The following is a 109,507-nucleotide window of genomic DNA, read 5'->3' as shown; positions in this document are numbered from 1 at the left end:
AGGAGACCGAGGAACACGAGCCGTGGCAGGCCTTTGGCGCCGTCCTCGGCAAAGCGACCGGCGTGAAGGGTGACAACCGCGTCCACGGCTGGGTCGTCGCCGTCCGCTCCGTCGAGAGCCGGGACGGGATGACCGCCCGCGCCCAGGAACTGCCCTGGGAGACGCTCCAGCGCATCCAGAGCCGGATCACCGGGATGAACGAGAACGTGGCCCGCGTCGTCTACGACGTGACCCACAAACCGCCCGCGACCATCGAGTACGAGTGATGAAGGCCATCGTCGCCGGCGCCGACCCGGAAGGGATCGGCGAGGAACTCGAAGCGCTGGGCGTCGACATCCAGCGCGTCGGCAGCCCCGTGTTCGCCGACGCGCTCTCGGAAGCGGGCATCGAGGACGCCGACCTGTTCGTTCTGACGGATCTGAGCGAGGGGATTTCGATTACGCTCGCAAAGGAAGCAAATGAGGACGTGCGGGCGGTCTGTTACGGTGAGGGAACGCTGCCGGAATCCGTCGGCAGCGTCGTCGATCTGATCGTCGATCCGTCGCTGCTCGACGCCGAAACGGTCGCCGAGGAGTTGGTCGCGGAACTGTAGCTACGCCTCGTCCACCGCGTCGCGCGCGGCCGCCTTCGCGATCTCGACGCGCGCGTCGTGGCTGTGCTCGTCGTACTCGTCGTACGCTTCCATGAACACGTGCGCTGCGTGGTACGCGTTCTCCCGGCCGTGAACCACGAGTATCGGTTCCGCTTCCTCCAAGTTGTCGCGGTTCCCCCGGACGAACCCCAGCCGCCAGCGGTGCGTGTCGGCGTGGGCGACGTTGGGTTCGGCGGGGAGGATGTGGACGCCGATGTCGCGGTCGTCGTACTCGAACAGCGCCGGCGCGCGCGGGTCGTACTTCTCGACGATGGAGTCGGGGCGCTCGACCTCCGCCCAGTCGTCGGGTATCGCCCGCTCGCTCTCGGTGTCTGTCATGCGGTTGCCGTTCGGGCGGCGGCCTGCTAATTTTGTCGGCCGTCGAGCCCACAGATCGACGCTTAATTCGGCTTAATTCGGCTTATAGCGGCCTGAAGCGCCCAAATCCCCGTTTGTGGCGTCCCCCATTCAAGGGGGTGTAGGTCGTTGGATCGACTGCGATGAACTCCACCAAACTGCTCACGATGCTGCTCGCAGCGTTGGTGGTCTCCGCAGGTGCGGGGGCCGCCACGGCCGTCCAGGCCGACGCTGAGACAAGCGTCGAAGCAAACTACGACGAGGGCGCCGTCACGGTGACGGTGACCCACAACGGCAGCGCTGCAGAGAACGTCACCGTCGCCGCCAACGGTGAGACCGTCGGCGCGACCGACGCGAACGGCACGCTCACCTTCGAGACGAACGCGAGCGAGGAACTGACGCTCGCGTTCGACGGCGACAACGTCGACCTCGAGCGCACCTACGCGATCGAGGACGGCGAACTCGAACTCGTCGAGGACGAGGAAACAGAGGAGAACGAGACTGAGGAGAACGAGACCGAGACCGAACTCTCGGCCGACGTGACGTTCGATAACGGCACCGTCGACGTGACGGTGACCGAGAACGACAGCGCAGTCGAGAACGCGACGGTCGTCGCCAACGGCGAGACGGTCGGCACGACCGACGCAAGCGGCACGCTGACGTTCGAGACGAACGCGAGCGAGGAACTCGAGATCGAAGTCGAGTCGGGCGAGCAGGAGCTCGAGCTCAAGTACGAGATCGAGAACGGCGAACTGGTCGCCGAGAGCGACGACGAGGAAGACGGTGAGGACGCGGAGAAGGGCCCCGACGAGAACGCCTCCGAGCGAGCCCACTCCGTGTTCGCGGTCGTCCAGAACTGGCTCAACGGTGACGGCGAGGGGAACCTCGGCCAGATGATCCAGAACGCGACCGCCAACGACGAGGCGCCGGGCAACTCCGAGAACGCGGGCCCCGACGGTGAGGACACGCCCGAGAACGACTCCGACGCCGGCCCGAACAGCTCCGACGACAGCCCCGGTAACAGCGACGAGGCGCCGGGCAACTCCGAGAACGACTCGGATCGCGGCAACGACAACGGCAACGCGCCGGACGGTGACGACGCGACCGAAACCGCGAGCGACAGCGACGACGAGGAAACGGAGTCCGAGGCGGACGACGCTGAGGACGAGGCGGACGCTGACGACGACGAGGAAGACGACGATGACGACGAGCAGGCCGGCAACGGGAACGGTAACGGCAAGAACTGATCGGCCACTCGCGGCTGATCAGCGGTAGTGGGTTTCGGATCCGCCCATTCTCCCCTGGTTCGGGAGACGGCGATGACGGCGCGACGGTAGCGGTCTCGGACGGTGCGGGGGTGTCCTCTGTCAGAGGCGGGCCATCCGGGATGGGTTCGTCCGTATCGTTCGCTGTCGTGCATGCGGTTCCGACGCGGCACCATTTCTCCGAGCGCTGGAACGGACAGCGGCGCTCAGACCACGAACCGCTCGAGTAGCTGTCGGCTCAGCGGCGGTCGACGGCTCTCCCGGGGATAGACGGTGACCGTCGTCCCCGCGGCGCCGATAAATCGTCGCTCCCCGTCGAACAGCGCGCCACGGACGCGGTGGTCTTGGCCGCGGCGGATCAGCAGGTCCGTTTCGGGGCGGCGCCGGTCGGTCCGGATCGGTTCGGCGGTCACGGGCACGTCGAGCATCCCCGAGAGTTCCGTACGGTGTTCCTCGAGCGAGTCGGCCCGTTCGGCTGGGTACCAGAGCGACACCTCGCCCTCTTGGGCGTCGGCGACGGCCTCGGCGGCGTTCACCGCCAAGGGCGGGAACGGGCCGGACTCGGCGGCCACCGCGATCTCTTCGGGCCGCTCGGGGTCGGCGCTGTCGACGAGCAGTACGTCACAGGGTGCGTGGCGAGCCACCCAGTCGATAGGGTCGCCGAACAGCCGCGAGCGCAGGCGCAGCGGCTCGTGTTCGGCCACGATGGCGTCGACGCCGCGGCGGTCCGCGAAGTTGACGATAGCGTGTTTCGTGTCGTGGCTCACGATCTCGTCGGCCTCGACGGCGACGCCCAACTCCTCGCCCAGTCGTTCGACCCGGCGCTCGAAAGAGCGGTCGGCAGTCGACTGCACGGTCGCGTCCTCTGTCAGCGGCGCCTGATCGGGCACCTCCTCGAACCGGACGACGACCACGCGGCCGTCGTCGTCCCGGATCAGGTCCGCCGCGAGACCGATGAGTGCGCGCTCGCGGCGCTGGTCCATCCGCTTGGTGAGTGCGACGAGCACCTCGTGGGTGGCGTCGGCGGTCTCGACCTCGCTGAGCACGTCCTCGCTGACCTGCTGGCGGATCGCGCCGGTCGCTGCACCCTCGCGGCTGACCCGCGGGCGAACGTAGCCCAGGTACCAGAGGACGCTGCCGACCGTGATCACGCCGGCGCCGATCAGGGCTATCTTCCCCATCTGGGTCAGCAGCGCGAGGCTGCTGACCGCGCCGAACACCTGCATCCACGGGTAGAGCGGCGAGTCGAACTCCGGTTCGTACTCGGTGGTCCCCTCGCGGAACGCGATCACGGCGAGGTTGATCAGCGCGAACACCATGATCTGGAACGCGCTCGCGAGTTTGGCGATGTCCAGGATCGGGACGAACGCGATCAGCGCCAGCAGCACCGCGCCGGTGAGCGTGATTGAGTTGACCGGCGTGCCGAACCGCTCGCTGACCGACGCCATCGACGGCGGCGCGAGGCTGTCGCGGCTCATCGCGAACGGGTAACGCGAGGAGGAGAGGATCCCCGCGTTGGCTGTCGACACCAGCGCGAGGATGGCGGCGGCGATGACGGCGACGACGCCGGCGCCCCCGAGCGTGACCGCGGCTGCCTCCGCGACCGGGGTGGCAGAGCCGGCGACGGCGCCGGGGTCGGTGACGCCGACGAGGACGGCGACGATGGCGACGTAGAGCACGGTCGTGAAGCCCAGCGAGCCGAGGATCCCCAGCGGGATGTTCCGACCGGGGTCCTCGACCTCCTCGGCGATGCTGGCGACCTTCGTCACGCCGGCGTAGGAGACAAAGACCAGCCCCGTCGCCGCCAGCAGGCCGCCGATGCCGTCCGCGAAGAAGTTGGCGTAGTTCGCCGACTGGACCTGCGGGGCGCTCCCGGCGGCGAACCACCCGAGCGCCGCCAGCATCACGACGACGATACCGACCTGGAGGCGCCCGGTCTGTTTCGCGCCGAGGACGTTCACGAGGATCAGGACCGTCGCCAGCGCGAGCGCGACGGGTTTGAGCGGGAGATCGAACAGGATCAGCAGGTAGGGGACGCCGCCGACCAGCGCGAGGGCGCCCTTAAAGGAGAGCGAGAACCACGTGCCGACGCCGGCGATGGTGCCCAGCAGCGGCCCCATCCCGCGCTCGATGTAGATGTAGGTGCCGCCGGCTTCGGGCATCGCGGTCGCCATCTCGGATTTCGAGAGCGCCGCGGGTACGACGAGCACGCCCGCGAGCAGGTAGGCGAGGATCACCGCGGGGCCGGCGATTTTCAGCGCCAGGGCGGGGAGGATGAAGATGCCGCTGCCGATCATGGCGCCGATGCTGATCGCCAGCACCGACGGCAGGCCGAGGTCGCGTTCGAGCTCCTTCATACGTGCTCGGCGACGGCGTCGGAGATGGCGCTCGTCACACAGACCGGCTCGTGGCCAGCGTCGGCAAACACCCCAACCCGGCCGTCAGCGTTGGCCAGCACGACCACCCGCAGTCCGTCGAAGCGGGCACGGATCAACTGGGCGACGAGGAGGTTCCGTTCGTCAGAGCAGGTCGCGACGATAGCGGTCGAGGCCGCCGAGAGTCCGGCGTCACGCAGTGCGTCCGTGTCGGTCGGCGCGGCGTCGACGACGGGCACGTCCGCTGTGCTGACGGTGTCGTCGACGACGACTGCGGTGTGTTCTCTCTCGCGGAGCCGTCTGGCGACCGCTACGCCGAGCACGCCACCGCCCAGCACGTAGTAGTCGGCCCCGCCGGGCTCGGTTGTCGATTCGTCATCGGCCGATTCGGTGTAGTTGTGACTCATGGGAGGCGATCTACCCGCTTTCTCCAAGCTTGCACTCTGTCTTGGAGACGTAACCGCATAAATTGATGGTTCTATTTACGGTTCCGTCGAAGAAACTGGCAGAAAAACCCGATCTGTCTGCTGAACATTCGTTTGTCGGCGGTCGTGCCGCCGCTGTTCTCGGCGAAACCGCGGGGACTAAGGCGGCTCCCCGGTGATATCGCCGTAGCGATGAAAGACGGAGAGCTGGACCGAGTGGACAGACACATCCTCTACTACCTCCAGCAGGACGCCCGTGGCACCTCCTCCAGCGAGATCGCGGAAAAGCTCGATCTCTCGGCGAGCACCGTCCGCACCCGGATCAACAAACTCGAGGAGCGCGGTGTCATCCGCGGCTACCACCTCGACATCGACTACGACCTCGCGGGCTACCCGCTGTACACGAAGATCATCTGTACCGCGCCGATCCCGGAGCGCGACGAACTGGCCAACGAGGCCCGCCAGATCCGCGGGGTGACCGCCGTCCGGGAGATCATGACCGGCGAGCGCAACGTCTACGTCAACACCATCGGCCGGGATCACGACGACCTCAACCGGATCAGCGAGGATCTGGACGCGCTCGGCCTCGAAATCGTCGACGAGCAGATCATCCGTGACGAGTACGTCTGCCCGTACCACGGCTTCCTCGACGAGGACGGGATCGACGGCGAGGAGTAGCCCGCCACCGAAGCCGGCTTTTTCTTCCCGCCGCCCCACGGGGGCGTATGGACCGACTACCCGACGTGACGCCTGCCGAGGGCGAGATCGAGACGCGTGAACTGGTCGTCGATGACGATGCTCTCGTCAAGGCCTTCTTCCTCGGCCCGGGCGCCGAACTCGACAGCCACGACCACCCCGAGAGCCTGAACGTGTTCCACGTGCTCGCCGGCGCCGTCACCGTGATTCAGGACGGCGACGAGGAAGCCATCGACGCGCCCGGCGTCGTCGTCCACGAGCGTGGCGTCGCCCACGGCGCCCGCAACGAAACGGACGACACCGCCGTCTTCACGGCGACACTCGCGCCGCTTCCCTGATGGTCCGGTTCGACTACCACACCCACTCGAACTACTCCGACGGCGGGTTCCTGTTCGGGATGATCGAGGCCGCAGAACGCGCCGGGCTTGAGGGGGTCGGCATCGCCGACCACTGCCACATCTCGGATGACGAGCGCCTGCGGGCGAACCGCGACAGCCTCGGCTTCTCGCTCGACCTCACCTACGAGCGTCGGCGCCGCGGGATCGAACAGATCGCCGCCGGCCGAGATATTCGGGTGTTCGATGCGGTGGAGATGGACTACCTCCCCGCCGCTGAGGACCAGCAGGCCGCCTTCCTCGACGACGCGAATTTCGACTACGCGGTCGGGAGCGTCCATCAGGTGAACGGCCGGAACGTCCAGCGCGACGCCGCGTTCCGCGACGACTCGGAGCGCGAACGGGAGGCGGTCGTCGACGACTACTACGACACGCTGGTCCAGTTGGTCGACTCCGGGCTGTTCGACATCGCCGCCCACGTCGATCTGGTGGAGCGCACGCCGTCGTTGCGTGGCTTCTCGACGCAGGCCCACTACGACCGGCTGGCGGCCGCGCTGGCCGAGTCAGACACCGTGCCGGAGATCAACGCCGGACGCGCGCTGGGTGACTACGGCGAGTTCCACCCCGCCCCGGACCTGCTCACGACGCTCCGGGACCACGGCGTCGAGTTCGTCGTTGGCAGCGACGCGCACTCGCCCGAGGAACTCGGCCGCCGGGTCGACGCCCTGGAGAGCCACCTCGACGACCTCGGCGTCGAACCGACGACCCTCGATATCTGAGGCCGCCGGTACCGGTGGGTTGAGGGGCCCCCGCGCCCGCGATCCGCCCATGCAGGGGATCCCCCGACTCGGCTTCGGCACCTACGAGAACGACGACCCCGAGCAGTGCGCCGAGAGCGTCCGGACCGCCCTCGAGGTGGGCTACCGGCACGTCGACACCGCTCAGAGCTACGGCAACGAGAGCGCCGTCGGCGACGGCATCGCCGCGAGCGACGTCGATGCCGAGGACGTGTTCGTCGCCACCAAACTCGCGACGGGGAACCTCGCGTACGAGGACGCCGTCGAGACGGCCCACGAGAGCGTCGAGCGACTGGGCGTTGACAGCATCGACCTGCTGTATGTCCACTGGCCGATCAACAGCTACGACCCCGAGGGCACTATCGAGGCGCTGAACGACCTCTACGAGGACGGCGTCATCGAGGCCGTGGGGCTGTCGAACTTCCGGATCGATCAACTCGACGCCGCCATCGAGCGACTGGACCCGCCGCTCGCGGCCCATCAGGTGGAGTGTCACCCGATGCTGCCCCAGGAAGACCTCCGGGCCCACGCCGTCGACCACGACTACGCGCTGGTGGCGTACTGCCCCATCGCTCGGAACCAGGTCGCCGAGATCGAGACGATTCAGGATATCGCCGCGAAACACGACGCCTCGCCCGCGCAGGTGAGCCTCGCGTGGCTGCTCGAAAAGGAGAACCTCGTCGCCATCCCCAAGGCCACGAGCGAGGCCCACATCCGGGACAACTGGGGCGCACAGGAACTGGAGCTGGACGAGGAAGACGTCGCCGCCATCGACGGAATCGACGAACGGCGCCGCATCGTCGACTTCGACGCGGCGCCGTGGAACCAGTAGCCGCCTCCACGCTCCTTATCCCCGAGAACGCACAAAGGACGGGTATGCTTCGCTCGACGCACGTTCCTGGGCCCGCGGACGGGAGCCGACCATCGCGGGTGGCTCGATGACCTCCTTCGACGCGCCGGACCCGCGGGACGCGCCGCCCGTGCCGGACGCCGACGGGGTGCCCTTCGACGCCGCGGTGCTCCAGCAGGCGGCCCACTCGGACGGCGTCGGCGTCCAGGCGCTCCCGGAGCTACTGAGTCGCGTCGAGACCCACCTCACCGGCTGTCGGGAGTCGCTGCGCCGGAAGTTCGAGCGCGCCCACCGCGACGACCAGCGGGAACTGTTCTTCGTCCCGCCGGACTACTGGGAGGGCGTCGCCTCCGTGCTCTCGCTGTCGCCCGAGGAGAAGGAGTCCGTCCGCCGCGCTCACGAGCGCCAACTGCTCCGGATCGGCGCCGAAACCCGCCGTGGCGCCGAGTTCGACGCCGCACTGGACATCCGGACCGCCGTCGTCGTGAGTCTGGAGTAGTCAGTTTTCGTCGCTCCGTGACCGGGGGTTCTGTGCGGCGGCGATCCGTTCCTGCGCCCCCGCGATGCGCTCGACGGCGACGACGAGGCGGTAGAACAGCCACAGCACGAACGCCAGTAGCGCCAGCCAGATGACGCCGTAGACGAGGAAGCCGAGGAGGCCGACGACACCGCCAACGCCGCCGAACCCGAGCAGCCCCAGTACGAGCAGGACGATCAGCACACCCGCGGCGACGGCGAGTAGCAGTCCACGATACCCCGAGAGGCCGGTGGAGGAGTCGGCTCCGGACATGACCGGCCGTTCTGCCCCGGCCAGCATAAACCCACCTGCCACACAACGGTTTTCCCGCTGCCTGCCGACCCTCGGCCGTGGCTTCGCGCAACTGGCTCCCCGTCGCCGTCGGCGCCGTCATCCTCGCCGCTTCGCTCGTCCCGGGCGGGGGTGGTGGCGCCACCATCGGCCCCGTGGGCGTCGACAAACTCCTCCACGGCGCGGGGTACGCCGCCCTCGCCGCGGCGACGCTGTTCGCGCGCCGGGCCCGGATGGCGCGGGTCTTCCTCGCCGTCGTCGTCGCCGTGACAGTGTTCGGTGGCGTCGTCGAACTCCTGCAGGGACCTGTTCCCGGCCGGCACGTCTCCGCGCTTGATCTGGTGGCCGACGCTGTGGGTGCGCTGGCCGGTGGGGCCGCGTGGTGGCTGTTCGGCGGCGTCGACGACTCTGCACGCCCGGGACCGGACTGACGTGACGACCGGTCAGTGTCGTCGAGGGGTGGCTGGCGGGCCTGTCGAAGCCGTTTTCCCCGTGCCCGGCGGAGTTCGCCCATGAGCAGCGAGCCGACGCCCGAAGTGTACGAACGCGGGCGGGGGATGGACGCGCACAACCAGGTGATGCGCGACATCCGAGCCGAGAACGATCAGAGCTACGACCCGCGAGAGCCGACCCGCGTGTGGATCGACGAGGACAACACCCCCGACGGGGTGTACCAGAGCCTCACGATCATCCTCAACACGGGTGGCTGTCGCTGGGCCCGCGCCGGTGGCTGTACGATGTGTGGCTACGTCGCCGAGTCCGTCGAGGGCGGCAGCGTGAGCCACGACGCCCTGATGGAGCAGATCCAGGTCTGTCTCGACCACGAGGCCGAGGAGGCCGACGCCGAGTCCGGCCTGATCAAGATCTACACCTCCGGATCGTTCCTCGACGAGCGTGAGGTGCCCGCCGAGACCCGGCAGGCCATCGCCGACACGTTCGCGGACCGGGACCGCATCGTCGTCGAGTCCCTGCCGGACTTCGTCGACCGCGAGAAGGTCGCGGAGTTCACCGACCGCGGTTTGGAGACCGACGTCGCGGTGGGGCTGGAGACGGCGACCGACCGCGTGCGCCACGACTGCGTGAACAAGTACTTCGACTTCGCGGACTTCGAGGACGCCTGTGCAGAAGCGCGGGCGGCCGACGGCGGCGTGAAGGCGTACCTGCTGATGAAGCCGCCCTTCCTCTCGGAGCAGGAGGCGCTGGCGGATATGCAGGACAGCGTTCGTCGTTGCGGGGCGGTCGAGGGCTGTCACACCGTCTCGATGAACCCCTGTAACGTCCAGCGCTACACGATGGTGGACGAGCTGTTCTACGAGGGCGGCTACCGGCCGCCGTGGCTCTGGTCGGTCGCCGAGGTGCTCCGGACGACGACGGACGTCGACGCCATCGTCGTCTCGGACCCGGTGGGCCACGGGAGCGAGCGCGGCGCTCACAACTGCGGCGAGTGTGACGACCGCGTCCAGCGCGCGATCAAGGACTTCGACCTGCGGCAAGATCCGTCGGTGTTCGAGCAGGTCGAGTGTGAGTGTGAGTTCACGTGGGAGTTGGTGCTGGAGGAGGAGCGAGGCTACAACACGCCGCTCTCTCGCTAGTTCGGATCTGGCGTTTATTCCTCGTTTCTGCGCTTTTCTCTGGTAGTGTGACCGCTAACACGACCGCGGAGTTCCCAAGGCCACTTGTGACCGCACTGCCCAGCACTGCGGCCACATCCTCCCCAGCCGACTCGCTCCCGTAGGTCGCTCGTCCCTCGCGCTTGCTCGCGCACAGAGGCGCTCGCGTCGCGCGCCACCGCTGGCTGCGGGGCGGTCACAAGTTGCCAACGATAGAGCTGCTGTCGCTGTCGCGGTAGCTCCGAGAACACTCCACAGAAACCTCAAGGCCGGAAAACCAGAACTACGCGAAGCCTTCAAGCACGCCTTGTCCGTCGACGCCGCCGAGTTCCTCCAGCGACGCCCGCTCGGGATGGGGCATCAACACGGCGACGTTCTTGGACTCGCCCAGCACACCCGCGACGTTCCCCGTGGATCCGTTGGGGTTCGCTGCGTCAGTCACGTCCCCGTCGGCGTCGCAGTAGCGAAACAGCACGCGGTCGTCGTCGACCAGCGCCTCGTAGCGCTCGTCCTCGATTTCGAAGCGCCCCTCGCCGTGGGCGATGGGGAGCGAAACCACCTCGCCCGCCTCGTACGCCGCGGTCCACGGCGTGTCGGCGTTCTCGACGCGCAGGTGGACGTGCTCACACTGGAACCGGGCGCTGGCGTTCGTCGTGAACGCACCCGGGGTGAGCCGGCTCTCGCTGCCGATCTGGGCGCCGTTGCAGACGCCGAGGACGGGAATCCCTGCCTCGGCGGCCTCGCGGACCTCGTTCATGATCGGCGAGTGCGCGGCCATCGCGCCCGCTCGGAGGTAGTCGCCGTAGGAGAAGCCACCGGGGAGGACGACACCCTCTGTATCGGCGGGTAGGCCGTCCTCGTGCCAGACGCGTTCGGCGTCGACGCCGATGCGGTCGAGCGCGCGCACGGCGTCGCGGTCGCAGTTCGAGCCACCGAATTGAACCACGGAGACGGTCATGCGCCCTGCTCCTCCACAACCACGTCGTAGTCGTGGAGCGTCGGGTTCGCCAGCAGCCGCTGGGCCATCTCGTCGGCGCGCTCGGCCGCGGCCTCGGCGTCGTCGGCGTCCAGATCCACCTCGAACTGGTCGGCCGAGCGCAGGTCAGCCAGCTCGAACCCCAGCCGTTCCAGCGTCTTCTGGGTCGTCTCGGCCTCGGGGTCGAGTACGCCGCGCTTCAGCCGCACCGTCACCGTCGCGGTGTAGGCGGTCATCGACTGGGTATGTTCGTCCGTGCGTAAAAGGGATTGTGGTCGGGGTCGGATATACACAGTCGTGCGTACCGCCGATGCTGTCCGGGGGCTGAGAATCCCCCGTGGATTGCCGCCAGCCGTAGGGTTGGGAGTGGCGCGGTCCTGAATTCGGGTAATGGCGACCCGAGCCCGCGACGCGTCGAGGGAGGCGGCGACAGTCGTCGGCCTCGTCAGCGGCTCGCAGTACGTCAACCACGCGTATCTCGTCCTGTTCCCGCCGATTCTCGCGACGCTCTCCGCGGAGTTCGAGGCGTCGCTGGCGATGCTCGGCATCGCCCTCGGCGTGCAGGGGGCGGCCAACACCGTGTTCCAGCTCCCCTTCGGCTGGCTCGCCGACGCGCGCGACCGGACCATCGCCTTCGCCCTCTCCTCGGTCGCGGGCGCGCTCGGCGTGCTCGCCGTCGCGCTGGCGCCGAACTTCCCCGCACTCGTGCTCGGTCAGGTGCTTATCGGCGTCGGCGTCGGTGGCCACCACCCCGCCCACTACCCGTTGCTCTCGGATGCCACACCCGACGGCCTCCGGGGTCGGGCGTTCTCGGTGTACGGCGTCGGGGGCGCGCTGGGCTTCGCCACTCCGCCGGTCACGTTCACGCTGTTCACCAACGCCGGCATGACGTGGCGCCACGCCGTCGGCGCCATCGGCATCGTCGGCCTGCTCTACGCGTTCGTCGCGACGGCCATACTCCGGTTCGTCGTCGCTGACGACGTGACGGGGCCGAACGTCGGCATCGAGACAGAGGGGGAGAAGGAATCGCTCTCGACCCGCGCCGTCGCCGCGCTCCGCGCGCTGGCGAACTCCCCCGGGATTATGGGGCTCACGCTGCTCGCACTCCTGACCTCGACGGCGTCGTGGGGCGTGAACACCTACGCCGTCGTGTTCCTCGACAGAGTGTACGACGTTCCCTCGGAGACGGCGAACCTCGCGCTCACGGGGATGTTCGTCGTCGGCGCCGTCGCCATCATCCTCGGCGGCGACCTGACCGACCGGATCGATCCGGGCCCCGTGATGGTCGCGAGTTTCGCCGCGGTCACCGGGTTCGTCGTGCTGCTGGCCTCCGGTCTCGTCCCGGCGATGGTGGCCGTCGGCGCCCTGCTGGGCGTCGGCGCCGCCCGGAGCCTCGCCGGGCCGGCCAGAGACGGCCTGACTGACGCGCTCTCGGCCGACGACACCGTCGGGACGAACTTCGCGGTGGTCAGCGTCGGCGTGATGCTCGGCAGCGCCATTGCACCGCCCGCGTTCGGCTACATCGTCGATGTCACCGGCCCGGGTGCGGCGTTCGGCGCAATCGGCGCCGTCGCTCTCGCGGGGACGCTCGTGACAGTCTGGCTGGCGGCGGCCGTCGCGGAGTGAGCGCCACCGTCGACGGCTCGCTCGAATGTTTTTCAGGCTGAGGCGGCTACGACCGAGCGAGATGCAGCGTCGCTCGCTGGAGTACTACGACAAAATTCTGATCGCCATCGCGGCCAGCCTCGGTGGCGGATCGCTGGCTGGCGTCGCCACCGACGTTGACTTCCGACTCGCCCTGCTGGCCGGCGCGCTGCTCGCGACGGTGTTCGTCTACGACGCGACGCTACGGAACCCACCCCGGCCGCCGGAGTCCGCTCAGCAGACGTACGCGCTGCTCGGCTGGCACCTGCTGCTCGCGCTCCTGTTGCTCCCGGATCTGCTCTGACGCGCCAAGTCAGCGATCCAACGACTCACCCGACCCGGTAAACGCCGCTCTCGCCTTCTCGAATCCCGACGAAGAACACGGCGTCGTCGGCCAGTGCAATGGCGTGCTGGGAGAACGTGTCCAGATCGAGCGCGATCCGTCGCCGGATCTCGCCGGTCTCGCGGTCGAGCAAGTCGAGTGTGTCCTCGCTCGGGACGTACACCGTCTCGGGATCCACCGCGGGCCGATCCTCGCTGCCGACGCCGAGGTCCGTGTCCCACAGTTCCTCGCCGCTCGCGGCGTCGTAGGCCCGGCAGGCGTAGGGTGATTCGTCGACGACGTAGACCACGCCGTCAGCAATCGCGGGCGGGGCCTGCGCGGCGCGGTCGAACTGGACCGTCCAGCGGTCGCTCTGATCCGACCGGGAAATCACCTGCAGCAGCCCATCGCTCCCCATGAACGCGATCATCTTCTCGCCGACGACTGGTCCGCCGTAGGCCTCCTGTTCGAGGTCAGTTTGCCAGCGAACCGAACCGTCAGCGGCGTCAATGGCGAACAGTGTGCCGTCGCTCTCGGCGAAGACGGTGTCAGCGGTGGCTGCGAGTTCGCCGGCGTGGTCCGGGACGTCGTCGGCACGCCACAGCCGTTCGCCAGTCGCGCCGTCCAGTGCCAGCAGTGAGTTCGCGCCGAGGTAGAGGTGATCGTCGACGGCCGTCGGGGTGCTCCCGGTCGTGCCAGCCGCGTACGTCCATCGGATTTCCCCAGTCAGGCGGTCGACGGCCATCGTCTCCCCGGCCCGAGTCAGGAACGCGGTCCCACCGTGGAGCGTCGGCGCCGCGGCGCCGCTGCTCTCGGACCAGTCGTGGCGCCAGCGAGATTCGCCGTCGCGGCCCGTCGCGACGAACGCCCGGACGTACTCAGGTTGGGCCTGTTTCCAGATCGGCGCGTAGACGGCCTCTGCGTCGACCATCGGCGCCCCTTCGTAGAAGTCGCCGCCGGGGCCGACGCGCTCGATGGTTGGTGACTCGGGGAGGGTTGTCTCAGTTTCTCGTGAGCCAGTCCGTCGAGCGTCGTGGCCCGCGGTCGGCCACGGCTCCGGCGGGGCGCCGAGTTCGGCGTCGCTGTGGTGCGTGCGGGGGTTGATCGTGTCGCGGATGTCCTCGACACTGAGACAGCCAGCGAGCGTGGAGGCGGCAGCGACGCCGGCCGCGAGGGCGGCACGTCTGGTGATCGGCAGGTCGGTGGAGGGCGGCATAGTTCCGGTTCGTGGGGGATTCGTGAAAAAGCCCTACAGGTTCCGAACGGCGTCGACGGCGTCGTCGATATCCGGCGCGTCGAACCAGTTCTGCCCGGTGTAGGCGTTCGTTCCGGCGGCGTACATCTCGCCGGCGGTCTCGCGTACGTCGTCGGGGAGTGGGTCCGGCGACTCCTCGCAGAAGGATTTCCAGTCGGCGACGCCCTCCTCGGCAGCGAGGGCTTTGGCGTCGGCGACGGCGGCGACCCAGTCGGGGTCGTAGGCCTTGTAGAACTGCCGCAGCACCTCTTTGGATAGCTCTTGGCCGTCGTAGGCGAAGCGGTTCTCGTCGAACGTCCCGGCCACGTCGGCGACCCGGATCTCGCCGTCGACCCAGAGACACTCGATCTTGCCGTCCTCGTGGACGAACCCCGTCTCGGCCGCGCGCTCGGTGACGACCTCGTTCACCGCCAGCGCGGTCTCCCGGAGGGCGTCGAGATCCGCGCGACCCGCGATCTCGGCGGCCTCGCTCTCCCCAAGGTAGCGGTCCTGCTCTTCGAACTTCGTGGAGAACTCGACGACCGGTTCGGGCAGCGAGACGGCCTCGTCGGGCCAGCGATGGCGGTCCAGGCCCACATCTTCCGGCTCTTTTCGGCTCCGCAAGCTGGAGCCGATTGGCACCTCGTTCCGGAAGACGATTTCCAGCGGGACGAGGTAGTGGCTCCCGGCGGCTTCGTGGAACTGGTCGTACTCGTACCCGTCCGCGCCGTGGGGGAGGTCCGGGACGACCGTGAGGTCGATTGCCATCTGCCGCGGGGCCTCCTCGACGGCGTCGAGCGCGCGCGGGTCGGGGTCCTCGGCTGGGTCGTCGCCGACGACGCCGCGGTAGTGGGTCGGGATTCCTGCCTCGGCGAGGCGCTCGAAGTTGTCCGCGCCCATCGTGCAGAGGCTCCGCCCCTTCGCCGGGATCTGGTCGGGCATCGGCCCCCAGTCGAACACGGAGTAGTCGTCGGTGAAGACGAACCGGCCACGCCCCAGGTCGTCGGCGGTCGGCTCCCGGTCGACGCGGAACTCCTTGACGCTGGTCACACCCGGAGGGGTGGCTCGCGCCACCTTGAATCTTCACATCGGTGGCCACTACCCCTCCGTTTCGCGTGGAGATATGCGCGTTCTCGGATATCCGGCGCGGGTGTCGACGCGGCGTCGATGCCGGAAGCAGTGGCGGCGACGATGCCGGCGCCACCGCGGCCATCGGGTTCTACCCACCGGACGGTTTTTCACGCTCGACTGCCGCTTCCCTGTATGACCACGGCGGCCGACCTCGACGAGGGGGCGCTCCAGTTCGAGCACGTCCCCGAGAGCGACCAGTCCTTCGAGAACGCACTCGCGAAGGCCGCAGACGGGAAACGCCTCGCCGTCGACGACGCCGTCGAACTGCTGACCACCGGCACCGGGTCGCCGGACATCGACGCCCAGCGAAAGGAGCGAGTACTCGAACTCGCGGACCGCCGGCGGGCCGAGATGGTCGGCGACACGGTGACGTTCGTCGCGAACCTCAACAACAACGTCACCACGGCCTGCAACACCGGCTGTCTGTTCTGCAACTTCAAGAACAGCTCCAGCGCCTTCGAGACAGAGTCGGACGTGGCCCACACGGGGTTCACCAAGACGCCCGCCGAGAGCTGCGAGGCGGTGCGTGACGGCCTCGAACACGGCATCTACGAGGTCACCTCCGTCTCCGGGCTCCACCCTGCGTTCGCCCTCGACGAGGAGCACCGAGAGATCCTCGAGACGTACGACGACGCCGCCCGGACGGTGAACTACAAACCGCCCGAGCGCTACGACACCGACCCCGGGACGTACGTCGAGCAGATGGAGGCCATGTCCGTCGGCGGCGTCCACCTCCACTCGATGACGCCCGAGGAGGCCTACCACGCCCGCCGCGGGACTGAGCGATCCTACGAGTCGATCTACGGTCGCCTGCGCGATGCGGGGCTCGACTCGGCGCCCGGCACGGCCGCCGAGATTCTCGTCGACGAGGTCCGGGACGTGATCTGTCCGGGGAAGATGGACACCGGCGAGTGGGTGGCGGCGATGGAGGGCGCCGCCGCCGCGGGCCTCCCGCTCACCTCGACGATGATGTACGGCCACGTCGAGAACGAGATGCACCGCGCGAAACACCTGCAGGTGATCCGTGATCTGCAGGACCGCACGGGCGCCATCAACGAGTTCGTCCCGCTCTCCTTCATCCACCAGCAGACGCCGCTCTACGAGGCCGGCGTCGTCGACTCCGGCGCGAGCACGGACGAGGACGAACTGCTCGTCGCCGTCGCGCGCCTCTTCCTCGACAACATCGAGCACATCCAGTCCTCGTGGGTCAAATCCGGCGACGAACACGGGCTGAAACTGCTCAACTGCGGCGCCGACGACTTCATGGGGACGATCCTCTCCGAGGAGATCACCAAGCGCGCCGGCGGCCAGTACGGCGAGTTCCGGAGCGTCGCCGACTACGTCGAGATGGTGGGCGCCATCGGCCGGCCGCTGGCCGAGCGCTCAACGGACTACGAGCAGACACGGCGGGTGGAGATGGATGGGGGCCCGTATGGCCCGAAACTGGGCCCGCAGGCTGACGGGACGCCGCTGCTGGACTGAGTCGAGAGCGGGCCCGCCCCGCGCCGAACTGTTCCCACGGTCGAGCAAAGGCTTTCAGCGGCGCCCCCGACACCGACGTATGGACGCCGAACGCGACGTACTCGATCTGTTGCTCGCCGACGCTCGCCAGTCCACCGCGGACATCGCCCGCCAGACCGACCGCACTGAGGCGGAGGTCGAGGCGGCCATCGACGACCTCGAAGCCGCGGGCGTCGTCCACGGCTATCAGGCGGTCGTCGACTGGGCCAACGCCGACGAGGAGCGCGTCGAGGGCCACGTCGAACTCAACGTCGAACTCGACCGCGAGACCAAGTACGAGGACATCGCGGGCCGGATCGCGAACTACTCCGAGGTCGAGACGCTGCGGCTGGTCTCCGGTGACTACGACTTCGCGGCGGTCGTCGTCGGCACGTCGATGCGGGACGTCTCGGCGTTCGTCGCCGACCAGATCGCCCCGATCCCGGAGGTCACCCAGACGGTGACCCACTTCGTGATGGACACCTACAAGCGCCGCGGCGTGGAGTTCGCCGACCACGACGACGATGATCGGCTCTCGGTCTCGCCATGAAGGTCGCCGACCGCGTCGAGCGCACGCCGCCCTCGGGCATCCGGAAGTTCTTCGAACTCGCGGAAGCCGCCGACGACGTGATCTCGCTGGGCGTCGGCGAACCCGACTTCTCGGCGCCGTGGGCCGCCCGCGCGGCCGCCATCGACGCCCTCGAACGCGGGCAGACCTCCTACACCGCCAATCGCGGGCGGGCGGACCTCCGGGAGGGCATCGCCGAGCACGTCACCCAGTACGATCTCGACTACGACCCGGAATCGGAGATCATCGTCACCGCCGGCGCCAGCGAGGCGGTCGATCTGTCGATGCGCGCGCTCGTGGATCCCGGCGACACCGTCGCGGTCCCCCAGCCCTCCTACATCTCCTACGCGCCGACCGCGAAGTTCGCCGGCGCGGAGGTGCTCCCGGTGCCGACCCGGGCCGAGAACGGCTTCAAACTCACCGACGACGCGCTCGCGGCCGCGGGCGCCGCCGACGCCGACGCGCTGATCTACTGCTACCCGAACAACCCCACCGGCGCGGTGATGGACGAGGCGGATCTCCGGCCGGTCGCGAACTTCGCCCGGGAGCACGATCTGACGGTGTTCGCCGACGAGATCTACGCTGCACTCACCTACGGCGGCGACCACGACTCCATCGCGACGCTGCCGGGAATGGGCGAGCGCACGGTCGTCATCGGCGGCTTCTCGAAGGCGTTCGCGATGACGGGCCTGCGGCTCGGCTACGCGCTCGCGCCGCCGGAGGCCGTCGAGGCGATGAACCGCGTCCACCAGTACACGATGCTTTCGGCGCCGACGACAGCACAGTTCGCTGGTCTCGAAGCGATCCGGTCCTGTGACGACGCGGTCGAGGAGATGCGCGAGGCGTACGACCGGCGGCGCCGCTACGTGCTTTCGCGGTTCCGGGAGATGGGCCTCGACTGCTTCGAGGCGGAGGGGGCGTTCTACGTGTTCCCCGAGTGCCCCGGCGACGACGAACAGTTCGCGGAGAATCTGCTGACCGAGGAGGGTGTCGCCGTCGTTCCCGGCAGCGTGTTCGGCGAGGGTGGCGAGGGCCACCTCCGGGTCTCCTACGCGACCGGGATGGACGACCTGCGCGAGGCGACCGCCCGGATCGAGCGGTTCCTCGACTGAATCCGGCTTACTCGGCCGGGCGCTCGTTCACGTCGATTTCGCCGACGAGCTGTCGGTAGACGTACGGCATGTCGATCCCTTCGGCGTCGAAGCGCTCCTTGACTGCCTGCACCGCCGAGCTTCGGACCGCGACGTAGTCGCCGCGGTCGGGGTCGTCGATCCAGAAGCGCGCCTGAATACCGACCGCCGAGTCCCCGAGTTCGCTGACGCGGGTGTCCGGCGCGGGATCCGTCAGCACCCCGTCGACGGCGCTGATCTCCTCGATGATCGCCTCGCGCGCGAGGTCGATGTCGTCGTCGTAGCCGATGCCGAACACGAACTTCTGGCGGAGTTTCTCGTAGGCGACGGGGTTGGTGATGGCGTTGTTCGCCAGTTCGCCGTTGGGGACGGTGATCTGCTCGTTGTCGAAGGTTCGGACCGTCGACACCCGGAGGTCGATGTTCTCGACGCGGCCCGATATGTCGTTCCACTCGATCCAGTCGCCGACCTGGAACGGCTCGTCCTTGATGATGAACACGCCGGCGACGAAGTTGCCCACGAGATCCTGTGCGGCAAAGCCAAGCGCCAGCGCGAGTGCCCCCGAGAGCGTCGCAGCCGCGGTGAGGAAGCTGGGGTAGCCGGCCGCCATGAACGCCACGGCGACGGCCGCGAACAGCACCAGCGCGTTGGCGACGCTCTTGGTCAGGCTCCGTAGCGCCTCGGTGAACCCGCGGGCCGTCAGGACGCGGAGTACGAGCGGGATCAGGACGACCCGGCCGATCACCAGCGTCACCAGGAAGCCGGCGACGAACGCCAGCGCCCGCCCGGCCAGCGCGCTCAGCGAGACGCCGAACAGCTCGCCGCTCAGCCCGAACTGTAACGCAGTCATGCTCATGGACGTGCCTGTCACGGGCGGCGCAAAGAACTGTTGCCCGTCCCACCGGCGCTTTCGTGTCAGCCTCGGTTTCGTACCTCCGCCCTCAGTTTGGTAGATACTCACAAGGGTTAATGCGCCACTCGCCCTACTGGGTCGTGATTCAATGAGTCAGGGCGCTCAGTCGATGGCCCTGCTGATGTTCATCTCGACCGTTCCGATCATCGGTATCACTATCTACACGTACCGCAATCGGTCGGAGCCCGGCGGCCGTGGGTTCCTGCTGTGTCTGCTCGGCATGATCGGCTGGTCGATGATGTTGCTGTTCGTGACGTGGCCGACGCGGGTGTTCCCGATCTCGTCGAACGTCGCCGGCCGGTTCTTCTTCCAGCTGCTCGTCGCGTTCGGCTGGCCGCTGTTCATCTGGGAGTATCTGGGCCGCGAGCCGCCCACGATACGCCATCCGGCGGTCGTCGCCGGCCTCGGCTTTTCGGTCGTCACGCTGCTTCTCACACTGACGAACCCGTGGCACCATCTCGTGTTGCGCGCGGCGACGCCGACGAACCCAGCCGGGATCAGCGAACTCGTGACCGGGCCGTGGTACTTCGTCCACATCGGGTTCGCAATCGTGCTCGCCATGCTCCCGATCGGGCTGCTCCTCGTCGACTACCGGGATGCACACGGCATCCACCGGCGACAGCTGGTGTTCCTCCTCGCGGGCTGGGTCGTCGGCTTCCCCGGCACGCTCCAGACCCACCTGTTCCGGAACGTCGATGCGATCCCCAGATACGTCGATTTCACCCCTGTCACGTTCCTGATCACCGCGCTGCTGTGGGGGTTCGCCCTGCACCGACATCAGCTGTTCAGCCTGGTGCCGGTGAGCCGGCGGCAGGCCGTCGAGACGATGCCCGACCCGGTGATCACCGTCGATCAGGACGGCTCCGTGATCGACGCGAACCCGGCGGCACAGGCGCTGTTCGCGCCCAATAGTGACCTGATCGGCCGGTCGTTCGAGGAGTTCTCACGGGCGTATCCGGAGCTTCACGAGGGCTATCGGGGCGACTCTCGGGAGAGCACCGACGTGACGCTCACGGCCAACGGCGAGAAACAGCACTTCATCCTCTCCGTCAGGCCGGTCAGCCGTGGCTCCTCACAGGCGGGATCGCTGCTCGTCTTCCGTGAAGTGACGGCGCTCCGGGACCGCGAGCAGGACCTCGAACTGCTGAAGGAGATCTTCACACGCCTGTTCCGACACAACTTCCGCAACCGGCTCAACGTGCTGAACGGCCACGTAACGGCAATAGAATCGCAGGACGAAAGCGGAGTATACGCGACCGAGACCGACCAGATCAGGGCGGTCAGCGAACAGCTACTCGCACACAGCGAGAAGGCGACCAAGCTCCGAAAGCTTGTCGACTCTGACCGCCGGCAGGAACGGATCGACCTGGCCGCAGTCGCCCGCGAGCAGGCCGAGTGCGTCCTCGACGACTCTGCAGCGACGGTGACGATGGACGTCGAAGAGGAGGTCGTGATCGACGGCAACCCGCTGGTCACCGAGGGGATTCGCGAACTGTACGAGAACGCGGTCCGCCATCACCACGGCGAGACGGCGCCGCGACTGCTGGTGTCGGTCTACGCCGACGGCGGGGAGGGCATGTTCGTCCTCGAGGACGACGGTCCGGGGATCGCCGACAGCGAACTGGCGGCGCTCGATCTGGGGAGCGAGACGTCGCTCACCCACGGCTCCGGCGTCGGCCTCTGGCTGGTCGACCTGATCGTGCGCAAATCCCACGGCTCGTTCACGCTCGACACCGAAACCGATCTGGGCGGCACCCGCGCGACCCTTGGCTTCCCGCGCGCCGACGGCGCCGACTCGGCGTGAGTCAGTTCCCGCACGGCCGAACGAACCCCCGGTCGCGGTTCCGGCGGTCACGGGGGCGAGAGTGGCCCCGCCTGCCGCGCGACGGCGCGGAACCGCTCGCCGTGTGCGTCGTCGTCGCCGATGCGCGCGCGGATATCGGGCGGGAGCCACTCCCCGCCAGCCGCGGGGTCGTCGGCGGGCCGGCCGTCGAACCCCGCGCGCCGAATCGAGTCGGGCAGATAGCGGTCGTAGGTCGGCAGGCGCTCGTACAGCGGTACGCCCGCCGCGTCGGCGATGTCGCCGAGTTCCCGGAGCGCGGGCCACTCGTAGTCAGGGTTGATGTAGTCGTCCGTGATCGGCGAGACGCCGCCGAGGTCGTCGATGCCGCAGTCCAGCAGGTCGCGGGCGGGTGTGAGGTTCGGCGGGACCTGCACGGAGATCTCCTCCGGGAGTGCGGCGCGGGCCATCGCGACCACCCGGCGCATCGTCTCGAGATCCGGCTTTTCGAAGTCCGAGCGCTCGTTCGGGACGACGTTCTGGACGATCACCTCCTGAATGTGGTCGTAGCGCTCGTGGAGCGCGCGGATCGCCAACAGGCTCTCCGCGCGGTCGCGCCAGTCCTCGCCGATGCCGACGAGGAGGCCCGTGGTGAACGGCACCCCCAGTTCGCCGGCGTTCCGGATGGTGTTCAGGCGCTGGCCGGGGGTCTTACGCCGGCCGCCCGAGTGGGCGCGCACGTCGGCGGTCGTCTCCAGCATCACGCCCATCGAGGCGTTCACGTCGGCGACTTCAGCCATCTGCTCGCGGGTCTGGTCGCCGGGGTTGGAGTGGGGGAGCAGCCCTTCTTCGAGAGCGATTTCGCAGGCCTCGCGCAGATACTCGTGGATCGAGTCGTGGCCCCACTCGGCGAGTTGGTCGTGGATCGCGGTGTAGCGCTCGTCGGGGTCGTCGCCGAACGTGAACAGCGCCTCCGTACAGCCGGCGTCGGCGCCGATGCGGCACTCCTTACGGATCTCCTCGGGGCTCATCAGCGTCGCCTCGCCGGGGACGTCGTAGTAGGTGCAGTAGGTGCAGGTGTAGCGACAGGCGGTGGTGAGCGGGATGAACACGTTCCGGGAGAACGTCAGCGCGTTGGCGGCCGCCACGTCGTCGGGCGTGACCGAGAGCAGGCGCTCGATCTCGCCCTCGTCGATGGAGATGTCGATGTCGTACTCGTCGGCGGCCGGGATCACGCTCGGAGGTGGCAGGGGGACGGCCAAGAAGCTTTCACCCTACTCGGACGACATGGATTCCTTCGCCCGCTCCACGTAGTTGTTGCCCGACCAACTTCGAGCCTCACTGATCGTCGCTAGCAACTCCTGTGCGCTATCGGCCGATAGCGTTCCACCACTCACAAAGCCAGCGAGGAGGATCGGCGTCGTCACGAGTCGCGTCGCGGTTAATGAGGCGTGAATGAGCGCGAGCCGGTTAAATTCGTCACAGAGTAGCTGTACGGCATCGACGTCGTTCGCGAGTGCCACTGCAGCGTTCTCGCCGTCGTCGAGCGGGAACGATTCGTCAAGATCCACCGACCGAACGTCGAACGATTCACGCCTTTCGAGAACTGCTGTCGCTGCCTGGCCGGAGGTATCGTCGTACGACGCCGTCTCTTCGAGTTCGTTCCAGACCTGTCGGGGAACTAGCACCGAGTGCTGGTCGTGGAGGATGTCGAGCGGAGGGGAATCGGTCTCAGCGACGGTTTCGAGGCTGACCAGCGCTGAGGTATCTGCAACGACCCGCATCTACTCGACCAGCTCCTCGCCTACGGCCTCGATGAACTCCTCGTCTAACTGCTGTTTGAGCACACGGAAGTTTGCCGCCTCTTCGTGGCCGAGTAGTTCCCGTAATTCCTCGAAACTGATCTCCCCGTCGTAGTACGCCCCCGCGATCTCCTGTTTGAGTTCGTCGTCGTGTGCCGCGTTCCGGAGATGGTCACGGAGTGCGGAGATGATCACGTCCGTTCGGTTCGTCTCTAATACTGCGGCGAGCGCGTCTGTTCGTTCGACCAAGCTCTCGGGTGCTCGGAACTGTACCCGCCGTTTGTCGGTCGATCCCGAACTCATGTGTGTATGTTGTGAGCCAATCGCCAAAACGGTTTGTGTTAGTATCGAACCACTTCCACCCGCCCGCCGCCCACGTCCAGTTCGAAGCCGGCGTCGACGAGCCAGTCCGTCGCCGCCCCCTCGCCGTGGAGCAGTAGCTCCGCGAGATCGGCTGGCTCGTCGATATCGACCGCGAGCAGCCGCGAATCGACCTCTCTGACCGACAGGTCTTCTTCCCCCGCGATTTCGAGGTGGTCTCGGTAGGAGGCACCGTGGTAGTCGACGCGGAACGCCGTGTCGCGGGCGAGGAAGGCGTTCGTGCCGCCGCCGAGGCCGGCCGCGATAGCGAGGTCGGCTTCGGAGTCGAGCAGGTCAGCGAGTGGCTCGGGGGTGGCGAGCGCGAGGTCGGCCATCACCACCGCCGTCGGCGCGGTGTCGAGGCGGTCGTTGACCGCGGTCGTGAGTGGGCGGTCGTCGATTTCGACCGTTGCGTCGCCAGCGGTGTCGACTGGGCCCGTCGCGAGCACCGTCACGTCCAACGCACGGTCGACGCCGTCGAGCGCGTCGAGCACGTCCGAAAGCATCGCTTCCGAAAAGTCGCGTCGCTCGGCGGCGCTGAGTTCGTCGGCAAGTCGGGTCTTCGGTCGGTCGGCAGAAAACGGAACGACGACGTGCACGAGGGGGGAGCGTGCTCAGAACAGCGACTCGAGCTCGTCGTCGTCGTCGTTGACGAGCTCTTCGAGGTTGTCCTCGCTCTCCTCGCGGATGTCCTCGATGTTCTCCTGTGCCTCGATGGCGACCTGCTGGAGCTCCTTGATCCGCGGGACGTTGCTGACCCCCGAGAGCAGGATGACGCCCGCCACGAAGTTCGCGCCGCGGACGGGGTAGTCGCCACCGCGGACCTCCATGGAGCCGGTCTGCTCCTCGAGCCACTTCCGCCCGCGCTCGATGCCTTTCCGGTTGAGGTATTTCGGCGGGCCGGCCATCACGAGCAGCGCGCGTTCGGTGCCCTCGATCTCGCAGGGCAGCGTGAGCCGCCCGAGCGCGGCCTTCCGAACGAGGCTGGTGATGCGGTTGGTGGTGTGGGCGGTGTCGAGCTGCTCTTCCTCCTCGCCGCCGGTGAGCCGCGAGAGCAGGCCGCCGTTGCCGCCGCCGGTGTTGTCCACTTCCTCGCGGGCGTAGCCCACGGTGGAGACGCCGCCGCCGGCCAGCGTGTTGATGATCTCCGAGGAGTCGACGACGCTTTCGGCCACTTCCCCGCCCTGTTCGACCTCGCCGGCGCCGAACAGGATGCCGAAGCGCTTGACGATCTCGTCGTTGATCTGGTCGTAGCCGCCCTGCACGGACTCGCCAGTTTTCCGCCACGCGTCGTTGTCGAACACCATGAGGTTGTCCACCTCACGGACGAACGTCTGGAACGAGCGCGCTGCGTTGAGGGTGTAGATGCCACCCTCGTCGGAGCCCGGCAGGATCCCCAGCCCGTAGACGGGCTCGGTGTAGATCCGCTTGAGGTGCTTCGAGATGACGGGTGCCCCGCCACTCCCGGTCCCGCCGCCGAGGCCGGCGATCACGAGGAACGCGTCGACCTCGTGGACCGGGATGGAGTCGATGGCGCCCTGCACTTCGTCCATGTCCTCCTCGGCGATCTCCGCGCCGAGTTCGTTGTCGGCGCCGACCCCGTGGCCCTTCACGCGCGACTGCCCGATGAGCACGCGTTGGCTCTCCGGAATGTTGTTCAGCCCCATCAGGTCGGCCTTGGCGGTGTTGACGGCGACGGCGGCCCGGACGATGTCCGAGCCTTGCTCGGCGTCGTAGCCGACGAACTTGTCGACGATCTTCCCGCCGGCCTGACCGAACCCGATCATTGCCAGCTTCATGCGGACGCTCCCCTCGTCATTACGCAACTCTCACGTGGATGCCGGACAAAAGGCTTGTGGGCCGGCCCCACGGCTTGCCGCAATATTCACCCGACCCTCCCGTCGTGGTCGGTTTATAAAGAACAAGGAGAATACCTGCGCCTTTAGGCGCGGGATGAATCCGACACTCGGACCGGCAACCCACCGATAACACTCCAGCCGGATATTCTCCCCCCACCCTCGCTCGTTGGTTTTGATAGTCTGCTCTTTATAACATATTATGTACTGCAGAACGATGATGGAGACAACCCGCACCTACGTCGCACGCATCACGAACCACGAACAGGTTCGTGACGACCTCGACCAGTGTGGGTTCTCCGCATCCAAACTGTGGAATGTTGGACGCTACTACATCCAAGGCCGGTGGGATGAAGACGATGAGATACCCGACGAAGCCGAGTTGAAGTCGGAGTTGAAAGACCACGAACGCTACAGTGACCTACATTCTCAGTCAAGTCAGCGAGTTCTCGAAGAACTTGCTGAGGCGTTCATCGGCTGGTACAACTCCGACGACGGCAACAACCCACCGGGCTACCGGAAACGTGGCGACGACCACCCGCGCTCCACCGTCACCTGGAAGAAACAGGCCATCAAACACGACGACAAGCACGGTCAACTCCGTCTCTCGAAAGGCTTCAACCTGAAAGAGAGCCGGTCTGACTTCATCCTCGCGGAGTACGAAACCCGCCCCGACGTAGCAGTCGAGAATATCCAGCAGGTTCGTGCCGTCTGGAATGGGGATGAGTGGGAACTCCACCTCGTCTGCAAGAAAGAGATACCTGTCGAGGACGCACCCGGCGACAACACGGCGGGTATCGACCTCGGAATCAGCAACTACCTCGCCATCGACTACGAGGATGGCACGAGCGAACTGTATCCGGGGAACGTGTTGAAAGAGGACAAGCACTACTTCACCCGCGAGGAGTACCAGACTGAAGGCGAGAACGGACCGTCGAAACGTGCGCGGAAGGCTCGGCAGAAACTCTCCCGGCGCAAAGGTCACTTCCTTCACACCCTCTCGAAACATATCGTTGAGCGGTGTGTCGAAGAAGGCGTGGAGAAGATAGCGGTTGGCGACCTCAGTGACATCCGCGAAGACGGTGACGGCAATTCGCGGGACTGGGGTGCGTCGGGGAACAAGAAACTCCACGGATGGGAGTTTGACCGATTCGCTCGTCTACTCGAATACAAAGCTGAGGAGCACGGTGTCCTCGTTGATCGCGTAGACGAGGAGAACACGTCGAAGACGTGTTCGTGTTGCGGGCAGATTCGTGATAGCAACCGCGTGGAACGTGGGTTGTACGTCTGCTCGTCGTGCGAGACGACGATGAATGCGGACGTGAACGGCGCGGTGAATATTCGGAGAAAGATAACTCAGAGTCCCCCGACGGGGGATATGAGTAACGGCTGGTTGGCACAGCCCGGAGTCTTCCTATTCGACCGCGAGAGCGGGTCGTTCACAACGAGAGAGCAGGGAGACTGTAAACCCTAATATCTCAACGCTTGGGATTCCTCCGGCTTTAGCTGGAGGAGGATGTCAACTACGTGACATGAGTCTAAAGTTCCCGACGGGCCCAGTCGAGCATCCGGTCGTAGAACGGATCCGACGAGAGCGCGCCCGCGTCGCCGACGAGGACGAGCGACTTCTTCGCCCGCGTGAGCGCGACGTTCATCCGCCGCGGGTCGTCGTAGATCGGCCCGGAGAGCTCTCCAGTCGCCACGAAGGAGACGATGATCACCTCCTCGCTCGACCCCTGGAAGCGGTCCACCGTGTCGACGGTGGCGTCGACGCGCCGGGAGATTTCGGCGACCTGGGCCCGGAACGGCGCGATGACCCCGATGTCCTCTTCGTCGACACCAGCGGCGACGAACTGGTCGACGACCTCGGCCACGCGGTCGGCCTCCGTCGGGTTGGTGTTCCCCGCGCGCTCCCCGTCGGGGTCGACGAACGAGACCGAACCGCGCAGATTCCGTGGGATCGCATCGACGTCGACGCCCGGGAGGTCCGCGATACGCTGGGCGGCCACCTCGCCGTTCGCGGGCCGGAGCGCGCCGTCGTAGAACTCCCGCGAGGAGAACGCCTGAATCCGCTGGGCCATCCGGTACTGGCGGTCCAGCAGGACCGACGCCTCGGGCGCCATCTCGTGGAGGCGTTCGAACAGCGACGTGGAGAGATCGAGTCGCGGCGGGCGGTCGGCGGTGGCCCCGTCGCCGCCGGACTCCGCGGCCGTTCCGCCGTCGGTTGCCGCGCTGTGTTCGGGCGCCCATCGCTTCCCGCCCTCGGCCTGCACCACCGGGGGTAGCTGTTCGTGGTCGCCGACGAGGACGAAGCGTTCGGCGAGGTTGATCGCCGCCAGCGTCGCCGGTTCGGTCAACTGCGAGGCCTCGTCGACCAGCGCCACGTCGAACGCCTCCTCGCGCATGATCCGCGAGCCACAGGAGGCCGTCGTCGCCGCCACCAGCGAGGCGTCCCGGAGTTCCGAGATACGCTCGCCGGGGTCGCCGGCCTGCTCCAGCCGCACGTCCTGCATGTCCTCGCGGATCCCGGACTCGGTGCCGAACCGGACGATCTCCGCGTCGTCGACGCCCTGCTCCCGCACCGCTTCGAGTGCGTTGTCGACCGCGCGGTTGGTGAACGCCGAGAGCAGCACGCGTTCGCCCTGCTCGATCAGCGCCTGCACCGTCTGAGCGATGGTGTAGGTTTTCCCGGTCCCGGGCGGCCCGTGGACCAGCGCGAAGTCCTCGGCGCGGGTTGCGAGGTTCACGGCTTCGTTCTGGGCGTCGTTGTTGCCGACGTACTCGCGCTGTGGCCCCGAAAACTCGGGGTCACGCCGGCCGAACAGCACGTCCTTCCGGCCGGGGTCGCCCTTCAGGACGCCGTCGTGGAGCGCGGTCAGCATCCGGTCGACCGAGAGTTCGGAGGGGTAGACATCGAGGCGGCACACGTCGACTGGCTCGTCGGCCTCGACGACGATTTCGGCGCCGGCCTTCCCGGTGCCAAGGCTCTGGATCCGGCAGAGTTCCGCGTGCCCGGAGACGGGGTCACCGTCGCTGGCGAGCGCCACGTCGCCCGGCCGGAGCTTCGAGACGGCGTCGTCGGGCTTGCGGGCCCGCAGGCGCCAGCGACCGCCCGGGAGTTCCTCGCGGTCGAGCGGTTCGAGATCCAGCAGCGCCCGGTCGTCCTCGGCGCGCTCCCCGGCGGTCTGCTCCCAGAGTTTGCGGTACTCGGCGTGGACCTCGCGGCGTTCGGCCTCGATGCCCTGGTAGAACCCCTCGAAGTACGCGCGCTCCGCGGCCGGCAGCGGCTTGCCGATCTGGCCGGCTTTCGACTCCTGATCCAGTCGCCCCGAGACGACCATGCAGGTGTCCTGTTCGAAGCAGTACTGACAGCGGGCGTCGGCCTCGAACCCCGTGGGGACGGCGGCGTCGAACTCCATCGCCGCCAGTTCGTTTCTGGTGCGGACGACGAACTTCAGCAGGCCCGGGCCCACGGAGAACTCCTTCGCCGGGGCGAGGTCGCCAGTCTCCTCGGCGCGTTCGAGCGCGGTGTTTTTGGTGTACAGGAGGGTCGCTGTGTCGGCGTTGCCAGACTGCGTCTGGCTGCCCGAGGGACTGTGTCCCTCGACGTCGACGCCCTGCTCCTCCAGCATCAGCGCGTAGCAGGCCGCCTGCATCTTGTCCTGGAACCGCGGCTCGCGTTTGGTGTTCTTCCCCGTCTTGAGTTCGACGGGCATCCCGCGCCTGAGGGCGTCGGCGCGGCCCTTGATCCCGAACGTCGGCGAGATGAGCGTGTACTCCGAGCGCCACGTGTCCTCCTCGGTCAGGGTGCCCTGCTGGAGCCACCCCTCGACGGCGGCGGCGTTCCGGCGTACCTCGTCCTCGACTTCCTTGCGGTCGTAGCCCAGCGCCCCGAGTTCGAGGCCGGCCTCGGCGACGCGGTGGTCGATGGAGTCCTCGAGGTCCCGCCCGCGGAGCAGGTCGCCGAACACCTCGTGGACGACGGTCCCCTTCACGACGGGGTACTTCAGCGGCACCCCGGAGAGTTTGTTGAGGTAGTACATCCGCGGGCACTGCACCCACGAGCGTACGGCGGTCACGTCGACGAGGAACTCCGGTTCGAGGACGACCCACGAGTCGGGCGTGGTCTCGTAGCCCACCTCGCCCTGGAACTCGGACTCCTCGGCGTCGGTGACCAGCAGTTCCATCCCCGCCTCGGCGTAGTCGGCGGTCTCGCTCCACTTGTTCCAGAGCGTCACCCGCACGGGGTCGGCGGCGCCGCGCTCGGGCCGGATCGTGATCTCGACGAGGTCGGTGCCGCCGCCGACGGTCCGTGGCTCGCCGACGTCGACGATGGGGCCCCGAATTCGCATTGTGGGAGGCAGTGGTCCGTCGGGGTAAACGGTGTCGGTCAGGCTGATCGACGAGTCGTCGGCCGAACGCTTTTGCCGCAGTGGCGCCGATATGGCGGTATGAGCACCGACACGCCGAACAACGACTCGACGGCCGACGACCCAGCGTCACGCAACATCTCGCTATCGTGGAACGACGACGCGGGGAACTGGTCGGCCGTCGACGAGGATCTCGGCGTCGCCTCGTGTGGCGACACGCGTGAGGAGGCACTGGCGATGCTCGACGAGGCGGTGGCGCTCCACACTGGCGAGGCAGGTGAGTCGATCGACTCCCGGGAGGAGGAGCAGGACGCACTCGAGGAACTCGGGATCGACCCGGATGCCGTCGAGGAGGCGCGCGAGAGAGACGCTGAACTGCCCGAGTTCATGCGATAACGGTGGTTCGGAGACATTTTCCCGGCCGTGCCATCGTCAAAGTCCTCACCAGCCACGGGTACCGTTTGGTTGGCCGCGAGGGGAGCCACGTCCGACTGCGCTGGGATCCGCCGGACCAACACGACTCCGCGGTGCGACTCGTCTCAGTCCCGGTGGGTCACGAGGTCGGTGGTGATACACTCCGGAACATCGCCGACCAGTGCGGCGCCGACGATTTCGACGCCTTCTGTACGTGGATCGAACGGAACCGCTGACGGGGTTCCGCTGGAACCGATCCCGGTACGGACTCGCCGGGTAGTCTTCTCCAGACTCACCGATTGGCTTCGAGCCACCCAACCGCGAACTCGACCAGCGACGACTGATCGAGCAGTGTCGCCTCGGCGGCGCCGACCGTTCCCGTCGTCGCCCCGACCTCACGTTCGAACGCCGCGCCGACCTCGGTGAAGTCGCTGCTGTCGTGGACGATGTCGGTCCACTCGACCCACGTTCGCTCACCGTCCCGGAGCACCGGCGCGCCCGCAGTCGTCTCGTCGGGGTCGATGTCGGCGCGGTACTCCGCGAGGTGGAGCGACGTGTTCGAGTCGTGGCCGACGCCGAGCAGTAGGACTGAGCCGTCCTGCTCGGTCACCCGCGCAAGCGGGGAGTGCTCGCCCAGCCCGTTTTCGAACTCGTGCCCCTCGACGACCGCCTCGGCGTCGGCGCCCCACGCCGCGAAGGAGTAGAGCGGGTGGCGGCTTCGGCGGGTCTCGGGATAGTTCCGGAAACACTCCGGAACCGCGCCCATCCCGCGCGTCGGCGTCACCGCGGGCCGGAAGGGCGGCATCGACTCGCGGATCTGTGGGATCCAGTCGTCCGGCACGGGAGGGCTCGTCCAGACTGAGGGGTCGCTGTACTGTGTGGAGTGGGTCGGCATGACGAGTGTTCCCTGCTCGGTCAGCACGCGCTGGAGCGCGTCGACGACGGCCTGCGGGCCCCCGACGACCCAGCCGAGTTCGGAGAGTGCGCTGTGCACGAGGAGGGTGTCGCCCGCCTCGACGCCCAGGTCGCGGAGGTCGGCGGCGATACTGTCGGCCGTGACGGGGTCGTCCACTGCATCGACGGCGGCGCGTTCGCCCATAGCGGTCGGGTGGCGGGAGCGTATAGGTGCTTTGTGGACCCGTGGCAGGTCACGGCACGAACAGCGTGGCGACGTAGCCGACGCCGACGAGGGTGAAGGCGGTGCCGCCGCCAATCAGCCAGGTGCTCCGGCGCGCGAGGCGCGAGCGCACGCTGTCCAGATCGCCCGGGAACAGGTACGCCGGGCCGTCGCCGTCCGAGACGCCCCAGAACGCGTCGCCAGCCTTGGTCACTCGGCCGTACTCGCCGACGACGGTGACGGTGTTGCCCGGATTCAGCGGTCTGAGCCGGAGGCGGTGGTCCGCGCTGGGGCGGTCCGGGCTCTCGACGCCGATCATCGCGAGGAATGCCGCGACCTCGTCGGGAACTGGCTCGCTCTCGGGGAGCGAGACGCTGTAGCTCCGGCGGGAAAGCTGGCCGGAGTGGATCGACACGCCGTCCTCGTCGACCCGGAGTTCGCCGCTGCCGTCGTCGAGCGCGAGCGGGCGGGTGCGCTCGCCCTCCGCGATGGTGACCCACGCGGGCCTGCTGCCGAACCCGCGATCCTTCTGGAGCGCGTACGCACAGGAGAGGACGCCGCCGTCGGTGTCCGGGATGTCGAACGTCCCGTCGACGGCTCTGAGCGCGCCGTCGACGGCCACGACGCCGGTGTCTGGGTTCCCGGTCGAGCAGTCGCTGGCGGCGCTGAGTCGCTTCCGCATCGTACGTCCCGTCAGTCCGACGACGACCCCGAGCGGGCCGAGGGCGCCCGCGACCGAAAGCAGGCCGTCGACGACGCCGAACTCGCCGGCGGTGTTCGATCCCGCGATGCCGAGCGTGAGTAGTACGAGGGCGAACACGGACGCGACGGCCATCACCGCCGGCGGGGTTCCGGTGCGGCGCTCGAACGACTGGAACGCCAGTCGCACGGAACTGGGCGGGACGATGACGAGGAGACAGAGCACGATGACCACGACGGCGAAGCCGGCCATCGCCAGCGTGTACGTCGAAACCATGCGCCCCGGTGCTGGTCGCTGGCTGTTAACTGTTTCTCCACCCCGACCGAACCGCCGTGTTCAAGCCCCCGAGCGTCCACTTGCTGAGTATGCAACGGAGGCGAGCGCGGTGAGCGGCGACCGATTCCTCGGCCCGCGGGCGCTACAGGCCGGCTTCGTCCTGCTGATCGGGCTCTCGGTCGCGCTGGTCTCGCTACAGGCCGGCGCCGGCACTCGGTTCGTCCTCTTGGCGGGGATCGGCGGCCTCGTGCTCGGCATCGTCGTCACGTGGTTCGTCGTCCGGAACCTCCGCGAGGTCATGCCGGACACGCCCGACATGTCAGAGCGGGAGTGGTAGCTACTCGATCCGGGCGAGCCAGCGCCCCGGGTCGTCGAGTTCCGCATCGGTCGGGAGGTTCTCGGGCGTGTCCCACACTTTTGTGGCCGTCTCGAGGCCCTCGGCGTCGGCGACGACGTTGAAAAAGTCCGCGCCGCGTTCGTACTGGCGGCGCTTGAGACCGAGGCCGAGCAGCCGCCGAATCAGCTGATCTACCGGCCCGCCGCCCCCCCGTCGGGCGTCGATTTTCCGGCGCAGGTCGTCGTACTCCTCGTCGAACGCGCGGTCCATCAGCAGTTCGGCGTACCCCTCGACGGCGGTCATCGCGACATCGAGTTCCGAGAACGCCTCGCGGTTCAGGCCGCCCGCGGAGAGTTCGGTGATAGTGTCGCGCATCCGTGACTCCAGATAGCCGGGCAGCCAGTCGGCGGCGCCGAACTCCGCGGCGTGGGTGACCTCGTGGAACGCGATCCAGCGACGAAACCGCGGGAAGTCGACGTTTAGCTCCCGGGCCGTGCGCTCGATGTTCGGGTGGACGAAGTAGAGTTCGTGATCCGGGCCGTCGTCGGCAGACGCGGACGGCGGCGATGGTCGGCCGTCGTCGGCAGACGCGGACGGCGGCGATGGTCGGCCGTCGTCGGCAGACGCGGACGGCGGCGATGTTCGGCCGTCGTCGGCAGACGCGGACGGCGGCGATGTTCGGCCGTCGTCGGCCTCGGCGAGCAGCAGGGGGTCGTACTGGCCGAGCACGTGCCGGGCGAGGAAGGCAAGCGAGAACGTCATCGAGCCCGTGTTCGCGACGCGTGAGGCACCGGGGAACAGCGGCTGGTCCAGTTCCTCGGTCATCGGCTCGATCAGGCGCTGGAACGTGTCGACGTTGGCGTCGATCCAGTGGTGGCGGTTCTGGAGGGCGATCTTCTCGGGCACGTCGAACTCGACGCCGCCCACCTCGCGGATGCGGTCGCGGGCGTCGCGCACGTCGGCGGCGTACCCCTCGCGGTCGGCCGGAGAGAGGTCGAGCGAGCCGGGGTCGGTGCCCGCCTTCGCCGCCTCGGAGACGGCCGCCCAGTCGACGACGCCGTCGCCGGAGGCGGTGGCGACGGCCTCGACGCTGCGGAAGAGATCCATATCACTACACGGCGACCGGGCGGCAAAAACCCTCGTTCGCGACTACTCCTCGACGACGATTTCCTCACTGCCGGCCAGTAGCTTCCGGGCGACGGCGCCGAGGACGAGCAGCAGCACGACGGCAGCCGCCACGTCGACGGCGATGCCGCCGCCCTCCTCCTTCTCCGGGGAAGTGATCTCGATGGGCACGGCGTCCTCGGCCTCGTCCTGTAGCTCTTCGGCGGTCTCCTCGGCATCGGCCTCGATGTCGTCCAGCGCGTTGAGGCCCCCGGCGCTCTCGCCGGCGAGCAGTCGCTTGACGGAGTAGCCCGCAGCCACGAGCAGTCCGAGTGCGAACAGCGGTGCGAGGACGCTCGCGCCCGATCCGGACTCCTCGGTCTCGTCGGTTGTCGAGCCGTCGCTGGACAGTTCGGGGATCGTCGTCGACTCGTCGCTGTCGCCCTCGCTACTACTGCCGGACCCCAGACTGCGCGGGCCGAGTTGGATGTCGTCGTGGAAATGCAACTCGAAGAACGTGAACTGCTTGTCGGCCATACACGTTCGTTCGGGCGCACCCGGCAAAGCAGTTGTGGGGCGACACCTGCCTCGGTGGCGATCGGTTCTACTGGCCGTTCAACCCCCGCAAGACTAAGGTATTACGAGAGGTATTACCCCGTATGAGCAAGTCCACTCGTGTTACGGAGAAGGGACAGGCGACGATCCCGCACGAGCTCCGTGAGAAGTACGACCTGGAGCCCGGCGACGAGGTCGTCTGGATGGACACCGACGAGGGCATTATTGTGAAGAAGCGCACCCGAACCGGGGGACGCGGGATGCTCGTTCCTGACGACACCTCCGACGAGAAGCGTGAAGAGATCGCCGAGGAGTTGGGCCAACGCGTCCGCGAGCGCCGCGACCGTAACTACGAGGAAACCTGAGATGGCGACGTACACCGCCGACGCCGTCTCACTCTTGGTCTATCTCGTCGATGCGCTTCCGCGAGCGGCTGATCAGGCGTTCGCCGAAGCCGAGGCGGGAGAAACGGTCATTCAGGCGCCGAGTACGGCGCTCGCTGAAGTGCTGTACTCGGTCTCGCGAGACAAGGACGTCCGCGGCGTCTCCCTCACGGGGACACCGGAGGACGCACGTCAGGCGCTGGTCGGGAACGGTCCCGTTTCGGTCGCGCCGATCGACGACGCTGAGCTGGTCGAGTACGCGCAGCTCGTCGACGAGTTCAGCATCCACGACGGCCTGATCGTCGCCAGCCACCGCGCGCAGAACACGGACGCGATTCTCACGACTGACGGGGCCATCCGCGACGCCGGCTACGAGACCGTCTGGGAGTGATCGTTCGGCCGGCGCACGAACCCGCCACGCTGGCCCCCACCGTCGGACTCATGGGCTTCCCCTGCGAGACGCCCGACATGGACGACACTCAGCGGGCGTTCCTCGACGAACTGCTCACCACCCCGAGTCCCTCGGGCTTCGAGACGCGCGGCCAGCGGGTCTGGGTCGACTACGTGTCCCAGTTCGCCGACCGCGTCGAAACCGACGCGTACGGCAACGCAATCGCGGTCCACGAGGGCGACCCCACCGTGGACACTTCCTTCGCCATCGGCGGCCACGCCGACGAGATCGGGTTCATCGTGCGGGACATCGTCGACGACGGCTTCCTCCGAATCGCCCGCGTCGGCGGCTCAGACCGCACAGTTTCGAAGGGCCAGCACGTCACGGTTCACACCGACGACGGGCCCGTACAGGGCGTGATCGGTCAGACCGCGATCCACCTGCGCGAGGGCGACGAGGAGTACGAGGACATCAGCGAGCAGTTCGTCGACGTCGGCGCCGAGGACGAGGACGACGCCGAGGATCTGGTCGCCGTCGGCGACCCGGTGACGTTCTCCTCCGAGATTCAGGAGCTGGCGAACACCCGCGTCGCCGCCCGCGGGATGGACAACCGGGTGGGGACATGGGTCGCCGCCGAGGCGCTCCGCCGCGCGGCCGCCGCCGGCGCCGATGCGACGGTCTACGCCGTCTCGACGGTGCAGGAGGAGGTGGGGCTGAAGGGCGCCCAGATGGTCGGCTTTGACCTTGATCCGGACGCCTACGTCGCCGTCGACGTGACGCACGCGACTGACAACCCCGACGTGGCCACCAGCAACCGCGGCCCGGTCGAACTCAGCGAGGGTCCGGTCGTCGGCCGCGGCAGCGCGAACCACCCGACTCTCGTCGAACTGGCACGGGAGTCCGGCGACGCCGACGACGTGGACTTCCAGCTACAGGCTGCGGGGAGTCGGACCGGGACCGATGCTGATGGGGTCTTTACGCAGCGCGGCGGCGTGCCGTCGTTGAACATCGGGATCCCGAACCGCTACATGCACACGCCGGTGGAAGTGGTGGATACGGAGGATCTGGACGCGGTTGCGGACCTCTGTGCCGGGATGGCCGAGCGGGCGGGTGAGCACGCGCCGTTCTCGGTCGAGATCTGAGGGGTTCGATCTCCCTTCACCCGACGAGTACCCACGCAATCCCGAGCGCGACACCGGCCAGCACCAAGGTTCCAAGGGCGTACCCGGCCGCCAGCCCCTGATCCCCGTCCTCCCACGCCTGCACCGTCTCCACCGAGAACGACGAGAACGTCGTAAACGCGCCGCAGACCCCCGTTCCGACCAGCAACATCGCGCCGTCGCCGACGCCGGCGAACGTCAGCAGGCCCAGCGCGAACGACCCGAGGGTGTTCACCGCGAGCGTCGACGCCGGAAACGGCGCGTCGGCGTCCGCGAGCGCCTGCCCCACGGCGTAGCGCAGCGTCGAACCGACGGCGCCGCCGAGGCCGACGAGGAGTGGCGCGGGGAGAATCACGCCGGCTCACCTCCTCTGTCGGTGCCTCGGAGTCGTCGACCTGCTGCCAGCCCCGCGGCGGCGGCCGCGAACCCCAACGCGTAGGTAGCAAGGACGTTTCCGACCAGTAGCGCGGGGGAGTTAGCGAGTGCCGACTCGACGGCGAACGTCGAGTAGGTCGTAAAGGCGGAGAGAAAGCCCGTTGCGACCGCGGCACGCGTGGCGGGCGAGAGGCGGCCGTCGGCGCCGTACGCGACCACCGCGCCCAGCGCGAACGCGCCGAGGACGTTGGCCGCGAGCGTGCCGCCGAGTTCCGGGAGGGCGACGGCGAGCCCCCAGCGCGCGAGGGCGCCGGCGACGCCGCCGGTAGCGACCAGCGCGACGGTTCGGGCGCGGAACGGCATTGGTGGTGCTGGGGCGGGTGGGGCCAAACCGGTGTCGCTCCGGGCCGAGGCAGGAAAGAAACCGTTTTACGGTGCGCCGGGCACGTTTCGAGTATGGCTGGAACCATCGAAGTGCTCGTCGCGGGCGGCGAGGCCGACCCTGGCCCGCCGCTCGGCCCCGAGCTGGGTCCGACGCCCGTCGACGTGCAGGCGGTCGTACAGGAGATCAACGAGGAGACCGACGCGTTCGACGGGATGGAGGTCCCCGTCACCATCGACTACGAGGACGATGGCTCGTTCACCATCGAGGTCGGTGTGCCGCCGACGGCCGAACTCATCAAGGACGAGGCCGGCTTCGACACCGGCTCCGGTGAGCCTCAGGAGAACTTCGTCGCCGATCTGAGCATCGACCAGATCAAGAAGATCGCCGAGCAGAAGTCCTCGGACCTGCTCGCCTACGACACCAAGAACGCGGCCAAGGAGGTCGCGGGCACGTGTGTCACGCTCGGCGTCACCATCGACGGCGAGGACGGCCGAACGTTCAAGCAGCGCGTCGACGGCGGCGACTACGACGACCAGCTCGCCGAGGCCTAACGCGGTCTTTCTCTCCGTTTTCCCCGCTCCATTAGCGCTGTCTCTCCTACTGTTTGCGGTACCACTGCACAGCGAGTCCCACAGCAACGAACAGCGAGAGGACGGTCATCACCGACGCTCGGGCCGGCCGGAAGTAGCCGGCCGCTTCACCGAGCGCGAACACGCCCGCGAACGCGGTGGCAGCGCCGGCCAGTGGCGCCAGCGGTCGCTCCCCGGTCGCGATGAAACGTCGGGTCGCGACGGCGCCGAGAACGACCGCCGCGCCGACCAGCAGCCCGATCCAAAGGCGTGCGCTGTCGATCATACTGACGACTAGGCCGCCCCCGGAATCACCGTTCCGGTCGGTCCTCGCCGCCGTCGAGTCGCTGGGTCATCGCCTCGGTGATGTCCGAGAGATGGGCGGTGCCCCAGACGCCGACGACGACGCCGCCCAGCGTATCGAACAGCAGGTCGATCATCGTGTCCTCGAGGCCGTACTGGGTCAGGATCCCCTGGGTACCCGTCGCCGCGGCGAACAGGCCGATGGCGAACTCGATGACCTCCCAGAACACCCCGAACGCGATGGTGAACAGGAGGATGAACACGAACACGAACCGGGAGGGAAAGGAGACGGCGTCGGTGTGCTCGTCCAGCCCCCGGACCGTGACGTAGCCCGCGCCGGCGACGAGGCTCGCCGAGAACGTGTGGGTGAGGTGGTCCCACCACCAGATCGTCCGGTAGGGGTTCTGCACGTCGCCGGGCAGCCCCAGCGTGCCGAACGCGTGGAGGAACACCGCGAGCGTGATCCAGAGCACCAGCGCCGGATCCATCGGGATGTCGTAGTCCCGCTCCAGCACCGCGGGGATGTGGGTGACGACGAAGCCGACGCCGGCGTTGATCATCACGCCGGCGCTCCCCTCGTAGAAGCCGACCGTGATCATGCCGAACAGCGCGTAGCGCATCGCGTTGACCGCGAGTCGCTGCTGTTGGTCGCTCAGCCCGATGACGTCGCGGATCTTCACGCGTGCCCACCCCCGTTTGCGGGGCGCGAGCCGCCAGCGCCGCCGGTATCGTCGCCGCCGGCATCGCCCCCACCGGCGCGTCGCCGGAAGTAGTAGGTGAACAGCACGCCCGAGAGCGCGCCCGCGAGCGTGGCGGCGACGAAGTCCCACATCAGCGCCTCCTCGGCGTGCGGGCGGGCGAGAAAGCCCGTGCCGAGGTAGATGTCCGAGAGCCACTGGGCGACCGCCCAGATGCCGGCGGCCGCGGTGGTGGTAACGACGACGAAGACGGTGGCGAACTGGTCGTTCATCCGGACCGGGGTGAACCGATCGAGCAACACGGCGACGATCAGCGCGACGGCGGCGACGGCGATGTACGCTGTCACGCGCCCGGTCAGCGTCACCTCGCCGATGGTGCGGCCGGCGATGAACACCCGGGACGCGACGGGCAGCGCCGCCAGTACGAGCAGTTCCCACGGCAGCATCATCTGCCGGTCGCGGTAGCGGGCAGCGGGTACGAGCGCCAGCGCGACTACCGCCAGCACGAACCCCGCCCAGACGATCTCGCCGGTGACCAGTTCGACCCCGGCGGTCACGAGCAAGAAGAGAAGGATCGCCCACGCGAGCAGCGCGTTGCCGCGCTGTCCCTCGACGAGGCCGAGCCCTGCGCTATCCATACTCCGGACTGTTCGTCGGCGCGGACAAAACGTTTCGGCACATGGCGCTCAGAATCGGCGCCGATCCGCCGTGACGCGGACGGAGAGGTCGAACGATTGCGCGGCGTTGCCACCCCACGACGCCCCGCAGATGCCCGCGACCGACCGGGCGCTAGTGGCGTCGCCGCGCCACTCGACCGCGTAGCCGTTCTGGTCGAACCCGGTCCGGTCGGGCACCACACGGACCGTCCCGGACTCCAGCGGGAACGATACACTCGGCCCGTCAATGTCTGGTGACGCGGCGCTGACGGTGACTGGTCCCTCAGTACGGTCGCTGCCGGGGCTGTACGGCCCCATCTCGGCGTCGGCCCCGCTGAGTTCGACGCCGATTTTCGACGCGCCGGAGTCCGGGCGTCGCCGCGAGCAGGCCGTCGTCGTGTTCGCCGGGCAAGCGTGCGGCGGCCCAGAGCCAGAGTTGGTAGTGCTGCCTTCCAGCCTCGTCCCGCTCGGGAATCCCGTAGGCGACGACGGCGGCGTCGGTGATCGCGCGGAGATCGCTCCCGGAATCAGGCTGGGGCACGGGGCTCCCGTCGCTGTCGAGTCCGACCGTGCGCGTCCACGCGCCGGCGAACTCGGCGCCGTGGTCCGGTTCTGTTCCGTCCGTCCCCCAAACGCCGTGGTCGCCGTACTGCTCGCGCTGGCGGTCGACGAACTCGGAGAACGCCTCTCGGGAGAGCGCGTTCACGTCGCCGGCTTTGGTGCCGCCGATGGCCGTCGGCGGCGACGAGATCGCGTCGCGGAGACCGAGACAGCCGGCAGTGCTCCCGAGGCCGGCAGCGCCGGCGATGCCGCCGACGCGTCTGAGGAACTGTCGTCGCGTGCTACTGTTGGAACTGCGTGGAGGGCGCCGCATACGGGCAACGTGTTTCTTGCCCGGGAGATAGCCCTATCGGTCACCCCCGACCTACAAGCGGGCGCCGGCCGACGCCCCGAGCGATGCGCGTAACGCGCCGAACGCTCGCGAAACTGCTGGCGGTCGTGTTCGTCGTCAACCTCGTCGTGATGGGCGTTGGCGCGTGGTACTCCGCCCAGCAGGCGCCGCCGATCCCCGAGACCGTCGAGGGACCCGACGGTGAGACGGTCGCGACCGCCGAGTCGGTCCGGGAGGGGAAGCGGGTGTTCCAGCGAAACGGCCTGATGAACCACGGCTCCGTATTGGGCAACGGCGCCTACTTCGGCAACGACCTCACGGCCGACGCGCTGGACCTGAAAACCAAGTATATGCGGGAGTACTACGCCGAGCAGCGCTACGGCCAGGCGTACGATGCCCTCAGCGGCCCCGAACGCGCGGCCGTCGACGAACTGGCCCGGGAGGACCTGCAGAGCCGCGTCGACGACCCGGGCGACGGCTCGCCGGCACGTGGAGGCGGCGAGGACGACGGCTCGCCGGCACATGGAGGCGGCGAGGACGACGGCACGCTGACCTACTCCGCCGCGGAGGCGTACGCCCACGAGCAGGTGCGCGAGGACTACGTCGCCCGCTACCACGAAGGAAACGCGTCGCTGGGGCTCCCCGCGGGCACCATCGACTCCGCCGACGCCGCCCGACAACTCGCCGACTTCGCGCTCTGGACGGCGTGGTTCAGCCACACGCCGCGGCCCGGCGCCGACCACAGCTACACGAACGACTGGCCGCCCGCGCCCGGTTCCGGCAACACCGCACCCGCCTCGGCGATGCTCTGGAGCGTGGCGTCGATGATCCTGCTCGTGGGCGGCGCAGGAGTGGGTGTTTGGCTGTACAGTTCCGTGTCGCTCCCGGAGCCAGACGCCGATATCGACGTGCCACACCCCAGCGAGGTGGACGTGCTGCCCTCCCAGCGGGTGGCCGCGTTCTACGTCCCCGTCGCCGCGGCGCTGTTTCTGGCACAGACGTTGTTGGGGGCGCTGTTGGCTCACTACTACGTCGAGCGCGACGGCTTCTTCGGCCTGTTCGAGGCCGTGGGCGTCGACGTGCTGGAGTGGGCGCCGTTCCTGCTGGCCCGCACCTACCACGTCGACCTCGCCATCCTCTGGGTGGCGACGCTCTGGATCACCGCGGGGCTGTTCCTCCCGCCGTTGCTGACCGCTCACGAACCTGGTGGGCAGGCAAAGGGAACCGCCGCGCTGCTCGCCGCGCTGGTGATCGTGGTCGTCGGCGGCTTCGCCGGGGTATTCCTCGGGACGCGGGGCTTCTTCGACCCTGCTGGGGAACTCTGGTGGCTGCTCGGCACTGAGGGGCTGGAGTATCTGGAGGTGGGCCGGATCTGGAAGTTCGGCCTGTTGGCTGGCTTCGCTGGCTGGACCGTCCTCGTCTGGCGCGGCCTCAAGCCGATGCTCGCCGCGGAGGACCGCTACGGACTGGGGCACCTTATCCTCATTTCGGGTGGCTCCATCGCGCTGCTGTTCGTCGCCGGCTTGCTCTACACCCCGGACACGAACATGGTGGTGACGGAGTTCTGGCGCTGGTGGGTCGTCCACATGTGGGTCGAGGGCGCCTTCGAGTTCTTCATCGTCGCCGTCGTCGGCCTGACGCTGGTCGGGATGAACCTCCTCCAGCCCGAGTCGGCGGCGAAAGCGGTGCTGCTGGAGGCGCTACTCGTGATGGGCGCGGGGATCATCGGCGTATCGCACCACTACTGGTGGATCGGCCTGCCGGACATCTGGGTGCCCATCGGCTCGGTGTTCTCGACGCTGGAGTTGATCCCGCTAGTCATCGTGCTGTTCGAGGCCATCACCGAGTACCGCGCGCTGGTGGCCCGCGGCGAGACGTTCCCGTACCGCCTGCCGTTCGCGTTCATCGTCGCCTCCGGCGTCTGGAACTTCGTCGGTGCGGGCGTGCTGGGGTTCTTCATCAACCTCCCGCTGATCAACTACTACGAGCACGGCACCTACCTCACGGTTGCGCACGCCCACGCGGCGATGTTCGGTGCGTTCGGCATGCTCGCGCTGGGGATCGGGATCTACATCCTCCGGGTGACGACCACGGACTGGTCCGAGGGCCGCCTGCGCTGGTCGTTCTGGCTCTGGAACGCCGGGCTGGCGATCATGGTGGGCGCGTCGCTGCTCCCGATCGGCTTCCTCCAGCTAGAGACGGCGTTCACCGCGGGCTACGACGCCGCCCGGAGTCTGGCGTTCTATGAGCGCCCGCTGGTGCAGACGTTCTTCTGGTTGCGCTTCCCCGGTGACACGCTGCTGATCGCCGGGACAGTGGTGTTCTTCGTCGACGTGCTCGGGAAGCTTCGACGGCTCCGTCCGGCGACGCCCGCGGGCGAACGCGGGCCGGGTGCGCTGGCGCGACCGGGGCCCGGCGACGGTGTGAGCGAGGCCGATGGCGGCGGCGACGCCGATGGATCGGCGGATTCTGCGGGCTCGGGAGGGGAAAGTAACCGTTAAACGTCGCGCGCCCGCCTTCCCGTACATGAGCGAAGCAGAAACGACTGGGGAGCGCTCCTGTGTCTCCTGTGGGATCTCCGTCACGGGGACCAACGCGGCGCGCTTCAAGTGCCCGGAGTGTGACACCGTTATCTTCCGGTGTGCGAAGTGTCGGAAGCAGAGCAACCTCTACGAGTGCCCGGACTGCGGGTTCAGGGGGCCCTGACGATGGGTGACGTCGCTGCCAAGATCAAGGTCATGCCGCAGAGCCCCGAGGTCGACCTCGACGAACTCGAGGACCGACTCGAGGCTGCCCTCCCCGAGGGCGCCGAGATCCGTGGATACCAGCGTGAGGACGTGGCCTTCGGCCTCGTCGCGCTGCTGCCGACGGTGATCGTGCCCGACGACGCCGGTGGTACCGAAGCCGTCGAGGACGCGTTCCGCGACGTCGAAGGCGTCGAGAGTATCGACGTCGACTCCGTCGGCCGCCTCTAGGGCCGCCGACTTCTTGCGGGCTGCTTCGTCGCTAGCGCCAGCGCTGTCTCGCTTCTCCCTCTCTCGAACGGAACGCCAAAGACGCTGGTCGCCATCCTCCCGGCCATGACTATCGCCGTCGTCGTCGCCGCCGGTCAGGGGACGCGGATGCGCCCGCTCACCGAGACACGCCCGAAGCCGCTGCTCCCGGTCGCGGGCCAGTCACTGCTCGAACACGTCCTCGACGCCTGCGCCAACGCAGTCGAACGCTACGTCGTCGTCGTCGGGTACGAGGGCCAGCAGGTTCGGGAACGGATCGGCGAGGAGTACGCTGGCAACCCAGTCGACTACGTCACGCAAGAGGAACAGCTCGGGACGGCCCACGCCGTCGAGCAGGCGAGCGAGTACGTCGACGAGCGCTTCCTCGTGCTCAACGGCGACGTGGTGATCGACCCCAATCTGGTCAGCGAACTCGCCGAGACCGAGGGCAGCGCGATGGCCGTCAAGCCGGTCGACGATCCGCAGAACTACGGCGTCGTCTCGCTCGACGGCACGACAGTCACGAACGTCGTCGAGAAACCCGCCGACCCACCCACGGACCTCGCAAACCTCGGCATCTACGCGTTCGAACCCGGGGCGTTCGCGCACATCGAGGCAACCGAACTCAGCGAGCGCGGGGAGTACGAGATCACCGAGTCGCTGCAGCGCTACATCGACGTCGGCGGCGCCGTGACCGCCGTCGAGTACGAGGGCCCGTGGCTCGACGTCGGGCGCCCGTGGGAACTCCTCGAAGCGAACGAGCACCTGCTCGCTGATCTGGAGGGCGACGTTCAGGGCGTCGTTGAGCCGCAGGCGACGCTCAACGGCCCGGTCGTCGTCGAGGAAGGCGCTCGCGTCCGGAACGGCGCATACATCGAGGGGCCAGTCGTCGTGCAGGCGGGCGCGGACGTGGGGCCGAATGCGTACGTCCGCGGGTCGACGGTGATCGGTCCCGACGTTCGGGTTGGGAACGCTGTCGAGGTGAAGAACTCGATCCTGATGGCCAACACCGCCTGCGGGCATCTCTCCTACGTCGGCGACTCGGTGCTCGGCGCCGACGTGAACTTCGGCGCGGGGACGACCGTCGCGAATCTCCGGCACGACGACGAGACGATTCGCGTGCGTGTGAAGGGCGAATCAGTCGATACTGGGCGACGGAAGTTCGGCGTCGTCGTCGGCGACGGGACGAAAACCGGGATCGACACGAGCCTCAATGCGGGCGTGAAGCTCGGTGTGGGGACGCGGACGAAACCGAACGAAACCGTGACGCGGGACCGGATGGACTGATTTCTGCGAGGCGATTTTCGACGTCACACCACCAGTAGCCCGCCAGCGACGGCGAGCGCGCCCAGCACGACACAGACGCTCCAGAACGGGAGCTCGTCAACGACGCGCATCAGCGCGTCGATGGTCGCGTAGCCGACGACGGCCGCGGCGCCGAGCGCCAGCGCGGCAGCGAGCAGCGAGATGTCCAGCCCCGTATCGAGATAGGCAAGCAGCCCACCACCCACAGAGGCTGGAACAGCGAGCAAGAACGAGAAGCGAAACGCCTGCGGGCCCTCGTGGCCACGCAGGAGGAGCGTCCCAGTCGTCATCCCCGAGCGCGAAATCCCGGGCAGGATGGCGATTCCCTGTGCAGCACCGACGAGCACACCGTCCAGCGCGGTCGGCGTTCGATGCTCGCCGAGGCGGTCCTTCGTGAGGTACTGGAACCCACCAGTGAGCAGGAGTAGGACGCCGACCAGTGCGACGAACACGCCGCCCGTGAGTTTCGAGAACGCGTCGACGAGCGTCACGTAGGCGGCGACGCCGACGACGCCCGAGACGAGCGTCCCGATAGCGAGGAAGGTGACTGTGGCCTGCTCCCCCTCGAAGGCGCTCCCGGGCCGCCAGTCGGGGAGGAGCAGCAGGACGTCCCGGATGTCTGCACGGTAGTACACCGTTGCAGAGAGGGCCGTCCCGAGGTGGAGGAAGAGCGCGAACGCGACGACTTCGTCGGGCGAGCGACCGAGCGCCGAGAGCACGATAGTGATGTTCCCCTCGCTGGAGATGGGGAGCCACTCGAACACACCCTGAAGGGCGCCGACGAGAAGGGCGACGAGCAGCTCTCGGTCCATACATCCGATGGGTTGGGCGATAGGTATGACCGTTCTGCTTCAGTGCCGGAAAGTAGAGGCATCGAAACAGTAACCCGTACTGACGCGAAAGACCACCGCATCATGAAGGCAGTCGTCCTCGCGGCCGGGGAAGGCGAACGGCTGGCGCCGCTCACCGAGACGCGGCCCAAGCCGATGCTCCCCGCTGCGAACCGACCGATCCTTTCCTACGTCTTCGACGCGCTCGTCGCGGCCGACGTCGAGGAGATCCACGTCGTGATCGGCTACGAGCGTGACCACATCCGTGACCAGTTCGGTAACAGCTACGCCGGCACGCCAATCAAGTACGTCACGCAGGAGAAACAGCTCGGTAGCGGTCACGCCCTCCTCCAAGCTCGCGAGCAGGTCGAGGGGCCGTTCCTCGTCCTGAACGGCGACCAGATCGTCGCTCCAGAGATGGTTCAGGACGTCGTCGACGCCTACGAGTCCGACCAGCCGTTCGGCGCCATCGGGGCCATCGAACACGAGGACATCGCGCGCTACGGTAGTGTCGAAATCGAGGGCGGAGAGGTGACTGCGGTGTACGAGGGGATGGCTGGGAACGGGCACCGTCAGCTAAACGCAGGCATCTATGCGGTGGACGACCGGATCTTCGACGCGATCGAAGAGACGCCCCGAGAAGAAGGCGAATTCTCGCTCCCGGCGACGTTCCAGTATCTGGTCGACGATGCCGACGTAGGGTCGATCCACGCGGTGCAGACTGAGGGCCTGTGGGTCGACGCGACGTACGCGTGGGACCTCCTCACCGTCGCCGAGCGACTGTTGCACGAGGAGTGGATCGAGGCTGATGGGCACGAGGACGGTGTCTGGTTGGCCGACTCCGCGCAGGTGCACGAATCTGCGGTACTACAGGGGCCGGTCGCGATCGGTGCGGACGCCGTCATCGGGCCGAATGCTGTTGTCGGCCCGTACGCGTCGCTCGGTCGGAACGTCACGATCGGGGCGAACGCGACCGTTCGACGGTCTGTCCTTGACGTCGATACACGAGTCGGACCGAACTCGTCGCTCCTCGACGTCGTCGCCGGCCGAGCCGTCGACATCGGCGCCGGCGTGATCGCACCGAGCGGCCCCGCGGATATCCCTGTCGCCGGGAACGTCATCGAAGGGCAGGAAGTCGGAGCCGTTCTCGCCGACCGGGCAACCGTTGGCGGTGGCGTGAGCTTCGACTCCGGGACGATTGTCGGGACGGCTGCCGCGCTGGGTGTCGGCGCACACATCTCCGGTCGCGTACTGCGGGGCACGGAGGTCGTGCGATAATGTGCGGGATCATCGGGAGCGTCGGCCGAGGCAGCGAGACGCTCGACGTCCTCGTCGACGGCCTCACCAATCTCGAGTATCGCGGGTACGATTCTGCCGGGGTCGCGGTTTCCGGTGAGTCACTCTCGGTCTGTAAGCGCTCGGGCGAACTGGACGTGCTCAAAGGCGCGCTCCAGCCGTGGTCGCTGACGGGGAACGCGGGTATCGGCCACACGCGTTGGTCGACCCACGGCCCGCCAACAGACGAGAACGCCCACCCGCACATGGACTGTACGGGCGACATCGCTGTCGTCCACAACGGGATCATCGAGAACTACGAGTCACTCCGCGAGGAGCTCGAGGCTGCGGGCCACGAGTTCGCAAGCGAGACCGACACGGAGGTCGTTCCGCACCTGATCGAGGCGATTCAGGCCGGGGGCGCGTCGTTCGAGACGGCGTTCCGGCAGGCAGTGAGTCGACTCGAGGGGAGTTATGCGGTCGCCGCGGTCCGAGAGGGCTCCGACACGGTGTTCGCTGCCCGGAATGACTCGCCGCTCGTCCTCGGCGTCGACGATACGGCGACGTACCTCGGGAGCGACGTGCCGGCGTTCCTGGAGCACACCGACCGCGTGGTGTATCTCGAGGACGGCGAAGTCGCCGAACTCACCCCGGATGGCTGGACGGTGACGACGCTTGCCGGCGTCGCTGTGGATAAGGAGGTCAATACGGTCGACTGGGAGTCCGAGGACACGGGGAAGAGTGGCTACGAGCACTTCATGCTCAAGGAGATCCACGAACAGCCCCAGGCGCTCCGCCAGTGTCTGCAGGAGCGCGTCGACGAACTCTCGGGGCGCGTCGATCTCGGCGACGACATCGCGAACGCCGTTCGGAATGCGGGATCCATCCAACTGGTCGCATGTGGAACCTCCTACCACGCGGCGCTGTATGCTGCGGAGCTGTTCCGCTCTCAGGGCGTGCCCGCGCAGGCGTTCGTCGCCAGCGAGTACGTCACGTCGCCGCCGCCCCACAGTGAGGACACGCTCGTCGTCGGCATCACCCAGAGTGGGGAGACCGCCGACACGCTAAGCGCGCTCCGTGACGCACAGCGCCGCGGGGTGGAGACGCTCGCCGTAACGAACGTCGTCGGTAGCACGGCTGCGCGGGAGTGTGAGGGCGTGCTGTACATCCGTTCGGGCCCGGAGATCGGTGTCGCCGCGACGAAGACGTTCTCCGCGCAGGTCGTCGCCGTGAACCTGATTGCGGCCGTTCTCGGGAACGGCGATACGAAACACGAGTTCGTGAGTGCGCTCCGAGATCTCCCGGGACAGGTACAGCAGGTGCTCGACGAGACGAACGCCGAGGCAGTCGCTCGACAGTTCGTCGATTCGGACGCGTTCTTCTTCATCGGCCGCGGGTACGACTACCCCGTTGCGTTAGAGGGAGCCCTGAAGATGAAGGAGATCAGTTACGAGCACGCCGAGGGGTTCGCGGCCGGCGAGCTCAAGCACGGCCCGCTGGCGTTGGTTACTGGGAATACGCCTGTGTTCGCGGTCGTGACCGGTGAGACGGGCTCGGAGAAGACCGTCGGGAATGTGAAGGAAGTCGAGGCGCGGAACGCCCCCGTGGTTGCGGTTACGGATGGGCGGACCGATGTTGAACGGTACGCCGACGAGGTGTTGGAGGTGCCGGCGGCAGATCCTCGGTTGGGGCCTGTTTTGGCGAACGTGCAACTGCAGCTGGTGAGCTACCACGTCGCGAAGCAGCTGGCTCGGAGTATCGACAAGCCGCGGAACCTGGCGAAGAGTGTGACGGTGGAGTGATATCCTCCCACGGCTAAAGCCGTAGGGGTTCCGGTCACAGATCGGGTATCCCACGACTGGAGGTTCTCCACTCGGACGCGGTGGAGTTGTGGGCCGTGCCAGTGCGGCCCCCGCGAGATAGCGGGCTTCATCTCCCTCCGCGTGGAGTGCGTATCTTACGTCGGACTCGGCACCACAACCGTTGCGCGCCCACACTTCCCCCGCTGGGCGGTGTTCAGATAAGGGCTGAAACTAGCTAGTCGCACTCTGGTACAGCCGGTATTCCTGCTGGATTGAAAGGGCGAGGCGCCTCGGCGAACTCCGGCGACGCAAGCATGAGAGCGACTGGAAGGAGCGAACGTGCGCAGCGAGGCGCTAAGCGCCTCGGGCCGTACGAGCGGGCCTTCGGCCCGCGAGTAGAAGCCGAGACAGCCGAGGGCTTTCAACTGTTCCTCCCAACTCTACTGCTGGAAACTGCTTTTGTGAACACTACCCCTTGCAGCAGCCAGAAAGGATACCACCCTTCGGAGGCGGATATCGGCAGGATCATGGAGACGAGACTAGATCTCATAGCCTCGTTGCCCGACCCTCTGCTTACCTGAGACGCAATACAGTAGCCGAAGTTTTGGCCTGAGCTAGAGAAGGATTCCTTTTGGACAGAGTGATATACGTTCGGTATAATCAACCAGTGAGCACTACACAAGAATGGCAGTGGAAAATATAGTACTATCATTCATCCTCTGGATCAGTGGGTTCCTGCTTGTCCACACCTACTTCTTGTATCCTGCGATGGTTGCGGTCATCGGGCAATTCAGCAGGGTACAGGAAAACAATCTGCCATCCGAGTTGCCGACCGTTTCGTTGGTTATTGCCGCCTACAACGAGGAAGAAATCATTGCTGAGAAAATAGAGAACAGCCTCGATATTGACTACCCATCGGAAAAATTAGAAATCATAGTATTTTCTGATGCGTCCTCAGACAAGACTGACGAGATCGTCTCATCATATTGCACGGATGGGGTCAAACTTCGCCGAATCGAGGGACGGGTCGGAAAAACAGAATGTCAAAATATTGTCGTTAGGGAGCTTGACAGTGAGATCGTTGTGTTTTCCGATGCCAACAGTATGTACGAATCCGACGCTATCTTAGAATTGATTCGAGCGTTCGAGCCAGGTGTCGGGTGTGTTGTTGGGGAATTGCGGTATGGAGATGACGGTAATGTCGAAGGCGAATCGATCTACTGGCAGTATGAACGCCTGATCAAACGCTTTGAATCACAGTTTGGTTCCGTCACCACCGCCAACGGATCGATTTATGCGGTCCGTGCGTCGGCATACGTTCCGCTTGCTCGGGAGGCAATCAGCGACTTCGCTGAACCGCTTTCACTTATCGAGAACGGACATCGCGTTGCATACGTTTCGAGTGCGATAGCCCGAGAACAGACCGGCGAATCCACCGAATCGGAACTGTCGCGGCGAATTCGGATCGTTACTCGCTCGTGGAATACACTGTTTGACCACCTAGAGTTATTGAATGTACTACAGTACCCCTTGTTCGGGTTCAAACTGCTTTCACATAAAGTCCTCAGGTGGCTTTCGCCGGTTTTCCTGTCTTGCATGTTTGTTGCGAGCGTCGCGTTGGCAGTAGTGACGCATGGACCGTTGTATCCTCTTCTCGTCGGGTTTCAGATTCTGTTTTACTGCTGTGCAGTAGTCGGCGCTTTGGGTGACCGCTTCGATATGGAGACCTCTCTGTTGTTTCATGTTCCGTACTACTTTCTCGTCTCGAACTACGGGATGGCTCAGGCGATAGTCGCTGTATTACGTCGGAATAACATCGTCACCTGGGAGACTGAGGACCGTCCGACGGACGAGTAGATTGTTCCTCGACGAGCTCTTGGAAGTGATTCGTGATCCGTGGAACCACGGTTTCGACCGCGAATTCTGACTCAGCGTACGCCCGACAACGATGCCGGAGATCGACAGAAGCGTTTTGAAGCCATCGGCTGATCGAATGAGCGAGCGATTCTACTGAAGCGTCCGCAGAGAGCAACTCATCGTCGAGTCCTCCGATGACCTCGGGATTCGCACCAACGGGAGTCCCGACCACAGGCGTCCCACAACTAAGCGATTCGATAGTCGAAAGGCCAAACCCTTCAAGTTGCTCCGTCGGCATGGCGAATATATCCGCCGCACCATAGTACTTCGGGAGATCTTCCTCAGGGATGAATCCAAGGAATTCCACGTTATTCGCAACTCCCTGTGAGTGCGCGGTTGATTCCAGCTTGGAACGGAGATACCCTTTCCCACCGATCGCCAGGAGTACGTCTGGATACTGCTCAGTCACCGACGCGATGCTTTTGATCAGGTTCTCTATACCCATTCGTGCGACCAACCGGCGTACCGTCAAAACAATCGGTCGGTCGGTCGGAAGTCCGATCTCCTCCCGGACTTTCCGAGGGTCTTCTCTGAAAGCGAACCGATCTGTATCGACACAGAGTGGTATCCGTTCTACCTTCGATCTATCGATTCGCTCGTAGCGATCGAACAGTTGTGTTTGCATGAATTCGCTTCGCACTATGACGCTATTCGCCTCTTCGAGTTGATTGGCTTCGGTTCGTTCGATGAGTCCGTTGACGAGTTGGGCAAATGGCGCTTTCCAGCCGTACTTTCCCCGTTCGAGGTCGAGTTCGATCTCTCGGGGGGTCGGCGCGTGGAATACGTTCGCGTAGGGGAAGTCGGCGGCTGCCCGCGAGAGACCTGCTGCCTGAAACGGATTATGGACGTATCCGACATCGAAGTCGTACTGTCGATGTAACTCCTCGACGAGCGACCCCAATCGGTAGACGCTGTACAGCGGATATAACTGATAGTATATTCTGTCTTTGGGTGGACTGTCATATCTGAACAGGTCGTATCCTGGTCGTTCCTCGTGGTCCGGCAATTCAGAATCAACCTTTCGAGTGATTACGACGACTTCGTGACCCCTATCTACGAGTCCCTCGACTTCTGTGAGAAGCGACTTGCTGATCCCACCGGTCCGTTGGGGCCAAAAGACATCTGTCACGACTAGTACGGTCAATCTATCGTTCATCTCTGGAATTTGGTTTGCGTGTGACATGATATTAGTGTGTATTTGACGCTGTATTGTTCTTTTTTATTTTCATATATTCTCCAACAACGGTCCCCGCCAGTAGCCAGAAAGGGATGAGTGAAGTAACTCTAGTAAGTGGTAGGTGATCCCAGAATCCAAATGCAAGGTAACCTAACATTCCACAAAAAATCCCGAGGAATAGTAGGGCGTCGCTGTTAGAACTGCCTACAATTTTCCACGTGTACCAAAGTACCGATCCAAGCACTACAATATAGAGTAGGAATCCTATAAAACCAGTCTCCGCCAGTAGGCCGATATAGATATTATGTAGTGGATAAGGCCTGGAAGGATCATACTGGGTAGCGTAGTAAACGTAGTTCGCGCCTCCGATACCAAATACTGGATGTTGGAGGAACAAATCAAGGCCACCAACGTATTGCCGAAGTCGAACTCCAAGATTTGCTAGATCGAAATGCGGAACTGATAGATCTCCCAACAATTTTTCCATATCCTGGGGGGTCCCCGCAGTGCTACTTGTATTATTCATAGCGGTCGTTTCGGACGTGCTACTTGCGCCGGATTCAGTTTCCGGATCGACATTGGTAATCGCTGATGACGAGCCTGACGCTGAAGAGGGGTAAAACAGTACCACAACGGTCGCAACTGTTATTCCTATTCTATATATAAAATATTTAATATTATTTCTTATATTGAAAAGAACTCGTGTGCCTGTTATTGAGATCTTCTCACGAATCGCTTCTCGTGACGCATAGAGGTACAAAACGCCTAGCAAGAGGAGTGCGATAATTAATCCGCCTCGGGCCGCATCACTTCCGGTGGCACGCAGAACACCTATCATAATGAGCGTGGACATCAACAGTCCCGCCCGTCTGATCCCATTAACCCGAACGGCGATCATCATCACCATTGGTGCGGCCAAAATGACAAGACTTGCTAAAATAAAAGACATTCCTGTAAACCCAGCGACATAAGTTCCAGTAGTGAACTCCCCAAACGGCCCAAACGAGAGCGTCGAGAGAGGGATACTATCACTCTCACCAAGCGTAGTAACTCCGAGATTCGCCCCGTGAATGAATTGTGTAACAGCGAGGAGACTCTGTGCCAGCACCGTTCCGACGAAGACCTCTACAACCGTTCGGAACGACAGTATCCGTTGTTGAACCGTATACCGAAGCAAAATGAAGGCGGCGAGCGCTTGAGCCATCAGCAACGAGAAATACAGGGCCGTATCGAGTCGCGCTGTTGCGCCGAACACCGCCGCGACTACTGTCCAGCCGACGAATACCGTAAAGAGCCCCTCAGTTCGCGTGGCCCCAGCCAATAGCTTCCGTGGACCCGTCGCAAGTACAAGCACCGCCGACAATACGAGTGGAACTTGTACCAACCATAGCTCCGGGCCGAGATGGCCAGGAAACGACTTCAGATAGGCTTCGCCGGCTAGTGGCACGTTCGCAGCGAACGGCGACGTGACAACGAGTCCGATGATCAAACCGACTAATAATCGCCGTAGCAGGAGAATGAGGACGCCGTAGATTCCCCCGATGGCGATCACGAAGACGAGTGCGGGAACACCGAGAACGATCGAAAGAGTCGGCGCGAGAAACGTGAGACCGACGATCAGCCCTGTGGCTATCAAGAGTGCTTCCCTGTGATCCGAGTAATCGGTTTCAATCCGAGGAAGGAACTCAATCCGGCTATACAGATCCATAAAGTGCTTGTTCTACTGTTTCGCGTATGGTTGTTTTGAAACGTTCCCGACCGAAGCGTTCCTCGATGTCACCCAGTTGTGCCCGGAGCTCCCGCCGGAGTTCTGGATCAGAGAGAACGCGATCGATTTTTTCGACTGCTTCCTCCACTGACTCGTATAACAACTCCTCGCGCTTGTGGACGATCTCGCGCTGGCCGCCCCCGTTCGGAACGAATGGAATCGTTCCACCAGCAGCTAACTCCGCGACCGCCATTCCGAAATGTTCGTGATCCATTCCATGAATCCCATATTTGTGTGTCGATATCAGGTCGACTAATCGATTTCGACTGACTTCCCCTTCGAGGTGAACGAACTCACGGGAATCTGCAACCGCTTCGATTCGTTTCGCGTAATCGCTATTGATTGTCGGTCCGATGACGTGGACGTGAACATCATGACCGCGATCATGAAGCTGGTCGATTATTCGTATGGTTCGTAACACGTTCTTATGAGGCATCAACCGACCGATAGTGACGAAACCGGACTCCCGCTGCTCCGCCACCGTGCCGGAAAATTCAGCCGTATCTATTGGTGGATAGATCACCCGGGGCGTAGTGTGATAAGACTCTGCAACGACTTCAGCCGTCCACTCGGAGTTGGCGAGTAGTTCGCTAGACTGGATACGCGCCGGGTCAAAGTTTTCAATACTCATGCACAGTTTATCATAGATCCCAAACAGCGGGCCGCTCTTTTCATTTTCCGTCAACCATCGACGAAACTGCGGCATATGGATGTATTGAAGAGAACAGTCCCCTAGACTGAACTCGTTGTACGTATTGAATACGAGATCAAATCGGTATTGCTCCCGTTGCACCAATCGGGATAAAACAGCGTTTTTGAAAAGATGAAACCGTTTTGAATGATCATATATTCTTTCGAAAAGTGCGCTGAGCCGGTTTATTTCTATCGCTTCCTTGTTGACGTTCGTGTTGTAGTACGAGTTCAGCTCCGGGAGATCCGGCTCGGTGAGTGTGAGCAGTGTAACGGCGTAATGATCCTGAAGTGCCTCAAGTACATTCATCGCTACGGCCTCACCACCTCCCTTTTCCATCAGATTGTGATGAGCAACCGCGACCCGTTTCGTTTCGGACATTCAGTTCCTCCGAACCAACTCGGCTGCGGCTGTTAATTCGTTCGATTCGAGTTCGCCCAGGGCATAGAGTATTGCTCCATACATGACAACGCCGACGCCAGCCACAACGATGGCACGGAGTGCCGTGTACGCCGAGGACGTATAGAGTATCGCTCCTGGAGCGATCATGACTACACCACCGATAGCGGTGTTGCGAACAGTTCGAAGGGGGAATCGCCACTGAATGCTCCACAGCGAGCTCACGTAGGCAAATACGGCGTAGGCCCCGAAGCTTACCAGCGTCGCAACCGCCGCCCCGAGATAGCCATACAGCCTGATCAGCGGGACGTTCAACGCGACGTTCAAGACGACAGCGCCACTCACGCCGAAAAACATCAGCCGCGTTCGTTCTTGGATCTCCAGGCCTTTGTGGCCGATCATCGAGATGTTCCAGAGGAACAGCCCGGCGGCGACGATGGGAATGAGAACGTAGCCATCCCGGTACTCCGGAGCGAGTAAGATCGTACTGAGTGGTCGGCTTACGACACCAGCAAATATCGTCGCAGCGACACCGATAATCAGGAAATACCGCGTGAAATCGGTCATGAGGCCTTCTACTTCGCTCACGTTTTCGCCGTCCCATCTGTTCATCAGTATCGGATGGATGGTTTGAATGAGCGGCGTGAACACGAGAAGCAGCCCCCGATTGACTAGGCTGTAATTTGAGGAGTAAACCCCGACGGCGCTACTTCCCTGAATGAATTCGATGAGAACACGGTCGGCGAAGTTGAGTAGCGTCAACCCGAGTAGCCAGCCAATCATCGGAAAACCGTATCGGAGAAAACGAGCCCCCAGTGCAGACTGGATGCGAGGCGAGAACCGCATCACGTTCGAGCGGTACGCCATCACGGCGACAGTGATGGTCGTTGCGAATGCGCCGCCCCAGAGCCATCCGACGATGTCATCAAAAACTATTACGGCGAGCACAAACGCGAACGCCAGCTTCGCAACCGACCGGAGTATTTTATATGTCGCAACTGATCCCGGCTGAAGCCGTGCCTGGAAAAGGGACCGGAACGTGTTAAACAATCCTTGTGCGATCGTCAGCGCTCCCGCTGCGAGATAGAACGCTCGGTACTCGCCGAGTGCACCACCGAACAGCACATATCCAGCAGTAACAAGGACTGCTATAATCAGGCAACAACCGACGAGTATAGAGACAACATTTCCGACCAACTCCTCCGTATCGATCTGTGGCTCAAAGCGCAGGATTGCCTGTTCCAACCAGCCGAATGTGAGCGTACTGAACACGGCGACGAACGTCATCGCCAGCGCATACTGTCCGTATGCAACGGGCGGGAAGATACGGGTAAAGATCATCAGCGCAGCGACACCGAGTAACGCCGGAACGAACTCAGCGATCGAATAAAGCCCAAAATCTTGTGAGAACCGTTGGAAAACGTCTTTTATTTTGCTTCCCCTAGACTCCCCCATTCAAAACAAGCATACTGCTGATCTGTGTAATAACCTTCCGACCTGCTCGTGGCTGACGGCGTCGAACTACCGAAGTTCCCCGATACCCGGAGCCCGACCGAGATCGAATGGGAGACGAAGCAGATCGGCCGCCCGGCGATGCAGCAGTACAAACTCTCGTCGATGGCGCGGTTACTAGGACGCGAACGGGGAGCACCGCGAGAAAACCGTCGAAGAGAAACACGAGGGGGCCACCGAGCAGGATTTCGACTTCTGGGAAGCGTATGCCTCGTCTTGTGGGTATATGGACGCCCCCAACTTCGTCCAGCGAGGAATCGATCTCGACAGTCCAGACGGGCAGACCGTAGTGGAAGAGTTCTGGGTTGACCACAGCTCAACCTCCTAGTATCACGCGAAACGATGGTGTCTCTTCCGGATCGACCGAGATGCAGCCCTTTCACTCACAGTCCTGAATCGGTAGCACGATTGCCGCTTCCGATCGCAACGCTTTCCCCCAACTCCCGAACATGAACAGTCATGCAGAACCAACGCGTCCTCGTCACCGGTGGCGCCGGCTTCATCGGGTCGAACCTCGCGAACCACCTCGCAAAGCAGAATGAAGTCGTGGCAGTCGACGATCAGTACCTCGGTACCCCCGACAACCTCAACGACGACGTCGAGTTCGTCGACGCCTCAGTCGTCGATGAGGACCTCCCTACCGACGTCGATATCGTGTTTCACCTCGCCGCACTCTCTTCGTACAAGATGCATGAGGACGACCCCGCGAAAGGCGCCCGTGTCAATGTCGAAGGGTTCGTGAACACGATCGAACAGGCCCGGAAGGACGGCTGTGATACGGTTGTCTACGCGACCACCTCTTCGATCTACGGGGACCGCACGGAACCCTCCCCCGAAAGCATGGATGTGGAGGCCCGAACCGGGTACGAAGCCTCAAAACTTGCACGGGAGCGCTACGCGGAGTATTTCCACAACTTCCACGATATGACTCTCGCCGGTCTGCGCTTTTTCTCCGTCTACCAAGGCTTCGGCGGTGCCGAGGAACACAAAGGCGAGTTCGCCAACACCGTCGCACAGTTCACCGACAAGATTGCGAACGGCGAACGTCCGGAGCTGTTCGGCGACGGCAGCCAGACGCGCGACTTCACGCACGTCGACGACGTCGTCCGTGCCTGCGAACTCGCTGCCGAGCACGAACTGCAGGGCATCTACAACGTCGGAACTGAGGAAAGCTACACGTTCAACGAGATGGTCGCAATGATCAATGACGAACTCGGCACCGATATTGAGCCGGCGTACATCGAGAACCCCCTAGAGGTGTACGTCCACGACACGATGGCCGACTACTCGAAACTCCACGAGGCGACCGGCTGGGAGCCGACGATCGACTTTGAGGAAGGCGTCAAGCGTGTCTGTGAGCCGTACAAGGACTCGGCGTCCGCGGAGAACTGACTCCCGATGAGCCGCTACCCACGATCCGTCCGATCGTCCCGTGTGAAGTGTATCCCGTGCAACGCCCCCGCTGCAGAAACCATCGACGGCGCATACGTCTGCGTCGAGTGTGGCACAGCGGTCATCGGCGGCCAAGACTAGCACACCTTTCGCCGACCGCCCGGTTCTCTTCCCTCTCGACCGTCGGGAGTCCCGATTGAGCGCTCCCAGCGACGGGGAGGCAGATTAATATACCGATCCCGACGATAGGCGCGGAGTCTCGGGGAAGACTGCGCGCGCTCGAGATCCCGAACTCCGTCCCGACTCATCGAGCCAGTACTGACCGGCGTCGCCGCCACGAACCGCCCGCTGATCGAACCCTCACCGGCATCACTCGTCGGTAGAACCATCCTCACGATCCCGATCGGCAAGCGCCTCCCGAACAGTCTGCACCCCAGCCACCGCATCATCGCTCGCCCCGGGAAGCGACGACCGCCCCTCCGCCGTCGGATCGAAATCGATCACCTGTTTCTCCTTGTGCATCGCCTCAACAGTAATCCCGCGCCATTCCCCATCGACGCCGACGAGCGCCTCAGCAAACCCGGCGTCCTCGTTCCCTGGCACCGCATCCTGCACAAACCGCATCTGGGCGTAGTTGAGCCCGAACTCCTCGGCCCACTCCTCGTCCACCCCGTCCAACCGGTGGAACTGCTTCACCGCACACTGATCCAGAATCGCCTCACTCTCGGCGTGCTCGAAGAACTCGTCGACGGTCTGCGTAACCAGCCGAATCGAAAGGTCGTGGTGGCGGTGGTGCCGGAACACCGTCTCGAGGAACGCTAGGCTCGCGGCGTCCTGCATGATGTACCGGGCTTCGTCGATGTAGAACACCACCTCCTTCTCCGAGACTTTTGCCCGCTCGTACACCAACGAAATTAGCAACTGCATCGTCAGCGCCGTACTGCTGTCGACGCTCCCCTCCTGCTGGGCGAGGTCGAGGTAGATCACCTTCTCGTCGCGGATGTCGAACGCCGACTCCGTCCCGAGATTCGCATATCGCCCACCATCCTCGAATGGTCGCAGTTGATCGAGCAACCACGTGGCGTCCTCCTTGATCTTCCCCGCCTCCTCGTCGGCACGAACGACGAACGCCTCGGGATCGTCGATCATGTCCTCGAACACGTCCAGCATGTCCCGGATCGTCGGGCTCTGATTGCCGTGCGTCGAGATGTCGTCCGTAATCCCCCGGCGCTTGTACGCCCGCTTGAGGCCGAGCTCCAGCGTCGTCCGCCGATCACCAAGCGAGATCCCCCGCAGCGCGAAGAAGTTGGTGAGGAAACTCATCGCGTCGTCGAGCTTCTCGTTGAACGGGCTGGCGTCCTCCCCCATCGCGCGCTGCACGTGCTCGGGCGTCTCGCGGATCTCTAGAGGATTCAGTCCCAGCGTCCCACCGACCGTAATCCGCTTCGCATCCAGCGCTTCGGCGACGCCAGCCCAGTTGTTCAGCGGTTCGAGGATGACGCCGATCCGGTCGCGATCCTGCTCCATCGAGCGGATGAAGTTCTGCTTCGAGCTGAACGACTTCCCCGATCCGGTGTCGCCGACGGTGAACATCGCGTAGCCGTTGTCCCGCGCGAACGGATCGATCACCACGGGACTCCGCGTGTCCTTGTGCATTCCGAACTCGATGCCGCCCTCCTCGAGGATCGTCGCGTTGTGCGGCGACGCCAGCAGTGCCCCAACGGCGCCGCCGAGCGCGATTGACCCCCGCCCAAACTCATTCGCGCCAATGGGCGCCGCGGACTGCAGCGCCACGTCCTGCCGGCAGATCGCCGTCCTCGGCGTCAGGTTTGCCGGCTCGTCCCGGAGCGTGCTCTTGACCTGCTGCACGTTGTCCTCCAGGATATCCGGATCGTCTGCCCGCACCGTGACGAACACGCCTTGGTCGAACACGCTCGCCCCGTTCTCGACCGCCGTGTACGTCGCCGCCGCTTCGTTCGCCCGTTCTTGGAGATACGTGCTCCGGACGCTCTGTTCGAGGTCGGCGTCCACCTGCAGGTCGTCGGCGATCTCCTGCAGTTCGGTCCGGGCCCGCTCCTGATTCTTCGGCGTGATGTGTGCGGTCAGGTCGAACTGGACGTCGGCCAGTTCGAACAGGTCGCTGAGGTAGCCGTCACTCGGGTAGTCCGGGTAGTCGGCGATGTAGAGCGTCGATGTCCACTGCTCGACGACACGTGCGGCGCGCGTCTCCCACTCGATGGCGTAGAGAACAACCCCTTCACCAGCTATACCCTATTTAAGTCACATTTTGAATCCATCGGTGACCTTATCTGCACTAACCTTACAAACCTACATATACTCCAATGCTCACGCTCATCACCGGTGGTGGAGGATTCATCGGCTCCCACCTTGCCACCTACCTCTTTGACGAAACAGAGGACGATATTCTTCTCCTCGACGATTTCTCGACTGGGAACCCGGAGAACGTGTCCCACCTCATCGACCACGACCGGGTCGAACTCATCCAAGGCGACGTAATCGAGACTGGGACGATCGAACCACTCGTCGAACGCTCCGACCGCGTCTTCCACCTCGCGGCTGCCGTCGGCGTCCAGCGCATCGTCGACGAGCCGCTCCGTTCGATGCGTACCAATCTTGTCGGAACCGAGAACGTTCTCGAGGCGGCTGTCGACGACCGGACGCCGGTCTTCATCGCCTCTTCCTCCGAACTATACGGCAAGTCTGAGGATGTACCCTTCGCCGAATCAGACGACCGTGTACTCGGCCCGACATCCTCGCTGCGCTGGAGTTACGCGTCAGCAAAAGCCATCGACGAGTCGCTTGCACTCGCGTATCACCGTGACCACGACCTTCCAGTGGCAATAGGCCGTTACTTCAACATCGTCGGACCGCGGCAGACTGGTCAATACGGTATGGTTATCCCCCGGTTCGTTGAGCAAGCCCTGGCAAACGAGCCACTTACGGTATACGGTGATGGGACACAGACTCGGAGCTTCACGCACGTCGCCGACGCAGTCAGGGCGACCTATGAGCTCTTGACGACGCCCGAGGCCCACGGCGAAGTGATCAATATCGGTGCCCCCGATCCAACCTCAATTAATGCTCTTGCTGAGCGCATCATCGAACTCACTGGATCTGATTCCGATATCACGCACATTCCTTACGAAGAGGCGTATAACGAGAATTTCGAGGAACCCCAGCAACGCGAGCCGGACGTGTCCAAACTTGAGGCGACGCTTGGATGGTACCCATCGACGGATCTCGATCGAATCCTCTTGGATATAATCGAGGAACGCGAACAGGCGGTGGTTCCGGAATGAGTTCGCTTCAAAACAAGATCGCCGATCGAACTGCGACAGTCGGCGTTATCGGTCTTGGATACGTCGGGCTGCCGCTTAGCCAGCACTTCACCGATGCTGGATTCGATGTTGTCGGGTTCGACGTGGACGAAGAACGGGTTTCTCGGCTACGAGTGGGTGACAGCTACGTTGATGACGTCGACGACGACACTCTTACCGAAACTGTAGCCCGAGGCTTCCGACCAACTGCAGATCCAGCAAAACTCGCGGGCTGTGATGCGTTCGTACTGGCTGTTCCTACTGGAGTCGAATCAGGAACCCCTGATATGGGGGCCGTCCGTCAGGCAACTCGAACTGTCGCAGAATACGCTCCAGACCGTGATGTCCTGTTCGTTTGTTCGAGCACCGTCTACCCCGGTGCCGCAGATGAAGTAATTCGCCCTGCGCTCGAAAACAGCGGCCGAATACCCGGTGACGATATTCTCGTTTCTGTTGTTCCCGAGCGGCTTAACCCCGGTGGCGAGTATGACTTTGAGGAAATCCCGCTTGTCGTTGGCGCAGACAGCGTTCGTGAACGGGAAACCGCTCAGGCGCTGTTTGACTCTGTCGTGGCTGAAACAGTCCCTGTAGGGGAGACAATTACTGCTGAATCGGCGAAGATGATCGAGAACACCTACCGAATGGTTAATATTGCATTCGCCAATCAGTTCGCAGAATTTGCGGAGAACGCAGGAGTTGACGCTTGGGAGGCGATTGATGCCGCCGGGACCAAGCCATTTGGTTTCCAGAAATTTACTCCTGGTCCAGGGGTTGGTGGGCACTGCATACCGGTTGACCCGCAATACCTCACTTGGCGCGCAAAACAAACTGGAACGGGGCTTTCACTCGTTGATAACGCTATAGAGGTCAACGAGGCAGTTCCTAGCCGCGTATTTGGCCAAATTAAGACCGCGCTTTCTGCTCATGGCACCGATCTTGACGACGCGTCAGTAGTCGTTCTTGGAATGTCGTACAAGCCGAACGTCGGCGATATTCGGAACTCACCGGCACTCGACATTTGTGAATTGCTGATTAACGCTGGGGCGTCGATACACCCTGTCGACCCTCACGTCGATGAGGCCGTAATCGTGGATGAGCGGTATGAGCCGGCATCGGCTATTGATAGAGGAACTCTTCGCTCGGCTGACATTGCTCTCTTCTTAGTCAATCACGATAAGTTTGACACTGACAAAATTGCTGAGGATTCAAATCTCATTTTTGACGCACAGAATGCAGTACCCGAATATAATGACACGCCGGTTGTCAGACTTGGCGATGGGAATAGTGAGGTCTCGTCGAGTTCCCTGAAGTCTCCAGTCAGTCGTCGCTGAACAACCCCGCCACGTCGATGAAGACTTTGAACACTTGCCGGATGACGATCTTAACGTCTAGCCATAGTGATTGATTCCGAATATACTGGAGATCATAGCGGAACTTCTCGGCAGGTTCAGTACTCATCATGTCGTTGATTTGGGCCAGCCCGGTGAGTCCAGGCTTAACGAACCACCGCTGACGCCATTTCGGTTCTGCTGTTTCAAATTCCCCCTCGAGCTCTGTTTGCGCTGGTCGTGGGCCAACGACACTCATATCTCCGACCAGAATCGACCAGAGTTGAGGTATCTCGTCCAGATGCGTTGTTCGGAGAAACTGTCCGAGCGGCGTGTGGCGGTCTTCCTCGATTGTCGTCCCGACCTCGCCGCCCTTTTTCGGTTTCAGTGTCCGGAACTTGTATACCGTAAACGTCTCTCCGAACAGATATGTCCGCTTCTGACTGAACAGTACAGGGCCCTCCCCTTCCAGTTTGATCGCAGCTACGATACAGAGAATAACGGGAGACAGTGCTAATAGCGCAGTACCGGCGAACAGCAGATCAAACCCTCGTTTGAGGACGTAATCCTGCCAGTCCCACGGCTCCACCTGTACATTGACCAGCGGTCCAACCTCGGTGTCGGCGGTGAGTAGAGAGTCGGCGTAGTCGCGATGGACCTTGGTTGCGACACCGTGTTCGTAGCAGGCGTCTAGTATTCCGAAGAACTCCCCTCGATCTGTATCTTTGAATGCCAGCACTGCTGTATCTACGTCTTGGTTGACGAGCGCATCTTCAACCCGTGACAGCCCACCGAGATAGTTCAAGTCCTCTAGACCGTCGACAGTGCCACCATCGGCAATAACCTGCCGTGGATCTTCTACGGGCAACGCAGCAGTTGGGCATAGATATCCGACGAGTTCTCCATCGATAGATCCACGAATCGACCGCATTTGACTGACGTCATCGCCCATCAGAATCGTCCGGTTCTGGGATTCGTTCGGCGGACGCCGTATTGCAACGAACCATGGGGGTAACACGACGATCAGCACCCCAGTGAACATTACTAGTGTTGCCCGCGGCAGTCGATGTGACCACTGAAAGAACCCGAGGGTTGCCAACGCTAATCCACTCACGAGAACCCGCTTCTGCGTAAGCAGCACCGTATCGAGAATCCTCCGCGGGCGGGGTTTGTACATCGGAATGAGTGCTCCAACAGTGATAGTCACACTCAGTAGGAGGACCTGTCGAAGATAGCGCCCCTCCATCACCGTCGCCTCTAGATTCTTGAAAAACGGAATGTACGTCGTGAAGAGATACTGTGGGATGGCGTGATTTGCTATAAGTACGGCTACGGCGGCAAGTCCGGCTACGCCGCCTATCGATAGCGTCCGGTAGCGCCATCCCGTCGTCATCTACACAAGACACGTCGTTGACTTCGTATAAGGACTACGTTACTCCGGTCGGAATACCGACTAGATCTGTCACGGACTACTGCTACTGGACCCGTTCCCGGCCCGAACGTTACCGCCCGACCTGACGGCCTCCTCCGAAACAGTCACCTCCTCTCCCGCAAATACGTACGTACCGGGATACGGAACGAGTGTTGAGTATCGTCCGGATTCATTCACGGTAACTGTCCGGGAGTACGTCACCCCTTGGCCTGCGACGTTGACCGTCGTCGTCGTAGTGAACGTGGAGTTTGGTTCGGCCGAGCCACTCACAGTCGCTCCCGGCACGGGCGTGAACACTTTGATTGACCCATCCTCACTGGCCCAGATCGCCCGATAGTGTCCAGTTTCTTTGCCCCAGTTCTGTAGGCGATTGTAGATCGCCGACTCGGCCCCGGTTTCCAGTTCACTGTACTGTTCGACGACGATGAACCCGACTCGGCCATCGATCCGTTGGTACCACGCCGAAGCATTCGTCGACGCGAGGAAGTCCTCATAGTTCGACTGCGCATACCCGTAACCTCGTGACTCCCCGTTCACAATAGCGTTGTACATACGGCTATCGCCCCACTCACTGAACACGTAGTTCTGCGGATACTCCCACCCTTCCTCGGCTGAGTATTCCGCCATGAACGATGCGGCCTCGTAGCTGTCGTCGTTCACCGTAAGGAGGCTGGTCCGAGCGGGCGTCATCACCGCACCAAGTCCCCCAACGAGCAGGAAGATGAGGACAATGGAGATTGCGGTTTCGCGGTCTGTCAGCGAGAAATCCGACTCCTCACGCTCCTGAGTGCGCCATGGGCGCACCGATTCGTTCTCGGAGAGTATTACGGGCCGCGCAGCGGCGCCTGTAACCGAGATAAGGTGGACGAGTGCGATACCTCCGAACACAGCGGCAAACAACGCGAGCTGTCCCGCAAATCTGACCTCTAGCAGCGAAAGGACGAACAGCGCTCCTCCATAGCTTCCGAGGAGCTGCCAGACGGGACGGTTTCGGGTCCATCCGACGACGAGACACCAACCGAGGTATGGGAGGGCAAAGAAGAGACTCAACCCGAAGAAAAAGAAGGGTCCAGTGACGGTCCCATATTGCGTCCCGAACAGCGAGGCTGATTCAGCGACTCCTTCGACAGAGCTGCCGATGAACAGACGATTGATCTCCTGACTGAACTCGGTCGCAAAACCTGGAACGGCGACGTACGCGATGGCGAAGACGGCAGCACCGGCCACGGCAACACCCCCAGCAGTCACCCGGGCCGAAACCCCCTGTCGCTGTGCGACCTCTCCGACCAGAACCACCGACACCAGTCCGGCCGCAAGCAGGAGCGGTGTGGCGACGATGTAGAGCTCCTGCCACCCGAGCGCTGAATGCACCCCCACAGCCAACCCACCGCCGAGCCCTATACCCGTAGCCAGCAGGAGATCGGGAAGCGCCGATTCGCCGGCGTCGACGGCGGCCGTCACGCGCAACACGCCGTAGAGCGCCAGCGGCAGGAGGAGAATCGGCCCAGCGTTCCACGCGAGCACCTGTGCGGCGACGCCGACGGCGACGACGGCACCCGAGCCGAGCAACCATGGGTCGCGTAGCCACCGTCCCCCCAAGTCATCCGTCCGTTGAAGCAGCGTCACGGCCGCGACGGCCGTGACCGCGAGCCAGACGTAGTCGAACGCGTGGTGGTCGGCAAAGCCGACCGCGGTCCGATACGCGTGGACTGGCGTCACCGCGAGTACCACGACGGCCGCCAGCCCCACCCGTCGCTCCTCGGTCAGCTTCACGGTGAGCATGTAGACCAGCCCGGCCGTCACGAGGCCGGCGACGACGGGGTACCACGCGAGGACGAGATCGGCCGTCTCGACAGTCCCGCCGAATAGCTTGGTCACGGCAAGCAGCGTCGCTGTCAATAGCGGTTCGCCCAGAAGTACTGAATCGGGAAGGGAGGTGACAGTCGCCCCCTGTTCCAGCGACTCGAGGAGGAGATAGCGGTAGTAGTACGGATCGTTCCCGAGGAACACCACGTGCTCACCCCTGAACACGGATGGGTAGGCGAACAGTCGGAAGGCGGCGACCAGTGCGAACGCACCAAGTAACGCGAGCGTCACACGCCGGGGCGGGAGATCGAAATCGACCTCGAACGACAGCGAACTCGCCGCTGCCGTCGCCGGCTCCTCACCCTCGAGCGCCGCCCGAGTTGCATCCGGATCCGCGAGTCGGTACTCGCCGTCGACGTTCTCCACGATGCCGCGGGAGACGAGTTCGCCGAACGTCCCGGAATCGAGGGGGACGTCCTCGAAGCTCCAGGTCTCGGTATCGGCGTCGACATCGAGTACGGCCCGGAGGTCGGCTTCGACCGGAGGGCGGTCCGTCAGGAGGGTATCTGTCGCCTCCCACACGTCGCTCATTGGATGAACGGTCTGGTTCGTCGGGTATAAACCTCCCTTTCACAGGGACGGCACCACTCCAGCCGGCTTGCAGCCGAGTGATTTTTCCAAGCTGGGACGATCCTTTCCGCCAATGCGGAAACTCCCTATCCCGCTGCTCCCCCGAGCCATCCGGCTGGTGGGCGTCGTCGCCGTCGTCGCGGTGATCTTCTACTTCTCCCTTCTCGACAGCGTTTCGGCGCCGTCGCCGTCCCCGTGGTGGGACAAGCAGCTCCATCTCCTCGCCTATGCCGGCCTCTCCGCGGCAGCGGTGTACGCGACGGCCAAGTGGCGGGGTCGATCAGTTCGACGCGGCCTCGGGATCCTGCTCGCCGTCTTCGCCTACGGCCTCGGGATCGAACTCGTTCAGGGTCAACTCGCCGGCCGATACTTCGGATTCGCTGACCTGCTCGCGAACACCGTCGGCACACTCGTCGGCGGGCTTTGGCTCCTCACGGAGCGCTACGTCCGCTATCGGCGTCTGCCGGCGAAGAGCACGAACCCATAGCCGCCGATTTCGAGACTGCTTCGCTCCGTGTCACCAGCAGCCCTACTCCCGGAACTCCTCGGCGAGATAGACACCGAGGACGCCGCCCACTGTCGAGAGCGCGACGGTGTAGACCGCAGCGAAAAGCGCCGCGATCACGAGGAGTCCGAACGCGCTGAACGGGTCGCCGAGGCCGAGAACGCTGAGCAGGACTCCGAACAGCGCGAGGACGCCGAGCATCGGGACCGTCGCGAACACGCCCGCGATGGCGCCGACGCGGCCGCCATCGCGGCGTTCGAGGTAGCCCGCGGCGGCGCCGCCCAGCAGCGGCGAGACGCCGAGAAACGAGAAGACGACGGTCACCGCGGCGCCGATGAGGGCGTTGACGTAGAGATTGTCGGTCGCCATACCCCCAGTTCGGGCGAGGAGCGGCAAAAACTGTCGGCTATCGCGGCGGCGTCGACGCCCGCGACGCTCGAACCGGCCACCTGCTTTATGTGCCCGCTGGTACAACTTCCCTGCGATGGTTCACAAGAAGATCACGCTGATCGGATCGAGTACCGAGAGCTTCGACGCCGCCGCCGACGACGCCATCGACCGTGCGGAGGACACGCTGGACAACGTGAAGTGGGCGGAGGTACAGGAGTTCGGCGTCGAAATCGCCAACGCCGACGGCCGGGAGTATCAGGCCGAGGTCGAAGTCGCGTTCGAACTGCAGGGCTAAGCGCGCGACGTTTTTCAGGAATCCGGCTTGGACAGTATCAGTTCGAACGCCCAGTCCACGTCGGTGACGCCGTCTTCAGTGTCGTAGCGGTGTTCGAACCGGTAGCTCCCCGGTTCGAGACACCCGCCGTGATTCGCTGCGCCGACGGCGAACGTGCGTCGCTGGCTTCGGAGTGCCGGCACCGGGACTCCCCCATGCATTCCCCTGCTCAAGGGGAGCCGTGCAAACCAACACGGCGGTTCCCCGACTCGCTCTGCTACCCCCGGTTCAGTTAGCCGCATCTGCCCATCCTTACTGACAGCGGAGTCGATCTCTCCCCAGCGGCCTCCCCCTCCGGAGCTCCAAGCCGTCACTTTCACGGTATGGAACGACCGGTTGTAGAGCGCGACCCGAATTGTCGCCGGGCTCTCGGTTGTCACCTCCTCGTCGACGACAGTCACCCGCGGAACGAGCGCACTCTCGGTCCGCTTCACCGTCTTCGCGCTGAGGGTGTAGATTGGGTCGGCGGTGATCCGGCCGAGACAGCCGCCGCCGGCGACGGCCGCCGCCGACGCGAGGAAGGCACGGCGCTTCTTCACAGCGGTTCTACTCAGGAAGGATCCATAAACGCGTTGCCAGTCGATCCGCTCCCGACGGCTTCTTGCCTGCCGACCGGCTTCTCACACCTACTCAATGGTTCGTCTCCTCCACTACTCGGATATCGAGAACCTCTACGACGACGCCGAGCGGGCGGGGCGGTTCGCGGGCCGGATCCGCGAACTCGATGGCCCGGACGCCCTCGTCGTCGGCACCGGCGACACCACCGCGCCGGGCGTCGTCTCGCTGGCCGCCAACGGCCGGCAGGTGCTCGACTTCGCCGACGCGGTCGACACCGTCGCCGACACGTTCGGCAATCACGACTTCGACTACGGCCCGGATGCGACCCGCGAAATCGTCGCCGACAGCGAGTTCACCTGGGTCACCGCCAACGCCCGCGGCGAGGACGGCGAACGGTTCGCTGCCGACGAGGGCACGGCGCCGTGGATCATCGCGGAGGCCGACGGCGAGCGTGTCGGCCTCTTCGGTCTCACGGACCCCGCGACCGACTCGATCAACCCGGCGGCCGCGCCGCTGACCTTCACCGATCCCTACGAGGCCGCCGAGCAGGCCGTCGCGGAACTCCGCGAGGAGGGCGTCGACTACGTGGTCGCGCTCTCGCACCTCGGCGGCGGCGACGACGATCTCGCGCGCCGGGTCGACGTAGACGCCATCCTCGGCGGCCACGTCCACAGCGTCCGCACCGACTACGTCGACGGGACGCTCTGCACCCGGACGGGCGTCAACGGCCACCAGTTCGTCGAGGTCGAACTGGGAGCGGACGGCGGTGGAGCCTCGACAGCCCGCGGCGACGGCGGCACCCGTGCCAGCGCACGCGTGCTCGACCCGAGCGACGGCCCGATACACGAGGGGCTGACCGAGGCGCTCCGTCGCCGGCGCGAAGCCGCGGGGCTGAACGAGACGGTCGCCACCGTCGACGAGCCGCTCTACCGGACTGACGAGACCACGTTCGGCGGCGAGTCCCGGATCGGGAACTTCGTCGCCGACGCCTACCGCGCCGCCGGCGACGCCGACGTGGGGCTCCAGAACGGCGGCGGCATCCGCGAGGGCGAGCCACTCGCGGGCGAGGTGACCCTCGCGGACATGGTGAGCGTGCTCCCCTTCGAGGAGCCGGTGGTCGTCGTCGAAGTCACCGGGAGAGAGCTACTGGAGGTGTTCAGCGAGGCCGACGGCGGCGAACTCGACTTCGGCGAACCGGACTGGTGGCACGCCCACCTCAGCGGCGCCAGCCTGCGCTGGGACGACGAGGCGGGCGAACTGCTCGACGCCCGCGTCGACGGCGATCCAATCGATCCGGACCGACTCTACCGCGTCGCGACTGCCGAGTACTTGCTGCACTCCGACCACGAGTTCCCGACTATCGGGGAGCGCCACCGCGCGGGCGAGGTCGGGATCCAGCACGACGTGCTGGCCGACCACGCCCGGAACGGCGGCCTCGATATCGACCTCGAGGGACGTCTCGCGTTCGAGCCCTGAGTGGCTGGAAGGGGTACGCATTTGTCGGCCGGCGTCGCAGTTTCCTCCATGACGCTTGTCGTCGTCCCGGTTCGCTACCCGCTCTCGAAGCACTCCGAGGCGACGCTGCAGGAGGCGATCCGCATCGCCGAGGAGCGCGACGCCGAACTCACGGTGCTCCACGTCGACCTGTTTCAGGACAACCGCAACGTGAGCCGCGTCCAACTCAAACGCGAGGTCGAGTCCGAACTCGGCCGGATCGACCGCGCGCGCTACGTCGTCCGGCAGGGGTTCCTCGTCGAGGAGACGATCATGGAGGAGGTCGCCGCCGAGAACGCCGACGTGGTCGTCATCGGCTCGAAGCAGGCCGGCCGCTGGCGGAAGATGCTCAACAAACTGTTCCAGTCGCCCGACGTGGGCCAGTATCTGGAGGACAAACTCGACTGCACCGTCATCACCGTCTCCGCGGAGGGCGAGAGCGGGAACGAGGCTGAGGCCGAGACCGAGAGTTGAAGTAGGAAACCGGGACCAGTCCGGCCCGGATGTGGCCCAGCCCGACTCGGTTCCCTGCCGAAATGGCGACGCTCGAGTCGGTCGCCGGCGTCCCGCTCGGCCCGCAGGTCGACCCAGAACTGCTTCTCCCGGTCGCCGCCGCGACGCTCGCTGGCTGTCTGCTCGGCACCTGCTCGGGGCTGGTGCCCGGCCTCCACGCCAACAACTTCGCGCTCCTGCTCGCCGGCGCCGCGCCCCACGTCGCTGTCGACCCGCTCGTCCTCGGCGCGGCGATGCTCGCGGCCGGCGTCGTCCATACGTTCCTCGACATCGTTCCCTCGCTCGCGCTGGGCGTCCCCGACGGCGCAATGGCGGCCGCCGCGCTCCCCGGGCATCGACTCGTCCTCCGCGGGAGGGGCCGCGAAGCACTCCGACTCTCCGCACTCGGCTCGGGCGCCGCAGTCGCTATCGCCACGCCGCTCGCGTTCCCGGCCACGGTGGCGATGCGCCGGCTCGCACCCACGCTGACGGCGTGGTTCCCGCTCGTGGCTGCCGCGGTGCTCGCGCTCCTGCTCCTGACTGAACCGTCCCACAGCGCCCGGATCGCCGGCCTGCTCGCGTTCGCACTCGCAACTGCGCTGGGCGCCGCCGTCCTCGGCCTCTCGCTCTCGGGCCCGCTCGCGGGCGGGGTGCTCGCACCGCTGTTCGGCGGCCTGTTCGGCGCGCCCGTGCTCCTCGACGCCCTCGACGGCGGCGGCGTGCCCGAGCAGGCCGACGCGAAACTGGCGATCCCACCCCTCGACTTGGGTATCTCGGCCGCGGCGGGCGGGCTCTCTGGCGCCGCGGTGGGCTATCTCCCGGGCGTCTCGGCCGGTGTCGCGGCCACCGTCTCGCTCCCCGCGGTCCCGGCCCGGAGCGACCTCCGGGGGTTCGTCGTCGCCACCAGCGGTGCGAACAGTTCGACCGCCATCTTCGCGCTGTTCGCGCTCGTGGCGCTCGGATCACCCCGCTCGGGCGTGCTCGTGGCCGTCGACGACGCCGGGACGCCGCTGGCGCTCACGGTGCTGCTCCCCGCAGTGATCGTCGCCGCGGCAGTCGGGTTCGTCCTGGTCGGCGTCCTCGGTGACGCCGCGTTCCGGACAGTTTCCCGACTCGATCAGCGACGGCTGGCGCTCGCGGTGCTGGGACTCCTGATCGTTCTCTCGGCCCTGTTCGCCGGCCTCGCAGGAATTGCGGTGTTCGCGCTGGCGACGCTGGTCGGGTTGATCGCGGTCAGGATCGGCGCGCGGCGCGTCTACCTCATGGGGGTGTTGCTCGGCCCACTAGCGTTGGGGCTCTAGAGCGACACGTACGCGGCGGCGTAGGCGATGCCGGCGACAGTCACGGCCGCGAGTCCCGTCAGCGCGGCGCCGACGGCGCCGGGGCGTTCGATCCGTGCGTCGAGGAGGCGGAACCGCGGGACAGCCCCGACCATCCCCACGGCGAGCACCGAGAGCACGAACGGGTAGGAGAACTCGAGCGTCGGCGCGGGGATGGCCAGCGCGGCCAGCGCGTAGCCGACGCCGACGACCGCCCGGAGGTCGATAGCGGCCCGGACCGACCGCTCCAGCAAGTAGACGGCGACGAGCAGGCCGGCCCAGATAGCGACGAGTTCGACGCCGAAGGCGCCCAGCAGGTGGAGCGTCGGGTCAGCGGAGAGCGCGACGCGCTCGGTCACCAGCGGCGCCGAGAACGGGTAGAGGAAGGCTGGCGGCTCACCTGTCGCGAGGTCGCCGAAGGGGTGCGAAACGAGGCCGACGAGGGCGACGGCGAACGTCGCCCGGGAATCGGCGGGGGCGTAGCGGTCCGCCCCCTCGGCGACGGCGACGGCGGCGACGATGAAGACGGCCATCACGACGCCGCCGAGCGCGCCGCTGACGACTGTCGCGACCACGCCGAGCCCAGCGCCGAGCAGGGCGGCGACGGCGAGCCACCCCCGAGCGTCGGTCTGCCGGCCGTGGAGCCACGCGGCCGCGAGCGCGGCGGCGACGGGCGCGACGACCAGCGAGTGGGTGATGGTGCGGTGGACGGCCGTGCTGGCCGCCCAGAACGAACTCACGGTGCCCATCACGCCGCCGGTGGCGCTCGCGAGGCCGACCAGCGCGTACACCATGTCCACATCGGGCACGGTGGCGAACGCTGCGGCGACCAGGCCCAGTTTGAGGCCTGCCTCGCGGTCGCGGAGCAGCGCGGCTCCGCCACCGACGAGCGCGAACGCGAGCATCGCGTGGCCGACGAACATTGCCAGAACTTCGCGACTGCCGGTCATAAGTCTCTCGCCCGGCCGTGCGCCGGGCTCGCACGCCCCGGCTCAGTCCTCGCTCTCGCCCGTAGGCTCCCGGGCGGGTTCCGCCGCCCCTTCTTCGAGTTTGGTCCACTTCTTCTCGATTTCGGCGTTGCCCCGGACGACGGTGTCGTCGCTCTCGTCGACGAACCGGGTCTTGCGGAGTTCGATTGACTCGACCGTCCCCGTTACGTCGCCGGCTTTCACGCGGTCACCCGGCATGAAATCGGGGTCGCGCAGGAGGTAGACGCCGGCGACGGCGTCGGCGATCATGCTCGACAGCGAGTAGGAGACCCCCAGCGCGAGGAAGCCGGCCGCGGTGCCCATCGAGGTCGCGATCTCGTCGAGACCGATGATCGAGAGGAACGAAAGCGCGATCCCGAACCAGAGGAACGCGGCGACGATGGCGCCGATGAACCGGCGGTAGACCGTCGACTCGTCGGAGAACGCCCGTTTGAGGGCGACGCCGACGAGCAGCATGACGATCTTCGCGAAGATCGCGGCGAGGACGAGGAAGATCAGCCCCGAGAGAAGCTTGGGGATCGCGGCGGCGATGTTGCCGACGAACTGGTCGATCCCCTCCTCGACGACGCCGAACTGGAGCGGTTGCATACGCGAAGCGTCGATCCTCAGTCGTAAAAAGGTGGCAGCGGCGGCAGGTCGCGAATCTGCTTACGCACGATCACGGCAATAGGGTCCGATGTCGGGCCACGGAGGGCCCGACAGGTCGCGAGCCGTGATCGGCTATGCTGCTCTGTGAACTTCGTGATTCCCGTCGTCGTCGACGCCGATGATCGCCCACTCGCCCTCGGGCGACTGTTCGCTGAGCCGTTCGTCGAGTTCGTCCACGCAGTCGGTCCACGTCACGAGGCATTCGAGGCCATACTCCCCGTCGAGCGATCCCGGCCGGGCCGCATCCTCCGCGCAGAGTGTGCGTACCCGGACGGATCGCCACTTCCGCTGGGCGATGAACTCCGGCCCGTCGCCGGAGATCGCGTAGCCGAGGCGTTCGAAGACGCTCCGTGCTTCGTCGTTCGGTGGAACCGTGCGCGCCATGCACGTGAGCAATGGGTGGCAACCGTGTTAAGTGTGTGGGGAGTTACCACGGTTGTGTTCCGATACGGACGAGAAGTGGGTGGCGCAGCTCCTCCGGCTATGGTCGTTCCGAGTCGGGCAATTCACTCGTGTCGTTGAACTCGGCTACAAGGTAACGCCTGCTAACAAACCGGAGAAGGGGTCTAAACGAACTGATCAGCAGATACACTCGTGTCGTACCTGACTTCTGTTGACCAGGGTATGATGGATCTTCGAGGCAAGTTCGTGCATCGCCTTCGCTTGTGCTTCGGTGGCAGTCCCGAGTCTGTAGTACGTCTTTGTTCGGTTCTGGTTCCACAGTTCAGCGAGTCGCGTACCGAACGCCTCGTTATACAGGCCAACTTCGGAGCCCCGCTGGTACAGTCGCCGGTGACTACTAATCACCTCGGAGGGTTCCATTGCGCCATCGTGAATAAGTCGGAACTGGATCGACCGTTCTACTGCGACGAACGACGATTCAATGACGACGGTGAAGTAGCCGTCGTCGAGCAAGCGAGAAGCAGCCGCCAACAGCCGACAGGCCCGGCGGAGTTGGACTAGTTCAGCTTCTTCGACATCGAGCCCCGCTTCGATGTTCTCCGGTGATCGCTCAAAGCTGCGCTCGGCTGCGTCCAACGCATCTCCAGCGTCACTGCTCTCCATCAGAGAACACCCCCGCACGAATGTCGGACAGTTCGTCCGATCCCATGATGGTGATGCCGTCTTCGAACTGTTCGCGGAGTCGGTCACCGATCCGTTTCGCGCTATCCGTTGATTCGACCAGTGTCTCGAACTCGAACCGGTCGCCGTCGAACTTCGTCTCTTCCAGATCGCTCACAATATCTTGGACGGTACTGCGTGCCTGCGTCCGGTCGGCAGTAACGAACAGGAGGAGGTCGATGTCGCTCGCCCGGTCGGCCTCACCACGGGCAACGCTGCCGAAGAGAACGATCCCGATTAACTCCGAGATCTCGTTCTCGGCCCGTTCAACGAATGCACGAACCGGTTTCTGAAACTCTGTCTGCGGGATCGAAAGCACTGGATCTGATTTCCGCAGCCGGCCACGATTGACACTAACGTACTGTTTTCGTCCGTCTCTCCGAGTCTGAATCGGCCCGAGTTTTTTCAAGAGCGAAACGGCTTTCGAGACGGTTGCCTGATTCGCATCGATCATCTCTGCAAGTTGGTTGACGGTAAACTCCTTGTAGGGTTCCTCAACGAGGAGGGCGAGAACGTCTTGCATCGCCTGATACCGGAAGACACGCTCCTCCGGAAACGGATACTCCAGAGCAATTTTCGTCCTCTCGTTCCTATTGGGCATACTATTCCTATTAGGAATACATCGTGGTAAAACCCGGGCTCTGTTGAAACCCGCAATCTGACGTAGTGGCTGAAGGTGAGTACGTTCGGGTGCCGTAACCCCCTCCAACGCTACTCCCGTATAAGGCTTAGAACGACACCGTCAATCGCCCGTCGACGCCGAACGCGGCGGTTCAGCGGGAACCTCCCCGTCGGTGGCTGCCGGCGGGCTGTCGCGTGCGTCCTCGCGACCCTCCTCCCGGATCACCCGGCTGTAGGCGTCGGGCATCACCTTCGTGAACTCCGTCAGCGTCGCCTCCCAGTCAGCGAGCAGTTCGCGGCCGCGCGCGCTGTCGGTGTGGGCGACGTGATTCTCCACGAGGCGGCGGAGCACGCGCTCGTCCTTCTCGCTCAGGCCCGAGAGCGTCACCATTCCGGTGTTCGCCCGGCGCTCGAGATCGCCGTCCGGGTCGTGGACGTAGGCGACGCCGCCGGACATCCCCGCGGCGAAGTTCGTCCCCGTCTCGCCCAGCACGGCGACGATGCCGCCGGTCATGTACTCACAGCCGTGGTCGCCGACACCCTCGACGACGGCGGTGGCGCCGGAGTTCCGCACCGCGAAGCGCTCGCCGGCCATCCCCTCGACGTACAGTTCGCCGTCGGTCGCGCCGTACAGCGCGACGTTCCCCGCGAGCACGTTCTCCGAGGGGACGAACCCGGCGTCGTCGGGCGTCCGGACCACGAGTCGGCCGCCGGAGAGCCCCTTGCCGACGTAGTCGTTGGCGGCGCCGGTCAGCCCCAGCGTGACCCCCTGCTTGGCGAACGCGCCGAACGACTGGCCCGCGGTGCCCGTGAGTTCGGCTCGGATCGAGTCCTCCGGGAGCCCCTCCAGCCCGGCCCGCTCGACGATTTCGCTGGAGAGCAACGTCCCGACCGCGCGGTCGGCGTTGGTCACCTCGCGGTCGAGGTGGACCGCTCGGCCGTTCTCGAGTGCTGGCTCGGCGGCGTCGATCAGGTCGCGGTCGTAGTGGTTCTCGACGCCCGGATGGGACTGCTCGCGTACCTTGCGGCGCGGGCCCGGGCCCGGATCGGCGAGGATCGGCGACAGATCGAGCTGGCTGGCCCGCGGATGGTCGGTCTCGCGCTGGCTCAGGATCTCCGGGCGGCCGACCATCTCGTCGACCTCGGTGAACCCCAACTCGGCCATGATCTCCCGAAGCTGTTTGGCGATGAACGTCACGTAGTTCACCACGTGCTCGGGTTCGCCCGGGAAGCGATCCCGGAGGTCCGGATCCTGCGTCGCGACGCCGACCGGACAGGTGTTCTCGTGGCACTGGCGAGCCATCACGCAGCCGGAGGTGACGAGCGAGGCGGTGCCGAACACGTACTCCTCCGCGCCCAGCGCGGCGGCGACGGCGACATCGCGGCCGGTCTTGAAGCCGCCGTCAACGCTGACCCGGATGCGGTCGCGCATCCCGGTCTGCCGGAGGAACTGATTGGCTTCGGCGAGCCCCAACTCCCACGGCAGGCCGGCGTTCTTGATCGAGGTTTTCGGCGACGCGCCGGTGCCGCCGTCGTGGCCCGAGATGTGGAGCACGTCGGCGTTGGCTTTGGCGACGCCGGCGGCGATGGTGCCGATGCCGTCCTCCGAGACCAGTTTCACGTTCACGTCGGCGTCGGGGTTGGCCGACTTCAGGTCGAAGATCAGCTGTTTCAGGTCCTCGATGGAGTAGATGTCGTGCAGCGGCGGCGGCGAGATGAGGCCCACCCCGGGCGTCGCGTAGCGCACGTGGGCGATCATCTCGTTGACCTTGCTCCCCGGAAGGTGGCCGCCCTCGCCGGGCTTGGAGCCTTGGGCCATCTTGATCTGGATCTCGTCGGCGTCCCGCAGGTAGTCGGCGGTGACCCCGAAGCGGCCCGAGGCGACCTGCTTGACCGAGCAGGAGCGCTCAGTGTCGAACCGTTCGGGTGGCTCGCCGCCCTCGCCCGTGTTCGCTTTCCCGCCGACGCGGTTCATCGCTTTGGCGTTGTTCTCGTGGGCCTCGGGCGAGAGGCTGCCGAGGCTCATCGCGGCCGTCGAGAAGCGCTCGACGATGGACTCGATGGACTCCACGTCCTCGATATCGACGGGGTCGCGGTCGCTGTCGAACTCCAGCAGGCCGCGCAGGCTCTCGGGCGGGTCGTCGCCGCCCTCGACGAGGTCGACGAACTCCTCGTAGATCCCGTAGTCGCCCTGCCGCACCGCCTGCTGGATCGTCCCGACCGTCTTGCGGTTCCAGCCGTGGCGAATCCCGCCCGTCCGGCTCTCGTACTCGCCTTGGCGCTCGAGGCCCGGACCGTCGCCGCCGTCGCCGAAGCCGCCCGCGTGGCGCCCGCGGAGGTCGTCCTCGATCTGGTCGAGCGTGATCCCGCCGGTCCGGATGCGGGTGCTCTCGAAGTACTCGGCGATCAGGTCGTCGTCGAGCCCCACGGCCTCGAACACCTGGGCGCCCTGGTAGCTCTCGACCGTCGAGATGCCCATCTTGGCCATCGTCTTGAGCAGGCCGTCCTCCAGCGCCTCGATGTAGGCCGCGACGGCTTCGTCGACCTCGGCGCCGTCGGGGCCGGCGACGACGTCCTCGATGGTCTCGTAGGCGAGGTAGGGGTTCACCGCGTCCGCGCCGTAGCCGACCAGCGTCGCGAGATGGTGGACCTCGCGCGGATCGCCCGACTCGACGACGAGGCCGGCGTGGTTCCGCAGGCCGTTCCGGACCAGCGAGTGGTGGACCGCGCCGGTCGCGAGCAGGCCCGGAATCGCCAGCCGATCCGAGCCCACGAGGCGGTCCGAGAGCACGACGATGTCGGCGCCGTTCTCGATGGCTGCGGTCGCGTCGGCCCGGAGGTCTTCGACGGCCGTTTCGAGGTCGATTTCGGGGTCGAACGTGGTGTCGACGATGGTGCTCGTGAGCCCCTCGTCGTCGCCGTCGCCGCCGTCGCCGCCGTCGCCGCCCTCGCCGCCCTCGCCGCCATCGCCGCTCTCGCCGCCGCCGAGGTCCCGGATACGCTGAGTAGTGTCGTCAGTCAGGACCGGCGAGTCGAGCACCAGTTGGCGGGCGTGTTCGGGCGTCTCGTCCAGCAGATTGCGCTGGTGGCCGACTCGAGTCTCGAGCGAGGTCACGAGCTCCTCGCGGATGTAGTCGATCGGCGGGTTCGAGACCTGCGCGAACAGCTGTTTGAAGTAGCTAAAGAGCGGGCGCTCGTGGTCCGAGAGCACCGAGATGGGCGTGTCGTCGCCCATCGATCCGACGGGATCCTTGCCGTCGCGGGCCATCGGCTCGATCATGTGGTCGATACTGTCGTGGGTGTAGCCGAACGCGGCCTGTCGGGGGCGGAGCGGGTCGGCGTCGCTCCGGGGGTCGAAGGCGTCGCGCTCGGGCAGGCGGCGCTGCTCCTGTTCGACCCACTCGGCGTACTTCTCGTCGGCGAGGTCCGCGAACACCTCGTCGTCGGGGACGACGCGGCCCTCCTCGGGGTCGGCGACGAGCAGTTGGCCCGGCGAGAGGCGTTCGCGCTGCTCGATGTCGGCGGGATCGGTGTCCAGCGCGCCGACCTCCGAGGACATGATCAGCCGTCCCTCGCTGGTCACGTCGTAGCGACAGGGGCGGAGACCGTTGCGATCCAGCGCGGCGGCGACCTTCTCGCCGTCGGTGGCGACGACGAGTGCGGGGCCGTCCCACGGCTCGATCAGGCTGGCGTGGTAGTCGTAGAACGCGGTGCGTTCCGGGCTCATCTCCTCGTCGCCGCGGTAGGCTTCGGGGATGAGCATCCGGAGCGCGTGTTCGACACTGCGACCCATGCTGGTGAGCAGTTCGAGCGTGTTGTCGACGCTCGCGGTGTCTGACTGCTCGGGGTCGTCGACGATGGGCTTCAGGCGCTCGAGGTCGTCGCCGAACGCGGGGTCCGCGAGGTCGGTCTCGCGGGCGCGCATCCAGTTGACGTTCCCCTGAATCGTGTTGAACTCGCCGTTGTGGATGATCCCCCTGTAGGGGTGGGCGAGATGCCACGCGCCGAGCGTGTTGGTCGAGAAGCGCGCGTGCACGAGCGCGATGGCGGACTCGATGCGCTCGTCCTGCAGATCCGGGTAGTAGCCGGGGAGCTGTTCGCTAGTGAGGAGACCCTTGTAGACGACGCGCTTGCGGTCGAGCGAGGGGATGTAGAAGCGCTCGGCGCCGGCGGGGTCGTCGTCCTCGACGGCGTGTTCGACCTCCTTGCGCGCGACGTAGAGCGCGCGGTCGAACGCCTCGGTGTCGAGGCCGTCCGGCGCGACGAACACCTGCCAGACGTCGGGTTCGGCTTCGAGCGCCGTCTCGCCTAGTTCGCTGTTGTCGGTGGGGACGTCGCGCCACGCGAGCGTCTCGATGTCGTTGGCCGCGAGTCCGGCCTCGAAGCGCTCCATCAGGCCCGCGCGGGCGTCGGCGTCGTCGGGCATGAACACGGTCCCGACCGCGTACGTCTCCGGCAGGTCGGCGTCGACGACGGCGTCGAAGAAGGCGTCCGGGCGCTGGATCATGATGCCCGCGCCATCCCCCGTATCGGGATCGGCGCCGGTCGCGCCGCGGTGTTCGAGGTTGCCCAGTAGCTCCAGTGCGTCCGCGACGGTCCGATGCGACGCGCCGCTCTCGAGGTCGACGACCGCGCCGACCCCGCAGTTCGCCCGCGTGTCGCTGGGGTCACCGAGCCCGTGATGATCGTCCGTGACAAGCTTTGTCATGGTTGTATCATGCGAACAACCCACAGTTTATTACTCTGTCCCTCGTAGCACCCCGAACTTTCGTGAAGAACCGCCGTAGCGACCCGCATACCCCCGAAACGTTCATAGGTATGTGGGGGCTTGCCATGGTTGGAGATGCCAGATACGAAAAGTGGTCGCGAACGGAAAGGGCGGAACAAACGCCGGCAGCTGGAAACCCGGCTCGCCTCCCGCGATGTGGAAGTCCGCGGCGAGTCCGGGGAGCTCCCCGAGCCCGACGCGGCCGATGCCGAGTATCTCGACCCGGAGGGAGGTGAGCCCACCGAAAACTGACCACCAGCCGAACGACCGACCTTTCTTTCTCCTCTTTCTCCCACCACTCGCCAGCGATTGCGCTCGCGGGCGAGTCCGCACGCCGTTGACGACACCTCGCTGGGGTAGTCGTCGACGTCGCGTCGCTGGTCCGTTCGCACATAAAGGACTGCAGCCCCGACTGTTTTGTGCCACGTTACACAAGCACATGGTTTTGCGGAATCGGTGCTCCATCCATCGGTTTTCATGATTCCACCGGCAATCGATGGTCTCCGGGCCGACCGGCGCCAGCGACAGATTTATATAGAACCACGGACAATCTTTGAGTACACATGAGTCAACGACAGCGAAGCGGCGGCCAGCCCATGATCATCATGGGGGAGGACTCCCAGCGAGTCAAGGACAAGGACGCACAGGAGTACAACATCTCCGCGGCCCGCGCAGTGGCCGAAGCCGTCCGATCCACGCTCGGCCCGAAAGGGATGGACAAGATGCTCGTCGACTCGATGGGCGACGTCACCATCACGAACGACGGCGTCACCATCCTCGAGGAGATGGACATCGACAACCCGACGGCCGAGATGATCGTCGAAGTCGCCGAGACCCAGGAGGAGGAGGCCGGCGACGGGACGACCACCGCTGTCGCCATCGCTGGCGAGCTGCTGAAAAACGCCGAGGACCTGCTCGAGCAGGACATCCACCCCACGGCCGTGATCAAGGGGTTCCACCTCGCAAGCGAGCAGGCCCGCGAGGAGGTCGCGGACATCTCGCGTGACGTCGACCCGAGCGACACCGACCTGCTGGCGAGCGTCGCCGAGACGTCGATGACCGGCAAGGGCGCGGAGTTCGACAAGGAGCATCTCGCCGAGCTCATCATCGAGGCCGTCGAGGCCGTCACCGTCGAGGCCGAGGACGGCAGCCACGTCGTCGACCTCGCGAACCTCAAGATCGAGACCCAGAAGGGCCGTGCGGTCTCCGAGAGCGACCTGCTCAACGGCGCGGTCGTCTCGAAGGACCCGGTCCACGACAACATGCCCAGCGAACTCGAGGACGCCGACACGCTCCTCCTCGACGCCGCCATCGAGGTCGAGGAGGCCGGCGTCGACACCAACGTCTCCATCGACTCGCCGGATCAGCTCCAGTCGTTCCTCGACCAGGAGGAGCAGGAGCTTCGCGAGAAGGTCGACGCCATCGCCGCCACCGGCGCGGACGTGGTGTTCTGCCAGAAGGGTATCGACGACCTCGCCCAGCACTACCTCGCCAAGGAGGGCATCCTCGCGGTCCGCCGCGTGAAGTCCTCGGATATCGGCTTCCTGAAGAACGTGCTCGGCGGCTCCGTCGCTTCCAACTTCGAGGACCTCTCCAGCGCCGACCTCGGCCACGGCTCCATCCGCCGTGACGAGGGCGACGAGCTGTTCTACGTCGAGGGCGAGGACTCCCACGGCGTGACGCTCCTGCTGCGCGGCTCCACCGACCACGTCGTCGACGAGCTCGAGCGCGGCGTCTCCGACGCGCTCGATGTCGTCGCGACTACCGTCTCGGACGGCCGCGTGGTCGCCGGCGGCGGCGCCATCGAGGTCGAACTCGCCAGCCGCCTGCGCGAGTTCGCCGACAGCGTCTCCGGCCGCGAGCAGCTGGCCGTCGAGGCGTTTGCGGACTCGCTCGAACTCGTCCCCCGCGTGCTCGCCGAGAACGCCGGGCTGGACTCCATCGACACGCTGGTCGACCTGCGCGCGGCCCACGAGGCCGGCGACGAGACCGCGGGGCTGAACGTGTTCAGCAGCGAGGTCGAGGACACCTACGAGGCTGGCGTCGTCGAGCCGGCCCACTCGAAGGAGCAGGCGCTCTCCAGCGCCACCGAGGCCGCGAACCTCGTGCTCAAAATCGACGACATCATCGCGGCCGGCGACCTGTCGACCTCGGGCGACGAGGAGCAGGGCGGCGCCGGCGGCATGGGCGGTATGGGTGGCATGGGCGGCGCGATGTAAGCGAGGCGGGAAAACTCGCCTCCGACGAGGCAAACCGCCTCGATATCGAGCGGGGAGCGCTTCGCGCGACCCGCGAGATGGAGTTAGGAGACTAACTTCACAGCCGTCCCCACCGCCCCACGAACCGCTCCGTTGACTGCCGATTCTCCCGTTTTTCGTTCCCGGTAGCCGTTCGCTTCGCTCGCGGATACTGCTCAAGGGTTTTCTCACCGCGAACAGAGCGGGGCCGAAGGCCCCGCAGGCAGCACGGGCGACGCACGGGTCGCCCGTGCGACGAAGTGAGCGGGCCAAGGAGGCCCCGATAGTTCCCGCGAACGGAGTGAGCGGGAGCACGAGAGAGCTTCGCTCTCTCGGAGGGGCCGACGCAGGCTTTTGTCGCCAGAAATCGAAGATTTCTGGCTGCTAACCAGAAGCCTCCGGCTTCTGGTGATGTCGACGAGAGCAAGCTCTCGTCTACCAACCGGAACGCGAAGCGTTCCGGTGATGGTCGAGCTTTTGCAAGGGCCCTCCGGGGCCCGCAGCAAAAGGTCGGTCCGCAGAAAGCACTTACCCCGAACGACCGAACGTCGACTGATGCCCTCCAGACGAACGTATCTCGCGACCCTCGCAGCCGCGGGGCTCGCCGGCTGTGTCGGCGAGACGCCCGGAACGGGAACCGACTCGGAATCGCCGCCGACGACCACCGCACCCGGAACCGCGGCCCCGTCGAACGTCATCGTCGAGGCCGCCGCCGTCCAGTACGCCTACCGCCACATCGAGCAGGTCGACTGGAACGGCATCCGGGCCGCGGACGGCCAGTTCGTGTTCGTCACCGTCGACGTCGCAGAGCCACGCTCTGCGGGCAACCAGAACGCAACGCGTTCTGGTGAGGCCCGGCCGGCGGACTCGGCGCCCGCGAAGTCCGCGTTCACGCTCGTCGCCGATGGAGAGTCGTACGCGCCAATCGAACCCGAGTACGGCTACCTTGTCGACCTCGCCGTCCCCGGCAGCCAGTACTGGCCCGAGAACGAGGACGCGGAACCCCGAGGTTGGCTCGTCTTCGGGATACCCGCCGAACTCGATTCGGCGCCGACGCTTCGGCTCGACCGCGACCCCGCGCCGGCAGAGTGGGCCCTCGACGTCGACCTCGCAACGTCGCCCCCGCCCGCGTGGGAGTGGTCCGTCGACACTCCCGAGACGGTTGCGCCGGACACGACGTTCGACATCGCGATCACTGCCGAGAACGTCGGCGACGGGCCCGGCACCTTCCGCGGCGCGGTGAACTTCTCGTACCCGCTCTACAGGCCGAAAGGGTTCGATATCGCCCTCGATCCCGGCGAATCGGGCACCGAGAGCGTCGAGGCGTCGACGGAGGATGCTGATCCGGGGCAGGAGATCGACTACGGCATCCGAACCCCCGCTGGGCAGGGATCGGTCTCGGTCACCATCGAGTCCGACTCCTCCAGCGGCAACGAGTCGGCCTGAGCAGAGACCCCGCGCGCTTTTGCCGGCCGGCGTCCCACTCCGGGGCATGGAGGAGGCCACCCACGACGAACTCGCCGGCGTCGTCGACCTGTTCGAGGCGCTGACCCGCGAGGAACTGAAGCAGGCGCTGGTCGAACTCGCCTATCGTCGCGGCGCCGACGTGCGCGACGAGGTCGTCGCCGAGGCCGTCGCGGAGGCGGTCCGGGAGTACTACCTCGTGGCGCTCCCGGCGTCGGCAGTCGATGGCGACGTCGATGCGGAGGAGGCGCTGGTCGTCGGCCCCGTCGCGTTCCCGATGCTGCCCGCCGAGGGGGAAGACCTGCCCCACATCCTCGATATTTCTGATCGCGCTGTCGACCACGCCGCCGCGGCCGAGCACGTGGCCGAGCGCCTGCGCGAGGAGGCCGAGACGGCTGTCGCGGAGGGAAACGAGGACCGCGCATCCATGCTCGTCGACGTGACCTACGACGCGGAGGCGTGGGGCTCGGTCGATCTCGCGGAAACACGGGAGCGGCTGCTCGGCCTCGTGGACTGAGGCCGACGAAGCGTTTTTAGCCGGCTGGCGCCCTCTCTCGAGTATGGAGCTGTCGGGGTTACTGGGCCACGAGCCGATCACCGTCGCCGACGCGGAGCGCTGGGCCAGCGTGCTCGCGCCGGTCGTCGAGCGCGACGGCGAGCCCTCGATCCTGTTCATCAAGCGCGCGGAGCATCTGGGCTCGCACCCCGGCCAGATGGCGTTCCCCGGCGGCGGTCACGAGCCGTTCGACCTCGATCTGGAGGAGACCGCCCGACGGGAGGCGTTCGAGGAGATCGGCCTCGACCGATCCGAACCGTCCATCGTCGGCCAACTCGACGACACCACGACCACCTCCGGCTACGCCATCCGGCCCTACGTCGCGCAGGTGCCCGACCGCACCTACGACCCCGACGAGCGCGAGGTCGCCGAGGTGACCACCCTCCCCGTGGCGGATCTCACCGATCTCGCGAACTACGAGTCCGAGCGCCGCGAGCGCCCGGAGGTCGGCGACACGCGCGTCCACTACTTCCACGTCGGCGACTACACCGTCTGGGGCGCGACCGGCCGGATGCTCGTCCAACTGCTCGAACTCACGACCGACTGGTGCGCCCCCGAGTCTGTCGACCGCGTCGTGCCGGCCGGCGCCGAGTTCCCGGTGTAGGACAAGCCGGGGTTTCTGCCTACACTGTTTTCATGCTCCCTGCCGCCCAATCGGGGGTATTCCCACCCACCGACCCGGGCTGCTGGCGACTCGACGCACCGGTGGCGACGACGATGGAGTACCGGACCGACGCTCGCGCCCGGCACATCCCTCGACGCCGCCCTCGCGCTCTCCGCCGCCGGCGTCGGGGCCGACGCCTGTTTGCCGGTCGGCGAGCACCGGTTCGAGACCATGATCTCCCGGGACTCGGGCCCCGACGACCTCAGCGCTGGCGAGCAGTCGGTCGACGGGGGGTTCACGCTGCTGCTGGAGTGATCACGACGACACGCTTATGCCGTTGACCGGGCTACCGAAGCCTGCATGGCCGCACAGGCGATGGATCGCATTCCGCGATTCTAAATCCGCGCAGTTCTCGTACAGCTACCGCAGTACCCACGAGCTTCAGCTATGAACACGCCCGACACCATCACGCCCGACAGCACCGCCCAGCGAACCACGAGCGATAGCATCGGGCCGTTCCCGCGTGTCGGAATCGACGCCGTCGCGCTCAAACCCACCGAGGTCGATCTCTCGCGAGCCACCGACCTGGCGGCGTCGACACTCGTCATCGACTACGAGGGCCGCGAGGCGTTCCCCGACGACGGGACGCTCCGCGCGCTGGCCGAGACGGCCGAGGTCCGGGTCACCACGCCCGTCCGCGCCGACGGCCTCGACCCGATGGGCGACGACTCGCTTGCGCAGTCGATCCCCGCGGAAGTCGGGCGTGTGCTCGTCGCGGGCCACGGCGCCTACCTCTCCGAGGCGGAGAGCCAACGCGCCGTCGCGCCCCGGTTTGGCGAGGGGAGCGAGCAGTACCCCGACGCCTGGGTCGGCACCGAGGGCGTCGAACGCGCCGCGCTCGCGACCGGCGCGACCCAGTTCGAACTCCTCTCGCGCTCGACCGAGCGCGACGTGCGCGCGTTGCGGGCCGCCGGCTTCGAGGGCGAAATCGCGGTGTACGCACCCACCGTGCTGAGCGACGACGAGGACGCGATCCTCGACGCCGTCGGCGCGTACGTCTCCCGGCGCGCACCCGTTCGTCGCGCGCTGCCCGACGGCTGCGAGACCGACTCCGCGGCGACGGGCCGGGCCCGCGACGTACTGCTCGCCGCGAGCAAGGACTTCGCTATCGTCGGCGACGAGGAGACCGTCGAGGCGCGCGTCGACAGCCTCCACGGTGTCGGCGTCGATCAGATCGTCGGCTACCCCGCCCGGGGGCTCGACGAACTGCTCGACTGACTCCCGGTCCCCTTCTACACCGCGCCTAACTCCGCGAACAGCAGCGAGAGCGCCGCGACGTTGTAGCAGCCGTGGACCAGCACCGGCACCAGCAGCGCTTCGGTTCGCTGATAGAGCCAGCCGAGTACGACGCCGATCACAAGCCAGAGCGGCACCGAGACGGTCCCGGCCTCAGGGTTCGAGATGAGGTTCGGCAGGTGCACCAGCGTGAACAGCCCCGCGCTCAGCCCCAGCGCGCGCCGGGCCGGGAACGTCCGCTCGAGGTAGCCCTGCACCACGCCCCGGAACAGGTACTCCTCTGCGGGCCCGACCGCGAGCAGCATCGTCGGCACCAGCAGCGCCAGCAGCGTCGCAGAGAACTGCTCGGGTGTCGTGACGGCGGTCACGGGGTCGATACCGACCAGCGACCCCGCCCAGAAGCTCAGCCGATTGACGGCGACCAGCGCCGCGGTGGCGCCGACGATCAGCGTGGCGTCGCGGGTGGTCGGCCCGTTCGACGGGAGCCAGTCGACCCGGATCCCGGCGCCGTCGTCGGTCTGGCGGAACGCGTAGCCGACGACGATGAACCCTGCTTCGGTGGCCGCCAACAGCACCGCGACGAGCAGCGCTGTCGCGACAGTCGACTCGCCGGCACCGGCGCCGACGGTGAGGAGCGCGCCGACGAATCCACCGACGAAACCACTGATGCCGCTGATGACGAGGCCGCCGATAGCGAGCGTGAGTGCAACGACGAGCGCGACCGGCCGGCTGGGAGGGCCCGACATGAGCCGACCCTTGGTCGCGGGCGACATGAATCCCGGGCCGGGCGTTTATGCCCCGTCGGCCGGAAACCCTGGGCGAATGCAGGTCCGCGACGCAGTCGAGCGCGACGCGCCGGCGATGGCGAGCCTCGGCGACGCCCCCGAGTCGGTGCTCCGGAACCTCGTCCACGACCGGAGCGTGCGCGTGCTGGTCGAGGAGGGCGGTGGGGCAGACGAGGAGGAGAACGACGAAGTCCTCGGGTTCGTGAGCTTCGACGCCCGCGAGGACGCCGTCCACGTCACCGAGTTCGGCGGCGACCGCGCGGCCTGCGAGCGCCTGCTCGCCGAACCCCTTCGGTTCGCGGAGCGAGAAGCGTTCCCCGTCGAGATGCTGCTCCGGGACGCCGACGACGAAGGGTCGCCGACGCGAACAGCCGGCGACGACGAAGGGTCGCCGACGCGAACAGCCGGCGACGACGCGATGCGCGAGGCCGTTGAGGCCGTGGGGTTCACGGAGGCGGGTCCCGGACCCCGATTCCGCGGCGAGACGACCCGGCGCTACCGGTACGAGCCGTCGTAGGGCGATAGGGGGGAGAACGGCCGGAACGACCGCGTTCAAGTGCGTCCGCGGCGGCGACTGAACCGTGAGTCACGAGACCGACGAGGAGCGCCTGTTCCGTGGCTACTCCGGCCGCCTGTTGCTGGTGATTTCGCTGGGGTGGGCGCTGCTGCAGGCGGGCCGGCTGAGCATCTCGCCGCTGTTGCCCGCCATCGGCGCGGAGCTACAGATCTCCAGCGGCGCCGCGGGGTTCGCCATCACGGTCGTCTGGGGCACGTACGCCATCCTCCAGTACCCCAGCGGCCGGCTCTCGGATCGCCTCTCGCGCACGACGCTGCTGGTCGGCGGCCTCTCGCTCGCGGCTGTCGGCTTCCTCACGCTCTCGGCGGCGCCGACGTACCCACTGTTCCTGTTCGGCGCGGTCGTGATCGGCGTCGGAGTCGGCCTCTACCCGACCCCCGCACGGGGGCTGGTCTCGGACCTGTTCGTGACCAAGCGGGGCCGCGCGTTCGGCCTCCACACCGCCTCGGGCGACGTGGGCGGCATCCTCGCGGCCGGCATCGGGACGGTCGTGCTCGTGGTGGCGACGTGGCGCGCGGCGTTCGCCCCCGTCGCCGCCGCGCTGCTGTTGATCGCGCTGCTGCTCCACGGCTGGAGCAACGAGGGGTACGAACTCGGCTCGGTGGATCTCGCCATCGGCGACACGTTCCGCCGGATTCTGGGCGTGCCGCGCCTGCGCTGGCTGCTCGTTGCCTACGCGCTGTACGCGTTCACGTGGCAGTCCGCGACCGGCTTCCTGCCGACGTATCTCCGGGCCAAGGAGCTCTCGCCGGCGGTCGCCAACGCGGGGCTGGCGGTGCTGTTCGTCGTCGGCGCCGTGGTGAAGCCGCTGGCTGGGACGCTCGGCGACCGCGTGCCGCGAGGGCTGCTCGCGCCGGGTGTGCTGGTCGTCGCCGCCGGCGCGCTGGTCGTGGTGGTCGTCTCCACGACGCCCGCCATCGCGCTGGGCGGCATCGCCGTCTTCGCGGCGGGGCTGATGGCCTACCCGCCGGTGATGCAAGCATACCTGATGGACTCGTTCCCGGGCGACAGCATGGGCGGCGATCTGGGGGCGATGCGCAGCGTCTACATCGGTATCGGCTCGCTGGGCGCCACCTACGTCGGCGTCGTCGCCCAGTACGTCGACTACGACACCGCGTTCGTGGGGCTGGTGGGCTGTCTGCTGATCAGTAGTACGGTGATCGTGCTGCGCGGCCGGGAGTGACTGATTGGGGTATTGAGGTCGCGGGGTGTTCGTTGGGAACTTGGTCGTTGGTTACTGGTACTGCTCCCGCGACAGCAACGGCGTCTCTGTCGTTGGCAAATTGTGACCCGAGCCGCGGTGGCGCGCGACGTGAGCGCCTCCGTGCGCGAACGAGCGTGCGAGGGACGAGCGAGGGTTAAGCCCGAGCGAGTCGGCTGGGGAGGACGTGGCTGCGGCGCAGTAGCTGTGCGGGGCGGTGCGGTCACAAGTAGTCAAGGGAACTCCGCGGTGCTGTTCGCGGTTTTCGTGAAGGCCCTTCCGTCGCCACCGTGTTCCCACTCTCGACCACGAAACACTCCTTCGACCCGCTCAAAAACGCACTCAGCTCCGAACTATCGCTCCTCGATCGGCGTCCACTCCGCCTCCGTCTCGCCGGTGTACTTCGCCCGCGGGCGGAAGATGCGGTTGTCCTCGACCTGTTCGAGGACGTGGGCGACCCAGCCACCGACGCGGCTCATCGCGAAGATGGGGGTGAACATGTCGACGGGGATGCCCAGTTGGTAGTACACCGTGCCGGAGTAGAAGTCGACGTTTGGCGCCAGCCCCTTCTCCGTGAAGCCGGCGTCGTCGACGAGATACGCCTCGATGGTGTTGGCGTGGTCGTACCACTTCCGCTCGCCGGAGGCGCCGCCGAGTTGGCGGGACTTCTCCTCGAGAATCACCGCCCGTGGGTCCTTCACGTTGTAGACGCGGTGGCCGAACCCGGGGATCTTGCGGCCGTCGTCGATGGCATCTTTGACCCACTGGATCGGGTCCTTCGCGGACTCGTCGACTTCGATGAGCGTCTCCATCACGTCCTGGTTCGCGCCGCCGTGGAGCGACCCCGAGAGCGCGCCGACGCCCGCGGTGACGGAGGCGTACGTGTCCGCGAGCGTGGAGGCGACGACCATCGACGCGAACGTCGAGGCGTTCAGGCCGTGGTCGGCGTGGAGGATCAGCGCCATGTCCAGTGTCTCCTCGGCCACGTCGTCCGGTTCGGCGCCGGTGAGCATGTAGAGGAAGTTGCCGGCGTGGCTCAGGTCCTCGCGTGGGCCGACTGGCTCCTCGCCGTCGCGGAGCCGCTGATAGGTCGCGAGGATCGTCGGAATCTTGGCCGTAATGCGGCGGCCCTTCCGCAGCGTCGACGCCGGCTCGACGGGGTCCGCGTCGGGTTCGGGGTCGCTGGCCGAGAGCATCGACACCGCGGTCCGGAGCGCGGCCATCGGCGCCTCGTCGGCGGCCGCGAGGTCGGCCAGCGCCGAGCGCACGCGGTCGTCGATGTCGCGCTCGGCGGCCATGGTGTCGCTGAACGAGGAGAGCTCTTCCGCGGTGGGGAGCGAGCCGTACCAGAGCAGATACAGCACTTCCTCGTAGGTCGCCTCCGCGGCCAGCGTCTCGATGTCGTGGCCCCGATAGATCAGCCGACCTTCGTCACCGTCGATGTAGCTGAGGTTCGACTCCGCGACGACGACGCCCTCCAACCCTTTCTGAACGTCACCTGACATAGGCTAGCGATTAGATCGGTCGACGAAAAAGCGTTGCCGTTCCGCACGAACGATCCGGTAGTTTCGACCCGAACCCGCGCTCGCGCCGACAACCCTTATCCGCCATCCCGCTGAAGCGGTGTGTATGGAGCCCGACGTGGCGTACGAGCCGGTCAGCGTCAAGGACGTGCTGTCCGAGATGAAAGACACCGCGGAGCTCCTCATCGACCTCTCGTACTCGGCGGTGCTGTCGGGCAGCGACGAGGTGGCCCAGGAGGTGCTCGCTCTCGAGGAGCGCATGGACGTGCTCCAGCTACAGGCCCGGATGAGCCTCCTGATGGCCGCCCGCAGCCCGGAGGACGCCGAGCAGTTGGCGCCCGTATTGGGCGTCGTCGGCGCCGCCGAGAAGATCGCGGACGCGGCTGGCGACATCGCGAAAGTCGTCCTGGAGGACATCGGCCTCCCGGACGCGATGCGCGCGGCGATCCCCGAGGCCACCGAGGCGCTGGTGCGCGTGGTTGTCGACGCCGACTCGGAGTACGTCGGGCGGACGCTGGGCGGGATCAACATGGAGACCGAGAACGGCGTCCGCGTGATCGCGGTGCGCCGGGCCAGCCAGACGGGCAAGCGCGCCTGGATCACCAACCCCGACAAGGATACCGAGATCACCGCGGGCGACGTGCTCCTGCTCCGGGGGCTCGACGAGGGGCTGGAGACGGTGTACGAGACCGCCACCGGCGAACCCTACGAGCTGCCGGCGCCGGCCGACCAGCCAATCGAGGACCTCGAGCGCGCGGTCGACTCCATCGTCACGATGAAGGACATGAGCGAACTCGCGGTCGACCTCGCGTACGGCTCGATGCTGTTCAACAGCGAGGGCGTCGCCGAGGAGGTGGCCGAACTCGAAGCGGAGGTCGACGCACTCAAGTCCCGGTTCGAGGCGTGGACGCTGCAGGCCGCCAGCCGCGTCGAGGATCCCGTGGAGCTCCGGGGGCTGGTCCACCTCGCCTCCGCGACGGAGGTGATCAGCGACGCCGCCCTGGAGATCAGCGAGGGGGTGCTCCGCGGCCTCGACGCCCACCCCGTCGTCGCCGCCGCCGTCGAGGAGAGCGACGAGGTGATCGTTCGGCTCACCGTCGACGCGGACGCCGAAATCGCGGGCCACACGCTCGGCGAACTGGAACTCGGCACCGAGACGGGGATGCGCGTCATCGCCATCCGGCGGCCGGGCGACGAGACGTCGTGGGTGATCTCGCCCGACGCGAGCACCGACATCGCGGCCGGCGACGTGCTCGTCGCGAAGGGGACCCGCGCGGGCGGCGAACGGCTCTCTGCGTTGGCGGGCGACCCCCTGGCGTTCGACACGTAGCTACGCTTCTTCTCGGAGCAACAGGACGAGCGAGACCAGGGTCAGCAGCGTCGCCACCAAGAGCGCGGCGGCGCTCGCGAGGACGAACGACAGCAGGAGGAACCAACCGGTCTCCCCGAGGACAGGGAACTGTCGGGTGCCGGCAAAGGGGCCGGCGGCCCGGCCGAGGCGGAACACGTAGGCCAGCACCGCCAGCACGACGCCCGCCACGGCGCCGATGGTGGCGTTGCGCCGCACCGACAGCGCCTCGAGCAGCGGCGCGACCGAGGTTTCGGGTGGCTCCTCGCTCATCGAGGGCCGTTGGGTGTGGCGGGGCTTATCGGCGTCGCTCCGTGGTCAGTCGGTCGCCCAGTTCACGCCCGGCCCGGGCGGCCAGTCGCGCCACCCGGAGTGGTTCGGGACGGCCACCTTCGGGCGTGAAGCCGCGAACGATCCGTGCGGCCTCGCAGTTCGGGGCCAGCGGCGGGACAGGGCTGTCGCCACTTTCGGCCCCATCCTCCACCGGCGCGTCGACGCCGATGGCGCGGACGAACACCTGTTCGTCGTTGACCGTCAGCGAGCGCCGCGGCGGCAGGGATCGGTAGGCGTCGAGTCGCCACTCGCGGGCGTCGCCGTCGAACTGCTCGCGGATGGCGGGTTCGAGGCCGGGACTGGCCTCGAAGGAAAGTGAGAGGGTCGGGAGTCCAGTTTCCTCGAACAGCAGTTCCGGGTCGAGGAAGTTGAACCACGCGGGCGCGACGCCCGCGAGCAGGAGGGCTGAGACGTCTGGCCTGTCGATGCGTTCGATCAGGTCGCGGACGGTATCGGTGGCGTCGTCGCCGCCGACGGCACAGCGCCCGTACGCGAGTCCGTCGACCACCCGGTCGGCGCGTACCACGGCGCCGGCACAGGTGGCGACGGACTCGGCGTCGGAGAACGCCACGCCGAGCGCGCGACGGCCCGCCTTAATCGTCCTTGATGTCCTGTAGCCGATCCAGGAGCTCGTCGTTGGAGGCTCCGTTGTCGAACTCGACGGTCCCTTCGTGGGTGCCGCCGTCGGCGTCAACCGCGTCGTCGCCGTCGTTCATGTCGAGCTGCTGATTCTCCTGCTCGGATTCATCGTAGCTCCCGAAGCCCATTACATCTAAACTTTGTGGGTGTGGGTGGATAAACGCTTGGGAGATACGGGTTGGTACCATACCACACGACCTTGGGAGGCTTTATGCGCCGACCAGCCCACCCCTCGCGCATGAGTACGCTCGCCGCGACGTTCACCGACGCTCTGGATGGCCTCGGCGTTGAATCGACGCGCACGACGGCAGCAGGGTTCCCGGATGCGCTGGCGGCAACAGTCGAGGGACCTGCGGTCGGGACGCCGCTCCCCTTTGACGGCGTTTCGCTCGACGGCGCCGACGTGGCCGTGCCGCCGACGCCGGACCAACTCCGGACCGCGAAAACAGGCGTCACGCCAGTCTTCGGCGGCATCGCCGAGTACGGCTCTGTCGTGGTCGAATCCCGTCCTGAAGGTGATGAACTGGTCGCGCTCTACCCCGAGCGCCACGTAGCGGTCCTGCGGGAGAGCGACCTCGTCGCCGGCGTCGATGATGCGACCGACTACCTCCGGGAGCGGTTCGAGGCCGGCCGGGACAGCGCAGTGCTCGCGACGGGTGTCAGCGCGACGGCGGACATGGGCGCCACCGTCGAGGGCGTCCACGGCCCGCGCGAGGTACGCGTCATCGTGCTTTCGGACAGATGAGCGCCGACAACGAGAGCCGTGCCGAGCGCATCCGACGGCTGCTTGAAACCGAGGGCCCCACGGTCAAGCAGAACGCGCAGGGGTTCAACGAGGGGCGCTACGCCGCGATGGCCGACGTGGACGGCGAGCGCCTCCGAACCGAGGCCCGCGAGATCAAGGAGGACGCCATCGAGCGCCTGCCGGAACTGATCGAGACGGTCCGCGAGTGCGTCGAGGCGAACGGCGGCACGGTCTCCCTCGCCGACGACGCCGCCGACGCGAACGAGCACATCGCCGAGGTCTGTGGCGACGCCGACAGCCTCGTGAAGTCGAAGTCGATGACGACCGAGGAACTCGACGTCAACGAACACCTCGCCGCGCGGGGCATCGACGTGACCGAGACCGACCTCGGGGAGTTCGTCCTGCAGGTGGCCGACGAGGCGCCCTCCCACCTGATCGCGCCGGGGTTCCACAAGTCGACCGACGAGATCGCCGACCTGTTCAACGCCCGGTTCGACCCCGCGGAACCGCTCGAAACACCGGAGGGACTCACCGCGTTCGCTCGCGACCACCTCGGCGAGCGCATCCGGGACGCTGACGTGGGGATGACCGGCGCGAACTTCGTGCTGGCCGAGAGCGGGACGCTCGCGCTGGTGACCAACGAGGGCAACGCCCGCAAGTGTGCGGTCACGCCCGACACGCACGTCGCCGTCGCGGGCGTGGAGAAACTCATCCCCTCCGTCGACGAACTCGGACCGATGATCGAACTGCTGGCCCGCAGCGCGACGGGCCAGGACATCGCCCAGTACGTCTCCCTCCTCACGCCGCCGACGGACTCCCCGACCATCGACTTCGACTCCGAGGAGCCAATCGGCGGCGGCGCCGAGGACCGCGAGTTCCACCTCGTGCTCGTCGACAACGGCCGCTTCGAGATGCGCGAGGACGAGGACCTCAAGGAGACGCTCTACTGCGTGCGCTGTGGCGCCTGCAGCAACTCCTGTGCGAACTTCCAGCACGTCGGCGGCCACGCGTTCGGCGGCGAAACCTACACCGGCGGCATCGCGACGGGGTGGGAGGCCGGAACCGGCGGCGAGGCGTCGGACGGCACCGACGCCGGCTCGATATCGCCGGCGTCCGTCGAGTTCAACGATCTCTGTACCGGCTGTTCGCGCTGTGTGAACGCCTGCCCCGTGAAGATCGACGTGCCGTGGATCAACACCGTCGTCCGGGACCGCCGCAACCGCGGCGCCGACCCAAGCGGGATCGAGAGCCTCGCCGACGGCCTCGTCCCCGATTCCGAGTCGGCGGGGATGGACTGGGGCAAGCGCGCGTTCGGCAACATCGACACGCTCGCGCGTCTCGGAAGCGCGACCGCGCCGGTTTCGAACTGGCTGGCCGACAGCGCCCCGGCCCGGGCGCTGCTGGAACGTGGTCTCGGTATCGACGCCCGGCGCGACCTCCCGGAGTTCCGGCGCGAGACGCTCCGGGACTGGGACCAGCGCCGAACCCCCGGGGTCGCATCGCCCCTGACCGACCGCGAGGCGGTGCTCGTCCCGGACGTGTTCACCAACCACGTCGACGTGGACCGGGGTAAGGCGGCGGTCCGGACGCTCGAAGCACTGGGTGTGCCGGTCCGGGTCGCTGACGTGACCGGTACCGGCCGTGCCCCGTTCTCGCAGGGGATGATCGCGACCGCCCGCGAGAAGGCAGAGGCCGTCGCCGACGCGCTCGCCCCGCACCTCAACGTCACCGGAACCGCTGGAGAGCGGTTCCGGTTGGCGGACGGGAGCGAAGCTTCCGTCAACGCCGGTCGAGACCTCGTCTTCGTCGAACCCTCGGACCTCGCGATGGTCCGCGCAGAGTACGACAAACTGCTCCCCGCGGAGCAGGCCGAGAACCTTGCCGACGGGAGCTTCGAGGTGCTGGAGTACGTCTACGGCCTGCTCGAGAACGGCGTCGACCCGGCTCCGCTCACGCGGGGCGACGGCGAGGAACTGACCTACCACGCCCACTGCCAGCAGCGCACGCTGGGCCTCGACGCCCACACCGAGGCGGTGCTGGGCCGACTCGGCTACGACGTGGCGACGACCGAGGCGGAGTGTTGCGGGATGGCCGGCAGTTTCGGCTACAAGGCCGACTACTACGACCTCAGCGTCGCCGTCGGCGAGTCGCTGGCCGCGGAGGTCGAGGCGGCTGACGGCGCCGGCGAAGGCGCCAACGACGATACTGACCGCCGGGTCGTCGCCAGCGGGACCTCCTGCGAGGAGCAGTTGACCGACCTCCTCGACCGGCCGGCGACCCATCCCGTGGAACTGCTCGATCCGGCGCGGGGGCCGACGAGCGAGTGAGTCGGCAGGCCACCGCTGACGCGCCGACGGCAGTCGGTCGCTGTCCGCCGTCGACGCCGCCGTTTTACTCCGGCCGCCCGAAGCCCAGGTATGGAACCGATCAACGTCACTGCCGACGCCGACCAGTTCACCTGCAACGCTTACCTCGTCGACGGCGAGGTCACCACGCTGGTCGACGCCGGCGCGATGCCCGGTGTCGTCGACGAGATCCGGGAGCACGTCGACGACGTGGACCGCGTGGTGCTGACCCACCAGCACGGCGACCACGTCGAGCAACTGGATGCCGTGCTCGACGCGTTCGATGCGGACCTGTTCGCCTACGACGACCACCCGCACCGGACCCACGAAATCGAGGACGGCGACGAGGTCCAGATCGGCGACGAGGTTCACGAGGTCGTCTACACGCCCGGCCACGCCGACGACCACGTCGCGTTCGTCGGCGAGACGACGCTGTTCAGCGGCGACGTGGTGGTGTACAACGACGGCGCGTTCGAGAACGGGAGCTTCGGCCGGACGGATCACGCTGCGGGGGATCGCGAGCGACTGATCGAGAGCCTGCGGACGATTCTGGATCGGCTCCCGGACACCGTGGAGGGGCTCTACGCCGGCCACGGCGACACCTTCGAGGCGACCGAGGGGGAGACGGTGCGGGACGTGATCGAGCGAGCGCTCGAGCGGGCCGAGCGCCGGGAGCCGAAGTACCCCGAGGCGTAGCGCGGCGGCGCCGCTGGAGCGGGTGGAGAACGGGAAAAGCGGGGAGTGTCAGGCCGAGCGGGGCTCTTTCGCCTTCGGGCGGAGGTTCCCGTAGCCGCACTTCCGGCATTCCTCGGCGCGCGGGGAGTTGCGGGCGTTACAGCGCATGCAGATCTGCTTGTCGAGGATGCGTTTCGCCGCTTCGTCGGACTTGGCCATACGTGCGAGTTCTGTCGGCGGGCGTTTAACGCTTGCGAGGCGAAACCATCGGCCTCCTCGGGCCGAGCGCGCCGCTGGCCGCGGGCGCCACGGCTGGTCGGTCGGTGAAAACGGGGGAAGTGGCGCTGCCGGATTACGCGGCCTGGTTCAGCGCGTCCTCGAGCTGGTCGCGCTGGGTGACGCCGACGAAGCGCTCGACGACGCCGTCGTCGTTCTCGATCACCAGCGTCGGCAGCGAGCGGACCGAGTACTCGTTGGCGGTCTCCTGGTCCTGATCCACGTCGATCTTCTCGAAGACCACGTCCTCGTACTCCGATTCGAGCTCTTCGAGGATCGGGTCCTGGGTCTTACACGGGCCACACCAGTCGGCGTAGAAGTCCTTGAGTCGAACGGTCATAGCGTGGTTCGAAATTGGCCATGACCGCGCATAAGGGTTTCCCACGTGTTCGTCGGCGACGCAGTACCGCGTCGAGACGCCCGCTACTCCCCCGCTTCGCTTCCGGAAGGTTTAGGCCGTTGACCGAGCGATTTAGCAGTATGAGCGGAAGCGACAGCGGCGGACTGATGTCCAGCGCGGGGCTGGTCCGCTACTTCGACGCCGAGGACCGCAACGCCATCCGACTGGACCCCCGCACCGTCGTCGCCGCGGGGATGCTGTTCGGCGTCGTCGTCCTCGTGCTCCGGGCGCTCTGAGCCGGGCCGAACGCACCCTTTTTGCGCGCCGCCCGCCCACCGACAGCCATGCAAGCAGGCGTCATCGCGGTCCAGGGCGACGTGAGCGAACACGCCGCCGCCATCGAGCGCGCCGCACGCGCCCACGGCGAGGCGGCCGACGTGGTCGAGATCCGGCAGTCCGGCACCGTGCCCGACTGCGACGTGCTCCTCATGCCCGGCGGCGAGTCGACGGCCATCTCCCGACTGCTCCGGCGTGAGGGGATCGACGAGGAGATCCGCGACCACGTCGCCGCGGGCAAGCCCGTGCTCGCGACGTGTGCCGGCCTCATCGTCGCCGCCACCGACGCGAAAGACGAACGCGTGGAGACACTGGATCTGCTGGACGTGACCGTCGACCGCAACGCGTTCGGCCGGCAGAAGGACTCCTTCGAGGCGCCACTCGACGTGAGCGGCCTCGACTCGCCGTTCCCGGCGGTGTTCATCCGCGCGCCCCTGATCGACGAGGTGGGCGAGGCGCGGAGCGCCCCGGAAGCGAGTGGGGAGGAACAACCCGCGAGCACCGGCGACGGTGAGGGCACGCCGGTCAACGACGGCGAGTCAGTCGAGGTGCTCGCGCGCTGGGACGGCGACCCCGTCGCGGTCCGGCAGGGTCCCGTTGTCGGCACCTCGTTCCACCCCGAACTCACGTCGGACTCCCGGATCCACGATCTGGCCTTTTTCGACACCGTGGAGGTGAGCGGCCAGTGAGCGACGGTGATTCGGTCGAGGACGCCGATTTCGAGTCGGTCGTCGACGACCTGTTCGAGACCATCGAGGACCGGAAACGGGACCTGCCCGAGGACAGCTACACGGCCTCGCTGTTCACCCACGAGAAAGGCGAGAACGCAGTACTGGAGAAACTCGGCGAGGAGTCGACGGAACTGATCCTCGCGGCGAAAGACGACGACCACGAGGAACTGGCCGCCGAGAGCGCCGACTTCATCTACCACCTGCTCGTCCTGCTCTCGATGAAGGAGATGGATCCCGACGACCTGCGGGAGGAGCTGGAGTCGCGGTTTTAGACTGTTCGGCCCTCTTGACCCCTATTCGTACGAAACGGGCTGTAGTGAAACAGCCGGTAAGTAGGTATGTGCAGTAAGTAGGTATGTGCAGTAACCACGAGCGTTCGCGCGAACGAGGGGTCCGAAGGACCCGGTAGTGAGCGCGATTCCCCGGTCGAGCGTAGCGAGACCGGCTTTTTGGCATGAACGGGTTTTCGTCGAGCGGTGCGCGAAGCGCACCCGAGGCGAAAAGAGGTTCGTCTGTATCATCAATCGTCGTCACTGCGATACGCATCGCCACCGCGTTTTCGGATCCGTAGGACGTAGAGGACGTGCTCGGTTCGGTCGGTACGACATCCGAGTCGGAACGGCCCAACACGAAGCTTTTGGTGAGGTGTCCCCTGCAGCGGTTCGAGATGATCAGGCGGATCTCGCCATTCGTCGGTCACAATTTCGTTGAGTTTGCTGGCGATACGGTCACGTGCGTGCTCGTCGAGGCCGTCAAAATCACGCCGTGCGGTGTCAGTGAGTTCCCAGTCCCACTCACTCATCGCTGTCGCGTGCCGGCGTCTCGAGCCCGTAGTCAGCCTTCACATCGTCGCTACTGTGGGTGCGGCCTTCTCGAATTTCGGCTTCACTGGTGAGCATCGCCTTCAGATCCGCACGGTTGAATTCGGGATGTTTGAGTGCGTCCCGAAGCACAAATCGGATGAATTCGCTTCGACTGTTGAACCCCTGTTCCTCCCACGTCGCATCGACATCTTCGAGGAACATCTCTGTCATCCGGATATTCACCGTCGTCTTATCAGGGGGAGACTCCGCTTCTGCCATACTTTGTGTTGACATTGTGTACGAATAAGCATTACGTCAGTCAGTAGTTCGTCTGTACTTGCTGATCTCCCTTCCAGACGAATCACCAGCCGAGAATCCCGCTACCCCCGACTACTTCAGCTCCAGCCCCAGATCGTGCAGCCCCTCGTTGTGCATCGCGACGTTGACCAGCAGCGGCGTCAACGACTCCACCTCGGCGGCGTTCGCGAGGCCGCCGGCGTCGAGTGCCCGCAGGTCGTCGATGCCCTCCGCGAGGTCGGTCACGATGGATTTGGCGTCGGCGTCCTCGCCGACGACGAACGTGTCGATGTCCAGCGGCGCGTCTAAGTTCGCCAGCCGCCCGGCCGCGAGGTTGTGGAACGCGCCGACCAGTTCGACGCGGTCGGGCACCGCGCTGGCGGCGTGTTCGGTGACGCTGCCGGCGGGCGGGGGCGAGTAGTGGAAGCCGTCCTCGTCGCGGTCCATCCCCGTCGCGGGCGAGACGACGATGTCGCCCTCGTCGAGTTCGTCGGCGACGGCCTCGATGGTGTCGTCGACGTAGTACGGCGGGACGGCGACGACGACCACGTTCGCGAGCGCCGCCATGTCGGCGTTGGTGCCACCCTCGACGGTCGTCTCGACGCCGCGGGAGTCGAGTTCGACTTCGTACTCCTCGGCTTTGGTCTCGGCCTTCCCGGCGTCCCGGGAGCCGATCAGTACGTCGTGGGTCGTGTGGTAGGCGAACCGGAGGGCCAGCCCCTCGCCGATGTCGCCGGTGCCGCCCAGCAGCGCGATATCCATGGCTACGCGTCCGTCCGGTTCGGTGGTAAGCGTTCCGTCACCAACAGCGCGCCGCCGTCAGTCCAGCAGGGGCGGCAGGTCGTTCACGGAGTCCACCACCGCCGCGGCGCCCTCGGCCTCGTACTTCCGGCGCCCGGATTCGCCCGTGAGGCCGCCCGTGAGGACGCCGACGCCGTGGTACGTCCGCGAGTCGTCCGCCTCGGCGGCGTTCACGGCGGTCCGCACGTCGTCCAGCGTGTCGCCGACGAACGCGGCCGACTCGGCCCCGAAGCGCTCGGCCAGCGTGACCAGCGCGTGCGGGTGGGGTTTGCCCTCGTCCCAGTCGTCCATCGTGAAGCGGTGGTCCTCGGGAACCGAGAGCCCCGCCCGCTCCAGCGCGATCTCGGCCTCCGCCTCGGGCCGCCCAGTGAGCACACCCACCGAGAAGCGGGACTGGAGCGCCTCGACCGTACTGGGTTCGAGGATCACTGGCTCGTCGTGGATGTAGCCCGGCGCGTCGAACGGTGGCTCGCCGCCCTCGATCTCGCGGTAGAGATCGGCGCCGAGGTAGAGCGCCTGGAACGTCTCCCTGACGCCCTCCGGGTCCCACTCGGCCTCGATGGCATCGGCATCGAAGCCGTCGCGCTCGGCCGCCTCGCGCAGGACTGCACGGCCGCCCGCGAGCCCGCTCTCCTCGTGGGCGGCGATGGCGTCGGTGAACTCCGCAGTATCGCCGGCGTAGCCCGCCTCCCGGGCGAGCACGAACAGCGCCGCCGCGTCGGTGAGTTCCCAGTCGTTGTTGAAGCCGCCGGCGTCCTTGAAGCGCTGGATCGTCGCGCGCTCGATTGTCCCGCCGTGGCGTCGCTCGACCGTCTCGATGATCGCCCGCCGGTAGGAGTCGGCCACGTCGACGAGCACCCCGTCGACGTCGAGGACGACCGCGTCCGCGTGCATACCCGGCTCTCCGGGACCGGGGTGAAAGGCGTTTGCGGCTCGCGACGGCCGCCGGAGCGCCACCACGGCCGACAACTCTCAAAGTTAATAACTGGCTCATCAGGCTTATCCTCGGCTAGGGGAAGCATAAATCGTGACTTCGGGCATACGCCCCGCCCCGGGCAGGCGGGCGGCAACCGCCGTGTTGGTCTTCTGCGTGCTGCTCGCTGGCGTTTCAGCGCCTGCTGGGGGTGTCAGCGCGGCCGTCGCGTCAGGCGGCGCCGACGCCACTTCGCCCACGACCACGAACGGGGCAGCGTCGCTTTCGGTCGCCGTTGAACGCGACAGCGAGACGGTTCGGTTCCGGGCGAGCGTCGACGCCGCCGACGCCGCCGAAGACGTCCGCCTCGACAGTGCGTTCGGGCTGTTGACAGTCTCCGAGAGCGACGGCTTCCGGAAGGTAGACGGGAGCTACCGCCTCCGCGAGGGCCGCGAGCAGGGAACGCTCGTCGCCGCCATCGACCTGAGCAACTCCCGCCAGACGCCCCTGGGCAAAATCGGCCAGAACGGCCCGTTCCAGGCGGGCGAGGGCTGGGCGTTCGCTCCTTCGCCGCGGTTCCACCTCTCGTGGCGGGAGGACGGCCGTATCCTCGACCAGCGGTTCGGGCCGGGCGCCGCTGCCGACGAGGCGAACGTCAGCGTCGGCAAGCGGTTCGTCTTCATCGGCGCCCACCGTGTCCACGAATCCGGCGACGTGCGCCTGATCCTCCCCGAGCGGGCTCGTTTCGCCGTCGGCGTCGACCGAGCGCTCTCGCTGGCCGACCAGAGCTATGGCGTGGTCGGCAGCGACCCCGACGGGCCAGTGACGGCGTTCGTCCTCCCACGGGCGGTTCGGGCCGGCGGTGCGGCCAGCAGCACCGATCTCTGGGTCCGGGCCGACGCGGGCAAGCGTACCGTCGCCCACGAGTTCGGCCACACTGCGCTTGCGCTCAGGACGACCGACCGAACCCGGTGGCTGGGCGAAGCGAGCGCCGAGTACGTCGCCTACCGCGTCGCCGGCCCCGAAGATACCGTCGGGGTGCTCACCGCACGGGTGACCCAGCCAGACGCCGTGCTCGCGGACCGTGAGACGTGGGGCGGCGCCAGCGTCGCCTACCGCAAGGGGGCAGCGGTGATCGCACATCTCGATGAGCGCATCCGTCGAGCGACCGACGGCGAGCGCTCGGTATCGACGGTGTTGGCAGCCCTCTCGGCGAGCAAGCGAATCGACTCCGAGAGGCTCCATGCGGCCGTCACCGCCGCCAGCAACGAGGCGACGGCGACGTGGCTCCAGGAGCATGCCGGTAGCTCGGCAGGGCTGGACGACGCTGCGGGGTCGTCGGCGTCGACGGGGACCCCTGGCGCGGAGCAGCGGTTCTCCGGGACGAACGATGGCTTGGACGGGATCCCGCTCGCGGAGCTTTCGGGGCTGCTCACCGCGCTGGGTGCCTTCGTGGTGATAGGGTGGGTGCTCCTGCGGGGCTGCTACCGGCTCCTTTCCCGGTTCCGTACGGGTTCTGCGGTGTAGAACGTCGTTCTAATGTCTCCCTCCAGCAGCGACTCGCGGCGGACGGGGATCGCTGGCTCGTCGAACCCCAGGGTCGTGAAACAGAACGTCGCACCCACGCGCTCGGCCAGGTCCCGGATCGGTCGGTGGAGGTCCGGCGGACAGTTGAGCGCGTAGATCGTGTCCACCTGGTGGAACGCGTCGGGGTCGTCGACGGTCGTCACGTCCTCGACGCGGAACTGGACGCCTTCGGGGACCGAAATCTCGACCACGTCGGTCGCACGTACGTCCGCGCCGGCAGCAGCGAGGCCGGCAGCGACGCCGGTTCGATCACCGATGCCGACCTCCAGCAGTCGGTCGGCATCCCGGAGCCGTCGGACGATCAGGAGGTCAGTTGCGCGTTCCATGCCGAGGGTTTATACTCTTTCTCGGCGTGACTCGCCATATGCACGTCGACATCGTTCCGGTGGGGGCGGTCCCAAGTCGCGCCAAGCGGGAGGCCTCAGAGGCGCTGCGGTCCGTCTACGGCTGCGAGGTCGGCGTTCGGAGCGAACAGCCGATCCCCGAGGACGCGCTCGACCGCGGCCGGAACCAGTACCGCGCCGAGCGGTTCATCGAGGTAGCCAGCGACACCGGCACCGGCGAGAAGAACATCGCCATCACCACCGAGGACCTCTACTACCGCCAGCGCAACTACGTGTTCGGGCTGGCGTACCTCAACGGCCGCGGGTCGGTCATCTCGACCCACCGACTCAACACCTCCTCTGACGGCGGTATCTCCACGAAACCCACCTCGGAGGTGTTCGCCGACCGCGTTCGGAAGGAGGTGGTCCACGAGATGGGCCACAACTTCGGCCTCGAGCACTGCGACAACAGCAAATGCGTGATGTCCTTCTCCCCGACGGTGCGTGAGGTCGACGTGAAAGAGGAGAACCTCTGTGGCTCCTGCTCGCGGCTGCTCGGCTAGTCGGTCGGCGCCTTTCCCCTTCCGTCCCGTTTTTGCCCTTCCCGGCGGCCTCTCCTGTATGACCACGTGGACCAGCGACCAGATGGGCCCCCGCCTCGGCGAGTCCGTCGACGCCCTCGAGACGCCCGTGCTGCTCGCACACGTCGACGCGATGGAGCGAAACATCCGCGAGTACGCCGCCGTCGCCGACCAACACGACGTGGACCTGCGCTCGCACGTCAAGACCCACAAGAACGCGGAGTTGGCGGCGATGGAGAACGACCTCACCGGCGACGCCGGCATCTGCTGTCAAACCCTCGGCGAGGCGGAGACGATGGCCCGCAACGGTCTCGACGACATCTACCTCTCCTACCAGGTGGTCGGCGAGTCGAAACTCGACCGCCTCTGCTGGATCGACGGGAAAGTCGACGCGCTGGCGACCACTGTCGACTCCGACGCGACGGTCGATATGCTCCACGCGGCCGCCGAGCGCAACGACCGTACGCTCCACACCGTTCTCGAGGTCGACATGGGGCTCAATCGGACCGGCGTCGCGCCCGGGGACGCACCCGCGCTCGCCCAGCGCATCGCCGACGCCGATTCGCTCGCCTTCGACGGCATCCTCGCCTACGACGCCCACGTCAAGAGTCGGGCGTCGACCGAGGCAGAGTTCGAAGAGGAAGCGTGGGCGGCGATGGAGTTGGCGCAGGAAGTCGTCGACGACATCGAGGCCACCGGCGTCCCCGTCGAGGAGGTGAAAGTCGGCGGCACCGCGACCTCGCGCTACAGCGCTCGGCACCCCGTCGTCACTGAGATCAACCCCGGGATGTACCCGTTCAACGACGTGGGCGAACTCGAACTCCGGTCGTGGGAAGTGAGTGAGGCCGACTGCACCGCAACCGTCCTGACGACCGTGATCGCGGTTCCCGACGACGACCGGCTGGTCGTCGACGGCGGCAGCAAGACGTTCTCGCTGGACAAGCCCCAGATGCCGGTGCCCAAACACCGCGACGACATCGAGTACGTCAACGCCAGCGAGGAGCACGGCTGGATCGACACCAGCGAGGCCGACGAGACGTTCGAGGTCGGCGACCGACTGGAGTTCATCGTGCCGCACGTCTGTACGACGATCAACCTCCACGACCTGATCGTCGGCGTCCGCGAGGCCGAGGTGGCGGACCTCTGGGAGGTGCAGGCCCGCGGGAAAGTCCGGTAGGCGTCGACGCCCGGCCGCTCACGCCGTTTCTGCCCACGAGCAGAACTCACAGTCCTCAGAGTACTCCGGGACCGACCCCGCGAGCACCCGCACCGCCCGCCGCATCAGCGCCCGTGGCCGGCCGGGTCGCAACCGAACCCAGCGGAGTTCCGTGTCGAACGTGATCGGCCCGTCGCCCGTCGGGTAGACGTACAGCAGCAGTCCGAACGGCGCCGTCCGGTGGCCGTTCTCCGCCAGCAGGTGGCCGTAACACTCCAGTTGGCGCTGGTAGCCTGGATACACCGTCTCGGGCGGCGTGCCGTGGGTCTTGTAGTCGAGTGGGACGAACGCGCCGTCGGCCAGTTCGAGCAGGTCGTCCATCGCGCCACGGAGCACCGCGCCGGTGTCGGGGTCCGTAACGGTCGGGTCTCGCTGCCACGTTCGGCAGGCCGACAGAAACGCGTCGTCGTCCACCAGCGTCGCATCGAGGCGGGCGGTCCGCAGCGCCGGCGGGAGGGTTCCTGCTTCGCGATGTCGTTCGAACGCCGCCCGCACCTCGCGTTCGACGCCCGAGACGACCGACGGGAACGCCTCCTCCGGCCGGGTCTCCCCTCGCTGCATCCGGACCCAGAAGCAGCGCTCGCAGTCTACGAGGAGGTTCAGCCGCGCCGGCGAGAGCGCTGGCGGCCCGTCGTCCGCCGCCTCGGACGGTGCCATACTGGGTCGTTGGGCGCTCGTGCGGATAAGTGTGGGCCGGCCGCGCCCGGACTTTATGCCGATCGCGGCCGAATCTGGGATCATGTTTCAGGACCGTCACGACGCGGGCCAACAGCTCGCGGATCTGGTCGCCGAACGCGTCCCGGAGGCCGACCTCGTGCTCGGGATTCCACGGGGTGGGCTGCCAGTCGCCCGGCCCGTCGCCGAACGGCTGAACGTCCCGCTGGACATCATCGCGGCGAAGAAGATGGGGATGCCCGGCAACCCGGAGTTCGCCATCGGCGCCGCCGCGAGCGACGGGAGCGCGTGGGTCGACGACGAGGTGGTCGAGCGCTACGACATCGACGAGGAGTACATCGAGAACGAACGCGAGCGGGCGGCCGAGACCGCCAAAGAAAAGATCGAGACCTACCGCGAGGGCCGCGAAGAACCCGAGATAGCGGGCAAAACCGTCGTCATCGTCGACGACGGCGTCGCGACTGGCGCCACCGCACGGGCCTGCCTTCGACAGGTCACCGAGGCCGGCGCCGAACGAGTGGTCCTCGCGGTGCCAGTCGGGCCGTCCGAGTCGCTGGCCGATCTGGAGCGCGAAGCCGACGAGGTAGTCGTTGTCGAGGAGCCGGAACGCTTCGGCGCGGTCGGCGCCCACTACCGGGAGTTCGGGCAGGTGTCCGACGAGGAGGCGGCCGACTACCTCGACTGGGAGCCGGACGGTAGCTAGCCGAGGTGGTCGACGAACCAGCCGGCCGCGTGGTCGGCGACTTCCTCCAGTTGGCCCGGCCCCTCGAACAGGTGGCCCGCCCCCTCGACGATTTCGAGGCGCTTCTCGCCCGTTAGCTCGGCCAGCGTCTCCTCGTTGAGTTCCAGCACGTCCGTGTCCTCGCTGCCGACGATGAACAGACACGGGGCGTCGATGTCCATCGCGGCGTCGCCGGCCATATCGACCCGGCCGCCCCGGGAGACGACGGCGTCGATGTCGGGTTCCTCCTTGCTGGCCGCCCGTAACGCCGCGGCGGCGCCGGTACTCGCACCGAAGTAGCCCACTGGAAGGTCGGCCGTCTCGGGGTGGTCCTCGACCCACTCAGTCGCGCCGGCGAGGCGCTCGGTGAGCAGCGGGATGTCGAACCGCGTCTGGCGGACCACGTCCTCCTCCTCGGTCAGCAGGTCGAACAGCAGCGTCGCCAGGCCGTCCTCGCGCAGGCGGTCGGCCACCGCGTTGTTCCGTGGGCTGTGCCGGCTGCTGCCGCTCCCGTGGGCGAACAGGACGATTCCTTGTGGCTCCTCGGGGACGATCAGTTCACCCTCCAGCGCCACCTCGCCCAGCGAAATCTCGACGAGCTGTTGGAAACGCGTCATACCGGCAGCTCGGCCGGCTGCCTCGAAAAAGCGGCGGCCGATTTGGGTGTTCGCCGGTCTCAGAGTCCGTGTGGGTACAGTTCGGGGACGCGTTCGCGGTCGGGGTGGAGTTCGACCGCGTGGAGCGCCTCGGTCTCGTCGATGTGGACGAACGCGTCGTAGCGGTCGGGCAGCACCGTCGGCACGTAGTTGCCCGATTCGTGGTTCGGGTGGTAGACGACGCCGATGGCGCGGTGGCCCCGTGGCTCGGCCAGCGGGCCGTCCTCGGGTAGGTCGTCGCTGAACAGCAGCGCGTTCTCCGGGTCGGCGCGATGGAACACGTGCTCGTAGCTCCCCTCGCGGCCCGGCGGCACGTCCTTGGTCCGCATCTCCGAGCCCCAGGAGTTCGCGGCGATGACCTCGCCGCGGTGGGTGCCGAAGCCGACGACGTACGTGTCGCCGGTGGTCTCCTGCTCGCGGACCAGTTGACCGATGTTGATCCGGTCCTGCTGGGGCATGTCCGTCGCCCGGGCGTCGCCGACGTGGGTGTTGTGGGCCCAGACGATGCCCTTGGCGTCGTCGCCGTGGTGATCGAACAGGCGGTTCAGCGTCTCGGTCATGTGCCGGTCCCGGACGTTCCAGGAGTTCTCCTCGCCGGTGACCGTCGCGCGGTAGTACGCCTCCGCGTTGTGGGCCACCAGCGCGTTCTGCTCGGCGTTGAAGCGGTCGTCTGGAGTCCCCTCGCCGTACGCCGGCGCGCGCTCGCGCACGTCGAGCAGCAGGTCGATCACCTCCTCCTGGCAGGACTCGGGCACCGTCCGCAGCGCCCGGGCGTAGCGCTGGGCGTCGCGGCCGTACGGCTCGAAACACCGGGCGGCCTCCCGGGCCGCCTCGGCGGCCTCGGGGTCGACCCCCTCGAGATAGTCGACGACGGCCTCCAGCGACTCGTAGAGGCCGTACACGTCCAGTCCGTAGAACCCCGCCTGCTCCTCGTCGGGCCGGCCGTCGTTGTGGGTGCGCAGCCAGCGGAAGAACCCCTCCATCTCCCAGTTGCCCCACATCCACGTCGGCCACCGGTCGAACGCCGAGAGGGTCTCGTGGGCGTCGTCGTTCGCGTCGGGGTAGTCCTTCACGAACCGGTTGGCCGCATAACAGCTCGTCCAGTCGCCCTCGACGGCGACGAAGTCGAAGCCGTAGTCCCGGAGCAGCCGGGCGGTGAGCTGTGCGCGCCAGCGGTAGAACTCCGAGGTGCCGTGGGACGACTCGCCCAGCAGCACGCAGTCGGCGTCAACGAGTCGGTCGACGAGCACGTCGAGGTCGCGGGGCCCGTCGACCGCGTGGGCATGTTGGTTCACCGCAGCGATGGCGCGGTCCGTCTCGGCCGGGCCGCGGAACGAGCCGCGTTGGTTCTGGTCGGGCATCGTGGCTACCCGTCGAGAGCGATGACCGAGGCGTACTGGTCGGGGAGTTGGGCCGCGGCGTGCTCGCGTTCGGCTTCCGGAACGGTCTCGACGAGGGCGTCGGCGACGGCGCCGGCGTACTCGCGGGCGCGGTCCTCGGAGACGTCCGCGCGGGCGGCGATCCGTTCGATGAACTCCTCGGGGGAGAACGCCTCGGCGTTGTGGGTCGCCCGGACCGAGAGCCACGACGACGCCTCACCCCGGAGGTACGGGGTGATGTCGAGCGCTTCGCCCTCGGAGAGCCGGTGGCCGAGCACCGCGAGCGTCTCGCGGGCGGCCGATTCGGCCGTCTCGTCGTCGAACTCGCCCTTCTCGGCGACCACGTCGACGAACGACCGGCCGGGTTCGACGGTCGCTGGCTCGAACAGCGTCCCGTACTCGGGCGGGAGTTGGTCGCGGACATCACTGATCACGTCCTCGCCGACCACCTCGATCAGGCTGGCGAGCACGACCCGAACTTTCGGCTTCGGGTGCTCGATGTCGGCCTCGGTCTGCACCCGGTCGAGGAACGCCTCGAGGTCGAGTGGCGTCGTTGCCTCCCCCTCGGCCTCCCGGATGTTCGCCGCATAGTGCTCGGGCAGGTACTTCGCGATATCGCGACGGTTGCCGGGGGAGACCGACGCCCCCAGCGCCGAAAGCGTCGCGGTGATCGTTCGGTCCGCCGCCTCTTTCGACTCGAACGCCTTCGACTCGCAGGCCAGGTCGAGAAGTTCATACTCGGACATCCCGGCGGTGTTTTGACTCGCATCATCCTTAACTGCTTTAGCCGACATTTCTGATCGAGTAAACGTTCGGGCGGCGACGCCGACGGTTCCGTGACCCGAGTGATGAACCCCTTCGCCCGAACGCCGGGACCCACCCCGACGGCATCGCCTACCGCGAGTAGCCTCAGTCGTCGCTGGCGGCGTCAGCCGCGGGCACCTCGTGGTCGGCGTGTTCGGCGGTCGGGACGAGGAACTCGACGGGGTCGAACGCCGTCAGGTCCTCGTCCTCGCGGACGCGTGCGGGCCAGTCGGGGTTGGCCAGCGCGCTCGTGCCGAGCGTGACCAGGTCCGCACCGGCGTCCAGTTTCTCCTCGGCCGCCGCCGGGTCGCCGAGGCCGCCGTTGTCGATCACGGTCGTCCCATCGTCGGCGTACTCCGCTGCTGCGCCCGCGAGCGTCAGGCCGCTGTCGAACGTCGGCGCCGTCGCGTCGCCCTCGGTGACGTGGAGGTAGTCCGCGCCCGCCGCCGACAGTTCCTCGAAGAACACCGCCGCGGCGTCCTCACCCTCCGGCCACGCGTACTCGTCGTCGGAGACGGCGGTCTGTGAGACGCGGATCCCCACGACGAACCCCTCGGGGGTCGCCTCGTCGACGGCCGCGACGACTTCGGCCGGGAATCGGACCCGGTTCTCGGGGGCGCCGCCGTACTCGTCGTCGCGCTCGTTGAAGTACGTCGAGAGGAACTCGTTGAGCAGGTAGCCGTTGGCGCCGTGGATCTCGACGCCGTCGAAGCCGGCATCGCGGGCGCGCTCGGCCGCGGCGACGAACCCCTCGCGGGCCTCCTCGAGGTCCGCGTCGGTGGCTGCCGTCGGCGTCGCGAACTCGCCGCTGCCGCCGTAGGCTTCGGCCATCTCGCCCTTCGGGGCGACTGCGGAGGGGCCCAGTGTCTCGCCGTCGGTGTGGGGGTTGCCCTGCGTCTGGGCGCCGGCGTGCATCAGCTGTGCGAAGATCGGCGCGCCGGCCTCGTGGACGGCATCGACGACCTGCTCCCACGACTCGGCCTGTTCGTCGGTCGCCAGTCCGGGCTGGTTGAGGTAGCCCTGTGCGTAGGCGTCGTCGGGGTAGACGCCTTCGGTGACGACGAAGCCGAAGTCCCCCGCCGCGAACTTCCGGTAGTAGTGGGCCATCGCCGCGGTCGCGCGGCCGTCCTCGGTCGCGCTCACTCGCGTCATCGGCGCCAGCCCGACGCGGTTGTTCAGCTCTACCTCCCCCAGCGTGTACGAGTCGAAAAGCGTCACACCGAACCGAGGCGGCGGGAACCGACAGGCAGTTCGGTAGCCTGCAAACGTGCCGGTATCGAATGCGACCATCTGCCGTGGAATTAACCCACTTCCGTTCTCGTCTACCCCTGAGCAGGTCAACCCTCCCAGTGGTGGGATTCCTTCGGAGCACTACATTTTGTTCCCGTTCGGCGGGAGAATGACCGTCGAACGGAACGACTAATTGACTAGCGGGGCAACCCGTGGTGATGAACGATTCCGGTCGGAGCGCAACGTTGGACGTGCTCTCGTCAGTACTATCCTTCGCCACCGTCTGGCTCCTACTGGGTGTTCTCCCTGGAACAGTCGCTGCGCATGGAACAACTACGGGTGGGCTTTCACATTGGCACGGTATCGCTCTCTTGTTGCTCGGGGGCGCCATTACCGGAGCAGGGATTCTGGCGAAGCGATACGACAAGGGGACGCTGAGGATGGTCCTCTCGACTGTCTTCGCCGGAATCGTTATCGCCACTGTCGGTGCTGTGCTTTTCGACGTACACTCTCCGGATCCTGTTTATAAAGAACAAGGAGAATACCTGCGCCTTTAGGCGCGGGATGAATCCGACACTCGGACCGGCAACCTACCGACAACACTCCAGCCGGATATTCTCCCCTC

Annotated in this window: 117 protein-coding genes and 1 pseudogene (1 of these 118 cut by a window edge); 59 read left to right on the top strand and 59 right to left on the bottom strand. The window is 66.2% G+C overall.

Translation table 11 applies throughout. The annotated features are described in order from the left end of the window. Positions 1–266, top strand: the end of a protein-coding gene (guaA, locus tag J2753_RS11590; protein ID WP_209492218.1) for a glutamine-hydrolyzing GMP synthase. 652 nt of this gene lie to the left of the window's left edge; only the last 266 of its 918 coding nucleotides appear in the window; its start codon lies off the left edge, out of view; the stop codon is at positions 264–266. After that, positions 266–592 (top strand): DUF7126 family protein, encoded by a 327-nt coding sequence (locus tag J2753_RS11585; protein WP_209492217.1) that lies wholly within the window; start codon positions 266–268, stop codon positions 590–592. The genes guaA and J2753_RS11585 overlap by 1 nt, the downstream gene beginning before the upstream one ends. On the opposite strand, the gene J2753_RS11580 is transcribed toward J2753_RS11585, so the two are convergent. Beyond that, positions 593–970, bottom strand: coding sequence for a hypothetical protein (locus tag J2753_RS11580; protein ID WP_209492216.1), 378 nt, complete (start codon positions 968–970; stop codon positions 593–595). Positions 971–1,131: 161 nt separating this feature from the next. On the opposite strand from J2753_RS11580, the gene J2753_RS11575 reads away from it, so the two are divergent. Continuing rightward, positions 1,132–2,235, top strand: a complete 1,104-nt coding sequence (locus J2753_RS11575) for a hypothetical protein (protein ID WP_209492215.1) — start codon at positions 1,132–1,134, stop codon at positions 2,233–2,235. Positions 2,236–2,459: 224 nt separating this feature from the next. On the opposite strand, the gene J2753_RS11570 is transcribed toward J2753_RS11575, so the two are convergent. Together J2753_RS11570 and J2753_RS11565 are read right to left on the bottom strand one after the other, a co-directional pair. Next, entirely contained in the window at positions 2,460–4,610 is a 2,151-nt protein-coding gene (locus J2753_RS11570) for a universal stress protein (RefSeq protein WP_209492214.1), read from the bottom strand. Further along, a complete protein-coding gene (locus J2753_RS11565; RefSeq protein WP_209492213.1) occupies positions 4,607–5,035 on the bottom strand; it encodes an NAD-binding protein in 429 nt (142 codons plus the stop codon). Before J2753_RS11565 ends, J2753_RS11570 begins: the two co-directional genes overlap by 4 nt. A gap of 210 nt (positions 5,036–5,245) precedes the next feature. On the opposite strand from J2753_RS11565, the gene J2753_RS11560 reads away from it, so the two are divergent. The 5 genes from J2753_RS11560 (at position 5,246) to J2753_RS11540 (ending at position 8,230) form a co-directional block, all read left to right on the top strand. Continuing rightward, entirely contained in the window at positions 5,246–5,731 is a 486-nt protein-coding gene (locus tag J2753_RS11560) for an Lrp/AsnC family transcriptional regulator (protein ID WP_209492212.1), read from the top strand. A 47-nt stretch (positions 5,732–5,778) separates the two neighbouring features. Next, positions 5,779–6,087, top strand: coding sequence for a cupin domain-containing protein (locus tag J2753_RS11555; protein ID WP_209492211.1), 309 nt, complete (start codon positions 5,779–5,781; stop codon positions 6,085–6,087). Next, positions 6,087–6,863, top strand: coding sequence for a PHP domain-containing protein (locus J2753_RS11550; RefSeq protein ID WP_209492210.1), 777 nt, complete (start codon positions 6,087–6,089; stop codon positions 6,861–6,863). Before J2753_RS11555 ends, J2753_RS11550 begins: the two co-directional genes overlap by 1 nt. Before the next feature lie 49 nt (positions 6,864–6,912). Next, positions 6,913–7,713 carry an aldo/keto reductase gene (locus J2753_RS11545; protein ID WP_209492209.1) on the top strand — a complete coding sequence of 267 codons (801 nt, stop codon included), beginning with the start codon at positions 6,913–6,915 and terminating at the stop codon, positions 7,711–7,713. Between the two features lie 106 nt (positions 7,714–7,819). Beyond that, positions 7,820–8,230: a hypothetical protein gene (locus J2753_RS11540; protein ID WP_209492208.1), complete on the top strand. Its 411-nt coding sequence runs from the start codon at positions 7,820–7,822 to the stop codon at positions 8,228–8,230. Here the strand turns inward: J2753_RS11540 and J2753_RS11535 are convergent, their stop codons facing one another. Beyond that, positions 8,231–8,521, bottom strand: coding sequence for a hypothetical protein (locus J2753_RS11535; protein ID WP_209492207.1), 291 nt, complete (start codon positions 8,519–8,521; stop codon positions 8,231–8,233). It abuts the gene before it with no gap. A gap of 77 nt (positions 8,522–8,598) precedes the next feature. Here J2753_RS11535 and J2753_RS14565 point away from each other — a divergent pair, with 77 nt between their 5' ends. Together J2753_RS14565 and J2753_RS11525 are read left to right on the top strand one after the other, a co-directional pair. After that, complete coding sequence (locus J2753_RS14565) at positions 8,599–8,970, top strand: VanZ family protein (protein ID WP_209492206.1); 372 nt, start codon at positions 8,599–8,601, stop codon at positions 8,968–8,970. A gap of 81 nt (positions 8,971–9,051) precedes the next feature. Further along, complete coding sequence (locus tag J2753_RS11525; RefSeq protein ID WP_209492205.1) at positions 9,052–10,131, top strand: archaeosine biosynthesis radical SAM protein RaSEA; 1,080 nt, start codon at positions 9,052–9,054, stop codon at positions 10,129–10,131. Positions 10,132–10,432: 301 nt separating this feature from the next. Here the strand turns inward: J2753_RS11525 and purQ are convergent, their stop codons facing one another. Both purQ and purS read right to left on the bottom strand, forming a co-directional pair. After that, positions 10,433–11,107 carry a phosphoribosylformylglycinamidine synthase I gene (gene purQ / locus J2753_RS11520; protein WP_209492204.1) on the bottom strand — a complete coding sequence of 225 codons (675 nt, stop codon included), beginning with the start codon at positions 11,105–11,107 and terminating at the stop codon, positions 10,433–10,435. After that, complete coding sequence (gene purS / locus J2753_RS11515) at positions 11,104–11,361, bottom strand: phosphoribosylformylglycinamidine synthase subunit PurS (RefSeq protein ID WP_209492203.1); 258 nt, start codon at positions 11,359–11,361, stop codon at positions 11,104–11,106. Before purS ends, purQ begins: the two co-directional genes overlap by 4 nt. A 154-nt stretch (positions 11,362–11,515) precedes the next feature. Between purS and J2753_RS11510 the strand changes: the two genes are divergently transcribed. Further along, the gene (locus J2753_RS11510; RefSeq protein ID WP_209492202.1) at positions 11,516–12,751 is read left to right on the top strand and encodes an MFS transporter; all 1,236 of its coding nucleotides are present in this window, start codon (positions 11,516–11,518) and stop codon (positions 12,749–12,751) included. Between the two features lie 61 nt (positions 12,752–12,812). Next, positions 12,813–13,073 carry a hypothetical protein gene (locus tag J2753_RS11505; RefSeq protein ID WP_209492201.1) on the top strand — a complete coding sequence of 87 codons (261 nt, stop codon included), beginning with the start codon at positions 12,813–12,815 and terminating at the stop codon, positions 13,071–13,073. 25 nt (positions 13,074–13,098) lie between these two features. On the opposite strand, the gene J2753_RS11500 is transcribed toward J2753_RS11505, so the two are convergent. Both J2753_RS11500 and J2753_RS11495 read right to left on the bottom strand, forming a co-directional pair. Then, positions 13,099–14,307 carry a PQQ-binding-like beta-propeller repeat protein gene (locus tag J2753_RS11500; protein ID WP_209492200.1) on the bottom strand — a complete coding sequence of 403 codons (1,209 nt, stop codon included), beginning with the start codon at positions 14,305–14,307 and terminating at the stop codon, positions 13,099–13,101. A 33-nt stretch (positions 14,308–14,340) separates the two neighbouring features. Further along, a complete protein-coding gene (locus J2753_RS11495; protein WP_209492199.1) occupies positions 14,341–15,375 on the bottom strand; it encodes a phosphoribosylaminoimidazolesuccinocarboxamide synthase in 1,035 nt (344 codons plus the stop codon). A 213-nt stretch (positions 15,376–15,588) separates the two neighbouring features. Between J2753_RS11495 and cofH the strand changes: the two genes are divergently transcribed. The 3 genes from cofH (at position 15,589) to J2753_RS11480 (ending at position 18,636) form a co-directional block, all read left to right on the top strand. Next, on the top strand, positions 15,589–16,938 hold the full coding sequence (gene cofH / locus J2753_RS11490; RefSeq protein WP_209492198.1) for a 7,8-didemethyl-8-hydroxy-5-deazariboflavin synthase subunit CofH: 1,350 nt from the start codon (positions 15,589–15,591) through the stop codon (positions 16,936–16,938). Positions 16,939–17,017: 79 nt separating this feature from the next. Beyond that, a complete protein-coding gene (locus tag J2753_RS11485) occupies positions 17,018–17,506 on the top strand; it encodes an Lrp/AsnC family transcriptional regulator (RefSeq protein ID WP_209492197.1) in 489 nt (162 codons plus the stop codon). Continuing rightward, positions 17,503–18,636 (top strand): pyridoxal phosphate-dependent aminotransferase, encoded by a 1,134-nt coding sequence (locus J2753_RS11480; RefSeq protein ID WP_209492196.1) that lies wholly within the window; start codon positions 17,503–17,505, stop codon positions 18,634–18,636. The genes J2753_RS11485 and J2753_RS11480 overlap by 4 nt, the downstream gene beginning before the upstream one ends. A gap of 7 nt (positions 18,637–18,643) precedes the next feature. Here J2753_RS11480 and J2753_RS11475 read toward each other — a convergent pair whose 3' ends face one another. Further along, on the bottom strand, positions 18,644–19,504 hold the full coding sequence (locus J2753_RS11475; protein ID WP_345777191.1) for a mechanosensitive ion channel family protein: 861 nt from the start codon (positions 19,502–19,504) through the stop codon (positions 18,644–18,646). Between the two features lie 151 nt (positions 19,505–19,655). Between J2753_RS11475 and J2753_RS11470 the strand changes: the two genes are divergently transcribed. After that, positions 19,656–21,371 carry a histidine kinase N-terminal 7TM domain-containing protein gene (locus J2753_RS11470; protein WP_209492194.1) on the top strand — a complete coding sequence of 572 codons (1,716 nt, stop codon included), beginning with the start codon at positions 19,656–19,658 and terminating at the stop codon, positions 21,369–21,371. Between the two features lie 47 nt (positions 21,372–21,418). Here J2753_RS11470 and cofG read toward each other — a convergent pair whose 3' ends face one another. Genes cofG through J2753_RS11445 form a run of 5 tightly spaced genes read right to left on the bottom strand, consistent with a single transcriptional unit; the run spans position 21,419 to position 25,308 of the window. Further along, positions 21,419–22,582, bottom strand: coding sequence for a 7,8-didemethyl-8-hydroxy-5-deazariboflavin synthase subunit CofG (gene cofG, locus J2753_RS11465; protein ID WP_209492193.1), 1,164 nt, complete (start codon positions 22,580–22,582; stop codon positions 21,419–21,421). Between the two features lie 39 nt (positions 22,583–22,621). Then, positions 22,622–23,131, bottom strand: coding sequence for a hypothetical protein (locus J2753_RS11460; protein WP_209492192.1), 510 nt, complete (start codon positions 23,129–23,131; stop codon positions 22,622–22,624). After that, entirely contained in the window at positions 23,132–23,452 is a 321-nt protein-coding gene (locus tag J2753_RS11455) for a hypothetical protein (RefSeq protein WP_209492191.1), read from the bottom strand. It abuts the gene before it with no gap. Positions 23,453–23,490: 38 nt separating this feature from the next. Continuing rightward, on the bottom strand, positions 23,491–24,108 hold the full coding sequence (gene cofC / locus J2753_RS11450; protein WP_209492190.1) for a 2-phospho-L-lactate guanylyltransferase: 618 nt from the start codon (positions 24,106–24,108) through the stop codon (positions 23,491–23,493). A gap of 15 nt (positions 24,109–24,123) precedes the next feature. After that, positions 24,124–25,308: a tubulin/FtsZ family protein gene (locus J2753_RS11445; protein ID WP_209492189.1), complete on the bottom strand. Its 1,185-nt coding sequence runs from the start codon at positions 25,306–25,308 to the stop codon at positions 24,124–24,126. Between the two features lie 274 nt (positions 25,309–25,582). Here J2753_RS11445 and J2753_RS11440 point away from each other — a divergent pair, with 274 nt between their 5' ends. Next, positions 25,583–26,839, top strand: a complete 1,257-nt coding sequence (locus tag J2753_RS11440; protein WP_209492188.1) for an RNA-guided endonuclease InsQ/TnpB family protein — start codon at positions 25,583–25,585, stop codon at positions 26,837–26,839. 64 nt (positions 26,840–26,903) lie between these two features. Here J2753_RS11440 and J2753_RS11435 read toward each other — a convergent pair whose 3' ends face one another. Next, on the bottom strand, positions 26,904–29,717 hold the full coding sequence (locus J2753_RS11435) for an AAA domain-containing protein (RefSeq protein ID WP_209492187.1): 2,814 nt from the start codon (positions 29,715–29,717) through the stop codon (positions 26,904–26,906). 99 nt (positions 29,718–29,816) lie between these two features. Between J2753_RS11435 and J2753_RS11430 the strand changes: the two genes are divergently transcribed. Together J2753_RS11430 and J2753_RS11425 are read left to right on the top strand one after the other, a co-directional pair. Continuing rightward, entirely contained in the window at positions 29,817–30,131 is a 315-nt protein-coding gene (locus J2753_RS11430) for a type II toxin-antitoxin system HicB family antitoxin (protein WP_209492186.1), read from the top strand. Positions 30,132–30,133: 2 nt separating this feature from the next. Beyond that, a complete protein-coding gene (locus tag J2753_RS11425; protein ID WP_209492185.1) occupies positions 30,134–30,385 on the top strand; it encodes a type II toxin-antitoxin system HicA family toxin in 252 nt (83 codons plus the stop codon). A gap of 56 nt (positions 30,386–30,441) precedes the next feature. Here J2753_RS11425 and J2753_RS11420 read toward each other — a convergent pair whose 3' ends face one another. Both J2753_RS11420 and J2753_RS11415 read right to left on the bottom strand, forming a co-directional pair. Then, the gene (locus J2753_RS11420; protein WP_209492184.1) at positions 30,442–31,248 is read right to left on the bottom strand and encodes an aminoglycoside N(3)-acetyltransferase; all 807 of its coding nucleotides are present in this window, start codon (positions 31,246–31,248) and stop codon (positions 30,442–30,444) included. 49 nt (positions 31,249–31,297) lie between these two features. Then, positions 31,298–32,242: a hypothetical protein gene (locus tag J2753_RS11415; protein ID WP_209492183.1), complete on the bottom strand. Its 945-nt coding sequence runs from the start codon at positions 32,240–32,242 to the stop codon at positions 31,298–31,300. A gap of 109 nt (positions 32,243–32,351) precedes the next feature. Here J2753_RS11415 and J2753_RS11410 point away from each other — a divergent pair, with 109 nt between their 5' ends. After that, positions 32,352–32,579 carry a hypothetical protein gene (locus tag J2753_RS11410; protein ID WP_209492182.1) on the top strand — a complete coding sequence of 76 codons (228 nt, stop codon included), beginning with the start codon at positions 32,352–32,354 and terminating at the stop codon, positions 32,577–32,579. On the opposite strand, the gene J2753_RS11405 is transcribed toward J2753_RS11410, so the two are convergent. Together J2753_RS11405 and J2753_RS11400 are read right to left on the bottom strand one after the other, a co-directional pair. Next, on the bottom strand, positions 32,580–33,686 hold the full coding sequence (locus tag J2753_RS11405) for a zinc-dependent metalloprotease (RefSeq protein ID WP_209492181.1): 1,107 nt from the start codon (positions 33,684–33,686) through the stop codon (positions 32,580–32,582). A 42-nt stretch (positions 33,687–33,728) separates the two neighbouring features. After that, a complete protein-coding gene (locus J2753_RS11400) occupies positions 33,729–34,220 on the bottom strand; it encodes a hypothetical protein (protein WP_209492180.1) in 492 nt (163 codons plus the stop codon). A gap of 122 nt (positions 34,221–34,342) precedes the next feature. Between J2753_RS11400 and J2753_RS11395 the strand changes: the two genes are divergently transcribed. From J2753_RS11395 to J2753_RS11385, 3 genes are all read left to right on the top strand, one after another. After that, on the top strand, positions 34,343–34,603 hold the full coding sequence (locus J2753_RS11395; protein ID WP_209492179.1) for an AbrB/MazE/SpoVT family DNA-binding domain-containing protein: 261 nt from the start codon (positions 34,343–34,345) through the stop codon (positions 34,601–34,603). A gap of 1 nt (position 34,604) precedes the next feature. Continuing rightward, on the top strand, positions 34,605–35,012 hold the full coding sequence (locus J2753_RS11390; RefSeq protein WP_209492178.1) for a PIN domain-containing protein: 408 nt from the start codon (positions 34,605–34,607) through the stop codon (positions 35,010–35,012). A 77-nt stretch (positions 35,013–35,089) separates the two neighbouring features. Then, on the top strand, positions 35,090–36,154 hold the full coding sequence (locus J2753_RS11385) for a M20/M25/M40 family metallo-hydrolase (RefSeq protein ID WP_209492177.1): 1,065 nt from the start codon (positions 35,090–35,092) through the stop codon (positions 36,152–36,154). A gap of 16 nt (positions 36,155–36,170) precedes the next feature. Here the strand turns inward: J2753_RS11385 and crcB are convergent, their stop codons facing one another. Both crcB and J2753_RS11375 read right to left on the bottom strand, forming a co-directional pair. Beyond that, a complete protein-coding gene (gene crcB / locus J2753_RS11380; RefSeq protein WP_345777189.1) occupies positions 36,171–36,527 on the bottom strand; it encodes a fluoride efflux transporter CrcB in 357 nt (118 codons plus the stop codon). Further along, the gene (locus J2753_RS11375) at positions 36,524–36,910 is read right to left on the bottom strand and encodes a fluoride efflux transporter FluC (protein ID WP_209492176.1); all 387 of its coding nucleotides are present in this window, start codon (positions 36,908–36,910) and stop codon (positions 36,524–36,526) included. The genes crcB and J2753_RS11375 overlap by 4 nt, the downstream gene beginning before the upstream one ends. A 93-nt stretch (positions 36,911–37,003) precedes the next feature. On the opposite strand from J2753_RS11375, the gene J2753_RS11370 reads away from it, so the two are divergent. Next, the gene (locus J2753_RS11370) at positions 37,004–37,483 is read left to right on the top strand and encodes a 50S ribosomal protein L11 (RefSeq protein ID WP_209492175.1); all 480 of its coding nucleotides are present in this window, start codon (positions 37,004–37,006) and stop codon (positions 37,481–37,483) included. A gap of 46 nt (positions 37,484–37,529) precedes the next feature. On the opposite strand, the gene J2753_RS11365 is transcribed toward J2753_RS11370, so the two are convergent. The 5 genes from J2753_RS11365 to J2753_RS11345 form a co-directional block, all read right to left on the bottom strand. Continuing rightward, positions 37,530–37,787, bottom strand: a complete 258-nt coding sequence (locus J2753_RS11365) for a hypothetical protein (protein WP_209492174.1) — start codon at positions 37,785–37,787, stop codon at positions 37,530–37,532. A gap of 25 nt (positions 37,788–37,812) precedes the next feature. Then, positions 37,813–38,484: a hypothetical protein gene (locus tag J2753_RS11360; protein ID WP_209492173.1), complete on the bottom strand. Its 672-nt coding sequence runs from the start codon at positions 38,482–38,484 to the stop codon at positions 37,813–37,815. After that, complete coding sequence (locus J2753_RS11355; RefSeq protein WP_209492172.1) at positions 38,481–39,140, bottom strand: hypothetical protein; 660 nt, start codon at positions 39,138–39,140, stop codon at positions 38,481–38,483. Before J2753_RS11355 ends, J2753_RS11360 begins: the two co-directional genes overlap by 4 nt. A gap of 48 nt (positions 39,141–39,188) precedes the next feature. Then, complete coding sequence (locus J2753_RS11350; protein WP_209492171.1) at positions 39,189–39,356, bottom strand: hypothetical protein; 168 nt, start codon at positions 39,354–39,356, stop codon at positions 39,189–39,191. Positions 39,357–39,441: 85 nt separating this feature from the next. Continuing rightward, positions 39,442–40,032: a hypothetical protein gene (locus J2753_RS11345; RefSeq protein ID WP_209492170.1), complete on the bottom strand. Its 591-nt coding sequence runs from the start codon at positions 40,030–40,032 to the stop codon at positions 39,442–39,444. Positions 40,033–40,115: 83 nt separating this feature from the next. Between J2753_RS11345 and J2753_RS11340 the strand changes: the two genes are divergently transcribed. The 4 genes from J2753_RS11340 to glmU all read left to right on the top strand — a co-directional run bounded on the left by J2753_RS11340 (position 40,116) and on the right by glmU (position 44,330). Continuing rightward, positions 40,116–42,551, top strand: coding sequence for a nitric-oxide reductase large subunit (locus J2753_RS11340; RefSeq protein ID WP_209492169.1), 2,436 nt, complete (start codon positions 40,116–40,118; stop codon positions 42,549–42,551). 25 nt (positions 42,552–42,576) lie between these two features. Next, entirely contained in the window at positions 42,577–42,756 is a 180-nt protein-coding gene (locus J2753_RS11335; RefSeq protein WP_209492168.1) for an HVO_2753 family zinc finger protein, read from the top strand. A 2-nt stretch (positions 42,757–42,758) separates the two neighbouring features. Continuing rightward, the gene (locus J2753_RS11330) at positions 42,759–43,025 is read left to right on the top strand and encodes an elongation factor 1-beta (protein WP_209492167.1); all 267 of its coding nucleotides are present in this window, start codon (positions 42,759–42,761) and stop codon (positions 43,023–43,025) included. 105 nt (positions 43,026–43,130) lie between these two features. Beyond that, positions 43,131–44,330 carry a bifunctional sugar-1-phosphate nucleotidylyltransferase/acetyltransferase gene (gene glmU / locus J2753_RS11325; protein ID WP_209492166.1) on the top strand — a complete coding sequence of 400 codons (1,200 nt, stop codon included), beginning with the start codon at positions 43,131–43,133 and terminating at the stop codon, positions 44,328–44,330. 23 nt (positions 44,331–44,353) lie between these two features. On the opposite strand, the gene J2753_RS11320 is transcribed toward glmU, so the two are convergent. Further along, positions 44,354–45,160 (bottom strand): undecaprenyl-diphosphate phosphatase, encoded by an 807-nt coding sequence (locus J2753_RS11320; RefSeq protein ID WP_209492165.1) that lies wholly within the window; start codon positions 45,158–45,160, stop codon positions 44,354–44,356. A 102-nt stretch (positions 45,161–45,262) separates the two neighbouring features. On the opposite strand from J2753_RS11320, the gene J2753_RS11315 reads away from it, so the two are divergent. The 3 genes from J2753_RS11315 (at position 45,263) to J2753_RS11305 (ending at position 50,112) form a co-directional block, all read left to right on the top strand. Next, a complete protein-coding gene (locus J2753_RS11315; protein WP_209492164.1) occupies positions 45,263–46,456 on the top strand; it encodes a sugar phosphate nucleotidyltransferase in 1,194 nt (397 codons plus the stop codon). After that, positions 46,456–48,255 (top strand): glutamine--fructose-6-phosphate transaminase (isomerizing), encoded by a 1,800-nt coding sequence (glmS, locus tag J2753_RS11310; RefSeq protein ID WP_209492163.1) that lies wholly within the window; start codon positions 46,456–46,458, stop codon positions 48,253–48,255. The genes J2753_RS11315 and glmS overlap by 1 nt, the downstream gene beginning before the upstream one ends. Positions 48,256–48,939: 684 nt before the next feature. Next, a complete protein-coding gene (locus tag J2753_RS11305; protein WP_209492162.1) occupies positions 48,940–50,112 on the top strand; it encodes a glycosyltransferase in 1,173 nt (390 codons plus the stop codon). Here the strand turns inward: J2753_RS11305 and J2753_RS11300 are convergent. Genes J2753_RS11300 through J2753_RS11285 form a run of 4 tightly spaced genes read right to left on the bottom strand, consistent with a single transcriptional unit; the run spans position 50,075 to position 55,662 of the window. After that, a complete protein-coding gene (locus J2753_RS11300; RefSeq protein WP_209492161.1) occupies positions 50,075–51,355 on the bottom strand; it encodes a glycosyltransferase family 4 protein in 1,281 nt (426 codons plus the stop codon). The genes J2753_RS11305 and J2753_RS11300 overlap by 38 nt on opposite strands. A 4-nt stretch (positions 51,356–51,359) precedes the next feature. Further along, complete coding sequence (locus J2753_RS11295; protein WP_209492160.1) at positions 51,360–53,057, bottom strand: O-antigen ligase family protein; 1,698 nt, start codon at positions 53,055–53,057, stop codon at positions 51,360–51,362. Next, on the bottom strand, positions 53,044–54,189 hold the full coding sequence (locus J2753_RS11290; protein ID WP_209492159.1) for a glycosyltransferase family 4 protein: 1,146 nt from the start codon (positions 54,187–54,189) through the stop codon (positions 53,044–53,046). The genes J2753_RS11295 and J2753_RS11290 overlap by 14 nt, the downstream gene beginning before the upstream one ends. Then, positions 54,190–55,662 (bottom strand): oligosaccharide flippase family protein, encoded by a 1,473-nt coding sequence (locus J2753_RS11285; RefSeq protein ID WP_209492158.1) that lies wholly within the window; start codon positions 55,660–55,662, stop codon positions 54,190–54,192. 516 nt (positions 55,663–56,178) lie between these two features. On the opposite strand from J2753_RS11285, the gene J2753_RS11280 reads away from it, so the two are divergent. Then, positions 56,179–57,111 (top strand): NAD-dependent epimerase/dehydratase family protein, encoded by a 933-nt coding sequence (locus J2753_RS11280; RefSeq protein WP_209492157.1) that lies wholly within the window; start codon positions 56,179–56,181, stop codon positions 57,109–57,111. Positions 57,112–57,480: 369 nt separating this feature from the next. Here J2753_RS11280 and J2753_RS11275 read toward each other — a convergent pair. Beyond that, positions 57,481–59,352 (bottom strand): annotated as a pseudogene (locus J2753_RS11275) (VirB4 family type IV secretion system protein); the annotation flags it as partial. A 101-nt stretch (positions 59,353–59,453) separates the two neighbouring features. On the opposite strand from J2753_RS11275, the gene J2753_RS11270 reads away from it, so the two are divergent. Together J2753_RS11270 and J2753_RS11265 are read left to right on the top strand one after the other, a co-directional pair. Continuing rightward, positions 59,454–60,431 (top strand): GDP-mannose 4,6-dehydratase, encoded by a 978-nt coding sequence (locus J2753_RS11270; RefSeq protein WP_209492156.1) that lies wholly within the window; start codon positions 59,454–59,456, stop codon positions 60,429–60,431. Continuing rightward, positions 60,428–61,780, top strand: coding sequence for a nucleotide sugar dehydrogenase (locus J2753_RS11265; RefSeq protein ID WP_209492155.1), 1,353 nt, complete (start codon positions 60,428–60,430; stop codon positions 61,778–61,780). Before J2753_RS11270 ends, J2753_RS11265 begins: the two co-directional genes overlap by 4 nt. Here the strand turns inward: J2753_RS11265 and J2753_RS11260 are convergent. Continuing rightward, positions 61,767–63,170, bottom strand: a complete 1,404-nt coding sequence (locus tag J2753_RS11260) for a sugar transferase (protein ID WP_209492154.1) — start codon at positions 63,168–63,170, stop codon at positions 61,767–61,769. The two genes, J2753_RS11265 and J2753_RS11260, sit on opposite strands and share 14 nt — an antisense overlap. A 69-nt stretch (positions 63,171–63,239) precedes the next feature. Then, entirely contained in the window at positions 63,240–65,441 is a 2,202-nt protein-coding gene (locus tag J2753_RS11255) for an STT3 domain-containing protein (protein WP_209492153.1), read from the bottom strand. 277 nt (positions 65,442–65,718) lie between these two features. Between J2753_RS11255 and J2753_RS11250 the strand changes: the two genes are divergently transcribed. Next, positions 65,719–66,132, top strand: coding sequence for a VanZ family protein (locus tag J2753_RS11250; RefSeq protein ID WP_209492152.1), 414 nt, complete (start codon positions 65,719–65,721; stop codon positions 66,130–66,132). A gap of 42 nt (positions 66,133–66,174) precedes the next feature. On the opposite strand, the gene J2753_RS11245 is transcribed toward J2753_RS11250, so the two are convergent. Then, complete coding sequence (locus J2753_RS11245) at positions 66,175–66,519, bottom strand: DUF5518 domain-containing protein (protein ID WP_209492151.1); 345 nt, start codon at positions 66,517–66,519, stop codon at positions 66,175–66,177. Positions 66,520–66,634: 115 nt separating this feature from the next. Here J2753_RS11245 and J2753_RS11240 point away from each other — a divergent pair, with 115 nt between their 5' ends. Continuing rightward, positions 66,635–66,835, top strand: coding sequence for a dodecin (locus J2753_RS11240; RefSeq protein ID WP_209492150.1), 201 nt, complete (start codon positions 66,635–66,637; stop codon positions 66,833–66,835). Between the two features lie 14 nt (positions 66,836–66,849). Here the strand turns inward: J2753_RS11240 and J2753_RS11235 are convergent, their stop codons facing one another. Further along, positions 66,850–67,413: a hypothetical protein gene (locus J2753_RS11235; RefSeq protein WP_209492149.1), complete on the bottom strand. Its 564-nt coding sequence runs from the start codon at positions 67,411–67,413 to the stop codon at positions 66,850–66,852. Positions 67,414–67,507: 94 nt separating this feature from the next. On the opposite strand from J2753_RS11235, the gene J2753_RS11230 reads away from it, so the two are divergent. From J2753_RS11230 to J2753_RS11220, 3 genes are all read left to right on the top strand, one after another. After that, positions 67,508–68,908 (top strand): bifunctional metallophosphatase/5'-nucleotidase, encoded by a 1,401-nt coding sequence (locus J2753_RS11230; RefSeq protein ID WP_209492148.1) that lies wholly within the window; start codon positions 67,508–67,510, stop codon positions 68,906–68,908. 48 nt (positions 68,909–68,956) lie between these two features. Then, complete coding sequence (locus J2753_RS11225; RefSeq protein WP_209492147.1) at positions 68,957–69,400, top strand: universal stress protein; 444 nt, start codon at positions 68,957–68,959, stop codon at positions 69,398–69,400. Between the two features lie 62 nt (positions 69,401–69,462). Beyond that, positions 69,463–70,719: a tripartite tricarboxylate transporter permease gene (locus J2753_RS11220; RefSeq protein WP_209492146.1), complete on the top strand. Its 1,257-nt coding sequence runs from the start codon at positions 69,463–69,465 to the stop codon at positions 70,717–70,719. Here J2753_RS11220 and J2753_RS11215 read toward each other — a convergent pair. The 6 genes from J2753_RS11215 to gltB all read right to left on the bottom strand — a co-directional run bounded on the left by J2753_RS11215 (position 70,716) and on the right by gltB (position 78,825). Further along, a complete protein-coding gene (locus J2753_RS11215) occupies positions 70,716–71,660 on the bottom strand; it encodes a metal-dependent hydrolase (protein ID WP_209492145.1) in 945 nt (314 codons plus the stop codon). The genes J2753_RS11220 and J2753_RS11215 overlap by 4 nt on opposite strands. A gap of 69 nt (positions 71,661–71,729) precedes the next feature. Next, complete coding sequence (locus J2753_RS11210) at positions 71,730–72,314, bottom strand: mechanosensitive ion channel domain-containing protein (RefSeq protein ID WP_209492144.1); 585 nt, start codon at positions 72,312–72,314, stop codon at positions 71,730–71,732. A 132-nt stretch (positions 72,315–72,446) separates the two neighbouring features. Further along, complete coding sequence (locus J2753_RS11205) at positions 72,447–72,758, bottom strand: DUF7116 family protein (protein WP_209492143.1); 312 nt, start codon at positions 72,756–72,758, stop codon at positions 72,447–72,449. Positions 72,759–72,953: 195 nt separating this feature from the next. Continuing rightward, entirely contained in the window at positions 72,954–73,439 is a 486-nt protein-coding gene (locus J2753_RS11200; protein WP_209492142.1) for a hypothetical protein, read from the bottom strand. Next, positions 73,426–74,097, bottom strand: a complete 672-nt coding sequence (locus J2753_RS11195) for a nucleotidyltransferase domain-containing protein (protein WP_245334610.1) — start codon at positions 74,095–74,097, stop codon at positions 73,426–73,428. The genes J2753_RS11200 and J2753_RS11195 overlap by 14 nt, the downstream gene beginning before the upstream one ends. 141 nt (positions 74,098–74,238) lie before the next feature. Beyond that, entirely contained in the window at positions 74,239–78,825 is a 4,587-nt protein-coding gene (gltB, locus tag J2753_RS11190) for a glutamate synthase large subunit (protein WP_209492141.1), read from the bottom strand. Positions 78,826–78,960: 135 nt separating this feature from the next. Between gltB and J2753_RS11185 the strand changes: the two genes are divergently transcribed. From J2753_RS11185 to J2753_RS11160, 6 genes are all read left to right on the top strand, one after another. Further along, on the top strand, positions 78,961–79,137 hold the full coding sequence (locus tag J2753_RS11185) for a hypothetical protein (RefSeq protein ID WP_209492140.1): 177 nt from the start codon (positions 78,961–78,963) through the stop codon (positions 79,135–79,137). 311 nt (positions 79,138–79,448) lie between these two features. Then, a complete protein-coding gene (gene thsB, locus J2753_RS11180; RefSeq protein WP_209492139.1) occupies positions 79,449–81,104 on the top strand; it encodes a thermosome subunit beta in 1,656 nt (551 codons plus the stop codon). 573 nt (positions 81,105–81,677) lie between these two features. Further along, on the top strand, positions 81,678–82,568 hold the full coding sequence (locus tag J2753_RS11175; RefSeq protein WP_209492138.1) for a hypothetical protein: 891 nt from the start codon (positions 81,678–81,680) through the stop codon (positions 82,566–82,568). Between the two features lie 46 nt (positions 82,569–82,614). Continuing rightward, positions 82,615–83,103: a DUF7109 family protein gene (locus J2753_RS11170; RefSeq protein ID WP_209492137.1), complete on the top strand. Its 489-nt coding sequence runs from the start codon at positions 82,615–82,617 to the stop codon at positions 83,101–83,103. 43 nt (positions 83,104–83,146) lie between these two features. Next, on the top strand, positions 83,147–83,746 hold the full coding sequence (locus J2753_RS11165) for an NUDIX hydrolase (protein WP_209492136.1): 600 nt from the start codon (positions 83,147–83,149) through the stop codon (positions 83,744–83,746). A gap of 447 nt (positions 83,747–84,193) precedes the next feature. Then, a complete protein-coding gene (locus J2753_RS11160) occupies positions 84,194–85,024 on the top strand; it encodes a DUF7388 family protein (protein ID WP_245334609.1) in 831 nt (276 codons plus the stop codon). A gap of 14 nt (positions 85,025–85,038) precedes the next feature. Here J2753_RS11160 and J2753_RS11155 read toward each other — a convergent pair whose 3' ends face one another. Beyond that, on the bottom strand, positions 85,039–85,788 hold the full coding sequence (locus J2753_RS11155) for a CPBP family intramembrane glutamic endopeptidase (protein ID WP_209492135.1): 750 nt from the start codon (positions 85,786–85,788) through the stop codon (positions 85,039–85,041). A gap of 76 nt (positions 85,789–85,864) precedes the next feature. On the opposite strand from J2753_RS11155, the gene J2753_RS11150 reads away from it, so the two are divergent. Together J2753_RS11150 and J2753_RS11145 are read left to right on the top strand one after the other, a co-directional pair. Beyond that, positions 85,865–86,344, top strand: coding sequence for a hypothetical protein (locus J2753_RS11150; RefSeq protein ID WP_209492134.1), 480 nt, complete (start codon positions 85,865–85,867; stop codon positions 86,342–86,344). 64 nt (positions 86,345–86,408) lie between these two features. Next, positions 86,409–87,587: an MFS transporter gene (locus tag J2753_RS11145; RefSeq protein ID WP_209492133.1), complete on the top strand. Its 1,179-nt coding sequence runs from the start codon at positions 86,409–86,411 to the stop codon at positions 87,585–87,587. A 371-nt stretch (positions 87,588–87,958) separates the two neighbouring features. Here the strand turns inward: J2753_RS11145 and citZ are convergent, their stop codons facing one another. Continuing rightward, positions 87,959–89,110 carry a citrate synthase gene (citZ, locus tag J2753_RS11140; RefSeq protein ID WP_209492132.1) on the bottom strand — a complete coding sequence of 384 codons (1,152 nt, stop codon included), beginning with the start codon at positions 89,108–89,110 and terminating at the stop codon, positions 87,959–87,961. A gap of 124 nt (positions 89,111–89,234) precedes the next feature. On the opposite strand from citZ, the gene J2753_RS11135 reads away from it, so the two are divergent. Further along, the gene (locus J2753_RS11135) at positions 89,235–90,458 is read left to right on the top strand and encodes a potassium channel family protein (RefSeq protein WP_209492131.1); all 1,224 of its coding nucleotides are present in this window, start codon (positions 89,235–89,237) and stop codon (positions 90,456–90,458) included. Here the strand turns inward: J2753_RS11135 and J2753_RS11130 are convergent, their stop codons facing one another. From J2753_RS11130 to J2753_RS11120, 3 genes are read right to left on the bottom strand one after another with little or no spacing between them, the layout of a single operon-like run. Beyond that, complete coding sequence (locus J2753_RS11130; protein ID WP_209492130.1) at positions 90,459–90,749, bottom strand: DUF7536 family protein; 291 nt, start codon at positions 90,747–90,749, stop codon at positions 90,459–90,461. Between the two features lie 25 nt (positions 90,750–90,774). Then, complete coding sequence (locus J2753_RS11125) at positions 90,775–91,407, bottom strand: endonuclease dU (protein ID WP_209492408.1); 633 nt, start codon at positions 91,405–91,407, stop codon at positions 90,775–90,777. Further along, complete coding sequence (locus J2753_RS11120) at positions 91,403–91,576, bottom strand: DUF5786 family protein (protein WP_079233657.1); 174 nt, start codon at positions 91,574–91,576, stop codon at positions 91,403–91,405. The genes J2753_RS11125 and J2753_RS11120 overlap by 5 nt, the downstream gene beginning before the upstream one ends. Before the next feature lie 110 nt (positions 91,577–91,686). On the opposite strand from J2753_RS11120, the gene J2753_RS11115 reads away from it, so the two are divergent. From J2753_RS11115 to J2753_RS11105, 3 genes are all read left to right on the top strand, one after another. After that, complete coding sequence (locus tag J2753_RS11115) at positions 91,687–92,193, top strand: LUD domain-containing protein (protein ID WP_209492129.1); 507 nt, start codon at positions 91,687–91,689, stop codon at positions 92,191–92,193. Then, positions 92,190–94,520 (top strand): LUD domain-containing protein, encoded by a 2,331-nt coding sequence (locus tag J2753_RS11110; RefSeq protein WP_209492128.1) that lies wholly within the window; start codon positions 92,190–92,192, stop codon positions 94,518–94,520. Before J2753_RS11115 ends, J2753_RS11110 begins: the two co-directional genes overlap by 4 nt. A gap of 90 nt (positions 94,521–94,610) precedes the next feature. Further along, complete coding sequence (locus J2753_RS11105) at positions 94,611–95,234, top strand: MBL fold metallo-hydrolase (RefSeq protein WP_209492127.1); 624 nt, start codon at positions 94,611–94,613, stop codon at positions 95,232–95,234. Positions 95,235–95,282: 48 nt separating this feature from the next. On the opposite strand, the gene J2753_RS11100 is transcribed toward J2753_RS11105, so the two are convergent. Both J2753_RS11100 and trxA read right to left on the bottom strand, forming a co-directional pair. Continuing rightward, positions 95,283–95,432 carry a 50S ribosomal protein L40e gene (locus J2753_RS11100; protein WP_209492126.1) on the bottom strand — a complete coding sequence of 50 codons (150 nt, stop codon included), beginning with the start codon at positions 95,430–95,432 and terminating at the stop codon, positions 95,283–95,285. A gap of 133 nt (positions 95,433–95,565) precedes the next feature. Continuing rightward, the gene (gene trxA / locus J2753_RS11095; protein WP_209492125.1) at positions 95,566–95,829 is read right to left on the bottom strand and encodes a thioredoxin; all 264 of its coding nucleotides are present in this window, start codon (positions 95,827–95,829) and stop codon (positions 95,566–95,568) included. A gap of 140 nt (positions 95,830–95,969) precedes the next feature. Here trxA and J2753_RS11090 point away from each other — a divergent pair, with 140 nt between their 5' ends. The 3 genes from J2753_RS11090 to hisE are packed head-to-tail and all read left to right on the top strand — an operon-like array spanning position 95,970 to position 97,168. Further along, positions 95,970–96,125 carry a preprotein translocase subunit Sec61beta gene (locus J2753_RS11090; protein WP_209492124.1) on the top strand — a complete coding sequence of 52 codons (156 nt, stop codon included), beginning with the start codon at positions 95,970–95,972 and terminating at the stop codon, positions 96,123–96,125. 48 nt (positions 96,126–96,173) lie between these two features. Next, positions 96,174–96,854 (top strand): pyridoxal 5'-phosphate synthase glutaminase subunit PdxT, encoded by a 681-nt coding sequence (pdxT, locus tag J2753_RS11085; protein WP_209492123.1) that lies wholly within the window; start codon positions 96,174–96,176, stop codon positions 96,852–96,854. After that, positions 96,851–97,168 carry a phosphoribosyl-ATP diphosphatase gene (gene hisE / locus J2753_RS11080; RefSeq protein ID WP_209492122.1) on the top strand — a complete coding sequence of 106 codons (318 nt, stop codon included), beginning with the start codon at positions 96,851–96,853 and terminating at the stop codon, positions 97,166–97,168. Before pdxT ends, hisE begins: the two co-directional genes overlap by 4 nt. Positions 97,169–97,416: 248 nt before the next feature. Here the strand turns inward: hisE and J2753_RS11075 are convergent, their stop codons facing one another. The 4 genes from J2753_RS11075 to J2753_RS11060 form a co-directional block, all read right to left on the bottom strand. Continuing rightward, complete coding sequence (locus tag J2753_RS11075) at positions 97,417–97,698, bottom strand: type II toxin-antitoxin system RelE family toxin (RefSeq protein ID WP_209492121.1); 282 nt, start codon at positions 97,696–97,698, stop codon at positions 97,417–97,419. After that, positions 97,691–97,978, bottom strand: coding sequence for a ribbon-helix-helix domain-containing protein (locus tag J2753_RS11070; RefSeq protein WP_209492120.1), 288 nt, complete (start codon positions 97,976–97,978; stop codon positions 97,691–97,693). The genes J2753_RS11075 and J2753_RS11070 overlap by 8 nt, the downstream gene beginning before the upstream one ends. A gap of 111 nt (positions 97,979–98,089) precedes the next feature. Beyond that, positions 98,090–98,758, bottom strand: coding sequence for an NADPH-dependent F420 reductase (npdG, locus tag J2753_RS11065; RefSeq protein WP_209492119.1), 669 nt, complete (start codon positions 98,756–98,758; stop codon positions 98,090–98,092). A 57-nt stretch (positions 98,759–98,815) separates the two neighbouring features. Beyond that, positions 98,816–99,691, bottom strand: a complete 876-nt coding sequence (locus J2753_RS11060; RefSeq protein ID WP_209492118.1) for a TIGR01548 family HAD-type hydrolase — start codon at positions 99,689–99,691, stop codon at positions 98,816–98,818. 133 nt (positions 99,692–99,824) lie between these two features. On the opposite strand from J2753_RS11060, the gene J2753_RS11055 reads away from it, so the two are divergent. After that, positions 99,825–101,237 (top strand): hypothetical protein, encoded by a 1,413-nt coding sequence (locus J2753_RS11055; RefSeq protein ID WP_209492117.1) that lies wholly within the window; start codon positions 99,825–99,827, stop codon positions 101,235–101,237. Here the strand turns inward: J2753_RS11055 and J2753_RS11050 are convergent. Beyond that, positions 101,195–101,623, bottom strand: a complete 429-nt coding sequence (locus tag J2753_RS11050) for a UPF0146 family protein (RefSeq protein WP_209492116.1) — start codon at positions 101,621–101,623, stop codon at positions 101,195–101,197. The genes J2753_RS11055 and J2753_RS11050 overlap by 43 nt on opposite strands. Positions 101,624–101,661: 38 nt before the next feature. Here J2753_RS11050 and J2753_RS11045 point away from each other — a divergent pair, with 38 nt between their 5' ends. Both J2753_RS11045 and J2753_RS11040 read left to right on the top strand, forming a co-directional pair. Continuing rightward, positions 101,662–102,183 (top strand): archaemetzincin family Zn-dependent metalloprotease, encoded by a 522-nt coding sequence (locus J2753_RS11045; RefSeq protein WP_209492115.1) that lies wholly within the window; start codon positions 101,662–101,664, stop codon positions 102,181–102,183. 58 nt (positions 102,184–102,241) lie between these two features. Continuing rightward, complete coding sequence (locus tag J2753_RS11040; protein WP_209492114.1) at positions 102,242–103,378, top strand: alanine racemase; 1,137 nt, start codon at positions 102,242–102,244, stop codon at positions 103,376–103,378. An 18-nt stretch (positions 103,379–103,396) separates the two neighbouring features. Here J2753_RS11040 and J2753_RS11035 read toward each other — a convergent pair whose 3' ends face one another. Then, complete coding sequence (locus J2753_RS11035) at positions 103,397–104,074, bottom strand: PD-(D/E)XK nuclease family protein (protein ID WP_209492113.1); 678 nt, start codon at positions 104,072–104,074, stop codon at positions 103,397–103,399. Between the two features lie 82 nt (positions 104,075–104,156). On the opposite strand from J2753_RS11035, the gene J2753_RS11030 reads away from it, so the two are divergent. After that, a complete protein-coding gene (locus J2753_RS11030; protein WP_209492112.1) occupies positions 104,157–104,795 on the top strand; it encodes a phosphoribosyltransferase in 639 nt (212 codons plus the stop codon). Here the strand turns inward: J2753_RS11030 and J2753_RS11025 are convergent. From J2753_RS11025 to J2753_RS11010, 4 genes are all read right to left on the bottom strand, one after another. Next, on the bottom strand, positions 104,792–105,430 hold the full coding sequence (locus tag J2753_RS11025) for a dienelactone hydrolase family protein (RefSeq protein WP_209492111.1): 639 nt from the start codon (positions 105,428–105,430) through the stop codon (positions 104,792–104,794). The two genes, J2753_RS11030 and J2753_RS11025, sit on opposite strands and share 4 nt — an antisense overlap. A 59-nt stretch (positions 105,431–105,489) precedes the next feature. Beyond that, on the bottom strand, positions 105,490–106,830 hold the full coding sequence (locus J2753_RS11020; protein ID WP_209492110.1) for an erythromycin esterase family protein: 1,341 nt from the start codon (positions 106,828–106,830) through the stop codon (positions 105,490–105,492). Positions 106,831–106,835: 5 nt separating this feature from the next. After that, positions 106,836–107,594, bottom strand: a complete 759-nt coding sequence (locus tag J2753_RS11015; RefSeq protein ID WP_209492109.1) for a DUF2267 domain-containing protein — start codon at positions 107,592–107,594, stop codon at positions 106,836–106,838. A gap of 163 nt (positions 107,595–107,757) precedes the next feature. Beyond that, positions 107,758–108,870, bottom strand: a complete 1,113-nt coding sequence (locus tag J2753_RS11010) for an NADH:flavin oxidoreductase (protein ID WP_321168813.1) — start codon at positions 108,868–108,870, stop codon at positions 107,758–107,760. A 230-nt stretch (positions 108,871–109,100) separates the two neighbouring features. Between J2753_RS11010 and J2753_RS11005 the strand changes: the two genes are divergently transcribed. Next, the gene (locus J2753_RS11005) at positions 109,101–109,439 is read left to right on the top strand and encodes a hypothetical protein (RefSeq protein ID WP_209492107.1); all 339 of its coding nucleotides are present in this window, start codon (positions 109,101–109,103) and stop codon (positions 109,437–109,439) included. The last annotated feature ends 68 nt before the right edge of the window (positions 109,440–109,507 follow it).

The sequence above is a fragment of the Halolamina salifodinae genome (assembly GCF_017874235.1).
Lineage (GTDB): Archaea > Halobacteriota > Halobacteria > Halobacteriales > Haloferacaceae > Halolamina > Halolamina salifodinae.
Note: the sequence above shows the minus strand (reverse complement) of the source record. Positions and strands in the feature narration are given on the sequence as shown.

Coding starts and splice junctions, on each gene's coding strand:
- J2753_RS11585 (WP_209492217.1), top strand. CDS start 266: ATGAAGGCCATCGTCGCCGGCGCCGACCCGGAAGGGATCGGCGAGGAA.
- J2753_RS11580 (WP_209492216.1), bottom strand. CDS start 970: ATGACAGACACCGAGAGCGAGCGGGCGATACCCGACGACTGGGCGGAG.
- J2753_RS11575 (WP_209492215.1), top strand. CDS start 1,132: ATGAACTCCACCAAACTGCTCACGATGCTGCTCGCAGCGTTGGTGGTC.
- J2753_RS11570 (WP_209492214.1), bottom strand. CDS start 4,610: ATGAAGGAGCTCGAACGCGACCTCGGCCTGCCGTCGGTGCTGGCGATC.
- J2753_RS11565 (WP_209492213.1), bottom strand. CDS start 5,035: ATGAGTCACAACTACACCGAATCGGCCGATGACGAATCGACAACCGAG.
- J2753_RS11560 (WP_209492212.1), top strand. CDS start 5,246: ATGAAAGACGGAGAGCTGGACCGAGTGGACAGACACATCCTCTACTAC.
- J2753_RS11555 (WP_209492211.1), top strand. CDS start 5,779: ATGGACCGACTACCCGACGTGACGCCTGCCGAGGGCGAGATCGAGACG.
- J2753_RS11550 (WP_209492210.1), top strand. CDS start 6,087: ATGGTCCGGTTCGACTACCACACCCACTCGAACTACTCCGACGGCGGG.
- J2753_RS11545 (WP_209492209.1), top strand. CDS start 6,913: ATGCAGGGGATCCCCCGACTCGGCTTCGGCACCTACGAGAACGACGAC.
- J2753_RS11540 (WP_209492208.1), top strand. CDS start 7,820: ATGACCTCCTTCGACGCGCCGGACCCGCGGGACGCGCCGCCCGTGCCG.
- J2753_RS11535 (WP_209492207.1), bottom strand. CDS start 8,521: ATGTCCGGAGCCGACTCCTCCACCGGCCTCTCGGGGTATCGTGGACTG.
- J2753_RS11525 (WP_209492205.1), top strand. CDS start 9,052: ATGAGCAGCGAGCCGACGCCCGAAGTGTACGAACGCGGGCGGGGGATG.
- purQ (WP_209492204.1), bottom strand. CDS start 11,107: ATGACCGTCTCCGTGGTTCAATTCGGTGGCTCGAACTGCGACCGCGAC.
- purS (WP_209492203.1), bottom strand. CDS start 11,361: ATGACCGCCTACACCGCGACGGTGACGGTGCGGCTGAAGCGCGGCGTA.
- J2753_RS11510 (WP_209492202.1), top strand. CDS start 11,516: ATGGCGACCCGAGCCCGCGACGCGTCGAGGGAGGCGGCGACAGTCGTC.
- J2753_RS11505 (WP_209492201.1), top strand. CDS start 12,813: ATGCAGCGTCGCTCGCTGGAGTACTACGACAAAATTCTGATCGCCATC.
- J2753_RS11500 (WP_209492200.1), bottom strand. CDS start 14,307: ATGCCGCCCTCCACCGACCTGCCGATCACCAGACGTGCCGCCCTCGCG.
- cofH (WP_209492198.1), top strand. CDS start 15,589: ATGACCACGGCGGCCGACCTCGACGAGGGGGCGCTCCAGTTCGAGCAC.
- J2753_RS11485 (WP_209492197.1), top strand. CDS start 17,018: ATGGACGCCGAACGCGACGTACTCGATCTGTTGCTCGCCGACGCTCGC.
- J2753_RS11480 (WP_209492196.1), top strand. CDS start 17,503: ATGAAGGTCGCCGACCGCGTCGAGCGCACGCCGCCCTCGGGCATCCGG.
- J2753_RS11475 (WP_345777191.1), bottom strand. CDS start 19,504: ATGACTGCGTTACAGTTCGGGCTGAGCGGCGAGCTGTTCGGCGTCTCG.
- J2753_RS11470 (WP_209492194.1), top strand. CDS start 19,656: ATGAGTCAGGGCGCTCAGTCGATGGCCCTGCTGATGTTCATCTCGACC.
- J2753_RS11460 (WP_209492192.1), bottom strand. CDS start 23,131: ATGCGGGTCGTTGCAGATACCTCAGCGCTGGTCAGCCTCGAAACCGTC.
- J2753_RS11455 (WP_209492191.1), bottom strand. CDS start 23,452: ATGAGTTCGGGATCGACCGACAAACGGCGGGTACAGTTCCGAGCACCC.
- J2753_RS11445 (WP_209492189.1), bottom strand. CDS start 25,308: ATGAAGCTGGCAATGATCGGGTTCGGTCAGGCCGGCGGGAAGATCGTC.
- J2753_RS11440 (WP_209492188.1), top strand. CDS start 25,583: ATGATGGAGACAACCCGCACCTACGTCGCACGCATCACGAACCACGAA.
- J2753_RS11435 (WP_209492187.1), bottom strand. CDS start 29,717: ATGCGAATTCGGGGCCCCATCGTCGACGTCGGCGAGCCACGGACCGTC.
- J2753_RS11430 (WP_209492186.1), top strand. CDS start 29,817: ATGAGCACCGACACGCCGAACAACGACTCGACGGCCGACGACCCAGCG.
- J2753_RS11420 (WP_209492184.1), bottom strand. CDS start 31,248: ATGGGCGAACGCGCCGCCGTCGATGCAGTGGACGACCCCGTCACGGCC.
- J2753_RS11415 (WP_209492183.1), bottom strand. CDS start 32,242: ATGGTTTCGACGTACACGCTGGCGATGGCCGGCTTCGCCGTCGTGGTC.
- J2753_RS11405 (WP_209492181.1), bottom strand. CDS start 33,686: ATGGATCTCTTCCGCAGCGTCGAGGCCGTCGCCACCGCCTCCGGCGAC.
- J2753_RS11400 (WP_209492180.1), bottom strand. CDS start 34,220: ATGGCCGACAAGCAGTTCACGTTCTTCGAGTTGCATTTCCACGACGAC.
- J2753_RS11395 (WP_209492179.1), top strand. CDS start 34,343: ATGAGCAAGTCCACTCGTGTTACGGAGAAGGGACAGGCGACGATCCCG.
- J2753_RS11390 (WP_209492178.1), top strand. CDS start 34,605: ATGGCGACGTACACCGCCGACGCCGTCTCACTCTTGGTCTATCTCGTC.
- J2753_RS11385 (WP_209492177.1), top strand. CDS start 35,090: ATGGACGACACTCAGCGGGCGTTCCTCGACGAACTGCTCACCACCCCG.
- J2753_RS11375 (WP_209492176.1), bottom strand. CDS start 36,910: ATGCCGTTCCGCGCCCGAACCGTCGCGCTGGTCGCTACCGGCGGCGTC.
- J2753_RS11370 (WP_209492175.1), top strand. CDS start 37,004: ATGGCTGGAACCATCGAAGTGCTCGTCGCGGGCGGCGAGGCCGACCCT.
- J2753_RS11365 (WP_209492174.1), bottom strand. CDS start 37,787: ATGATCGACAGCGCACGCCTTTGGATCGGGCTGCTGGTCGGCGCGGCG.
- J2753_RS11355 (WP_209492172.1), bottom strand. CDS start 39,140: ATGGATAGCGCAGGGCTCGGCCTCGTCGAGGGACAGCGCGGCAACGCG.
- J2753_RS11345 (WP_209492170.1), bottom strand. CDS start 40,032: ATGCGGCGCCCTCCACGCAGTTCCAACAGTAGCACGCGACGACAGTTC.
- J2753_RS11340 (WP_209492169.1), top strand. CDS start 40,116: ATGCGCGTAACGCGCCGAACGCTCGCGAAACTGCTGGCGGTCGTGTTC.
- J2753_RS11335 (WP_209492168.1), top strand. CDS start 42,577: ATGAGCGAAGCAGAAACGACTGGGGAGCGCTCCTGTGTCTCCTGTGGG.
- J2753_RS11330 (WP_209492167.1), top strand. CDS start 42,759: ATGGGTGACGTCGCTGCCAAGATCAAGGTCATGCCGCAGAGCCCCGAG.
- glmU (WP_209492166.1), top strand. CDS start 43,131: ATGACTATCGCCGTCGTCGTCGCCGCCGGTCAGGGGACGCGGATGCGC.
- J2753_RS11320 (WP_209492165.1), bottom strand. CDS start 45,160: ATGGACCGAGAGCTGCTCGTCGCCCTTCTCGTCGGCGCCCTTCAGGGT.
- J2753_RS11315 (WP_209492164.1), top strand. CDS start 45,263: ATGAAGGCAGTCGTCCTCGCGGCCGGGGAAGGCGAACGGCTGGCGCCG.
- glmS (WP_209492163.1), top strand. CDS start 46,456: ATGTGCGGGATCATCGGGAGCGTCGGCCGAGGCAGCGAGACGCTCGAC.
- J2753_RS11305 (WP_209492162.1), top strand. CDS start 48,940: ATGGCAGTGGAAAATATAGTACTATCATTCATCCTCTGGATCAGTGGG.
- J2753_RS11300 (WP_209492161.1), bottom strand. CDS start 51,355: ATGTCACACGCAAACCAAATTCCAGAGATGAACGATAGATTGACCGTA.
- J2753_RS11295 (WP_209492160.1), bottom strand. CDS start 53,057: ATGGATCTGTATAGCCGGATTGAGTTCCTTCCTCGGATTGAAACCGAT.
- J2753_RS11290 (WP_209492159.1), bottom strand. CDS start 54,189: ATGTCCGAAACGAAACGGGTCGCGGTTGCTCATCACAATCTGATGGAA.
- J2753_RS11285 (WP_209492158.1), bottom strand. CDS start 55,662: ATGGGGGAGTCTAGGGGAAGCAAAATAAAAGACGTTTTCCAACGGTTC.
- J2753_RS11280 (WP_209492157.1), top strand. CDS start 56,179: ATGCAGAACCAACGCGTCCTCGTCACCGGTGGCGCCGGCTTCATCGGG.
- J2753_RS11270 (WP_209492156.1), top strand. CDS start 59,454: ATGCTCACGCTCATCACCGGTGGTGGAGGATTCATCGGCTCCCACCTT.
- J2753_RS11265 (WP_209492155.1), top strand. CDS start 60,428: ATGAGTTCGCTTCAAAACAAGATCGCCGATCGAACTGCGACAGTCGGC.
- J2753_RS11260 (WP_209492154.1), bottom strand. CDS start 63,170: ATGACGACGGGATGGCGCTACCGGACGCTATCGATAGGCGGCGTAGCC.
- J2753_RS11250 (WP_209492152.1), top strand. CDS start 65,719: ATGCGGAAACTCCCTATCCCGCTGCTCCCCCGAGCCATCCGGCTGGTG.
- J2753_RS11245 (WP_209492151.1), bottom strand. CDS start 66,519: ATGGCGACCGACAATCTCTACGTCAACGCCCTCATCGGCGCCGCGGTG.
- J2753_RS11240 (WP_209492150.1), top strand. CDS start 66,635: ATGGTTCACAAGAAGATCACGCTGATCGGATCGAGTACCGAGAGCTTC.
- J2753_RS11230 (WP_209492148.1), top strand. CDS start 67,508: ATGGTTCGTCTCCTCCACTACTCGGATATCGAGAACCTCTACGACGAC.
- J2753_RS11225 (WP_209492147.1), top strand. CDS start 68,957: ATGACGCTTGTCGTCGTCCCGGTTCGCTACCCGCTCTCGAAGCACTCC.
- J2753_RS11220 (WP_209492146.1), top strand. CDS start 69,463: ATGGCGACGCTCGAGTCGGTCGCCGGCGTCCCGCTCGGCCCGCAGGTC.
- J2753_RS11215 (WP_209492145.1), bottom strand. CDS start 71,660: ATGTTCGTCGGCCACGCGATGCTCGCGTTCGCGCTCGTCGGTGGCGGA.
- J2753_RS11210 (WP_209492144.1), bottom strand. CDS start 72,314: ATGCAACCGCTCCAGTTCGGCGTCGTCGAGGAGGGGATCGACCAGTTC.
- J2753_RS11205 (WP_209492143.1), bottom strand. CDS start 72,758: ATGGCGCGCACGGTTCCACCGAACGACGAAGCACGGAGCGTCTTCGAA.
- J2753_RS11200 (WP_209492142.1), bottom strand. CDS start 73,439: ATGGAGAGCAGTGACGCTGGAGATGCGTTGGACGCAGCCGAGCGCAGC.
- J2753_RS11195 (WP_245334610.1), bottom strand. CDS start 74,097: ATGCCCAATAGGAACGAGAGGACGAAAATTGCTCTGGAGTATCCGTTT.
- gltB (WP_209492141.1), bottom strand. CDS start 78,825: ATGACAAAGCTTGTCACGGACGATCATCACGGGCTCGGTGACCCCAGC.
- J2753_RS11185 (WP_209492140.1), top strand. CDS start 78,961: ATGCCAGATACGAAAAGTGGTCGCGAACGGAAAGGGCGGAACAAACGC.
- thsB (WP_209492139.1), top strand. CDS start 79,449: ATGAGTCAACGACAGCGAAGCGGCGGCCAGCCCATGATCATCATGGGG.
- J2753_RS11175 (WP_209492138.1), top strand. CDS start 81,678: ATGCCCTCCAGACGAACGTATCTCGCGACCCTCGCAGCCGCGGGGCTC.
- J2753_RS11170 (WP_209492137.1), top strand. CDS start 82,615: ATGGAGGAGGCCACCCACGACGAACTCGCCGGCGTCGTCGACCTGTTC.
- J2753_RS11165 (WP_209492136.1), top strand. CDS start 83,147: ATGGAGCTGTCGGGGTTACTGGGCCACGAGCCGATCACCGTCGCCGAC.
- J2753_RS11160 (WP_245334609.1), top strand. CDS start 84,194: ATGAACACGCCCGACACCATCACGCCCGACAGCACCGCCCAGCGAACC.
- J2753_RS11155 (WP_209492135.1), bottom strand. CDS start 85,788: ATGTCGGGCCCTCCCAGCCGGCCGGTCGCGCTCGTCGTTGCACTCACG.
- J2753_RS11150 (WP_209492134.1), top strand. CDS start 85,865: ATGCAGGTCCGCGACGCAGTCGAGCGCGACGCGCCGGCGATGGCGAGC.
- citZ (WP_209492132.1), bottom strand. CDS start 89,110: ATGTCAGGTGACGTTCAGAAAGGGTTGGAGGGCGTCGTCGTCGCGGAG.
- J2753_RS11135 (WP_209492131.1), top strand. CDS start 89,235: ATGGAGCCCGACGTGGCGTACGAGCCGGTCAGCGTCAAGGACGTGCTG.
- J2753_RS11130 (WP_209492130.1), bottom strand. CDS start 90,749: ATGAGCGAGGAGCCACCCGAAACCTCGGTCGCGCCGCTGCTCGAGGCG.
- J2753_RS11120 (WP_079233657.1), bottom strand. CDS start 91,576: ATGGGCTTCGGGAGCTACGATGAATCCGAGCAGGAGAATCAGCAGCTC.
- J2753_RS11115 (WP_209492129.1), top strand. CDS start 91,687: ATGAGTACGCTCGCCGCGACGTTCACCGACGCTCTGGATGGCCTCGGC.
- J2753_RS11110 (WP_209492128.1), top strand. CDS start 92,190: ATGAGCGCCGACAACGAGAGCCGTGCCGAGCGCATCCGACGGCTGCTT.
- J2753_RS11105 (WP_209492127.1), top strand. CDS start 94,611: ATGGAACCGATCAACGTCACTGCCGACGCCGACCAGTTCACCTGCAAC.
- J2753_RS11100 (WP_209492126.1), bottom strand. CDS start 95,432: ATGGCCAAGTCCGACGAAGCGGCGAAACGCATCCTCGACAAGCAGATC.
- trxA (WP_209492125.1), bottom strand. CDS start 95,829: ATGACCGTTCGACTCAAGGACTTCTACGCCGACTGGTGTGGCCCGTGT.
- J2753_RS11090 (WP_209492124.1), top strand. CDS start 95,970: ATGAGCGGAAGCGACAGCGGCGGACTGATGTCCAGCGCGGGGCTGGTC.
- pdxT (WP_209492123.1), top strand. CDS start 96,174: ATGCAAGCAGGCGTCATCGCGGTCCAGGGCGACGTGAGCGAACACGCC.
- J2753_RS11075 (WP_209492121.1), bottom strand. CDS start 97,698: ATGAGTGAGTGGGACTGGGAACTCACTGACACCGCACGGCGTGATTTT.
- J2753_RS11070 (WP_209492120.1), bottom strand. CDS start 97,978: ATGGCAGAAGCGGAGTCTCCCCCTGATAAGACGACGGTGAATATCCGG.
- npdG (WP_209492119.1), bottom strand. CDS start 98,758: ATGGATATCGCGCTGCTGGGCGGCACCGGCGACATCGGCGAGGGGCTG.
- J2753_RS11060 (WP_209492118.1), bottom strand. CDS start 99,691: ATGCACGCGGACGCGGTCGTCCTCGACGTCGACGGGGTGCTCGTCGAC.
- J2753_RS11050 (WP_209492116.1), bottom strand. CDS start 101,623: ATGGAACGCGCAACTGACCTCCTGATCGTCCGACGGCTCCGGGATGCC.
- J2753_RS11045 (WP_209492115.1), top strand. CDS start 101,662: ATGCACGTCGACATCGTTCCGGTGGGGGCGGTCCCAAGTCGCGCCAAG.
- J2753_RS11040 (WP_209492114.1), top strand. CDS start 102,242: ATGACCACGTGGACCAGCGACCAGATGGGCCCCCGCCTCGGCGAGTCC.
- J2753_RS11035 (WP_209492113.1), bottom strand. CDS start 104,074: ATGGCACCGTCCGAGGCGGCGGACGACGGGCCGCCAGCGCTCTCGCCG.
- J2753_RS11030 (WP_209492112.1), top strand. CDS start 104,157: ATGTTTCAGGACCGTCACGACGCGGGCCAACAGCTCGCGGATCTGGTC.
- J2753_RS11025 (WP_209492111.1), bottom strand. CDS start 105,430: ATGACGCGTTTCCAACAGCTCGTCGAGATTTCGCTGGGCGAGGTGGCG.
- J2753_RS11020 (WP_209492110.1), bottom strand. CDS start 106,830: ATGCCCGACCAGAACCAACGCGGCTCGTTCCGCGGCCCGGCCGAGACG.
- J2753_RS11015 (WP_209492109.1), bottom strand. CDS start 107,594: ATGTCCGAGTATGAACTTCTCGACCTGGCCTGCGAGTCGAAGGCGTTC.
- J2753_RS11005 (WP_209492107.1), top strand. CDS start 109,101: ATGAACGATTCCGGTCGGAGCGCAACGTTGGACGTGCTCTCGTCAGTA.